The following is an 86,250-nucleotide window of genomic DNA, read 5'->3' on the forward strand; positions in this document are numbered from 1 at the left end:
TGGTACACCGGCTTACGTGTATTCCCGGGCGACTCTGGAACGCCATTACAAGGCCTACGATGATGCGTTGAAGGAGCGGGAGCATCTTGTGTGCTACGCGGTAAAAGCCAATAGTAATCTTGCAGTGCTTAACGTGTTGGCGCGTCTGGGAGCCGGGTTTGACATTGTGTCGGCCGGTGAGCTGGAGCGTGTGCTGCGCGCTGGCGGCGATGCAGGCAAGGTCGTGTTTTCCGGCGTGGGCAAGCAGGAATGGGAAATGCGCAGGGCTCTGGAAGCGGGCGTGCGCTGCTTCAACGTGGAATCCGATACCGAGTTGGACAGGCTTGATGCGGTGGCTGCAGAGCTGGGTGTTAAAGCCCCGGTTTCACTGCGAGTGAACCCCGATGTTGACGCCGGAACTCACCCATACATATCCACGGGCCTTAAAGAAAACAAGTTCGGAATTGATATCGCGGAAGCGCCGGCTGTTTACGCCCGGGCTGCAACACTGTCGAATCTTGATATCAAGGGTGTGGATTGCCACATCGGTTCACAGCTGACATCCGCTTCGCCCTTTCTGGATGCTCTCGACCGGGTACTGGAGCTGATCGACTCTCTGGCCGAGAGCGGTATTCACATCCGGCACCTGGATATGGGTGGTGGTCTGGGCGTTACTTACAAAGATGAGCAGCCGCCGCAGCCCTCTGAGTATGTCAAGGCTCTGGATGAGCGTATCGGAAACCGCAAGCTTGAGCTGATTCTCGAGCCCGGCCGCTCAATTGCAGCCAATGCAGGCATACTGCTTACGCGGGTCGAATTCCTGAAGTGCACGGAACACCGCAACTTCGCGATTATTGATGCCGCCATGAACGACCTGATCCGCCCTGCGCTTTACAGCGCCTGGCAGGCCATAGTGCCAGTGCAGCCCCATCAGGATGTTGAAGAAAAGACCTGGGATCTGGTTGGTCCGGTTTGTGAAACGGGGGACTTTCTTGGCAAAGACCGGCCGCTTCGGCTAAGAGCCGGCGACCTGCTGGCCGTTCGCTCTGCGGGCGCCTATGGCTTCGTTATGAGCTCTAATTACAACACCCGAAATCGCCCGGCAGAGCTTATGGTTGATGGAGATCAGGTGCATATTGTTCGCCGCCGCGAGACCATTGAGGATCAGCTTGCTCCAGAAAGCTGCCTGCCGGAATGAGTGCAGGGCAGGAAATGACACAGCATCGCCGAAATCAGGGACCCTTACTCCGGTTCAGCAAAATGCACGGGCTGGGCAACGATTTTATGGTGGTTGATGCCATCAGCCAGCCATTCCGGCCGCGGCCAGAAATGATACGGGAGCTGGCGGATCGGAATTTTGGCATCGGTTTTGATCAGTTGCTGGTTGTTGAGCCCCCTGGGCTGCCGGACGTGGATTTCCGTTACCGGATATTCAATGCCGACGGGTCGGAGGTTGAACAGTGTGGTAACGGCGCCCGTTGCTTCGCAAAATTCGTGCGTGATCAGCGGTTGACCAACAAAAAGGTTATCCGGGTGCAGACTGCCGCAGGTGTGATCGAACTGCGGATGGTCAAAGACAATACTGTTATGGTTAATATGGGCGTGCCCGAGCTGAATCCGCCGGCAATACCCTTTGCGGCTGAGCAACGCAAAAACGTATACACGGTGGAAGCCGGCGCTGGAATGGTTGAGCTCAGTGCTGTTTCCATGGGTAACCCTCACGCAGTTATCGTGGTTGATGATGTGGATACAGCGCCAGTTGCAGACCTTGGGCCGCTTCTTGAAAGCCATCCACGGTTTCCGTCCAGGGCCAATATCGGCTTTATGCAGATAGTAAACCGTAATCTGGTGCGCCTGCGGGTGTATGAGCGTGGTTCCGGTGAAACTCTGGCCTGTGGTAGCGGAGCTTGTGCGGCCGTGGTGGCCGGTTGCCTGCGGGGTTTGCTCGACAATCGCGTAGAGGTGGATTTGCGCGGGGGACGGTTGGTCATCGAATGGCAGGGTGAAGGGACGCCTGTTATGATGGAAGGGCCTGCAACAAGCGTATTTGAAGGGCAGTTGAGACTGCCTGGTGACTCAGCCGGCGGCAGGCGCAGAAAGCCCGGCCGCCCACACAAACAACGGATCTGAACGCCAGGAGATCACGATGACAGACCAAACGGCCCGCCAGAAGGCCGGTGAACTCACCCAGGAAGATGTGGCTGAGTACCTGAGAAGTAATCCCGATTTTTTTATTGAACAGGATGAGCTTCTGCGTAGTTTGACGCTGCCCCACGATAGCGGCAGGGCCATTTCTCTGGTTGAGCGCCAGGTCCACCTGTTCCGCGAACAACGTGACACTCTGAGGCATGAACTGGTAGAGCTGGTCTCCATTGCGCGGCACAATGATCGCCTTTTTGAAAAAAGCAAACGGCTGCTGATGCAGGTAATTGAAGCCCGCAACCTCATGGATATGGCATCCACCATTGATGACAGTATCCGCGGTGATTTCGGGCTCGATGCCGCATCTGTGATCCTGTTTACCGACGCCGAAGTGCCCGGCAGTTCTCAGGGAGCGCTCCATGTGGTGAGCCCGGCTGAGGCCCGGAGTCGTCTTGGTAACCTTCTGGATGGCAGCAGGGCGGTTTGCGGGCAGTTTCGGGAGAGTGAACGGGAGTTTCTGTTTCCTGACCGGGATGAGCCTATCGCGTCGGTCGCCCTCGTGCCTTTGCGCAACGACGACCTTGTGGGCGTTTTCGCAGTGGGCAGTTGCCAGCCAGGCTATTTTGACCAGAGCATGGGGTCGCTTTTCCTCAGCTACATCAGTGATACGCTCAGCCGGCTTCTGCCACCTATGGTTCAGCGCTACACAACAGCTGCTCCGGTGACGGATCTTGCGACGGAGTCCCGCTAGAGTGACCGCTGTATCCGCGCCGGCTCAATTACCTGATGGGCTGAGCGGGTACGTGGCGGATTTTGTTCAGCACCTCGCATCTGAAAAACGCCACTCTCCCCGCACCTGTGAAAGCTATCAGCACGACCTGTACCGACTCGCAGTCTGGCTCTTTGATCAAGGTAGCACCGAATGGCAGGTTGTCAGCGGTCATGATCTGCGCCGTTACGTGGCCCACCTCAGCCGGCAGGGACTCAGCGGTCGCAGCATTGCTCGCCACCTTTCGGCCATAAGGCGTTTCTATCAGTATTTGTTGCGTGAGCGACGGGCCACGGATAACCCGGCGCTGGATATTCGGGCTCCGAAAAGCCGTAGGCGATTGCCTCGTGTGGCCGATGTGGATCAACTCGGCTCTCTTCTTGACGCCCGGCCGGATGATCCGCTTGAAGTGCGCGACCGCTGCATGTTCGAACTTATGTACTCTTCTGGCTTGCGTCTGGCGGAGCTGGCCAGCCTCGATATCGATGCAGTCGATTGCAAGAGTGGCGAGGCCCGGGTTGTGGGTAAAGGCAGCAAAACCCGCTTGCTACCGGTAGGCAGAAAGGCGCTGGATGCCATAGCCCAGTGGTTGCCTGTCCGCACAGCGCTGGCTCCTGAATCCGAGGCTGCCCTGTTTGTTAGCCGCCGGGGCGATCGCCTGAGCCATCGCAGTATTCAGGCTCGCCTGAGCCGCTGGGGCGTTGTCAAAGGAGCAGATCAGAAGCTCCACCCGCATATGCTGCGGCATTCGTTTGCCAGTCATATGCTTGAATCCAGCGGAGATTTGCGCGCGGTACAAGAATTACTGGGGCATGCGGACATAGCCACTACACAGGTCTATACTCATCTTGACTTCCAGCATCTGGCCCGGGTTTATGACCAGAGCCACCCCAGAGCACGCCGGGGTAATTCGCGTGGCCACGACGACCAGAACTCCGGACAGGAAGGGAACGCGTAATGTCATCGGATCAATCCTGGAAAGAAAAGTATTTCCAGGAACTCGAAACAGCAGAACACAGGACGGAGCGCTGGAAAGCCGAGCGCAATACGCTTGAGCGTATGTTGGTGCGCACCTGTCTGGCCTCCGAAGGCCAGGCGCCAGAGCTCGACCGCCTGCTTGCACGTGTTCGATCAGACCTGCGCAAGAACAAGGTTGATGTAGATAGCTGGAAAGAGCTGCAGGAGCAGATCGATCGCCAGGTCGCTCTGCTGGACGATGTTCCGGCCCACAATAAAAACCGCCCCGGATTTTCTGCAGAGGTTGTTCCTGAACCGGAGCCTTCGGCCAGGGCTGAGGATGAGACTGATTCTCCGGATAGTGCGGCCGATGCTGAGGATGAGAGCCAGCGCCTCCGGATTGCCCGGCGTGTCGGCCATCTGCTTGGGCAGCTGCTTACCCAGGTCTCTCTGGAGCCTGACGCTGAGACGAAAGCCCGGAATCTGCAAAGAGCACTGCTCTCCAGTGACAACTGGGATGAGTTGCGGGATGGGCTGAATCAGGTAGCTGACTTGATTGTCGCCGCCGTTACCCGCAGCCAGAGAGAGTTTGAGGGCTTTCTCAAGCGCCTTGACGAGAGACTTGAGGTGCTGCAGGAGCATTTTTCCGTGCAATCATCTGCTCAGTCCGGTCGTCAGGCCGCCGCAGAAGCGCTTGATCGCAACATACGTGAAGAAATTGAGCTGGTTGGCCGACACATTGAAGCGAGTGATGATATTCAGGATCTGAAGCAGTCAGTCAGTCGCCATCTGGAGTTTATCGGTCAGGCGGTTGGCCGTTTCCGGGTTGAGGAAACGGAGCGCGAAAAAATGCTTTCTGAACAGTTGCTGGCCGTACAGGAAAAAGTGGCGGTTATGGAGGCGCATTCAGAGCAGATGCAGGGGCTGGTGCGCAAAGAACGCGAACGTGCTTTGACAGATCTGCTGACGCAGTTGCCCAATCGGGAAGCCTGGCAGGAACGCTTGTCTTTTGAATTCAATCGCTGGAAACGCTATCAGTACCCGTTGACCGTGGGTGTGATGGATATCGACCTTTTCAAGCGGGTGAATGATTCATATGGCCACAAAGCCGGTGACAGAGTGCTGCAACTGGTGGCCAGGGAAATCAAAAACCGGCTACGCAACACAGACTTTGCTGCGCGCTTTGGCGGTGAGGAGTTTGTGCTGCTGTTTCCGGAGACCCGGGCAGAAGATGCACTGATGGTGATGGACAAACTCCGTTCCCACATCAGTGCTCTGCCGTTTCATTTTGGAGGTAATCCTGTAACGATTACCTTCTCCGCAGGCCTGACGGATTTTATCCCTGGCGATACCGAAGAGACTGTCTTTGATCGTGCGGATCGCGCGCTCTATTCCGCCAAGGACGCAGGTCGGAATTGCGTCAGGGTAAGCCCGACAGAGAGTCAGTAAAGGCTTGTCGGTTACACCAACGGCGTCTCAATGTCGCATCATGGCATTCAGTTCATCGATCACTTCGGCCCAGTCACTGTCATCCTCCAGCCCTTCTTCCAGTAGCTGGGACTGACTTTCCGACCAGAAAGGGGCGTCCTGCAGAGCAATTTCACGGGGCAGGGGAGAGTGGCGGGCAGTAAACGCTTCAATGCTTTTCTCGTCAGAGGCCAGCCCAAGCTGATCAAAAAGCGTACTAAGGTTGTGTTTGCTTGTGTCCATGGAAAGGTTCTCCGGTTAACGATTACCTGAATGAAATTTTGACCATTTGCAGGTATTGTTCCCTGAAATGTAGCGTAACCCCTGAGGATATCCAGTGAAGGCCACTCTTCTGTATCAGTGTAGCTGGCTGTTGCTGGTTTTTTCATCTGTGGTGCTGGCAGACCCGCCGCAGGCATCACCGGCACCGGTTCTGGGCAGCAAGGAGCTGGTCTGGGTCGGTGAGCAGGAAAGTCTCCGGATTGGTGTGCGTGCGGATCAGGTACCTTTGGTGTTTGATACCGGTAACGGGAATCTTGCCGGCACTTATATCGACTATCTTGCACGTCTTTCCGACAAGCTGGGCCTGCCGATCGAGCCTGTCGTCGTCAGCAGTAATGCCAATGCCGAACCCGTCGCTCATCAGCCAGAAATCGATGCACTTCTGACCACCAGAGCGCAGGGTACGCTTGTGCCCGACGGAAAACGCTTTACCAGCCCCTTGATGTCGCTTACGTATGGCTTGTTTGTCAGTGCCGGCGATGCTGCCATCCGTTCACTGGCTGACCTGGAGGATGGCCGTATAGCCGTCGTTGAAGGTGACCCCAACCAGTACACCATGCTTGATTCTGTAAACAGTTTTACTCCGGTGCCTGTTCAGAGCCTGGGCGAGGCTGTCGGCCATGTGTTGTCTGGCCAGGCAGATGCCTTTCTGGGGCCGGTGCCCGTGGTGTCGGACTATCTTCAGTCTGCGATGATCAATGGTATTGGCCTGTCTGTGTTGCTTGATGAGAAATCGGTAGACGTGGTCTTCCAGGTGGATGACAGCAAAGGGCCCTTGTTCCGTGTTCTCGATCAGACGGTAGCAGCGATCAGCCACAATGAGCACCGGGTTATCCGGCAGTCATGGCTGCAGGTGGACCTGACCGCGCTGGAACAGAGCGGGGTGGAGCTCTCCGCTTCCGATATTGACTGGCTCAAACGCCACCCTGATCTCAAGGTTGCCTATCGATCTGACTGGCCACCGTTTGAATACGCTCAGGACGCTCGTGCCACCGGTCTTGTGCCGGACCTCGTCGCTCGCCTGGAAAACCAGCTGGGTGCAAGGTTTGAGAAAAGGATTCTGGACGACCGTGTCGTTGCTGAGCAGGCACTGGTCTCCGGAGAGGTAGATATTCTGCCCGGGTTGTCACGCACACCGCGAACGGAGGATTCGTTCCTTTTCACCCGGGCCTATGTGAACGTGCCGATTGCTCTGGCTATACGGGATGATGGGCGCTTTATCGGGGATCTGCGGGAACTGCGCAGTGAGCGAGTCGGGGTAGTTAACCGTCACGCGGCTCATGACTACCTGCTTATCAATCATCCGAACCTGGATCTTTATCCGATGACTACGGTAGAGGACGGGCTGCTGGCGCTCTCCAATGGCGATCTCGATGTGATGGTGACCCATATTCCGGCGGTCAGCTATACGGTTGCCAGGCTGGGCCTTTCCAATTTGCGGATCACCAGTATCACGCCATACCAGTATGACCTCCGGCTGGCTGTGCGCAAAGACAGCCCTGAGCTTCACCGCATTCTGAACAAGGCGTTGGGTAGCCTGAAACCTGCCGATACCGAAGCCATATACAATCGCTGGATCCACCTGGATATCGAACAGGAAACCGACTACACCGTGGTTCGCCGGGTTGTTCTCATCGCTATTGTGGTTGTGCTTATCTTTTTATACTGGAACCGCAAGCTGTCACGGGAGGTGGATGAGCGTATTCGCTCTGAAAACGCACTGCGCCGGAGTGAAGATGAGCTGCGGGCTGCCAAGCTGGAGGCGGAACGTCTGGCCCGGGAGGCGGAGGCCGCCAGCCGGAGCAAAAGTGAGTTTCTGGCCAATATGTCCCATGAGATCCGGACACCCATGAATGCGGTGATCGGGTACTCGGATCTGTTGAGTAACAGCGTAACCGATCCCCAGCAGCGCAATTATCTTGATGCCATCCGGGCGGGCAGTCGCAGCCTGCTGATGCTGATTAACGACATTCTTGATCTATCGCGTATTGAAGCCGGGAAGATGCGACTCGACTACTCACCGGTATCCGTGCGCCGGTTACTTGATGATGTTCGCCACATATTTGATTTGCGCGCACGTGAGCAGGGCATAACCCTGGAGGTAAGTGTCGGGTCAGATATGCCTGCCACCATGATGCTTGATGAAACCCGCTTCCGTCAGGTTTTGTTCAACCTTGTAGGTAACGCTATAAAGTTCACCCACGAGGGTGGCGTTGCCGTGCGGGCAACCGTGCGTGCAGCCAGAGATGAATCCGGGGAGGTGCCGGTGCACCAGACCTACCGGCTTTCGGTCAAGGTAACGGACTCTGGTATCGGAATCCCTTCCGATCAGCGCGACAGGATTTTTGATGCGTTCGAACAACAGGAAGGACAGAACACCCGCCGCTACGGAGGTACTGGTCTGGGGCTCGCTATCAGCCGGAAACTGGCCCGGATGATGGGTGGTGAGCTTGAGGTAGAAAGCGAACCGGGTAGCGGGTCTGTGTTTACGCTCACCCTGCCCCGGGTCGAGGTAACCGGCGAACAGGCTCAAGACGAAGGCGAGACCAAAGAATCCGAACGATTGCTGGCACAGACGCTGAGTATGCAGGAGCGGGGCTGGCTGCAGGAGCAGCTGACGGCTGATTTTGGAGATGAGTGGCAAGCAGTGCGGGAAAGCGGCGATCCTGAAGAAATGAGATATTTCGCCTCCCGGGTACTGGAATGGGGGCAACATTATCGTTCAAGGTCTGTTACCAGCTTTGGTGAAAAACTGATGGCGGATGTGGAAGCCTTCAACCTGGATGCGGTCAACAGCGCTCTGGAAGCGTTTCCAAAGCTGCTCGGGCGAGATGACTAGACCGGCAAGTCGATCCTTTACAGGGCGGTTTTACAGACAGTCGAACTGGGAGCGACGGTCAAAGGCGACAGAGACCATGTCGTAGCCCGAATCAGACAGGCTACGGACCAGTTCCCTGTCTTTCAGCAAAGCCATGCAGACTTTGTGAACGCTGGCCTGAAGATACTCTGATGCTGGCTGAGCAGCGGCGAGCCGGAAATCAACTATCAGATACTTGCGCTCGATCGCAGCAGAGACCGGGATATCTTCACGCTCAACGCTTTCATAGCCGATGTAGGTTGCGTGGTCCTGATGGAAGACCTGGCTCATCACGATATCGAGATTCTCGGCCTGAACGGCTGGCGCAGAGGCCAGTAATACTGCGGCTGCGGCACGGATCAGATTCTGGATGTTCATGATTTCAGCTCCCCGAAAGGCATTCCGGTCAGAGTGTAACAGAATGTAATGTTTGGTTACGGTTGATTATTGCAAAAACTGTCGTTTTTTGCGCGGTATCTCTTTAGTTTTTTTCAATTGTTTGCAGTCTGCATACATTTAAGCCCGGGGTTCCGGGTGCGCGGGGCTCCCCTGGCGTTGTTGTATCAACTATCATGAAACGAAAATCGACGGCAGGAGAGAGGCCCATGTTTCAACTCGTATTCAAGGGTGAGTGTGTTCCCGGGACCGATATAGCAACGGCGCGGAGTAATGCTCGGGCGCTGTTCAAGGCCAGTGTTGATCAGGTAGAGCGCATGTTCAGCGGTAGCCCGGTGGTTATCCGGAACAAGCTGGATGAGGAACAGGCAGAAAAGTATCGCGCGGTGCTGAGCAAACACGGCATGGTTGCCTACGTTCAGCCTATGCAAGGTGCCCAGGCTCAGGCAAAGCCAGTACCGGCAGCCCAGCCAGGCAACGCGACACCGGGGCCTGCGAAAACCGTTCCCCCCGCAGCCAGTCCGCAATCCCGCACCGGCGCCTCAAATACAGAACCGGGTGATCGTTTGCCTGTAGCCGGTGAAAGGGTAGATGACATTCTTGCGGGGTCAGCGCTTGGTCTCGACCCGGTCGGCGTCACGCTGGTGGAGCCTGAGGAGGCAGAGCCTCCCATGTTTCAGCACCTCGATGACTGGACACTGGCGCCGGCCGGCAGTGATATAGGTGTCAGGCGTGATCTGCCGCCGCCGATAGTGCCAGATGTCTCGCACCTTTCTTTGGTAGATGATAAGCCGGGCAACAAATGAAGATTGAGCCTGTGGGAGTTGCCACGTTTTGACACCGTCATCGGGATTGACTCTTGTCTGCCTGGCAATGACGCTCCTCGTGTCGCTTCCTGTCGCGGCGAGTAATACCGTAGCCGAACGACCCCGTGTAGGCCTTGTGCTCAGTGGCGGCGGGGCAAAAGGCATGGCTCACGTTGGTGTGCTGCGGGTTCTGGAAGAAATGAACATCCCGGTGGATATGGTGGTGGGAACCAGCGCAGGCTCTGCGGTAGGTGCACTCTATGCCTCTGGCATGTCGGTCGCAGAAATCGAGCAGCGCTTTATCAAGTTGGACTGGTTGTCGAGCTTTCGCGACGATCCCGGCAGGGCTTACAAGCCTGTCCGCCGGAAGCAGGGAGAATGGAGATTTCCTGTTACGCCGGGTCTTGGTGTCAGCCTGGATGGCCTGCACCTCGGGGCCGGTATTATCTCCGGCCAGAATCTTGGTTTTATTCTCAATGAACTGACCCGCAGCGCAGCTCTTGTCGAGAACTTCGATCGCTTGCCCATTCCTTTCCGTGCGGTTGCAACCGATCTGGAAACCGGCGATATGGTGGAGCTCGGTAGTGGTAACCTCGCTACCGCTGTGCGCGCAAGCATGAGTATCCCGGGGGTATATGCACCGGTCAGTCTTGATGGCCGTTTGTTGGTGGACGGAGGCATAGCTAACAATCTGCCGGTCAGTGTCGCCCGTGAAATGGGGGCCGACATCATTATTGCTGTTGATATCACCGACACTCTGATGGGCCCCGATGAACTGCGTGAAGCCTTCTCCGTATTCGGCCAGTTGACGACCATCATGACCCGGCGCAATGCTGATCAGCAGCTTGATATGCTGGGTGAGCAGGATGTGCTTATTCGGCCGGATCTGGAAGGTCAGGGCTCTGCGGACTTCTACAACGCCCCGCTGCTGTTCGAGTTGGGGGCCAGCGGTGCCCGTGAACACGCTGTGGATCTGAACGCACTTGTCGTATCAAACGAGGCCTGGCAGGCATATCGGTCGCGACTGGCCTCCGCCGACCACAGTGCCGGGCTTGTTGCCCGCATTGAGGTTGAGCATGATCGTCGTCTGGGGCGGGATTTCCTTCGGGAGCGAATACGTCAGAAAATCGGCGAGCCGCTGGACGTGGAAGCATTGGAAGCAGACCTCAAGCGTATTTATGGCCTGGGCTATTACGAGATAGTGTCCTATTCCCTGTCGCCATCACCGGATGGAACGGTGCTTGAAATCAAGGTTCAGGAGAAAAGCTGGGGGCCCAATTATCTGTCGTTTGGCCTCAATTATGAGGATAACTTTGACGGTGATACCCGCTTCAATCTTGCTGCTTCCCTGCGTATGACAGAACTGAATGAGCTCGGGGCCGAGTGGCAGACCGGTTTGCAGCTTGGCACGGAACCGCGTATTCGCACCCAGTGGTACCAGCCTCTTGATTACGGATATGAGCGTTTTCTGGTGACGGGTGTTGAGTATTCCCGCGACACGTTCAGCGTGTATGACGCCGGGGGCGAGCGTGTGGCCGAGCTGGATGTTGCGTTCCGCCAGGCTGATGTTGGCCTGGGAACGGAGCTCGGTGGAAACGCCGAGGCCCGGTTTACCTACGCTCGCGGATACGCCAACGTGGACAAGCAGATTGGTACCGCAGTGGCGCCCGAAGGTGCGGTTCACCAGGGCAATGTGAGCCTTCAACTGGTGCACGATTCCCTCGATGATGCGTTTTTCCCCCGCGACGGTGCCTTTGCGGGCATCCGGGGCCGACTGGAACGGGAAGACCTGGGTTCCGACCGACATTTTGACGCGGTAACCGGGATGGTGCTCGGTACGGATAGCTGGAGAGGCTTTACTTTGACGGGACTGCTCTATGCTCACGCGGTTACGCGTGGTGAGGCAGGTATCGAAAATGCAGTGCGTCTCGGTGGTTTCAGACGCTTGTCGGCCTATGCTCCGGGCCAGATTACGGGCGAAAGTGCGGTTATGGGATCGGTCTATGCAAGCCAGGCATTCGGCGGCCCGATAGTTCCCTGGTTTGCAGGGATGGGGCTGGAGACTGGGAATGCCTGGGAGTCATTCAGTGATGCCGATTGGAATAGCTCCGTGAGGTCCTGGAGTATATTTGCCGGTGTGGACACCTTCCTCGGCCCGGTTCAGATAGCAACGGCTTACAGCAACAAAGATAACTGGGCTGCTTACCTGAATATCGGGTTTTCGTTTACTCAACTTTTCTATTAGGAGCTCCGGCACGAGCTTATGTGGTTGAAGCAGCGTCGCATACTTGCTGGCACTGCTGAACGGCATAACGGTGGAGGACAGACGCCAGCCTGTGTTCATCCCTGTCCCTGATCGCGCTGATAGATTCCCTCATGTGCGCCAGGTTATCTTCCAGCACTCGCTTTCCACCGTACTTGAAGGCTACGAAGGCGCAGCGTCTGGCTGATGGCCACAGGTCATCAATTGCCGCGAGAATAAAATAGTTATCGGCATAAGCCAGCGAAGCCTGGGTGTATTCGACTCCCAGGTCGAGAAATGCCGTCAAATCGTTCTTTTTAAAGCAGTCTTCCATTTTCTGATACAGCCCCTCCAACCGCCTCAGATCTTCCGGTTGCCATTGTCTGGCAAGCTTTCGACCGGTGTGGGTCAGATACAACTCCAGTGTTTCATAAAGACTGCGCACAAAATAATTGTCCAGCGTTGTAACAAAAGCGCCTTTGCGCGGCACGTTATTTACCAGGTGGCGTTTTTCAAGGAGTAACAGGCCTTCGCGGATTGAACCGTTGCTGACTTCCATCTGCCTGGCCATGGAAGCCTCATAAATGCGCTCTCCGGAGTCAAGCTGGCCAAAAACAATCAGATTTTCTATGTGGCGTGCGACCTGCTCGGTCAGTGTAACGGTGGGTTTGAAAGCGTTCATGAAAGACGTTCACTGGGCTGAATTGGCGGAATGAGGGAGGAATAATCGCACACTCTCCCGTTTCGGAGCCAGCATCCCTGAGCTACCTACAGTAGCGGTGCCAGTAAGCGAACTGCCCGGCACGTCAACCGGAACAGAATAGAACGACCCTCGTAGTCCTGCTCGGTCATCTTGCGGCAATGAATGAGATCGTCTGTGAGCATTGCATCTACGTCGGAAACAAAGGATCCGGAGGTATTGATCGCCATGATCTCGAAGTTCAGGCGCATGGAACGGTTGTCGAGATTTGCGGTGCCCACGGCGGCGTAGTCCGTGTCAACCAGGACCACCTTCTGGTGCATAAAGCCGGGTTGATACTGATAGATGCCAATGCCCGCCTGGTTGGCCTGAACCAGGTAAGAGTATGCGGCAAGGCGAACAAGCTGGCTGTCCGATTTCTCCGGGATGATGATTCGTACATCCACTCCCCGAAGGGCAGCGAGCTGCAAGGCATTCACGATCTGGAAGTCCGGAACAAAATACGGCGAAGCGATCCAGATGCGAGACTGTGCGTTATTGATGCAGTTCAGGAAAAACAACGCACAGGTTTCCCATGTATCGGCAGGCCCGGTGGGAAGCACGAGAACCCGTTCATTGCCCGGCAGCTTGCCTTCTGGCGCCCAGTCGAGTTCGGGAAATTCGTTGCTCGCCCAGTTCCAGTCTTCCAGCCAGGCCAGCTGGAGACCCGTAACGGCGGGGCCTTCAACGCGGCAGTGAGTGTCTCGCCAGGGCTCCTGGTCTATGACGGAGCCGAGGTATTCATCGCCCAGGTTGATGCCTCCGATAAACCCGATTTTGCCGTCACAGATCAGAAGCTTACGGTGGTTTCGGAAATTTATCTGAAACCGGCGGCGCCGGATATCGCCATCTCCAAAAGAGGCAACCCGGGCGCCGGCTTTCGCCAGTTGTTTCAGGTAGGTGCGGGGCAGTCCGACGCTGCCAATGTCATCGTACAGGAACCAGACCTGCACACCTTCTGAGAGCTTATGCTCAAGAATGCTCTTGATGCGTTGGCCAATTTTGTCTGAACGCACGATGTAGAACTCGAGAAGAATGTAAGAGGTTGCCTTCTCCATAGCCGAGATCAGAGCCTCAAAAGTCGCCTCGCCATCGCGCAGCAATACGCACTGGTTACCTTCGGTAAAGGGTTGTCGTCCAAGCTTGCAGAGAACCTGCAGCTGTTTATCAAGCTGCTCCTGTTCCGGAGTAGAGAGAGAGGTTTTCTGCTGTTCAAACCGGTCAAGCAATTCAGCGAGAGACTGATCGCCCATACGACGGGCTTTGATATACCCGCCGAAGCGAGAGCGACCAAAAACAAGAAACAGAGGTACAGCGACATAGGGTAGCCCGAGAAGGCTTATGATCCACGCGATAGCGCCCTGAGTAGTGCGGTAGGTCAGCAAAATACGATAGATGCAGGCAGCGGAGCCCAGGTAAAGCAGGCTGACGGCGATGGCCAGTAATGAGGTGTCAGGCATCATTGCTCGGTTTTCCGGGTGTGGTGCTGGGCTCGGTACTGAGCCGGTGCGGTACCCGTCCAGCGTTTGAAGGCCCGGCTGAAAGCGCTCAGCTCGGAGAAGCCGAGAAGGAAAGCGATCTCCCCCAGAGCGTAGTGGTCGGAAGCGACGTAGCGCAGGGCTTTGTCTTTCCGCACTTGCTCGACGAGTTCATGGAAACTCAGCCCTTCCTTTTTTAGTCTCCGATAGAGTGTCTGGCGGCTCATGTGGCACTGCTGGGCGAGAGTATCTGCATCAATTTTATCAGTCGACATCTGTCGCGATATTAACCTGCGTATTTTGCGACCGAATGAGCGCCGGGTTTGTAGCCGTGCCAGGAGCCCGTTGACCTGGCGAAGAACCGCTGAATACACGTAAGGGTTGCGGTGTGGAATAGGATGGCTGAGGTGGCGGGTGTTGAATGCCAGCCGGGTCGCTGCTGCCCCGAACGTTACCGGGCCTTTTAGCAGTTTTTCGTATTTGTCTGCGTATTCCGGGCGTGGGTGACCAATTTCTGCCCATTCGGCCTGAATTCCGGGATATATGAAATGTCGGGTCCGGCACAACGCCGCAGCCAGAGTGCGGTCCATATCCTGACGGCAGTAATGTTCTGGTGAGTCCGCTTGCCAGGTCAGAATAGCCTGATCCTCAGTCTGCTCAAAGCTCAGAATCACCGATTCGTTAATCAGCCTGTGCAGGCGCACATACTGTGTGACCGCCTCGCCCAGAGTGTCGCAATTGAAAAATACGTGCCCGACCAGCCCCATGCGTTCAGGGTCAATAATCTGGCCGGCGTTCAGTCCCACTGCAGGGTCTCCGGTGACTTGTTCTGCGTGATCCCACAATCTGTAATGCGCCTGTGCAGGTATGCGTCGGTCGGGATCTTGAAGTGCTGGCATATCCATGCCGATGATCTGTTCTACACGAGGACTGTCCAGAACACCCTGGCGGCCAAGGTAATGCACCAGTGCCAGTGTGCTGGAGGCAGCAACGAAGGGTGTCGTTGTAGTGTCCGAAGGCGCAGTGGTCACATTAACCGTCTCATTAACGGGTTGTCATGGGTGCTGATACAAAATGTCAAACGAATGGGACAGTCTGTCAACGGGTTTTGCCTTCTTCAACGATAGCATCTATTCATCGGATCAAAGTAATCGAAGGTCGAGCCAGGAGGCTTTTATGGAACACAAAATTTTTGTACCCAGCACCGAGCGGGAACGTGAAAACGTTGCTGCACTTGCTGAATATCTGCGCGATATGTATTGCTGCTAAGTATTCAGATACATCGTCTATGACCTTCAGGCCGGGCTTTGCCCGGTCTTTTTTTACTGCAAGAAACTCCTCTCTTCCCTCGCTCTACTTGCTCGTGTTACTGGCAGTGGTACTGTATCGGCATTCAAACAATACAATTCCTGACGGAGATTGCCTGCCTATGAGCGTCAAACTGAACCACAGAATTACCGGAGAAGGTTCCCCCGTGATCCTTTTGCACGGTGTGTTCGGCTCACTTGAGAATCTTGGTGCTATTGCCCGGAAATTGCACGGCGAGTGGCAGGTCCATGCTCTGGATCAGCGTAACCATGGGAGTTCTCCCCATACCGACACCATGGATTATCCCTCCATGGCCGAGGATGTTGTTGCGTATATGGATGACCAGGGGATCGACAAGGCATGCTTGTTGGGGCATTCGATGGGCGGAAAAGTGGCTATGCAGGTTGCTTTGCAGGCTCCGGAGCGCGTTGAAAAGCTGATTGTAGCCGACATTTCACCTGTGTCTTACAAGGCGGGCCATGATGTAATCCTCGACGGCCTGAAGCAGATTGATCTCACGGAGGTGCGTTCTCGCCGGGATGCCGATGTACAGTTGGCCAAATTTGTGGAGTTGGCCGCGACACGACAGTTTTTGCTTATGAACCTTGAACGCATCCCGAAGCAGGACCAGGTTAACGGTGGTCCGGTGTATCGGTGGCGTTTGAATCTGAATGCGATTGAAGCCTGCTATCCCAATCTGGCCAAGGCACCGGAAGCTGATGCCCCTTATAACGGCCCTGTTCTGTTCCTGAAAGGTGCCGATTCGGCCTATATTCAGGAAAAACACCGGGACGAGATCTATCGGCTGTTTCCGCAGGCTCAGTTAAGCATCATTGAGGATACCGGGCACTGGCTTCATGTTGAGAAGACCGACGAGTTTATAGCGCTGTGCCGGCGTTTTCTGGAAGGGCGCAACCAAGACTGACCCTGATAATAAATCCGATAACAGACAGGTTAAGCGTATGAAGTGGTTGGTGGCCGGGCTGCTGGTTGTGTTTGTCTTATTGGGTGGTTTGCTGTTGGCTCCGTCACCGATTGACGCCGAGGCATGGCAGCCGCCAACCCCGGCACCTATGGCCGGTTTGTTGACGCCGAATGAAGATCTGCGTCAGGCAGAGCTGTTAGCTTTGGGGCAGGTCTATGGGCCTGAGGATACAACCGTTAACGCTGACGGAGTGGTCTTTGCGGGAACCCAGGACGGGTACATTGTGCGTGTGTTTCCGGACGGCCGGGTTGAAAACTGGGTTTCCACAGAAGGCCGTCCCCTCGGAATGGTGTTTGATCAGGACGGAAACCTGATTGTTGCTGATGCCTGGAAAGGGCTTCTCTCCATCACGCCAGATGGCGATATCACGGTGCTTTCCACAGAGGCTGAGGGCGTTCCCTTCCGGTTCACCGATGATGTTGATATTGCGGCCGATGGCCGGATCTATTTCACCGACGCCAGTTCCCGTTTCTATCAACCTGACTACCAGCTTGATCTCCTGGAAATGAGGCCTCATGGCCGACTCTTGCGGTATTCCCCTGAAACCGGTGAGACGGAGGTTATACTGGGCGACATGCACTTTGCCAACGGCGTCGCAGTGGCGCCAGACGGTGACTTTGTCCTGGTAAACGAAACCTGGAAATATCGCGTTCACCGCTACTGGCTAACAGGACCAAAAGCCGGGCAAACAGAGGTTTTTGCCGATAATTTGCCGGGATTCCCGGACAATCTCGCGGTGGATGAAAAGGGCCGCTTCTGGGTAGCTTTTCCTGCACTTCGTAATGCCAGTATCGATACGTTGCACCCGCACCCCTTGCTCAAGGAGTTGGTCGCCAAACTGCCGTCAAGCCTGCAGCCGGCTCCTCAGGAGTATGGCCTTGTTGTGGCATTCGATCGTGACGGTGAGGTGATCACCAGTCTTCACGACCCCCGGGGCACGCACTTGCAGGAAATTACCTCGGTGAATCCCCACGGCGGTCACCTGTACTTTGGTTCACTTCATAATGACCGTATAGGACGCTTACCCTTGCGTGACATACCGGGCCTTGGAGAGCCGTAATGACAGAACAGAAGCCAATACAATGGGACCTTCCTGATCCCTTTACCCTTGAGATTCTGGTGGTCGAAGACGATACCGACGAACTTGGGCATGCAAATAATGTGGTTTATGTGCGCTGGCTGGAAGACATCAGTTGGGCGCACGTCAAAAGTCTGGGTATGACCTGGGAGCTAAATGAGTCTACGGGTAAAGCCTGGGCGATCACCCGCACAGAAATTGACTATCTCGTGGCTGCCAACCCCGGTGACCGGCTGATTATGGGAACCTGGCTCACCGGCTTTGATGGCCGCTTTCGCTCTGCGAGACAGTTCCAGCTGGTACGCCCTGAAGATGGCAAAACCCTGGTGCGGGCAGTATCGACCCACGCCTGTGTGGATCTTAAAACCCAGCGGCCCTCCCGTGCACCGAAAGAGTTTGCAGATATTATGACGGCAGCCTGTGTCGCCGGAGGTAAAGGTCTTTAGGATGTCCGAGTCACTATTGCCGGCAACTTCTGGTAACCTGAAGGAATACAAAATACCTCGTCGCAATCCGTTACTATCAGCGCCCTTTTCCGGAGATACCCATGGATACACCTACTGATCAGCAGACTGAATCTGCCATGAAGCAAGTGGTTTACCACCAGTTTGGCGAGCGTGATGTTCTGCAGGTCGTACGCTCGGATATTCCTTCCCCGCAAGAGGGTCAGGTACTGATTCGTGTTCACGGCGCCGGGCTTAACCCTATCGACTGGAAAACCCGCAAAGGATTCGGGTTTGTGGCGCAGCAGATTGAAAGCTCGCTGCCCTGGGTTCCGGGCTACGATGTGGCCGGGGAGGTGGTAACCACTGGAGATGGCGTGACCACTCTGGCACCCGGTGACCGGGTAATGGGGATGATTGGCTTTCCGTTGAATGGTGGGGGGTATTCTGAGTATGCCCTTGCCTCTGCAGATGAATTGGCGATCGTGCCGGAAGAGCTTGACCTGGTAACAGCCGGCGCTCTGCCGCTTGCAGCGCTCACAGCGTGGCAGGCACTGTTTGAAGTGGCGAAGCTTGAGCCCGGGCAAAAAATTCTGGTGCACGCAGGTGCCGGTGGTGTGGGTCATCTTGCCGTGCAGTTCGCGCTGGCAAGGGGCGCACACGTTATTGCAACCGCTTCAGCGAGCAACCGGGACTTTCTTGCAGAGCTTGGTGTTCATGAAGTTATTGACTATCACACCACCGACATTGCGGATGAGTGTTTTGGGCTGGACCTGGTGCTGGATCTGGTGGGAGGCGACACCGGCAAACGGTCTCTGCGTACCCTTGGTGAGAATGGCATGCTGGTAACCATCCCTACGATCACCGCAGATGAAATCGTGAGCGCTGCCGAAGAGCTGGGATTAAGGGCGCATGGCATGACCGTGCGCCCGGATGTGTTTCATCTGGATGAAATTGCCGAGCTTATTGAAGACGGCGACGTGAAGGTGCACATCGAGAAAACGTTTGCGCTGGACCAGGTAGCACAGGCCCACGAACTTCTTGAAGGTGGGCATGTGCGTGGCAAGCTGGTATTGGATTGCCGCTAGATTTTCAGCTTCTTGGGTCGGGGTCCGCAGAGGGCTCTTTCCCGAGGGTTGAAGGCTCTGCTGCATTTCCCTTGTCTTTGCGTTCTTTGCGGTTCTGGGGTGGCACCAGGCTGATCAGTATCCAGTCGTCGTCAGGCTTCAGATCGTCCATGTTGCGCACTGGCTTGATACGGCTCTTGCTGTCGAATACAAACAACACCAGTGCCTGGCCCTGGTATTTCGCCAGAAAATCGTTGTATTCGAACTCTTCGCTGAGCTGGGTGGTTTTTATCGAATAGCCCTGGCTCGCCAGGCTGGCGAGCTTGGCATAGCTCACATCGTCGAACAGACCTCGGGTCATCTGGATTTTTCCCGCCGTCTGGTGTCTCGCCTTTTGATCCTGGTCGCCTTCTGAAAGACTGAACACATTGGTGTCACCGAACCAGTCCAGAAAGTGGTAAGTCGCCAGCGAATTCATATGCTTGTATGGGGAGATGACCAGCAGGTTACCGATCCCCGTGAGGTCAAGGTGGGTTGAAGCATGCTCGGAAACCGGGTTGCCAAAGTACACCTTCAGATTATCCATCCGCGCCTGGCGCACGTTTTCCCAGTTGGTATCTGCCAGAGCGACCGGCACTTCATGCTTTTTTAGCGCCTGTCCGATCATGCGGGCAACCGGGTTGGCGCCGAGAATCAGAAATCCGTATTCCGCAGGCTCAGTAACCTTCAGCAATCGGGCGATAGGCCGGGCTGTCAGGCTTTGCAGGGTAACGGTTGCAATAATCAGTACAAACACCATGGGTACGAGGGCTGCCGCACTTTCGTAGCCAAGCTTCTGCAGTTGGAACGCAAACAGGGCAGAAACTGCTGCAGCTACAATGCCCCGTGGAGCAATCCAGCTCAGAAACAGTTTTTCCCGCCAGTTCAGTCCGGTGCCGATAGCGGACAGAAATACGCTAAGCGGCCGGGCAACAAGCATCAGCACCGCCAGCACCACGGCCAGGCCCCAGCCCAGGTCCGCAATGGCCGCGAATTCTACCCGCGCAGCCAGAATGATAAACAGAGCCGAAATCAGCAGTACGCTCAGGGATTCCTTGAATTCAAGAATGCTGTCGACGGAGACCTGCTTCATGTTGGCCATCCAGATGCCCATCACCGTTACCGTGAGCAGGCCGGATTCGTGGGCCAGCTCATTGGAGAATGCATAGACGCCGAGCATGAAGGTGAGCGTGGCGGCGTTGTGCAGGTAGTGCGGCATAAGATGTTTGCGCAATACCAGGCCGTTCAGATAGCCAGCCAGGGCTCCGAGAACAAAACCGATCAGCAGGGTTTTGCCAAAAATATACAGGGAGTGACCGAACACGTTGCCCTGGCCCCAGGAAACTATGCCCTCGAAAACCAGAACAGCCAGCAGAGCGCCCACCGGGTCAATGATGATGCCTTCCCAGCGCAGAATGTTTGCCAGTTTTGCGCTCGGGCGCACGGAGCGGAGCAGAGGAGCAATAACTGTTGGGCCGGTAACAATGGAAATGGCGCCAAAGAGCATGGCGACGGCCCAGGAAATATCCAGAACCCAGCGCGCTGCCAGGGTGCCTATAATACCGGTAACAATGGAGCCAACCGGTATGAGGTTGCGAGCCATCTTGCTGTGCCCGCGAATTTCATCAAAGCGCAGGGTCAGGCTACCCTCAAACAGAATGATGGCAACGGCCAGCGAAACCATCGGAAACAGCAGATCCCCGAATACTTCATCCGGGTTGAGGAAACCCAGCACCGGTCCGACAAGAATCCCGCCGGCAAGCAGAAACAGAATGGCGGGCACCCGCACGCGCCAGGCGAGCCACTGAAAAGATAATGAGAGGATACCAATGCTTGCGAGAATCACGACTGTACTGGCTGGCATAAAGATCGGGTATCCGTGTGGTTATTGGTTGGTGCGTCGTGCAATGCGATTTAACAGCCTGGAGGCTGCGAACAGACCAAAGCTGGCAGTAACCGGGCAGGCGGCGCCAAAGCCAGACGCGCAGTCCAGCCGTGAGGGGCCAGCGGTCGCAGGCTTTTGCAGGCAGACTTCGCCATCCCCGGCAGGATACGTGAGCTGTTCGGTCGAGTATACGGCCTCTATGCCGAAGCGTCGCTTGGGATTGCGGGAGAAACCATATTCCCGCCGCAGAAGGTTACGAACTTTGGCCAGTAGAGGGTCCTGAGTAGTTTTGCTGAGATCCGCTACCAGGATTTTAGTGGGGTCTGTCTGGCCGCCAGCGCCGCCCGCACATATGATTGGAATTTTTCCACGCTGGCAATGGGCAATCAGCGCAGCCTTTGGCTTTACGCTGTCGATGGCATCAACCACTCCCGTCATGTCAGGGGTGATCAGCTCTGTCAGGTTTTTCAGAGTGAGAAAGCCAAAGTGAATCCGGATATCCGCATGGGGGTTGATGGCTTTCAGCCGATCCGCCATGGCATCAGTCTTGGTGCGTCCGTACTGACCTTCGAGAGCATGAAGCTGGCGGTTGGTATTGGATACACAGATATCATCCATATCAACCAGGGTGATAGTGCCAATGCCGCTGCGTGCCAGTGCCTCGGCCGCCCACGACCCGACGCCACCCAGGCCGATCACGGCAATATGGGAATCGCGAAAGGCCTCTAGAGCCCGGCGCCCGTATAGCCGTTCAATGCCGCCAAAGCGGAAAGCGTAATCGTCGGCGTTCATGCGATCTCCGTTTGTATCCGGCCGCAGGCCGGAGAAAATCAAAGGTCGCGATTATACCCCAGTGCCGGAGCAGACCGAAAACACCCAAAAAAAGCCACGCGGTGCGTGGCTTTCAGGGCTTTAGTCCGGGCGAGGTGCTTTGTTCGCAAAGCTCAGCGCCCGGGCACAGGGTCACCTATACAGATTCAGGCGGCCCAGTGGTCATCTCCCATATCCATCAGAGTGTCTTTGCCGCTTTCGATGTCACTCAGTAACCAGTGAATTTCCGGCAGCAGCTTTTCAAAGTAGAAGCGGGCAGACACGAGCTTGCTCTCCAGCAGTGGCTTGTTGCCTTCTCCGGCTGCAAGCTGCTGGCTGGCCACGTTGGCCATGCGCGACCACATATAGCCGATCACCGTCAGCGCCATCAGACGCAGGTAAGGTGTGGCAGCAGCGCCGGCCTGCTCCGGATCTTTCGGGGCGTTGGTTGCCAGCCACATGGTGGCCTTTTCCAGCGCACCCATTGCACCCTTCAGCTCTTTGCGATGGGGGGCTTCCGGATTTTCCTTAAGGTAGCCCGAGAGCACTCCGAACAGGGTACGTACAAGCTGCCCGCCTTTCAGGCTCAGCTTCCGACCGACCAGATCCATCGCCTGGATGCCGTTTGTGCCCTCATAGATGCGCGCAATACGGCCGTCACGAACCAGCTGTTCCAGTGGCCAATCAGTAGTGAAGCCAGAGCCGCCAAGCACCTGCAAACCCGTATTTGCATTGTTGGAACCTTCGTCGGTCAGAAAAGCTTTGACCACCGGGGTAAGCAGCTGCACCAGATCATCAGCCGATTCACGTGCCGTTTCGTCCGGGTGGGCGACCGAGAGATCCAGCTGGTGGCCGGTAAACAGCGCAAGGGCACGCATGCCTTCGTTCAGAACTTTCTGGCGCATCAGCATGCGACGCACATCCGGATGCACAATAATCGGATCAGCGGGGCCATCCGGATTTTTTGGCCCGCTCAGGGAACGGCTCTGCAGGCGCTCGCGCGCAAAATTCAGGCTTTCCTGATACGCCATCTCGGCAAGGCCAAGGCCTTGCATGCCAACCATCAGGCGGGCCTCGTTCATCATGGTGAACATGGAACGCATACCATCGTTGGCCTCACCTACCAGCCAGCCCTTGGCGCCTTCAAAATTCATCACGCAGGTCGCGGAGCCCTTGATGCCCATCTTGTGCTCGAGGCCACCGCAGAAGGCCGGGTTGCGCTCGCCGGACTCGGGCAGAAACTTGGGCACGATAAACAGGGAAATGCCTTTTGTGGTGTCTGGCGCGCCGGGCAACTTGGCCAAAACCAGGTGCACAATGTTGTCGGTCAGGTCGTGCTCACCACCGGTAATCCAGATTTTCGTGCCCTCAATGGCATAGCTGCCATCCTGATTTGGCGTTGCCTTTGTGCGAATAAGGCCCAGATCCGTGCCGCACTGGGGTTCGGTAAGGCACATGGTGCCTGTCCAGTCACCCGAAACCAGTTTTTCCAGATAGGTTTGCTTCAGTTCATCGGAACCGTGGGCGTAAAGTGCACTGATGGCACCGTGGGTCAGCCCAGGGTACATGCCCAGAGACAAGTTGGTGGAGCAGACCATCTCATCAACCACAAACTTCAGTGTATGGGGCAAGCCCTGTCCGCCAAATTCCACAGGTGCATCCAGTGCTGTCCAGCCGCCTTCTACAAACTTTTTGTAGGCGTCTTTGAAGCCCTCCGGCGTTTTCACATCGTGAGTCTTCGGATCGTAGTGGCAGCCTTCGCGGTCACCGGTCTGATTGGTTGGCTGAATCACTTCCGCGGCCAGCTTACCCGCCTCGTCAATAACGGCGGAAATCAGATCCGGCGTGGCGTCAGCGTACTTTTCCAGCTCATGAAGCCGGTCTACACCCAGTACATCAAACAGCAAAAAACGAAGATCATTTGCCGGGGCCTGGTATTGCATGAGCACTCTCCTTACTGAGGTTATCAAGCCTTCAAGAGGTAACAGAGCTATTTCATACGACTGTTTAAATTTTGTGGTTCACCCGTTCATGCGGTCTGCTGTTCAAGTTTTTCGTATATGGTTGAGACTTGTATGGAGGGATGACATGAAGCGGATTTTAGTAGCCGGCGTATCTGGCGCGATAGGTGGAGCTCTGGCAGAAGCGCTATTGGAGCGCGACGAAGAATCGCGAGTGGTTGGTTTGGCTCGTGATCCAGCAAGGGTACCTGAGCCGTTGCGCAGCCATAGCCGACTGACGGTGTTGGCCTGGGATGCAGAGGATGATCAATCGCCCGGTGCCGTTGCTCGGGCCCTCGAAAAAACGATTCCTGCTTCGGCGGGCATCGACACACTTATATACGCCGCAGGCTTGCTGCACGACGGCGCTGTGTTTCCCGAAAAACGGTTGGAGGAGCTGAAAGCGAACAGTTTGGCCCGGGCCTTTGCGGTAAACGCAACAGGCTTCGCCTTGCTGGTTCAGGCTCTACTACCGTGGTTGCGTCATCGTGAATTGAAGCGGATCGCAGCGATTTCCGCCAAGGTGGGCTCGATTGAAGATAACCGTCTCGGGGGATGGTATGCGTACAGAAGTTCGAAAGCCGCGTTAAACATGCTGGTGCGAACGCTTTCAGTAGAGTTGCCACGTCGCTGCAAGCCTGTCGCCTGTGTGTCACTACATCCGGGAACAACTGACTCGGCCCTGAGTGACCCTTTCAGGCAGTCTCTGGCTCAGCTACAGGTACATAGCGCCGCCGAAACCGCGGGGAATCTGGTAGCTGTTATTGAGGGGATAACTTCTGAGGATAACGGCCGCTTTCTGAGTTGGGACGGGTCAGAACTTCCCTGGTAAAAGCGGCCAACTATACAACAAGAATCAGCTTATAAACGGGTTCAGCATGCGGGTAAAGGTTCCGGTCAGTTTGACCGGAGCGCTCAGCACCGAGAGAGTGATGCAGTCTTCACATCCAACTGCGACCGGCTTGTGTTCGTCCTGATCCGTGAGAACAACAAAGTCCCACTGGTTAAAAACGCCTTTCTGATCGGCAAAAGCGCCCTGGAGCACAATGGTTGTCTCAATACCACGGTGCGTATGGGCCGGAGCCTTCCCACCTGAAACCAGCTTCTGGAGAACAACCTGTTCTTTTTGGCCGGGAAATTTTTCAGTGATATCCAGCACACTGACATCGCCCAACTGGCGCTTCCAGGGTAAGTTATTTATGTCGTCTCCCAGCAATTTCTGAAGAATGCTTATTCTGGGCAACTTCTTTTCTAATGGCTCGGGCAACGGTGAACTGTCTATCCTGGCCAGAATGCTGTCAAACATCGACTCGGATACGCTGACTTTAGGCTGTTGTTCCATCATCACCGCACCGAGGCTGTCGAGAGTATCTACCCGGCTCCGGCAAAGAGCACACTCATTGAGATGCAGGCGGATGCACAGAGCATGAGGCTCGCTCAGATTACCTGCGCTGTACTCCATCAAATGGAGGCTTTCGGGGTGATGCCGTGTCATACGTTCTGATCCTGCAAAATCACTTTCAATTTGTTCAAAGCCAGGCGCACCCGGCTTTTGACCGTTCCAAGGGGAATATTGAGTTCGTCAGCTACCATTTGATGGGACTTCTGCTCCATGTACACCTTGGCTATTACGGTAATCTGTTCTTCTGGCAGGTGCTTGAGAGAATCTCTTACCCGACGCTCAGACATCAGTCGATGCAGCGAGGTTACTGGCTCATCATCATCTTCGCCCGGTATTTGCCAGAGATCTTCTGTCTCCACCGGCATCTCTGCGCTGGTGCGACGCATCTTGCGCAGCATATCAATGCGCTGATTACGAGCAATGGTGAAAATCCAGGTCGAGGCAGCCGCCTTGTGCCAGTCGTAAAGACACGCTCGTCTCCAGATGGATACAAAGACTTCCTGTACCAGTTCTTCCGCGTGGCTGGCCATGCCATTTGCCATCGCGTAATACTTGAGCTGCGGTGCAAAATGCTCAAACAGTGAATGATAAGCCTGGCGGTCCTGGCTTTTCCCCACTTTCACCAGCAGTTGGCTCCAGGGATCCTTTCGGCCCTCACCGTTTGCTGGTTTTTTATCCAGTGTGGTCACCGGACGCTCCTCGACAGTCGCATGGTTCAAATTCGTTCTGCTTATCATTCTATGCACTCGCCCCGGATTTGTCAGTCTTGGTGTTTACGCGCCCGTTCCGAGTGTGGATCAGCCTTTTGCGAAAGTAATTTTGTAACCGGGTTTTTTGGCTGGATTTCAGCGAGCTCTCAGTCTTCCAGGTAGGTGTAGCCTTCAAGCCCGGCGGCGAGTTCCTGCATCAAGGCAACCTGAACATCTTCAGACAGTTCGCTTGCGGCAAACTTGTCGCGGTACGCTGTCAGGAGATTTTTGGGCTCAAAATTTACATACCTGAGCACGTTGGCAACCGTATCGCCAAGAATGGGAGAGCTGGTGTCGAATCCGCCCGCGTCGTTCAGGCGCACATCCACAGAGTGAGTGTCGCCAAAAAGGTTGTGCATGTCGCCCAGGATTTCCTGATAGGCGCCGGTCATGAAAAACCCCATCAATAAGGGTTCTCCTGGTTTGTCTTCAGGTAAGGGCAGGGTCGTTTCCGTGCCCTGGCCATCTACGTAGCGGTCAATCCGGCCATCAGAATCACAGGTAATGTCCTGAATCACGGCGCGCCGGCTTAGCGGCCGGTTCAGGCCGTTTACCGGCATAACCGGGAATATCTGATCTATGCCCCAGACATCGGGCAAAGACTGGAACAGTGAGAAATTAACGAACAGCTTTGCGGCCAGCTTTTCGTTCAATTCATCAATGATCTCACGGTGGGCCCTGCTGTTCTTGTCCAACTGCTCCTGAAGCAAGCGGCAACAGCGAATATAGAGTATTTCTGAATCTGCCCGCTCCTGCAGTGAGAGCATGCCGTGGGCGAACTGGCCATGCACATCCGACATGGCGTGCAGCACGTCGTGGTAAATTTCGGCCAGTGAGCGCGGGGATTCAGGGTCTTCCAGGCTTTCCAGGTCGCGCCAGAGATCCTGCAGGGGTGCCGGCGCATTTTGCTCGGGCTGTGTGGCAGGAAGGTCTTCCGGCACTTCATGATCAATCACGTTGGTAATCAGAACCGAGTGGTGCGCTGTCAGAGCCCGCCCGGATTCGCTGATCAGGTCCGGATGGGGAAGCCCGTGGCGATCACATTCAGCCTGCAGCACGTGTACCACGTTATAGGCGTACTCGTGCATGCTGTAATTCATGGAACAGGCGCTGCGTGAGCGAGTGCCCTCGTAATCGACACCCAGGCCTCCGCCGATGTCAACGGTATTCACCGGTGCGCCCATCTGTCGGAGCTCGCTGTAAAAACGCGCGCATTCCCGCAGCCCTGTCTGTATATCGCGGATATTGGCAATCTGCGAACCCAGGTGGAAGTGCAGAAGCTGAAGCGTCTCCAGGGCACTGGCTTCGCGCAGCGTATTCACAACATCGAGAACCTGGCTGGCGGATAATCCGAACTTGGATTTTTCACCGCCGGTGTTCTGCCAGTTACCCTTGCCGATGGTTGCCAGGCGAACGCGCACACCAATCAGCGGAGATACTTCGAGCTTTTTGGCTTCTTCCAGAATAAGCGGCAGTTCCGACTGCTTTTCAACCACAATAAACACCCGGTGCCCGAGCTTCTGACCGATCAGCGCCAGGCGGATGTATTCTCTGTCTTTGTAGCCATTGCACACGATAACCGAGCCTGGCTGTTTTGCCAGAGCCAGCACGGCCATCAGTTCCGGCTTGCTGCCTGCCTCCAGGCCAATTTGTCCATTGCCCGCAGCGGGTTCTGCGGCTATCAGTTCTTCAACCACACGGCGCTGCTGGTTTACCTTGATGGGATAGACAGCGGTGTAACCCCCTTCATAGCTATGTTCTGTAGCAACTTTGTTGAATGCATTGCACAGTTTATTCACCCGGTCGTGAAGAATGTCTGTAAAGCGGATAAGCACGGGTAGCTGAAGCCCTGAAGCTATAAGCGAGCGGCTCAGTTCCGGCAGATTGATTTCCGCGTCGCTCTTGCCACGGTTTGGTCTGATGACAACCTCGCCCTCCGGATTGACGCCTATATAACCGTCGCTCCAGTGGGCGATGTTATAAACCTTGTGAGCCGGGGAGGCGCTGGTATTACTCATGACTGCTATCCTTCTGGGAAAACCGGAGCCGGGCGGGCCGGCTGAATGGCTGGTATTGTAGGGCCTGGGCTCTGTGCCTGAAAGTCTCCGCTGTTGTTGATCGCGCCTGCGGATGTGCGGAATCACAACAATGGCCAACAAATATTTTGGCTAGCCGGTTCGCGCCTCTACAATACGCCCTTTGACGAAATTCCAGGTTTTGCAGGAGAGCACCATGACGACGCTGAACAACAACTGGTTTACCGAGGTATTCCAGGATCAGGGGACTGCATTTTCCCTGCAGGCAAAAAAGAAGCTGCACGAAGAACAGACGCCTTTCCAGAAACTTGAAATTTATGAAACCGAAACCTTCGGCAATCTGATGGTGCTGGATGGATGCGTAATGCTGACCACCCGGGACAATTTTCTTTACCACGAAATGATGACCCACCCGGCGCTGTTTACCCACAAAAAGCCAAAAAAAGTTGTGATTGTGGGTGGTGGAGACTGCGGTACCCTGAAAGAAGTCCTGAAACACCCGGACGTAGAGGAAGCCTGGCAGGTCGAGATCGACGAACGAGTTACCCGCATGTCAGAGGAATACTTTCCCGAACTATGCGAATCCAACGACGACCCACGGGCCAATTTCTTCTTCGGCGACGGCATACAATGGATGCGGCAAGTAGACCCCGGCAGCATCGACATTCTCATTATTGACAGTACCGACCCTGTTGGCCCCGCAGAGGGCTTGTTTGCTCTCGACTTCTACCGCGACGCAATGCTGGCGCTGGGTGAGGGCGGCATTATTGTGCAGCAGAGCGAATCCCCGCTGCTGCACACGAACACCATCATAAAAGACATTCACAACGACATGCGCAAAGCCGGCTTCGACCACGTGCAAACACTGCCATTCCCCCAGCCCGTTTACCCCACCGGCTGGTGGAGCTGCACCATGGCCAGCAAAGACAATCCGGTGAGATATTTCCGCGAGGACGATGTCAACAACCGCCCGTTTGTAACCCGCTACTACAATGCCGGCATTCACCACGGCGCCCTCGCAATGCCTCAGTTCATGATCGACGCCCTGGAAGACGAAGTGCGGCCGCAGGAGGGCTGATGTAAGCACCAGTTCAATCACCCGGATCGTCTGCGGAGTCAGTTGATCCGGGTCGGAAAGGCGCTATTTCCCGGCAGGCTCAGCCCTGAGAAACTTTACTGCTCGTCAGACATCGCTTCGCTTTATCGCTCAAGAATCATCCGCCCGGGCCGTTAAAGAATTCAGGCCGAGCCATATTCTAGGATGAACTCCATGAGTGTCAGCAGATTTTACCGAAACCTGTCCATTGGGCTGAAACTGACAGCGGGCTTTTCGACGCTGATCGTGCTTGCAGTCATCATTAGCCTGGTCGGACTCAAGGCACTTGATACCTATGACGAGCGCTCAAACACAGTAACGATCGCAAGTGCTCTGGAGTCCAACCTTCTGAGTGCAAAGATCAACGAGACTCGCTATCTGCTCGACGGTAATGAAGCTGATATTGACCAGGCCAAATCACGGATCGATACGGCTTTCGGATATATCGACACACTGAAACAGCGGCTGGTTGTGGATGCTGACCGGGCGACTCTTGAAGCAATCGAAGAAGGCGTCCATCAGTATCGCCAATTGCTCGATGAGATGGTCCTGAACATCAAGGCCCGGAACGACGCTACCGAGGCCCTGAGTGAGACGGCGTTTGCGCTGGAGGGCCGGATCGGCATCGAAGACGATCTATACGCGGCCAATGCCCTCTTACGACAGATAAGACAGTATGAGCGTAACTTTCTGGTCAACCACGACCAGGATGTCATAAAGACATTTGACGTAACCTCAGAGCGAGCATTGGCGACCATCAACAGGTCCCGTCTGGACGATGTCCTGAAGCAGCCGATTGTGGAGATGTTCAACAGTTACCTGAGTGCCTTTCACGACACCGTTGAGCTGCTGACAAAAAGTCTGGAGACCCGCGAGCTGGTAGAACAAACCACAGCGGCCAGCATCGCTGCCGCCAGTGATTTACAGGACATACAGCTACAACAAATGAAGCAAGACAGGGTATCAGCGATGGTGTTGATACTGTCGGCCGCCGGAATTGTTATCGCTCTCGGAGCTCTTTTATCCTGGATGCTGACCCGCAGCATTACCCGCCCTGTGCGGGAGGCGGTGGCTTTTGCCAGCACCGTAGCATCCGGGGACCTGCGAGCCCGCATCAGCAGCGATCGTGGGGATGAATTCGGTCAACTGTTAACGGCCCTCGGGATGATGGTGACATCCCTGCGCGACCTTGTTCAGGAAATCAACACCAGTGCGAACGAGATTGCTTCGTCGGCGGAAGAGTTGTCGACGGTGACAGACCAGACCAGTGCGGGAATCGGGCGCCAAAGAGACCAGACTGACCAGGTTGCCACAGCACTGAATGAAATGGTCGCAACGGTCAATGAAGTTGCGCGCAGTGCTGAAGAGGCATTCAGTGCAGCTGGAAGTGCCAGCGACAAGGCCGGAGTTGGGGAAAAGGCAGTTGGAGACACCTTGTCTCTGGTGGCTTCTCTCCACGATGAAGTAAGTAAAGCGGTGACCCGAATTCAGGGTCTGCAGGCGGATACCCAGAATATTGGCTCGGTACTTGATGTTATCAAATCGGTGGCGGATCAGACCAATCTGCTGGCTTTGAATGCCGCTATTGAGGCGGCCCGGGCTGGCGATCAGGGCCGTGGTTTTGCGGTCGTCGCCGATGAAGTTCGTGCTCTGGCCCAGCGCACGCAAAATTCCGCGTCAGAGATTGATACCCTTATCACTCAACTGGTTAACAGCGCGGCCGAATCGGTCAAAACCATGGAAGCCGGTGCAGAACTGGCCAACCGCACCCTGGATAATGCCCGCGATACCGGCCAGAGTATTACGGCCATTGCCAGTGCGGTTAACGATATTCGCCAGCACAACAGCCAGATCGCCACAGCGGCGGAACAGCAGACCTCGGTCGCCGAAGAGATCAATCAAAATGTCACGGCCATTCGCGATATCAGTGATCAGTCGGCTACCTCTGCCAATCAGGTAGCCGGCTCCAGTAACGAACTGGCCAGACTGGCCGAAAACCTGCGCGATAAGGTATCCCGATTCAGCGTCTAGCCGGGCCCGGTGTTGATTTCCTGGCTCGCTAATTTCCAGGCAAGTGGTATTTTGGTTACTGTTCCGAACGTTCTGTTCACTGGAATACCAGCGCTTCAAAGTGCATAGGTCAATGAAATGATCGAGCAAAAAGACCCCAGGCTGACGCCTCAGCAGGCGCTTGCGCAAACCCTGGACGATTGTCAGCCTGATACACTGCTGGTATGCGGCACGCTACCAGCTCGTCTGGGCCGGGCTTGGCATGAGCAGTATCCGGACAGGCACTACACTGAGCTGTTGCTGTCAGCGCTCAATAGCGGTCTTCCGCCGGCGCGTACGCACGATCTGGCCCTGATTGAGGGCGCTCTGGAGCAGTTGAGCCATGAAGAAGGCACGCAGATGCTCGGCCAGCTACGCAATTTTGGCACGCATAGGATAGCTGTGATTATGACCAACGAGTCGGACTGGCAGATGAGTGATTTTCTCAGCCTCGGTTTTCAACGCCAAGAGCTCCTGCAAGGTACTCCCGCCCGCACGCTGTATACTTACAACATCGATAGTTACAACAGGCCACGGGACTGGAACAACCCCCAATACTGGGCTAACCCGGAAATGTGGGGCAAAGGACGCTGGTGAGCGTCCTACTCCACGACCCAGATTCGCTCCAGCGTCAGCTGTTCAGGATCAAACTGATACACGCTGATCCCGCCTGTAGACTTATGCCCCATGGCCAGAATGCCAGCTTCGGGTGATGTGGCGATGGCGGTGTTGCGGTCGTACTGGCTGCCGTAGGTAACCAGCTTGGGCGATTCGCCCAGATCGAAGTACTTCACGGGCCAGGGGCTACCGGTTTCGAACAAAGCGGCGAAGTGGCTGTTGTTGCCGAAGCGGAGGTAGTATTCGCTGTTGTGGATGAAGGCTAGCGCGATGGTGAAGTCATTGACGCCGCGTGGAGCTTCGATCAGCCCGCTCTTGTCAAAATAGTTAGAGTCTGGGAGGTCGTCAGGAAGGCCGTCGATATAAATCCCTGAGTGGTAACGCGCTGTTCGCATTCGGTGTTCGGGATTGGATGTTTGCCAGGTTATGCTATTGCCGGCTTCATCTCCGCTAACCACCCACTGCCCATCCGGGCTGATTGTGGCGTGGGTTTTGGAGGAGTTGCCGTCCAGTTTAGCAACTGGTTGCCCGGTCTCGGGACTCCATAAAGCGACACCGTTCATGCGCTGGTATTTCTCTCCTTGATCAAGAACTTCTTGTATCGACCGGTAATATGGTGGTTCAAATGCTTTGGATTCCCCGCTTCCTGCAGAAATCAGCCATCGCTCTGACTCGTCCATCGAGAGATTGAAGAGCTTGTGGTAGCCAAGAAAGGCTCTGCCATCGGTTGCTTTGATAGTCTCTGTAGATCCGTCTTTCGATCGTCGAAATATTCCCCAGCCAATGTCAGAGTAGTAATAGGTGCTGAGATCCTGAGTCATGAAGTGACCATAGGTCGGTTTGTCTAACTCAAAAGCTGTCTGGGTCACTCCATTTGTTGTTTGGGCGGTGACGACATTATCAAGATCCTGCCAGAGAAATATGGGCTGATTTTTGATGAAGTAAGCGCTATAGATGTTAGCGTCGCGGCTAATAATTTTCCGGCTATGTGCTTTCAAATCCCACAGAATCAACTTCTGATCCCTGTGGGCGGTGATGGCAAATGCCCCGTTTGAGGAAACTGAGGCACTCATGACCGGCCCGGGTGAGTTATAAACTTCCCACAAGCTGAACCCTACAGCTAAAGTAACTCCCACTAGCAGAAGTACCCGTAGATTGAAGTTGCTCATCAGTAACGTCCAAACTTTGAATTTGCCAGTAATTGGCTCTGCATGATTTCTCGCTGATAGACTTCTTCAAACAGTTCTTGGGTAGGAATCCTCATCCCCGAGTGGCTAAACAGCCATTTTGACTGATCAACAGGTAAGAGCTTTCCATCAGTTAAAGATCGATCGATAAAATCATCGAGTTCTGTCGCATGCTCGCCAGCCAAGTCCCTAAACCCTACATGCCCCAGCGCAGGTCTCGGCGGCTGCTCCGGAACCCACTTGTTGACCGCAAGTTTTTTCATACGCGAAATATAATCCTTGGCCACCTGCAGGCTTACGCTCGCCCGGTGGTTCAGTGGCGCCAAAAGAGTGTACTCGGGCGGTCGCTCACCATTGCGCAGGCAGTCTACACAGGGCTGCCATAGGGCATCTGCTTCAGCAAGGATGTCCTTCTCCAGCCTGCTCCAGTTTTCCAGGATTGTTCGCTTTAATGCCTCAGGTGTAGCTAGAGATCGCTGAGGGTGAGCGGTCATTCGAGCATCGTAAGTCAGCGGTAAGTAGTCTTCGTAAAGCTTTTCGATTGCCGGCCCGAAGCCGTTGTCTAAAAAGCTGGGGAAGGTCCACCATTTTTTATCATAGGCACCCCGGAAGTAACCGAGCACATCGTCCGCAGGATCGTCTGCGGTTGCTAGATGCCATGTTGTCGCGCCAACGATTGCTCCGGGAGACGAGCGAAACAGAGCTTTTTGCCACCAGGTGCTATCTTCATTGTCACCCGGGCCCAGGATGCCATCGCCACGGGAGTGCAGCACGACGATTTTTCGGGCTGTTATATGGGCGGCAGGAAACACACCCAGCCCCAAAGGGTGTGCATCGCGGTTGCTGTCGTTGGTAAGTGCATTGTCGGCAACGGCGGGTTGCCAGAGGAACAGGTGGTCGACCAGGTTTCGGTGCCCGATGGTTCCCAGAATGTTCAGGGCCGTCAGGCCCACCCGCGCGCCCAAAGAATGGGTGATCAGGTTGACACCAATGTTGGCGTTCGCGAGTTGCTGAAGTAGGGGCAACAGGCGTCGCCCGGCTGCCATGGCATTCAACTCTGCCTGCATAAAATCGGTGGAACCCGTGTCACCCGGCCAGGAGATATTGATGATGCGGCTGTAAGGCATCCAATCCTCACCGTCAAAACCCGCTGCACGATTCAGTTGGTACTCCATATGAACAGCCCAGTTATGAGCGCCGGTGCCATTCAGTTTATCTTCTTTCGGTGCGCCGGCCCTTTTGTCCGACAGTGCTTCCCCATTCTGCCAGACCGTAGCTTTATCGGGATGCCAGCTATAGGCCTTCACGAACGACGGTGCGTTGCCGTGGTAGGGCTCCCGTCTGTCGTCGTACTTAAAAAAACGCCCCCAATCCCCGTGGGGCACATTGTAGCCGTGTATGTAGATGAGCGCGTTGTTGCCATTTTCACGGAAATAATTGAGTTGTTCTTCTGTCAGTAAGTCGTCTGCTGCGGGCGCGGTTTCGCGTAAGTTAATGATGACTGGTGGTGGCAAGTGTATTGCTGTTGCTCTGCGTTCGCCCTGAATGACGGTGAACCCTATACCTTCGCCAAGGTGCTGGCCGGGGGCGAAGCGGCGTTGTTCACTCACGGTATCAAACCCGATCAGATGCTCTCCCTCGGGCTTTTCAGACCAGTGCCATTGCGCGTTGCCTGTAACGAGCTTGTTGAAACGGGCTTCTGCATTGTCCGGCGTATGTTCTGTGCCATTCAGCAGTTCGGCGGTGATGACCTTGCCGCTTTCATCCTGAATGGTACCGGCATTGATAAAAGCTTTCGGTCGTCTGAGGTTGTCCGAGCGGCGTAACAGAACCTTCGCGGTTTCGTTTGCGCAAATGGGCGCTCCGTGTGCGCCCAGGGGCGAAGAGCTGGGTGAAAAGGGCAGGTTGCCAGCGGGTGTCATTCAGGTTCCCTCCTGTGAATGCACTAATGTTGCGAGCATTTCGAGTGTGTCTGACCAGCAGGCTCCGTGCCTGGTGTTGCATATCGTTGTGAGCTCATCGTCGCTCAATTCCCTGCTAAAGCCTCGCGTTACCAGGAGCAAGGATCCTTCAACCAAAGCTTGCTCATCTGGCGCGCCCAGTGTGATCAATTGCTGGAACCAGCAAGAAACTACCTCCTCATCCAGCTCATTGTTCGCTGCAAGAGCGTTTGCCAAAAGCTGATGGCGATAGCGTTCTACAGCGGCGAGATTCTCTTTGGTTAGCAAGAGTGGACGTGAGCAGAACTTATTTGACTCACTGGAGGCTTCCTCGGCTTCATTTTTCGCAAGTGACCAGTTGGCGCCTGCATAGCATCCATGGAGAGACGCAAGTGGACCGAGGACACGCAAACACTGTTGGTTTGACAAGGATATGCCAAGGCTGCCGAGTGTTGCCGGATCTGCATAACGAAAGAGGCTGTCACCGTGGGGAGCGCGAACGGTATTCAGGCTTACAAGATGATCGCGAATTTCTTCCAGCGCCAGTTGCGGGCCGTTTAGTGCCAGGGCCTTGCCTTCCGTCAGCCAGTTGTGCAGCCATTCGGCGCTCCGGCTTGTGGTGGGCTTAATAACCAAAGGGCCGTCACTGGCTTGTTCACGGTATTCCGAATGAACATAAGGCAAGTCGTAAACGGGTGCAGGGTCATGCTCAAACAGCAGGCGCAATACTTCAGGGTGTTTTGCCTGGTCAACCAGATAACAGCAGGAATCTGCGTGCAGTGATGCTTTGTGATGGTAAAACGACGTGGTCGAGTGAGCCTTGTGGCTCAGGGCTGTGGAGTCCTTCATGGCTGCCTTCATCTATCCTTAGATGACCAAAATGCAGAATGATAGTAGCGGAACCCGAAAACACTGTCACCTGCGGGGCATGTCAAAACCACTGTAAAGAAGCAGGTCTCCTTAAAATGAGAAGGGGTGCCCATTCAGGCACCCCTTTTCGTTCGTCAGAGAATGTTACTTGCTGTTGACAAACTCCGGGTAGGCTTCCATCCCGCACTCGGAGAGGTCCACGCCCTCGTACTCTTCTTCTTCGCTTACCCTTACACCCATCACCGCTTTGATGATGCCCCAGACCAGCAGGCTGGCCAGGAATACCCAGACGAAGATGGTTGCAGCGCCAATCAATTGTCCGCTGAAGGTAGCGCCACTGTTAGTGACAGGAACCAGCATCAGCCCGATAAAACCACACACACCATGAGCCGATATGGCACCCACAGGATCATCGATGCGCAATTTGTCCAGAAAGATGATGCTGAATACAACGGCTACTCCGCCCAGGCCACCCCAGAGGGTTGCGACCAAAGCACTGGGTGTAGAAGGCTCCGCGGTGATAACTACAAGGCCTGCAATAGCGCCGTTGAGGAGCATGGTCAGATCGGCTTTGCCGAAGAGCATACGTCCGGTTATCAGCGCGGCTATGGCGCCGCCGGCGGCTGCCGCGTTGGTATTGAGGAACACCATGGCAACCGAGTTGGCGCTGGCGATATCGCCCAGTTTCAGAACCGAGCCGCCGTTAAAGCCAAACCATCCCATCCAGAGGATAAAGGTACCCAGCGCAGCCAGAGGCAGGTTGGCACCTGGGATGGCGCGGATTTCGCCGTTGGGGCCATATTTGCCTTTACGTGCCCCAAGCAACAGTACGCCGGCAAGTGCAGCGGCCGCACCGGCCATGTGGACAATGCCTGAGCCGGCAAAGTCGCTGAAGCCAAGATCGCCCAGGTTATACAGCCCGAAAACGTCCTTGCCGCCCCAGGTCCAGGAGCCTTCCATCGGGTAGATAACGCCGGTCATTACGACTGCAAAGGCAAGGAATGCCCAGAGCTTCATGCGTTCAGCTACGGCGCCGGATACGATCGACATGGCGGTGGCTACGAACACTACCTGGAAAAAGAAATCCGACGCGCTGGAATAAATCGCACCGCCTTCGAAGCCATCTTCCCGGGTTGCAAAGTCTCCTAATACGGTTGCTGCATCCGTCTGCTCAATACCGTTCAGCAACAAAGCACCGTCATACATGATGGCGTAGCCGCACAGCATGTACATGGTGCACGCGATCGCATAGAGCGCGACGTTTTTTGTGAGAATTTCCGTGGTGTTTTTGGCACGTACCAGCCCGGATTCGAGCATGGCAAAGCCTGCGGCCATCCACATTACTAATGCACCGCACATCAGGAAATAAAAGGTATCTATTGCGTACTGCAGGTGAAAAACATTGTTTTCCATGAGAGGCCCTCCGCACGAGGCACTTCAGATTGATTTTTTTGCGTTAGCTGCTAATTGATCAGAGCTGGATCAGACGGCTTCTTCGCCCGTTTCACCTGTCCGGATCCGGATTGCCTGCTGCAATTCGGTGACGAAAATTTTGCCATCCCCGATCTTGCCGGTATTGGCTGCTTTGGTGATGGACTCGATAACCTGGTCCAGCAGGTTGTCGCCAATAGCGACTTCCACTTTTACTTTGGGCAGAAAATCCACCACATATTCCGCGCCACGATAAAGCTCTGTGTGGCCTTTCTGCCGCCCGAAGCCTTTGACCTCAGTGACGGTTACGCCTTGTACGCCAATCTCGGATAGTGCCTCGCGGACATCATCCAACTTGAAAGGCTTAATGATCGCTGTCACAAGTTTCATTGCTTTCTCCTTGGTAAAACCGTCCCAACATGAGAGCCCATTGGCCTGTTGTTGAGTTCGGGGTGCCGCTGCTTCGCACGTCAATTGTGCGGATTGCGTACCAAAGCTTTAGCACCGGGTATGCCAACGCAAAAAAATACTTTAAAATCAATATATTGCTAGGCTCAGGTGGCCGTAAGGCATAAGTCTGAGAACCTGTTGTCGCACCATTATGGTGCGTTCTGCCACGCCTTGAGCCGAATCGGAGCAAGCCATGGGAATGGGCAGAACTATTATAGTGCTCACCGCGCACATTATGGCAGGGCTGGCGGTGTGATACACTCCTGCAAAACGGCTTTGGCGCTGCTCTTTGTGTCGAAACCGGACATTATTTGAATCAGCGAGGTGATGTGTGAAAGGTCCACAGGATATTTTCGGCCAGTTACAGGGGCAGCTCGGTCAGTTTGTCCCGGACATGGCTCGCGCCGCCCGGGAAGATTTCGAAACCCAGGCTCGTGCAACCGTCATGGCGGTTCTGTCTCGCCTGGAGCTCGTAACCCGGGAAGAGTTTGATGGCCAGCAAGCGGTGCTTATGAAAACCCGCGAAAAGGTCGAGGCTCTGGAGAAAAGGGTTGCTGAACTGGAGAAATCTTCGAAAGCACAGTAAACCCGGTTGATTCCCGGCAGGAAGCCGGGGAGGCCGATTAAGTAAGGCCCAAAACTGACATTCAGAAACCATGGAAGGTTTTTATGCTTGCTGTCGTTCATTCCCGCGCCTCCATTGGCGTTTCTGCACCGGAGGTGACCGTTGAGGTGCATCTCTCCGGTGGCTTGCCAGCACTCACCATTGTTGGCTTGCCGGAAACCGGCGTACGTGAAAGCCGGGAGCGTGTAAGAAGTGCCCTGCTGAATGCAGGTTTTGAATTTCCCGCCCGCCGGATAACGATCAACCTCGCGCCTGCTGATCTGCCCAAAGAAGGTGGTCGCTTCGATCTGCCAATTGCATTGGGGATTCTCGCCGCTTCCGGACAGATTCCGGCGGAAAGTTTGTCTTCCTGTGAATTCCTCGGAGAACTCTCGCTCGATGGCGCGCTTCGCCCGATCAAGGGCGTGCTGCCTGCGGTGCTGGCCGCGCGTAAGGAAGGCCGCAATCTGCTGGTGCCAAATGCTAACGCCGAAGAGGCCGCCCTTGCCAGCCAGGATGATGTGCTGGCGGCGGGCCATATACTGGCAGTCTGTGAGCACCTGTGTGGCCGTGCACGTCTGGTTCCGGTGCCCGGAACGATGCCTGCATCGACGGCTGCGGCAGGTATGCCGGACCTTGCAGATGTGCGAGGGCAAATAGTCCCGCGCAGGGCTCTGGAGGTGGCTGCGGCGGGTGCCCACAATCTGCTTTTTTTCGGCCCGCCAGGCACTGGCAAGAGTATGCTGGCCAGTCGCCTGCCCGGAATTCTTCCGGATCTGGACAATGAGCATGCCATGGAGGTTGCCAGTGTGCACTCGGTTGCCGGGCAGCCTTTAAGAACAGGGGGCTGGCGCCAGCCCCCGTTCAGGTCGCCTCATCACACCGCCTCAGCAGTGGCGCTGGTCGGTGGTGGTAGCAGTCCGAGGCCCGGAGAAATATCCCTGGCGCATCGCGGAGTATTGTTTCTGGACGAGCTGCCAGAGTTTGATCGCAGGGTTCTGGAAGTCCTGCGTGAGCCTATGGAAACCGGAGAGATTTCCATCAGCCGTGCCGCGCGTCAGGTGATATTTCCTGCACGGTTTCAGGTCATTGGCGCGATGAACCCATGCCCTTGTGGCTATAGAGGACATCCGACCCTTGAATGCCAGTGTACGCCGCAGCAGGTGATGCGTTACCGGTCAAAAATTTCAGGCCCCTTGCTGGACCGGTTTGATCTGCATGTTGAGGTGCCGGTACAAGGCGGCGATATACTCATGCACTCAGGTGGCGATGGCGAAGCCAGTGCAGTGGTGCGTGAGCGAGTAATGCTTGCCAGGGAACGTCAAACGCGGCGCGGGTGTGTGAATGCCACATTATCGGGTCGTGACTTGCGAGATGCCTGTAGTCTTGAATGTTCAAGTGAAACCTTGCTTGCCGGCGCTATGGAAAAGCTTGGGCTATCGGCCCGGGCATTGCACAGGATACTCCGGGTGGCGCGCACCCTGGCGGATCTTGAGGGCTGCGAAGCTGTTTTGCAGTCGCATCTGGTGGAAGCCCTGGGTTACCGACAGTTTGATCGCCAGGCAGGTAAGAGCACTGTGGTATCCGCCTGACTGGCCCTACTCTGTTAAACTGTATGCAAATACCGTTAATCAGAACCGTAGCTGCGGTTAAGGATTGCAGATGACTGATCACAAAGAGCCGCAAGATGATAATGCTCCGAAACAGACGGCCAGCGACTCACCAATCACTACACGCAAAGGTGTCCGCAGTTTCGTGCTGCGCCAGGGGCGTATGACAGAAGGTCAGAAAAAGGCCTATGAACGCAGCTGGCCAAGATTTGGCTTGAGCCGTGAAAATGGCGTGATTGATCCGCGCCAGGTGTTTGGCCGGGATGCCATGCTCAACCTTGAAATCGGCTTTGGGATGGGGCGTTCTCTGGCCGAAATGGCCGAAGCCGCGCCGGAGCAGGATTTCATCGGCGTGGAAGTTCACCTGCCCGGCGTCGGAGCTCTGCTCAAGGAAATTGAGGACCGAGGGCTCGAAAACGTCCGTATTTACAACATAGACGCCAACGATGTGATTGATCTGTGCCTGCCGGATGCCTGTCTGGATCAGGTTATGGTGTTTTTTCCGGACCCCTGGCACAAAAAAAAGCATCACAAGCGCCGGCTTGTTCAGCCTGAGTTTGTTCAGCGCATCCGTCACAAATTGAGAGTGGGCGGCATCCTGCATCTGGCAACAGACTGGGAAAGCTACGCTGAGCACATGATGGAAGTAATGGGTGAATCTGAAGGGTTTGCCAATACTGAGGAGCAGGGCGAGTTTTCACCGCGCCCTGACTATCGCCCGGTTACCAAGTTCGAGAAGCGCGGTGAGAACCTGGGCCATGGCGTGTGGGATCTGTTGTTCCATCGCACCAATTAAAATTCTGGCTGAAGCTCTCTGAGCCTCTGTTCTCCTTGCCTGAATCAGCCCGGTGCCAATGGATGGCGTCGGGCTGCACGGATAATCACCAACCCTGCGATGCCCAACGTCAGAGCGGTAAACTTTGCTAGCGCACTGATGGCGGCGGCCAGACTGATGGCATCCGTTGGGGCCTCCAGATTATTCAGCAGCAACACGTTCTCTGTAACATCGGCCAGACCGGCGGCGATAAAAAGTGTTCGAATCCAGCGCGCAGTGTTGCGCTCGCGAACACCAGGCCTGTCCCGGGTGCAGTGCCGGGTCAGCAATATAAGAGTGAGGCAGTAAACGGGGATAAACAGAAAGTCCACCCACAGAGAAAGTCTTGCCCATTGCAGGCCTTCATCGCCCCAGCTCTGTGCAATAGCCAGCGCCTGCTCGGCACTTCCCGCTAACTGGTAGCTGACAATTCCCTGATGTGCCGATCCTGTTTTCAGGAATTGATTGATCACCAGTAGGGCAATCAAAAGAGCCAGAGTCGCAACCAGGCAGGCTTTCAGGCTTTTTGGCAAAGCCGGTAATCCCTTTTCTGTGTCCATTACAGAAAACGCTCCAAAAGACTGTTCAGATATCTTTGTCCCAGGGCTGTTGCCTGAAGTCGGTCGCTGAACAGCAGTTTATCTTCACGCAGTTTCTGAAGTTGTACCCCAACGGATGTCACGGGTAAACCCGTCCGTTCGAAAAAAAGGCTCTCATCCACACCTTTTCGCAGGCGCAGTGCGTTCATCAGGAACTCCAAAGGGAGTTCCTCTACGTCGATTTTTTCGCTCCCGGCGGTACGGCTGCCAATACGGTTCAGGTAGGCGTCCGGCTGCCGTGTTTTCCAGTAGCGCCTGATCGTGCCATCCGGCAGGCTGATTTTGCCGTGGCCACCCGCGCCCAGCGCCATATAGTCCCCGAACGACCAGTAGTTAAGGTTATGCCGCGAGGCCTTGCCGTCCCGGCACCAGGCCGACACTTCGTAGTCAGTAAAGCCTTGCTGGCGCAGATACTCACCGCCGCGCTCTGCGATTTCCCAGAGCAGGTCGTCGTCTGGCAGATCCGGTGGACGGCTATAAAACTCGGTATTGGGCTCCAATGTCAGCTGGTACCAGGACAGGTGCGGTGGTTCATGACTCATGGCGGATCTGAGATCTTCTAGAGCTTCTTCAGGAGTCTGATCAGGCAGGCCGTGCATCAGGTCCAGGTTGAAATTATCGAACCCGGCCTTTCTTGCTGTGTCGATCGCCCTGTGCGCCGCTGCGCTGTCATGAATACGCCCCAGGGCCTTCAGGTGAACCGGATTGAAACTTTGTACGCCAATGGAGAGACGGTTAATGCCGGCTTCACGGAAGGCTTCGAACCGACCTTCCTCCAGAGTCCCGGGGTTGGCCTCCAGCGTGATTTCCGCGTCCTCTGCGAAAGTGAGGCGCTCAGAGAGGCCCTTGAATAGTTTCCTGTAAAAATCGCCGCTCATCAGAGAGGGCGTTCCTCCACCAATAAAAACGGTTTCGATAGCTCTACCAGATGAAAATGCAAGGTCCTGGTCCAGGTCCTCAAGCAGGGCAGTCAGATAGGCGGACTCGGGAAGATCGCTTTGGATGGCATGAGAATTAAAATCACAGTATGGGCATTTACGCACGCACCAGGGCACATGAATATACAGGCTCAGAGGGGGAGTGACCGATGCCGGGACGATTGAGGTCACCGGTTCAGGACTCCGCCCTGAGTTGTTCCATCAGCAATGCCAGGGCGCGGCCCCTGTGGCTTATCCGGTTTTTTTCTTCCCGGGACAGCTCCGATGCGCTGCAGTTATGTTCCGGGCAAAGGAAGACAGGATCGTAGCCGAAACCGCCATTGCCCGTCGGCGCCCTGAGAATTGAGCCCGGCCAGCGGCCGTGGCAGATAATCGGGGTCGGATCGTCGGCGTGTCGAAGGTAAACCAGAACGCAGTGGAATTGTGCGCTGCGCTGTCCGTCGGGCACATCAACCATGGCTTCCAGAAGCGCATTCAGGTTATCGAGATCGGAAGCGCCAGCTCCGGCGTAACGTGCGGAACGAACTCCGGGTGCACCACCCAGTATGTCGACGGCCAGGCCGCTGTCGTCGGCGAGTGCGGGTAAACCGGTTTCTCGGGCGGCATGGCGTGCTTTAAGAATTGCATTCTCTACAAAGGTGACCGCCGGCTCTTCGGCCTCGCCAACGCCCAATTCGCCTTGCGGCACAGGGATAAAACCCAGCGGCGCAAGGAGATGGGTGAATTCGTTGATTTTGCCTTTGTTGTTGCTGGCGATAACAAGTTGTTCAGACATATTCCGCTCAGTCGTTGAAAAGGGTGTGGGCGAACCGTACCTGCAAGTCCCGAGTATGCCCGGTAGGTCGAGCGGTAACGTTGAACGTCATCAGTTCGCCGGCTGAGTACTGGTATTGGGCAATAAAGTAGACGGAGTCGCCTTCCTGTATTCTGCGGAATGCCAGAAATTTCACTTGTTGGATGTCGTTTGAAACTTTGCCTTCTACTTGCCCGGCTACGGTTTTCAAAATGCCATTTTCATCTTCTTGCATGATTGAAATATTGACCAGACCAATGCCTTTGCTGCGCTGCAGATTGTTGGCTTTTGCTGTCTCCGGGGTCAGAAAAGTACTGTTCAGCACGCTCCAGTTTACCTGGTAGTCTCCAAAGTCTTCCGAGCCGGCATGGGCAGGCAGGCTGATGAGGGCAGCGAGTAAGGCCGCTGTCGCCAAGGAAAGAATGCTGTGCAAGGTTCTATTTTTCATTGGGTTTTCTCCCGGGTAATACGGTAAATGGCGATTTCTCCCAACAGGTTCGGCCAAAAGCGCGCCAGCCAGTTGTTCTGGTGCTGACCGTCCACTACACGCCTGCTTTTGATGCGAATGCCTTTTTGCCGGCACAGTGCCTCAAAATCCTTGAAGGTGCATAGCCGTATGTTGGGCGTGTTATACCACTTATACGGAAGAGAATCGGATTCGGGCATGCGGCCGCTGAGAGCCAGTCCCCAGCGCAGGCGCCAATGGGCGAAGTTAGGGAAGGTAACAATGCCTTCGTTGCCAAGCCGCAGCATTTCGTCCAACACTTTGTCTGGGCGGCGTACTGCCTGCAATGCCTGCGTCATCAGCACAATATCAAAGCTGTTGTCTTCAAAGTTATCCAGCCCCTGGGTGTCCAGGTTCTGTTCAATCACCGAAACACCGCGGTTCATGCAGGTTGTGATGTGGTCCGGATTGATTTCCAGACCAAAGCCGCTGGCATTGCGCTCCCGCTTCAGGAAGTCGAGCAGGGTGCCGTCGCCGCAACCAAGATCCAGCACGTGATGGCCAGGCTTTACCCATTGCTGGATGATTTCAAGATCCGCCCTCATGCGCCCACCTCTCTGGCAACACGATCCATGTAGGCGGTGAAGATATCTGTGTAGCGCGGGGTTGGAATCAGGAACGCGTCGTGGCCCCAGGGCGCATCGATTTCTGCATAGCTGACTTTACGACGGGCTGAGATCATAGCGTTCACCATTTCTTCAGAGCGGGCCGGCGTAAAGCGCCAGTCGGTGCTGAAAGACAACACCAGAAACTCACAACTGGCTTTGGCGAGCGCTTTGGAAAGGTCTCCGCCGAACTCATAAGAGGGATCAAAATAGTCCAGCGCCCGGGTCATCAGCAGGTAAGTGTTGGCGTCAAAGACCTCCGAAAAGCGTTCACCCTGGTAGCGGAGATAGCTTTCCACCTGAAACTCGGCATCGTAGCCAAACTTGTAAGCCTGATCTCTCAGTTCGCGGCCAAATTTTTCACCCATGGAGGCGTCCGAGAGGTAGGTGATGTGGCCCACCATTCTGGCCAGCATCAGGCCGCGACGGGGCAGGGTGTCGAAATCGTAGTACCGGCCGTCATGAAATTCCTGGTCTGATGTAATGGCTTGTCGCGCGACCTCATTGAAGGCGATGTTTTGTGCTGTCAGGCGAGGGCTGGAGGCGATGGCCACAGAATGCTTCAGGCGATCCGGGTAGTCCAGGCTCCATTGCAGGGCCTGCATGCCGCCGAGAGAACCGCCCACGACAGCTGCCCAGCACTCAATACCGAGGCGATCCGCCAGCAGAGCCTGGCTCTTTACCCAGTCACCAACGGTGACGACCGGGAAGTCCGGGCCGTAGGGCTTGCCCGTAGACGGATTGGTTGAGTTAGGGCCGGTACTGCCGTGACAGCCGCCCAGGTTATTGAGGCTGACCACAAAAAAACGATTTGTATCCACGGGCTTGCCAGGCCCGATGCAGGTATCCCACCAGCCTGGCTTGCGATCATCTACGGAGTGGTAGCCGGCGGCATGATGGTTTCCGCTCAGTGCGTGGCATATGAGTACGGCATTGCTGCGATCAGCATTGAGTTCGCCATAGGTCTCGACCACCAGGTCATAATGTTCAAGTGCTTGTCCGCACGCCAGCTCAATGGGCGTTTCAAAATGATACGTCTGTGGGGTGACTACCCCGACAGAATCCACGGGCATGGGATCGGGCATCGGTGCGAGAAGTTCCTGGTTCGGTCCGTTAGTGACTGCTTTGCTGGTCGGGGCGAAAACCTCCACCAGCGAAGCAGTTTAAAGGCGGGCCGTCACGGCTGCAACCGACAGGCTATGTGGCGACTAGATAGCACCAGAAATATTAACGACTTTCTGCTGAATCATCGTGGGGGCAGGTTTACGGATCTGTCGCTGCATGGCGTCGGCCAATTCCAGTTGTCGGCGCAAGTCGCTGATGGTGTTGCCCAGGCGCTCACGCTCGCAGCGACCGTCACGGTCGCTTCTTACCATGTCCCGAAGGCGCCGTATCTGGTGCTCCAGCAATTGTTTCTGTTCCATGGAGTATTGCATGATCGGCAGCAATGCTTCTGAGGGCCAGCGCTCCACATCCTGGCGTACACGGGCATGCAGGGTTCTGGCTTCACTTACCATCACATTGAAAAAGCGCTGAACCAGCACGGACTGCTCGGTAAGAAGATTCCTGGGGCTGGCACGGAATCGCCGGGCCTTTTTGCGCAGTTCCCTGATAGCAATAACATGCCGGCCGGCACGCAGCGGAATGGGTTCCAGATGTCGGGCGCGGGTATCCTCGTTATACCGGCGATATATGGCGCCGACCATTTTCTCTGCCAGGCGCCCTTCACTGAGCAGGTTGCTGAAATCGCTTTCCAACATTTCAAAAAACTGGTCCATTGCGCTGTTCATGCCCGCTGTGGTCCAGCTTTTCGACATGTTTTTGCGGATCGTCTCGGCATGGGTTTCAAAGCGATCTTCGGCAACAAGGCTTTTGAGCATATCACCCTGGGAGCCCATCAAGCGTCGGCTTGAGCGCAGTGTGATCAGCTTTTTATAATAGAATTCGTAATCTTTCTGGGCACGATCGGCCAGCCGGGCGAGGGCTGCTTTGTCAATGGTGGCGCCGGAGCAGGCCTGCGACTCTTCTTCGAGAGAGTCAAGACGGGTCTGCATCGCGGCCTGACTATTCTGCAGCATACCCAGCAGATCATTGATCAGACTTTGCGTGATCAACTGCTCTTTGTGCATCAGAATGCGCTGGATGATCAACTGTTCCAGATTGCCGATGTTGGAGCGGGCAAACAGGTTGTTGTCTTTTTTAACTCTGGCGACCAGCCCCTGCTTGGCGGAAAGGGGTATTACATCCTGCTGCCGGATGCCCAGATGATCCGCGGTATACCCGCGCACCCGCTCGATGGCTTCGTTGGTGTGCTTGTCGCCCTGAAGATCGTCCCAGAGCACGTCTATCTTGTTCAGCACCGCAAAGCGACCTGCACGGTGGTCGGCGTGCTCGGTATCTATGTATTCTTTCCAGATGGTCATATCGCTGGCGGTAACACCGGTATCAGCGCTTAGTACAAAGATAATGGCATGAGCTCTTGGCAACATGCTGATGGTGAGCTCGGGTTCTGAGCCGAGCGCGTTAAGACCAGGTGTGTCAAGAATGCGCAGGCCGCGCTCGAACAGAGGGTGGCGAATACTGATCTGGGCATTGCGCCAGGCGGGGACCAGAACGTTGCCGGGGTTGTTGCGATCATGCTCGAGCATGCCTTCGTCAAAGCCGAGCGCTCGCGCCTGATCGGGATCAACACTTTTAACCCGGGCGACTTCTCCCAGGATCTCTCGCATTATTTCAGGATCCCGCTCATCCAGACCGTGCTTTACCCAGCGCTCGGGCTGTTTGCGTAATTGCTGTAGAGACAGCTTACCGGTGCGGGTCTCTATGGGGAGTAGCATCAGGTAGTTTTCGTTGGCGCTGCGGTCAAAAAACAGCTCGGTCGGGCACATGGTTGTGCGTCCGGCCTGGGAGGGCAGCATGCGTTGACCAAACTCGGAGAAAAACAGCGCGTTTATCAGCTCTGTTTTGCCACGGGAGTATTCACCCACAAATGCAATGGTGAGCTCGTCCTCAATCAACAGCTCAAGGCCATGACGGATCCGCGTGCTGATGTCGTCAGAGAACAGGTTGTTATCCTGGAGCCACAGCCGGTAACGGCCGATCTGGCGGATCAGCTCTTTTTTCCAGTTGTGGTACGCCTCTACCTGTTGAGTCAGGTGTCCCTGATGATTCATCGGATTTTCCTTCTACACGACTTCTGGCGTTCCCCGGGCAGGTTCGCGGAGACCCACGTGGCGACGAATGGTGACGCATGAGTTGATTAATTACGGTTAATACTAGCTTGTTCCCGGGAATTTTGCGGCCGGGTGTTTGCAGGTGTGTGGTTATTGTAGACATGATTTGAACGAAAAAAGCCGCAAAATCAACGAAGTGAAGATGCGGCTAGGGGATCAGTTTTTTTGTGGAGAACTGTTACAAATTGTTTGTTTGTGACGTGGTTTACAGTCCCAGGCCAATGGCCCCGAGGCCGACCGCAACTTTCATATGATCAATAACAACAGACAGCACGTTAAGGATCAGGAAAACAATGATGGGTGACAGGTCCAGTCCGCCCATGGATGGCATCAGTTTTCTCACGGGTCGCATGACAGGTTCAGTGATCTGGGCGACCAGCTGTATTGCCGGGTGACTGCTGCCTGGAGCAATCCAGCTGACGACGACAACAGCGATAACAGACCAGAAGTATATTTTGACGATCAGGTCCAGAACGGAAACCGCGCCCCAAACCAGGAGTATGAGTGGGTTGAATGATGGAATGCCGCCGCTCAGAGCGATAAGAATCAGGAAGAAAGTGATCGCCTGAATCAGAACAGCAAGAACCAGAGCCGCACCGTCAATTCCGCCCCAGCCAGGAATGAATCGGCGCAAAGGTCTGAGCAAAGGGTTGGTGGCCTTTACCGCAAACTGGGAAATCGGGTTGTAAAAGTCGGCCCGAGCCAGTTGCAGCAAAAAGCGCAGCAGTATGATCGTCATGTAAAAGGTAGACGCGATCAGCAGGATCGTAATCAGGATGTCTGCCAGCATGTAGCTGTTTCTCCGTTGTCAGTGACTGTTTTACTCTTTGCCTGCCAGTTCTTTGGCCATTTCTTCCGAGCGCTTGTAAGCGGAGCTATACGCCTTGTTCACAAGATCGCGCATTCCGCCTTCCTCAAATGTCTTGACTGCTTGCTCGGTTGTACCACCCGGTGACATGACGTTTTTCTTCAGTTGAGCCGGGTCATGTTCACTTCTGGCCGCCATCTCAGCGGCACCTGCCATGGTTTGAATGGCCAGTTGCCGAGCTGTTTCCGGGTTTACACCGGCTTTGGTTGCGGCTGCCTCCAGGGCTTCCAGCATCAGAAAAAAGTAGGCCGGGCCACTGCCTGAAAGCGCAGTTACGCCATGCAGCAGAGCTTCATCCTCAACCCAAACGGCAATGCCTATGCCTTCAAAAACTGACTGAACCATTTTCTTCTGGGCGTTGCTGACACTGGTGTTGGCAAACAAGCCTGCTGCCCCCTTGCCAACCAGCGAGGGTGTGTTCGGCATTACTCGTACAATAGGCAGACCGCCACCGAGCCACTCATCAAGTGTATCCGCACCCAGGCCTGCTGCGATCGATACCATTAAAGGGCGTGTATTCTGGGCAATGGGAGCTATGTCGCGGCAGACGTCGGCCATTGCCTGGGGCTTCACTGCGAGAACAACCATGTCTGCCTGCTGAGCGCAGTAGCGGTTGTCTGTTGTTACGCTAATCCCAAAACGTTTGCGAATGGATTGCAGGTGACCATCATCTGGTGCGCTTGCCCATATATTGCTGGCTTTGAATCCGCTATCCAGCATGCCGCCAATAATAGCGCTGGCCATATTACCGGCACCGATAAACGAAATGGTTGGTGATTTGCTCAAGGTCTGCTCCAACGGTTATTCGGTTAGACATTCGGATCCGATAATAGCAGGAACCGGTCAATTCAGCTCTTGCCTGGTCGTGCGCCGAAGACGGCCGTACCAATACGAACCCAGGTGGCGCCTTCTGCAATCGCCATTTCGAGATCGCCGGACATCCCCATGGATAAAGTGTCCAGTGGCCCGGCGTCCGGGTATTCCTGTCGCAGCTTTTTCAACGTGTTTGCAAGTTTGCGAAAACTCGCCCGAAGCGCTGACTCGGCCTGCTCCGGATCAGGGATTGCCATAAGTCCACGTAGAGCGAGCCCCGGCAGCTGACCTATTTCCGGTACGAGCTCGGGCAAGTCCTCCGGCTGGCATCCGGATTTGCTGTCTTCATTATTGATGTTGACCTGAAGACAAATATTCAAGGGCGGCAATCCTGTTTCCCGTTGCTCGCTGAGGCGGCGAGCAATTTTCAGGCGGTCCACACTGTGCACCCAGGAAAAAGCCGACGCGATCTGCCGGGTTTTATTGGACTGTATAGGGCCGATAAAATGCCAGTCTATATCCACCAGATCGGCAAGTGCTGCAATTTTATCCAGGGCTTCCTGAAGGTAGTTCTCCCCGAATGCCAGTTGGCCGGCAGCCACAGCTTCTCGCAGTTCTTCTGGCGAGCGCGTCTTGCTGACCGCCAACAAGCTCACAGAATCGGGCTCCCGGCCCGCCTGCAATGTTGCTTTTTGTATGCGTCGGGTTACGCTCCCGATGTTGTCTGCTATGCTGCTCATATTACCAAATAGTCGTGTTGGGTCTGCCTGTTCGATGGCGATACGTTACTCGCAGGTCACTGAAATGCCAAGTGATCGCAGACAGGTTGTGCCAGACAGACGCTACCTGTGTGAAAGAAAAGCCTTCCGAGGACTTCTATGGACATTACTGAACTGCTTGCCTTCTCGGCGAAACAGGGTGCGTCTGACCTGCACCTTTCCGCCGGCCTGCCTCCTATGATTCGTGTTGACGGTGATGTTCGCCGCATCAACCTTCCGCCCCTGGAGCACAAAGAAGTTCACGGGCTTATATACGACATCATGAACGACAAGCAGCGTAAGGACTACGAGGAATTTCTGGAAACAGACTTTTCCTTCGAAGTGCCGGGTGTCGCCCGCTTCCGTGTTAACGCTTTTAACCAGAATCGCGGGGCCGGTGCCGTATTCCGTACCATCCCCTCGAAAGTTCTGACTATGGAAGACCTGGGCATGGGCCAGGTGTTCAAGGATGTGTCTTCTGTACCGCGAGGGCTTGTGCTGGTAACCGGGCCGACGGGTTCCGGTAAGTCCACCACGCTGGCCGCAATGATTGATTACATTAACGATACCCGCTATGAGCACGTTCTCACCATAGAAGACCCGATTGAATTCGTGCACGACTCGAAGAAGTGCCTGGTTAACCAGCGGGAAGTGCATCGGGATACGCTGGGCTTTAACGAAGCACTGCGTTCCGCGTTGCGGGAAGACCCCGATATCATTCTGGTAGGTGAGCTGCGAGATCTTGAGACCATCCGTCTGGCGCTTACTGCGGCGGAAACCGGTCACCTGGTGTTCGGCACCCTGCACACCACTTCAGCGGCAAAGACCATTGACCGGGTGGTGGACGTATTCCCGGCGGAAGAAAAGTCTATGGTGCGTTCCATGCTTTCGGAGTCACTTCAGGCCGTTATTTCTCAGACGCTGATGAAGAAAATGGGCGGTGGCCGCATAGCGGCTCATGAAATCATGATTGGTACAGCCGCGATCCGTAACCTGATTCGCGAAGACAAAATTGCCCAGATGTATTCATCGATCCAGACTGGCGCTTCGCTCGGTATGCAGACGCTGGACCAATGCCTTGAGCGTTTGCTGCAGAAAGGTTTGATTTCGAGAGAGTCTGCGCGGGCCAAGGCGAAAATGCCTGATAATTTTTGACCCTCTGCTTGTGGCGAGTCGTTGTATAAAAAGAACATAGGTAATTAAAGATGGAATTCGAAAAGCTTCTTCGACTGATGGTTGAAAAAGGAGGATCAGACCTCTTTATCACAGCCGGCGTTCCGCCCAGCATGAAAGTGAACGGTAAAGTGTTGCCGGTCACCAAAAACGCATTAACGCCAGAGCAGACAAGGGAGTTTGTATACGGCTCGATGAATGAAAAGCAGCGAGTCGAGTTTGAGGAAACTCATGAGTGTAACTTTGCTATCAGCGCTCGCGGTATTGGTCGCTTCCGGGTGAGTGCGTTTTTCCAGCGCAACCTGTGCGGCATGGTGTTGCGACGGATTGAAGTAAAAATTCCTCAGATTGATGAGCTGTCGCTGCCAGAAATAATCAAAGAACTGGCCATGACCAAGCGTGGCCTGATCATGTTTGTGGGAGCGACGGGTACAGGTAAATCGACGTCGCTGGCGGCTATGCTCGGGCATCGCAACCGGAATAGCCGGGGGCATATCATTTCCATCGAAGACCCTATCGAGTTCGTGCATCAGCACCAGGGCTGTATCGTTACGCAGCGGGAAGTCGGTATTGATACTGAAAGCTTTGAAGTGGCGCTGAAAAACACGCTGCGCCAGGCACCCGACGTTATTCTTATTGGTGAGGTGCGTACCCGTCAGACCATGGAATATTCCGTTCAGTTTGCTGAAACGGGTCACCTCTGCCTTGCAACACTGCACGCCAACAACGCCAACCAGGCACTTGACCGGATTATCCAGTTTTTCCCGTCGGAGCAGCATAACCAGATCTGGATGGACCTGTCCCTGAACCTCAAGGCTATCGTGGCGCAGCAACTGATCCCGACGCCGGATGGTAAAGGTCGTAAGGCTGTAATTGAAGTTTTGATCAACACACCTTTGGTGGCAGACCTGATTCGTAAGGGTGAGGTGCATAAACTGAAGGGCTTGATGTCCAAGTCTAACGAATCCGGCATGCGGACCTTCGATCAGGCTCTGTATGAACTTTATGCGGAAGGCTCTATAACCTACGAAGATGCGCTGGCACACGCCGACTCTGCGAATGACCTGCGCCTGATGATAAAACTGGGCACCGATGCCCAGGGGGCAGACCAGTTGTCATCCTCTGTTGATAAGCTGACCATTCAGGACAACTGACAAAACAGATTCCGCCGAAAGGCCTAAACGGTTAGTTTTTCAAATCAGTAGCTTTAGCATTTGAGGCCGCTGGCCACAGCTGCGTATACTCCGCCCCACAATACAAAGGAGATGCCGCTGTTATGAATTCCAAACTTCTTACCCGCGCTATTCGGCTGGCCACGCTGGCCGCAGTAGCGGCCCCCGTCAGCGTCTTTGCTGGCGGTTTTTCCCTGAACGAGCAAAGTGCCAGCGCCATGGGTGTTGCGAACGCCGGAGCTGTTGCGAATCCTGAGAATGCTACCACTGTATTTTTTAATCCGGCGGGCATGAGCCAGTTAAAGGGTACGAACCTTTCTTTTGGTGCTGCAGTTCTGGATATCGACGCAGAGGCTAAAAGCGCTCGTGGAACCAACCAGCTTGGTCAGCCTATTTCTGGCGGGCGTGGTGGCGACATCGCGGATATGGCCGTCTTGCCAAACCTTTATCTGACCCATGAAATCAATGAGTCGATAGACGTTGGTTTCGGTATTCACGCACCTTATGGTTTGGCTGCTGATTATGACGACGACTTTGTCGGGCGTTTCTTTGCAGATGAAACCGAGCTCACAGCCCTCTCGTTTACGCCAGCCATCTCTGTAAACAATGGCCAGGGGTTGTCGATGGGTCTCGGCCTCAACGTATTGTACGTTGAAGGCAAGCTCACCAAGTTTCTGGATAATTCGGGCAGGAATTTCGGAGCTCCCAACGGATCCTTCGCGCCAGGGGAAGGTTATGTTGATATCGAGGGCGACGATATCGGCGTTACTTTTCAGGTCGGCTTTTTATATGAACTGAATGATCGAACCCAATTCGGGCTGAAAGCGCAGACAGGCACAGAAGTGGACTTGAAAGGCGATGCCAAATTTTCCAATTTGGCCGTCGTCACTCCTGCGGGTACCCCTATGCCTCCAGGGCCTGGAGTTTCTGTACCGCTCAACTCTACGGAGCCAGCAAAGGTTCCACTTGCAATACCGGAAAGCATCACAGCCGGTGTCCGACACAGGCTGACCGATGACGTTACAGTTCTGGCGGGTGCAACTTACTCCCGCTGGAGCCGATTCGAGTCTCTGGATATTTATGGAACCGATTCCAGCCAGCCTGTTACGAGCCAGAGCCCGGGTGGCATGCCTGACCAGCTCACCCACACGCCCGAAGAGTGGCGTAATACCTGGCAGCTCAACGTGGGTGGCATCTGGCAGGCAACACCTGCCTGGGCTTTGAAGGCCGGGTATGCGTGGGATGAGTCGCCGGTTGACCAATATGTTACCGCACGTATCCCTTCCAGTGATCGTCATTGGCTGACGTTGGGCGCGCAATGGAACTCGGGTCAAAGCGGTTGGACGGTAGATGCTGCAGTAGGCACTCTGTTGTTTACCGATGACCCGCAAGTGTCAGATAAATCTTATGAATTAACCTCGGCAGGCACCATTCCGAAGGCAACAGACCCGAACTCTTCCTATGAAGGTGAGTACGAGCTTGAGGCCTGGAGTGCTGCGGTCCAGATCAGTAAAGCCTTCTGATCCGTTTGTTTTACCTGGAGGCTGGTTCCATTTCCGGATTCAGCCTACCACTTGCCCCCGGTATATTCTCTTTGTGTGCCGGGGCTCTTCCCCGAAGCCGCCCTCTTTTTGCTCACGCTGATCTTCCATGATCGGTTGCCCCCGGTACGTTTTTTGTGCCAAGTCTTGTTCTTCATCCTGTGTTTGCAACTCGGGCACTCGCTGTTTTAGTGTTTCCCAAGTATGAATCAGATGACGGGAGCGTGTTTTGCTCGCATAGTCGGCCAGGTGTTGCTCCAGATTCGCTTCGTCGAAATGAAGTTTTACTCCGAATTCCGATTGGATCAGGCGCCGGCACTGGTGTACCAGCTTTAGCAGGGAAGGATCGAACAGCCAGCTGCGTTCAGTCGCTATTGGGTTCATGGAAAGGCCTCACATCGGTGTCACTGCATCGGGTTTTATCCCGGACCTGCGGATTAATGCAGGTTTTGTGCCGTCTAGAAGATATAGCAAAATCACCGGTCTGTGAGAGGCAGCTGGGGAGATGCGCTCCGTTTCTGTGCAGGCCATGCTAAATGCGAACAGAAACGGGGCGTTACGTGTCGGTATCGGAGGTTAGTGAGCCTCATCCCAGTTGTCACCTGTGCCGGCTTCAACCAGGAGTGGAACCTTCAGGCTGGCGGCAGCGGACATACGTTGAACCAGGCCTTCTTTGACCTCTTCCAGAGATTCTTCCCGCACTTCGATGATGAGTTCATCGTGTACTTGCATGGTCATGCTGGCATCGTTTGCGTGTTCTTTGCGCAGCCAGCTGTCTACTTCAATCATCGCCCGCTTGATGATATCCGCTGCGGTACCCTGCATAGGCGCGTTAATGGCAGTACGTTCGGCTGCCTGTTGAAGCTGTTTGTTACGCGCATTGATTTCCGGCAGGTACAGGCGTCGACCGAACAAAGTTTCAACATAACCATCGTCGTGGGCCTGTTTGCGGATGTTGTCCATATATTGCAAAACACCCGGGTAGCGCTCGAAATACCGATCAATATACTGCTGGGCAACCTTGCGCTCCACATCCAGCTGGCGGGCCAGCCCGAACGCGGACATACCGTAAATCAGGCCGAAGTTGATGGCTTTGGCACTGCGCCTTTGGTCACTGTTTACGTCCTCCAGGGCAACACTGAAGACTTCTGCGGCGGTTGCTTTATGAATATCTTCGCCATGTTCAAAAGCTGTCAGAAGACCTTTGTCCCCGGACAGGTGGGCCATGATCCTGAGCTCTATCTGTGAGTAGTCAGCCGCGATAAGTTTGCAGCCTTTTTCTGCAATAAATGCCTGGCGAATACGCCGGCCCTGCTCAGTGCGCACAGGAATGTTCTGCAGGTTGGGCTCGGAGGATGAGAGCCGCCCGGTAGCCGTAACTGCTTGATGGTAAGAGGTGTGTACCCGCCCGGTGCGGTGATGGATCAGCTCTGGCAAGGTATCCGTGTAGGTTGACTTGAGTTTGCTCAGGCTGCGATGTTCGAGAATCAGTCTCGGAAGTTCGTGCTCGTGTGCCAGCTCTTGCAGGACGGGCTCTGCTGTAGAGGGTGCCCCTTTGGGTGTTTTTTTGATGACCGGCAGCCCCATCTTCTCGTAGAAAATGACTTGTAATTGCTTGGGCGAGCCCAGGTTGAAGTTCTCGCCGGCGACTTCGTGGGCGTTCTTCTCCAGCTCGGCCATCCGCTCTGCCAGTTCCTGGCTGTGTTGGCGCAGAGTGTTGGCTTTTATCAGTATGCCGCGCTGTTCCATGCGGGATAAAACAGGTACCAGGGGAAGGTCAATATCCTCATAAACTGACTGCAGCTTTCCAGTCGCGGCCAACTGTGGGCGCAGAACCTGATGAAGGCGCAGGGTTATGTCGGCGTCTTCGGCGGCATAGGGGCCCGCCTTTTCCAGCTCCAGCTGGTTAAAGGTAAGCTGTTTGGCGCCTTTGCCGGCAATGGATTCAAAGGTAATGGTTTCTTCGTCCAGGTAGTTCCTGGCTAGAGTGTCCATGTCATGGCGGGATGACACGGAATTGAGCACATAGGACTCCACCATGGTGTCTTCAGCGATACCTTCCAGGCAGATGTCGTGGTTAGCCAGTACGTTCTTGTCGTACTTCAGGTTCTGGCCAACTTTCTTCTGTTTGGGGTCTTCCAGCAGAGGTTTGAGCTGAGCCAGCACCTTTTCGCGATCAAGCTGCTCTGGCGCTCCCATGTAATCGTGGCCGAAGGGTACATAAGCCGCTTCGCCCGCTTCTACCGCGAAGGATACACCCACCACTTCAGCACTCATATAGCGCAGGCTGGTGGTTTCAGTGTCAAACGCGAAGAGCTCGGATTTCCTGAGCCGTTCGACCCACTCGTCGAGCTCTTCCTGATTGACGATTACGCTGTAGCGTTTTTCCTGGGGTGTTGGCGCGCTGTTGTCAGCGGGTTCTGCTGTTTTGCTGTCGCCGGCTTCGCCAGTTTCCGGTGTCTTGGCCTCCAGCTCGGCAATCCAGCTGCGCAGCTCGTACTCGCGAAACAGTGTCAGCAACTCCTCATCATTTTGCTGCCGTTCTTTCAGGTCTTCCAGGCCAAAGTCCAGGGCAACGTCCATCTTGATTGTGGCCAACTCACGGCTCAGAGGCAGGGTATCTATGGCTTCTCGTAAGTATTCACCAATCTTGCCTTTGATTTCGCCCGCATGCTCAATCACGCTGTCCAGGTTATCGTAAGCTTCGAGCCACTTGACTGCCGTTTTCGGACCGCATTTATTGACGCCGGGAATGTTATCGACTTTGTCGCCAACCAGAGCCAGATAATCAATGATCTGGTCGGGGCGAACGCCAAACTTCTCTACCACACCGTTCCGGTCCATCCGGGTTTCAGTCATGGTGTTGATCAGCGTTACGTGATCGCTGACCAGTTGGGCCATATCCTTGTCGCCGGTTGAGACCACGACATCGATGCCTTTACTGGTAGCTTCCTCGGCCAGAGTGCCAATCACGTCGTCGGCTTCTACGCCTTCTACAATCAGCAGTGGCAGCCCCATGGCTCTTACCATCTGGTGGATAGGCGCAATCTGCATTGCCAGATCGTCCGGCATGGGAGGGCGGTTGGCTTTATACTCATCGTACAGGTCATGGCGAAAGGTTTTGCCTTTGGCGTCGAAGACGACAACAAGCTTCGAGCCGGGGAAGTCCTGTTCCAGGCGCCGGATCATCGAGATAACGCCTTTGATGGCGCCAGTAGGATGGTTTTTGCTGGTGGTCAGTGGCGGAAGTGCATGATAAGCACGGAATAAATAGGACGAACCGTCCACAAGCACCACAGGTGGGGTCTTTTGTTCAGTCATGTCAAAACGGATCCGGATTCTGATTGAAGCGTGGGTTGGCTTGTGCAACTCTGTACTTAATTCGATGAACAAAAGGGTATCACGAAAATGAAACGAATCGCCTGTTCCGCATTGCTGCTTGTCTGCGGCCTCGGATCTGCGTTGGCACAGGAAAGCGGTGCTCTGGATAAGACCGTCGTTGAAACGCCCAAAGAGCCGGTCGTGATTTCTGATTATCAGTCATCCAGTGAGGGGCCACAGATTGTTATCCGGCCCGGCGATGATGAGGTGTTCTATGAGTACCGGGTGAACGGGCAGCTCATGGAAATAAAGGTGGTGCCCGAAGTCGGACGTGAGTATTACCTCGTCCCCGCGGACGGCGGTGGCTGGATCCGGGAAACTGATTCCGACATGCTGGTGCCGAGCTGGATTTTGTTCCGCTGGTGAGCTTCTGTTCAGATCAGATCGACCATTACGGCTGAGGATCGCCTGCTTTCCAATCCCTGTGCGTCAATCGTTGTGATCGCAAATTCGTATGCGCCGGGCGGCAGCTGTGTGAGCGGCTGGCTTGTTCGCTCGGGGCTGTTAACCGGAATCACGTTGAAGCGAGTCTCATGCCGTAAACGATAGTAGATCCGGAATCCGGCAATCTGATCAGGCTTTAACGCGGAACCGTCTTCCCGTGTAGTGGGTGCGCTCCAGCTGAGCGCTTTGGGTGGCTTCGCTTTTTCTTCGGGGCCTTCCCCGGTTGTTCCTTTTCCTAATGTTTCAAATAATCCATCAGTGGCCGTGCCCAGCCGTTCATTTGCGAGTTCCGATGCGCGGAGAGCTGTTGTGCGGGTGCCCCGGTCATCCTCCTGGCAGCCGGACAGCATTATCATTGCAGAGATAAAAATAATAAGTGGCAGGTGGGTAAGCACTGGCTCCTTTCCTTAACGAGGGGGAAGCCTTTGAGAAGGTATAGCGCCCCGGATGGCTTTCTTGATAGTGATGGTATTGCAGTTTCTGTTTCCGTTGGGCTCGCAGAACCGGGGTAAAAAGGGAAGGCAGGCTGCAAAAACAGTTTTGCATTATGCGGGTCAGGGAGCGTGTGGCAAGTAAATAATCCGTAAAATAACCTATATGCTTCATGCTAAAGGTGCTGGCTTTTAGTATGAACATTCTAATTTTACCCCGTAACCTTGGTTACAAGATCAAAGAAAAGCTTTCATCTTAAAGTCCATCGAGTAACCACTCCCGATGATAAACGATAAGGGGAAGGCTCAAGAGAACTTCAGTAAACCAAGGAGAATTATCATGGGTAAACTTAAAACATATCAGGAACAGCTTCAGGAAATCGTAGACAAAGGCATCAACGCTGCTGAAGAGCAGCAGAAGAAGCTGGCGGCCAAGCCATTTGACTACGCAGAGAAGCTGGAATCAGAAGCGCGTGAGTACAGTGTCAAGACACTGCGCACCCGTTACAACGGCTACAGCGACAGCCTTTTTGGCCAGCTGCGCACCCTGAACAGCCGCTTTGGCAGCTTTGCAGCCGATCTGGTGGCCAAGCTTGAGAAAGAAGCAGTTGAAGGCGCAGACGCAGTATCTGAAGTTGCAGACGATGTTTCCAAAGCAGCGCAGGATGCCAAGAAGTCTGTAGAGGCCAAGAAGCCTGCAGCCAGCAAGCCGGCTGCAAAGAAAAAAGCTACAGAGAAGAAAGAAGCTGCTTCAGCCTGATTTAAGGTGAGGCAGTAGAACCGGCACGAAGTGAGTGCTGGTGTACGAAAAGGGGCGCCAAGCTGAGTTTTGGCGCCCCTTTGTTGTCTGGTTGATAGTGTTCAGGAATGTATTGCCTTGAAGGCGGATTAGTCAGCGGTAGTGTCTGGGTCCAGTGACAGCGTGCGGGTCTCGCCAGTAACTTTCTCAAGCCGTTTTATATCGTCTTCGAACGACTGTATCAGAGCGTCTGTTTCCTGGGTTTGCCAGGAGATTTCTCTCTCGATATCGCGAATCTGCGATTCCAGCCGACGGATCTTGTCGAGAGTTGCATCCGGTATTTTCTGTCCGCTACGCTCCATATTGGCAGCCCGGCTCTGCTCGCTGTCGAGTTGGCTTGAGATAACGGAGATGTTGCCTCGCTTGAGCTGAATCAGGCCTCGCAGTTCACTAAGTTTGCGGTGCATGGCCCTGATTGCCTGGTCCGGATGGCTGAAGCGCTTGAGTAGTTGAGCGTCTTTCTCGCGCTGAATGGCGAGTTCTGCCTGGCGCTGTTTTTCGGCTTCGCGAGCTAAGATTTCATCTTCTGTTGGCGCCGGCGGTATGACCTCCACGACGCGGCCATTGGAGTTCAGGATGTCGTAGCCGCGCTTTGTGGCTTGTTGAGGAATAGTGTTGCTGATTACGACCTGGCCGGTTTCGTCTGTGTAACGATACATGCCCGCTTCCGCATGGGTTGCTATACCTAATGTCAGCAAGAGTGCAGAGGCCGTGGCTGAAAATGCGATCAGGCGCTTGTGCATCAGTCAGACTCCGTAAAGTTCCCGGTAGCTGGCAACTTTTGCGGCGTGGCCAGAAAACTCCGGGTTGTTCTCAAGATAGTCCAGAACCTGTTCCAGACGTATGATACTGACCACCGGAATGCCGAATTCGCTTTCCACTTCCTGTATGGCGGAGAGCTCGCTGTTACCCCGCTCCTGTCGATCCAGGGCGATCAGTACACCCGCGGGCTCTGCGCCCGAGGCATGAATAAGGTCGATGGACTCGCGTATGGCTGTACCGGCGGTAATTACATCATCGACGATTAGTACTTTACCCTGCAACGGTGCGCCAACAATATTACCGCCTTCGCCGTGATCTTTCTTTTCTTTACGGTTAAAGGCGAACGGCTTGCTGTCGCCCTCGCGGGCCAGCGCCATGGCAGTGACGGTTGCCAGCGGAATGCCCTTATAGGCAGGCCCGAAAATGATGTCATAATCCAGACCGCTGCGGGCGATGGCTGAGGCATAGGCCTTACTGAGCTGCAGCAGGTCGTCCCCGGTGTTAAAAAGCCCTGCATTAAAGAAGTATGGGCTGGTGCGACCGGACTTGAGTGTAAAATCACCAAAGCGAAGTACGTTACGGCGGATGGCGAATTCAATAAAATTTTGCTGATAGTCGTGCATGGCAAGGCTTCTGGCGGGTGTGGATCTTTTAATAACGCGTAAAAACGGTATCATACACACAAACCGAATCAGGGAATACGTATGCGGGTAGTATCAATCAGCGTCAATGGTCTTGCCCGGGCCGTTGAAAAGGGTTTTTTTGACTGGCTGGCCGAGCAGGATGCAGATGTTGTCTGTGTTCAGGATCACCGTATGCGGGCTTATGAGATTGAGGATCAGAACCTTATCCCTGAAGGGTATGAGGCTTACTTCATAGATGGCGAAAATAATGAGGATGGTGGCGTGGGAATATACACGCGGCATTTCCCCAAAGCCATCATGTACGGTTTCGCCAATGAGCAGGCGGATCGTGAAGGGCGTTTTATTCAGGCGGATTTTGATAAGGTTTCGGTTGCCTGTGTGTTGGCTCCCTGCGCCCTTGGTCGCGAAGAAGAGCTGATCAGTGAGGACGATCTGACGGTTCTCGACCATAAAGATGATTTTATGGACGCGTTTGGCCTGCACATGCAGAAAACGCTTCGTAAACGTCGCCAGTTTATTTTCGGAGCTAATCTTCAGACGGCACATCATGTGACGGATGCCAGCCCTCTCTATCATAAGTTGGACTTTTCCGGCTTTCTGCCACATGAGCGGGCCTGGCTGGATCGCTTGTTTGATGAGATGGGTTGCGTGGATGCGTTCCGTGATATCAACAAGCAGAGCAATCAGTTCACCTGGTGGCCGGAGCAAACCGAGGGTTCGCGCAAGAATGCGGGTATTCGGGTGGATTACCAGCTTATGACACCGGGTATTCGCAAGACCATTCAGGATGGCTGGATTGATAGCACGACCCGCTTTTCAGATCACGCTCCGGTGATTATGGATTACGATATCGAAATCGGCATGTGATCGTAGGCCGCGTGTCCGGCGGGGGAAGCCTTTCCGGAACACGCTACAAGCACATCCTTGTGCGCTCGACTCCGGCCGTCCATGGCCGGAGACGGTTCCGGAAAGGCTTCCCCCGCCGAACCCGCTACATTGCAATAAGCCTCTATCATTCCTGGAGAACTTAGCCGCCCAGACTTGAGAGTTGCCTTCCTTAGCCTTCCAGCGCTTCTTTCTGCAGTACAAACAACTTCTCAATGCCTTGCTTGGCCAGTTCCAGCATGCTGTTAAGCTCTTCCTGAACAAACGGCGCAGCTTCTGCAGTTCCCTGTATTTCGATGAACCCGCCCTGGTCGGTCATGATCACGTTCATGTCTGTTTCCGCTGCGGAGTCTTCCGGGTAGTCCAGATCGACCACCGGTGTGCCTTTGTAAATGCCAACAGACACGGCCGCTACCATTTGCTTCAGGGGTGATTTTTTCAGGCGCTTGGTTGCAACCAGGTGGTTCAGAGCATCGACCAGGGCTACGCAGCCGCCAGTGATGGCTGCCGTGCGGGTTCCGCCGTCGGCCTGGATTACGTCGCAGTCGATGGTGATGGTGTGCTCGCCAAGAGCCTCCATGTCGACGGCGGCACGCAGTGAGCGGCCGATCAGGCGCTGGATTTCAACGGTGCGGCCGCCTTGTTTGCCGCGGGCGGCTTCACGGCCCATGCGGCTGCCGGTGGAGCGGGGCAGCATGCCGTATTCGGCGGTGATCCAGCCTTTGCCTTCGCCACGCAGAAAGGGCGGGACTTTGTTTTCGACAGAGGCAGTGCAGATGACCTTGGTGTCTCCAAACTCCACCAGTACGGAACCCTCCGCGTGGCGGGTGTAGTTCCGGGTCAGGCGTATCTCTCTGGGTTGTTCGGGTGTTCTGCCGCTTGGACGCATAGTGTTTCCTGATATCTGAGGTAAGTGTCCGGGAGGCTGTCCCGGCCGGATTCGGATTTAAAAGCCGCGAAGTATAACACGTTAGGCCCGGACATCGGGTTGCCGGGCCGGACCCTTGCAGTTGTTTGAATGGAGTTCGCCGCAGGTGATCCCGGCCTGTTAGACTCAGCTTATAGAACAATCGACTGCGATCAACCACAAAGCCGGAGCTGCCATGATCAGAAGTATGACTGCATTTGCCCGGAGGGATATTCAGGACAGTCAGGGAACGCTGACCTGCGAGATTCGAACCGTCAATCATCGTTACCTGGAGCCGTCTTTCCGGTTGCCGGAGGCGCTCCGCGAGCTTGAAAACCCGTTTCGGGAGGAGCTGCGAAAGCAGTTGAAGCGGGGCAAGGTGGATGTGTCGATTCGCTTGCAGTCCACCGAAGCGGGTAGGCCCGGCTTTGAAATTAACGAGGATATAGCCAAAGCGGTCAACGAAGCCGCAAATCACGTTAATCGAATGCTGGATAACCCTGCGCACATCAACGCCCTGGATATTCTGCGCTGGCCCGGAGTGTTGTCGGTGCCTGAGCAGGATTTCAGCTCTGTTCGCGAAGCTGCCATAGAGCTATTCAGAAAAACCGTTGAGGAGCTGGCCGTTGTCCGCGAACGCGAAGGTGAGCGTTTGCGGCCTTTGTTTGAAGATCGCCTGACGCAAATGAAAGCGCTGGTTGAAGTCGTTCGTGAAGGCATGCCCGGGCTGCTGAAGGCGCAGGAAGCGCATTTACGTGAGCGTTTTCAGAAGGCCAAAGTCGACCTTGATCCCGAACGTATTGCTCAGGAAATGGTCATGCTGGCGCAGAAGAGCGATGTGGCGGAAGAGCTGGATCGGCTGGATGCCCACATCAGTGAAGTTGTAGACACTCTCAAACGCGATGAAGCGATTGGTCGCCGGCTGGATTTTCTGATGCAGGAGCTGAACAGGGAGGCAAATACCTTGAGCAGTAAGAGTATTGATGCCGGTGTAACCCGCGCCGCAGTGGATTTAAAAGTACTGATTGAGCAAGTCCGGGAGCAGGTGCAGAACGTGGAGTGATCCGGTTTTAGTTGTCCAGGCTGCTCAACGGCTCTGGCAGCGCCAGTTTTACGCGCTGTCGGCTCAGGGGGCAGTCGAACTCAAGACAGGCAGCCAGCAGTTGTAAGGGCGTCTTCGCTGGTTTGCCGTACAGGCGATCGCCGACAATGGGGTGCCCTATGCTTTCCAGGTGCTTGCGGATCTGATGCTTCCGGCCGGTTTCAATGATGACCTGTAGAAGGCTCGTCGGTCCGGTTTCATCTGTACTTAGCGTGGTGACCCGGCTAATGGCGGCTTTACCATCAATCGGCGTATCGATGAGTTGATCCCGGGTATGAATAATGCCTGTTACCCTGGCCATGTATTGTTTGGTGATGGTGCGTCCCGAAAAGCACTGGGAGAGCGCGCCAGCCGCTTTTGAATCGTGGGCGATCAGCATCAGCCCGGCCGCATCGGCGTCCAGCCGGTGAATCAGGTAGCACGGCCGTTTGAGCTCGAGCTCTGCCGATCGCAACAGGCTGCAGTGATCTCCCCATTGGGAGCCTTGCGCGAGCATGCCATGGGGTTTGAACCACACGCTGTAGCGGCTCTTGTCCGCTATCAGGATTGCTGCTTCCGGTTTCCGGTCGAGCACGTTCTCGTCGTAATAAAGCTGCAATCGCGTGCCAGCCTTGACCTCCTTGGTGGCGCGCCGAAGTCGTACCAGTTTGCCTTTAAGCGTCCACCAGCATGCGCCCTTGTTCATGGCATCCTTGATGCGCTGGCGCGGAAGCCCTGATTTCCTGCTCAGAGCTTCAATCGCGGTTTCGGGCTGGGTGGTTGTAACGTCGAATTTTCTGCGCATTACTGGCCGGCATCTCCAGGTTTGATGGCGAGCAGATCGGTTCTCAGATGAGTGAGCACTTTTTCTGCAGTATTGCCGATGACTCTTGCCCTCAGTCCAGTCTTGCCGCTGGTTCCGATTACCACCATATCGGCCTTGAGTTTGCTGGCAATGCTGGGAATTACCTTGTGGGCCGGGCCAACGGCCATGTGAATCTGATCCCTGTTCAGGTGCCAGGTGTTGCAAAGGTGGGTAATAGCCGGTTCCAGTGCTTCTCTGCGCTTCTGTTCATGCTCGGTCACGTTGATGATCTCAAGATCTGCCAGCACCTCGGATATATGCAGCGCATGCACCAGATGGAGTTCCGTTTCGAGCGCTTTGGCCAGAGCGCCGGCCTGTTCGATTATCTTTGTATTGAGAGCCTTTTTGACGGGTTTTGTGGAGCTCAAGTCGACCGCAGCAAGGATCGGGTGGGCGTGATTCCACTTCTGTTCCGCTACAAGCATTACCGGAACCGGGCACTCCCTTATCAGGTGCCAGTCGGTCGGCGTATACAGCAAGGTTTCGGAACGGCTCCCGGTTTTGATCACTGCTTTAAATCGGTTGGGATGGCAGTGTTCGATGATCCACAGGTGTATGTTCTTTTCCCACACAGTGTGCGTGGTAACTTGCAGGTCGCTGCAATCTGAAAGTGCCAGCATCTGATCCAGCCAACGCTGGCGCAGGCCGATCAAAGCGTCTCGGGCACGTTGCTGTACAGCCGGGTCTGATGGCAGGGCGCCAAGATGTTCGTGTGTGAAGGCCACGATTTCCAGTTGAGCGCCGGTGGCGCGCGCCAGATCTATTCCCCGAGCCAGAGCCTTCTGGTGCTTGTGGGCCGGGTCCATGACAATCAGAAGTTTATCCATGCTGCCTTTCCGTCATTTGGTTGTGCCTGGGTTTGATACCGCGGTTTTTCCTGTCGCTCTTCTAATGTTATCAGTTGTCGAGGCATCCGGGATGCGGTGTTTGGTCAAAGGCCGTATAATTATCTGTTTTACAGGCCCTCATTAATGACGGCCAGATCCAGTTCAGGAGTTGTCGAGTCATGAGCCAGGCCGGTGAAACGGGTACGCTGTTTGTCATTTCTGCGCCATCGGGTGCTGGCAAAACCAGTCTCGTAGCAGAAATGTTACACGCCGACCAGAAGCTTGGGGTGTCTGTCTCTCATACCACCCGCCCCATGCGTGAAGGAGAGAAAGACGGCGTTAACTATCACTTCGTCGGCCGTGACGAGTTCGAGGCGATGATTGGCCGCGGTGATTTTCTCGAGCATGCCGATGTTTTTGGAAACTACTATGGCACGTCTCAGGTCTGGGTACGGGAGATGCTGGCCCATGGGCGTGATGTTATTCTGGAAATCGACTGGCAGGGTGCCGGTCAGGTGCGGCGGCTTGTGCCGGAGTGCGTCAGTATATTCATTGTGCCACCTTCGTCTGAAGTTTTGCGGGACCGCCTTGTGGGCAGGGGTACAGATGCGCCAGAGGTAGTGGAGCGGCGCCTCTTCGAGGCGCAGGAAGAGTGTCGCCACGCTGCGGAGTTTGATTACCTTGTGGTGAATGATGACTTCCACGATGCGCTGGGCGATTTGCTGGCGATTGTTCGCAGCCAGCGGCTGAAGATTGTTGCCCAGCAGGAACGGCACAGGCACCTGCTCTCGACGCTTTCAGGACTAACCGACAGTAAAGCCTGATAGAGGCTTTTGCTGTATACAAATTGTGCCGCTGGCAGTAAACTACGCGGTCTGCTAAATCAGTCATTTTTATTTTGTCGGGGAAGTTATGGCACGAGTTACCGTTGAAGATTGTCTGGAACACGTTGATAACCGCTTCCAGCTGGTCATGCTGGCTACCAAGCGTTCCCGTCAGCTTGCCACCAAAGGTGCCGAGCCGATGGTTGCAGAAGAAAACGATAAGCCTACGGTAATCGCATTGCGCGAAATTGCTGGCGGCCTGGTTAGCCGCGATCTGCTGACCGAAATCGAAGAAGATTGAATTTGCGCGGGCATATTTGGCCCGGCGGCAAAGTAAAGCATTGAAATCTGTCTCCGCAGTTTTATAGTGTAGCTATAGATGGTTGCTGGAAGGACAGAAGGAAAACCCGGATGCATGCATTCGGGTTTTTTTGTTTCTGAGCCGGTAACGTTTGGGATCGGAAGGATACGGAGGCGTGGTGTCGCTAAATGCTACGGTAGAGGGGCTGGCAACTGAGCTAAGTACCTATCTTGATACCAATCGCATTAATCAGGTGCGAAGGGCTTACTATTATGCCGAGCAGGCCCACGAAGGCCAGATGCGCAAAAGCGGTGATCGTTATATCACTCACCCCCTTGCTGTCGCTCATATACTTGCCGGCCTGAAGCTCGACCATCAGAGCCTGATGGCAGCGATGCTCCACGATGTTATCGAAGATACCGGTATTCCCAAAGATGCCCTGGCAGAGCAATTTGGAGACGATGTAGCAGAACTGGTGGATGGCGTCAGCAAGCTGACCCAGATAGAGTTCCGCAGCAGAGCAGAAGCGCAGGCCGAGAATTTTCAGAAAATGACCCTGGCCATGGCCCGGGATATCCGGGTTATTCTGGTCAAGCTTGCCGACCGCCTGCACAACATGCGCACTCTGGGGCCCATGCCCTACGAAAAGCGCCAGCGTATTGCCACAGAAACCCTCGATATCTACGCCCCTATTGCCAATCGCCTTGGTATGCATGCGATCTCCACCGAGCTGGAGGATCTGGGGTTTTCATCTCTGCATCCCATGCGCTCCCGCTACATATCCAAGGCAGTAGACAAACTCCGTGGCAGTCACCGCGAAATCATTGAGGAGATTCGGGGCCGGCTGCAGGAAAAGCTTGAAGAACGAGGCCTTCCGGGGAGGATTCTCGGGCGTGAAAAGCACCTGAACAGCATCTACAACAAGATGAAGCTCAAGCAGAAATCGTTCTATGAAATCATGGACGTATACGCTTTTCGCATCATTACGGATAACGAAGACGACTGCTATCGGATTCTGGGGGCGGTTCACAGCCTTTACAAACCAATGCCCGGCAGGTTCAAAGACTACATCGCGATGCCCAAGGCCAATGGCTACCAGTCACTGCACACCACCCTGTTTGGCATGCATGTGAATATCGAAGTCCAGATACGTACTGAGGAAATGGAGCATATAGCCAACGACGGGATCGCGGCGCACTGGATGTATAAAAACGAGCCGACCAGCGTAACAAGCGTGAATCAGACAAGGGTAGACCGCTGGGTTAAAGGCTTGATGGAAATGCGTGAGCGCGCAGATGACTCTCTCGAGTTTATCGAGCACGTCAAGGTGGATCTGTTCCCGGACGAAATCTATGTATTTACCCCCAAGGGCAAAATCATGGAACTGCCCAGAGGCGCAACGCCAGTAGATTTCGCGTACGCGATCCATACCGACATAGGCAATGCCACAGTGGCCTGCCGGATAAACCGGAATCTGGGTTCTCTCAGCAGGCCGCTGCAGAGTGGTCAGACCATAGAAGTGATTACGGCGCCCGGTGCCCGCCCGAATCCTGCATGGCTCAGTTTTGTGGTAACCGGCAAAGCGCGCAGCAGTATCCGTCACACTCTCAATAGTCAAAAGCAGGCTGAATCGCTCGATCTGGGGCGTACTTTGCTGAAAAAGTCTCTCAATGGGTTTGGTGTTCGTCTGTCCGATATTGACGATGTCCAGAAACAAGCCGTTGTGAACCATAACCAGGTTAACAGTTTTGATGATCTGATCAGTGAGATAGGTTTGGGCAATCGCATGGCCTACCTTGTGGCACGCCAGCTTGTCAGTGGTGCTGAAAATGCAGGGCCCGAGGAGCTGGTAACGGATATCGAGAGTGGTGAAGATACGCCTGTAACCATACAGGGAACCGAAGGGATGCTGGTTCACTTTGCTACATGCTGCAAACCGATCCCCGGGGATCCGGTTGTCGGGGTGATGGACTCCGGAAGTGGCATGGTAATTCATTCGGATACCTGTTCTCGCTTGCCAGAAGATAATGAAGGTCGATCTCGCCTGACCAACCTTACCTGGGCCAAGGACATTACCGATGAGTTCTCCGTAGAGCTTCGGGTTGAGCTTGAACGCCAGCGAGGGGTGATTGCGGAAGTCGCCAACGCGGTAGCGATGGCCGATGGCAATATTGAGCGTATTAATGTGGACGAGCAGAATGCTCGCTTTGGTGTGGTCAGTCTGGTTGTCAAGGTCCATGGTCGAAAGCACCTGGCCCGCGTAATGCGCAGGGTTCGCAATATCAAAGCCGTCACGTCGATCAATCGCGTGAAATACTGATCCCGGTGCAGGTGAGTGGTTGACAGCTCCTGTGCCTAAGGGCGACGATTAGTGTTTTAGACGAGAGGAAATTAAACGGCATGACCAACAAATCCGTAATCCAGACTGAAAATGCCCCTCAGGCAATTGGTCCTTATTCGCAAGCTGTAAAGGCGGGTGACACGGTTTATATCTCTGGTCAGATTCCGCTGGATCCCGAAACCATGGATGTAGTTGCCGGAGATTTTTCGGCCAAAACCCGTCAGGTTTTCGAAAACCTGAAAGCAGTGTGTGAAGCGGCTGGCGGCGAGCTGAAGGATATTGTCAAAGTGAATATCTATGTTACGGATCTGGCAAACTTTGCCACAGTAAATGAAATTATGGCGACCTACTTTCCGGAGCCTTACCCGGCCCGTGCGGCCGTTGAGGTTTCAGCGTTGCCCAAAGGCGTTCCCGTAGAAGTGGAAGCAGTGATGGTGCTCAGCTGATATCGCACGGAATGCTCAGGCAGTAACAAAGACGGCTATGGCCGTCTTTGTTCGTTTCAGGGCCTAGCCTTGATCGATCATTGCGCGATATCCGGCCCGATAATCCGGGTAGCGAAAGGTGAATCCAGCCTGTAGAAGTCGGTGATTATTGCAGCGCTTGCTGCCGGCCCGACCACCTTTTCTGGCATCGGCGACAGGCTCGGCGCAAGGAACCTGTTGCCGGACCCACTCAACCACATCATCAAGGCGAACTGGTTCGCAATCACTGGCTACATAGCATGTATCCAGTGGTTTCCCGGAAAGCGCCAGACCGTTGAGATAGGCAACAGCTGCAGCTGCATCCTCCTCGTGAATGCGGTTGCTGAACGGCGCAGGCTTCACCGGATTCATGCGGCCTTCGATAACCTCCTCAAGGAAGCGTCTTCTTGACGGCCCGTAAATTCCGCTGAAACGGATAATGGTGGCGGGATGACCGCTCTCGAGTGCCGTCTGTTCACCCGCCAGTATTTGTTGGCCCGTAACGCGGGCGGGAGAGGCCGGGCTGCTTTCATCAACCCAACTGTCATCATCCTGGGCATAAACGCTGGTGCTGCTGATAAAAAAGAGCCGCTTGAGCTTGTGGTGGCCTATTGCTGCAAGCAGGTTAGAGAGGCCGTTAACGTAAGCATCTCTATAACCCTGCGCGTCGTAACTGGAAGGGGTCAGGCAGTAGATCACGCTATCCAGGTTCTCTGGCAGCTTGCCATCCAGGGATTCCGGTCGGGTCAAATCTGCGCCAATAGCCTTTACGTCTTCTGGAACCTTATCCGGGCTGCGGCGGAGTCCATAGACCTGTGCTGAGTCTTTCAGCATGGTGGCGATGGCGCCTCCGAGCTTGCCACAACCAGCGACGAGAATTTCGGGCATACTATTGCGTTCAGTGATTGCCATAGACAATATCAATCCTTATCCTTTAGACGATAAATCAGTGAAACTTTGACCCGTATCCATTTGACCGGAGATCACCATGACTCTTACGGAGTTACGATACGTCGTTACGCTTGCCCGGGAAAGGCATTTTGGCCGGGCCGCCGAGCGCTGTCATGTCAGCCAGCCAACACTCAGCGTTGCGGTCAAAAAGCTGGAAGACGAGTTGGGTATCCCGCTATTCGAGCGCAGCAAAAGCAGCATTCGCGTAACGGAAACCGGTCAGCGGATTGTGGAACAGGCTCAGCGTGTTCTGGATCAGGTGGGCGTGATCCGCGATATGGCTCAGGACGGCAAAAGCCAGTTGAATTCGCCGCTCAAGGTCGGGGCAATTTACACTATCGGCCCTTATCTTTTCCCGCACCTGTTGCCGGAACTGCGCCGTGCGGCGCCAGAAATGCCGCTGTATATTGAAGAAAATTATACGGCCAACCTGCGGCAGAAACTGCGCCAGTCGGAGCTGGACGCTATTATTATCGCCCTGCCATTTGAAGAAGCAGAAGTTCTTACATTGCCGCTCTACGATGAACCTTTTGTTGTGCTTCTGCCGGCGGATCATCCACTGGCACAAAAGGAACAGATCACGGGCGATGAGCTCGCCCACGAACAGCTGCTCCTGCTCGGCCCGGGGCACTGCTTCCGGGATCAGGTGCTTGAATCCTGCCCGCCTCTGGTTGAAGCGGTTACGCGGCGAGCTGATATCGGCTCACCATCACTGGTGACTGAAGGCAGTTCTCTGGAAACCATTCGCCACATGGTTGCCTCAGGTTTGGGGATTACCGTACTGCCGCTTTCGGCAGCCACCGGCATGCGTTACCAGGAAGACGTACTTGTAACCCGGCCTTTTGCCCCTCCGGTGCCTTCCCGCACGGTGGCCCTGGCCTGGCGGGTAACCTTCCCGCGGCCCAAAGCTATCGATGTTCTTTCGCTTGCAGCCGGACAGTGTCGGGTGGTTGAGAAAGCGAAAGAGGATACTCCGGTTGCAGCCGCAACGGACTGATCTTAACCATGGCGGCATTGGATGATATACCGGTTACAGAGCTTAAGGGCGTAGGAAGCGCCCTGGCAGAGAAGCTTGAGCGGCTGGGCATCGCCTCGTTGCAGGATTTGCTGTTCCATCTCCCCCATCGTTACGAAGACCGTACTCGAATTATACCCATGGGTAGCTTGCGAGTCGGCGATGTAGCCGTTGTAGAAGGCGAGGTGATGAAGGCAGACCTGGTAATGGGGCGCCGCCGCAGCCTCCAGGTTACGCTGAAAGACAATAGCGGCTTTCTGGTCATGCGGTTCTTCCATTTTAACGCAGCCCAGAAAAATCAGCTGGCGGAAGGTACCCGTGTTCGCTGCTTCGGAGAGGTGAGGCCGGGACGGGCCGGATACGAGTTCTATCACCCCGAATACCAGACCAATCCACCACCCATGCCCGCAGAAAGCCAGGCAACCCTCACGCCGGTTTACCCGCTGACCGAAGGCATTCAGCAACCCCGAGTGAGGGGCTTGTGTCAGCAGGCTCTGGGATATCTTCAGCGCCATCCTATTCGTGATTGGTTGCCTGCTGAACTGCTGGCTGGCTATCAACTGCCTGGAATCAGTGAAGCCGTGCAGTTGGTGCATTCACCGCCAGCCAATGCTCCGGTTCATCTGCTGATGGAGGGGCGTCATCCGGCACAGCAGCGGCTGGTTATGGAAGAGTTGCTTGCCCATCAGTTGAGCATGTTGCAGGTTCGCGCTCAGATTCAGGCGCGCCAGGCTCTGCCCCTGCTGCCTGTCGGAAATCTGTCTGAGCGCTTTCTCGATGAACTGCCGTTTTCTCTGACGGGCGCCCAGCGTCACGTTATGAGCGATATTCGGCAGGATCTCAGCCATCCACTGCCCATGCTTCGACTGGTTCAGGGGGATGTGGGTTCCGGGAAAACCGTGATTGCTGCGTTGGCCGCTATTCAGGCCATAGGGGCGGGCGCTCAGGTGGCTCTTATGGCGCCAACAGAAATACTCGCCGAGCAGCATTATCAGAATTTCTGCGGCTGGCTTGAGCCACTGGGCATTCAGCTGGCCTGGCTTTCTGGCAAGGTCAAAGGTAAAGCCCGGAAGGACGCGTTGGAAGCTGTACATTCTGGTGCTGCCAGCGTGGTGATCGGCACTCATGCACTGTTCCAGGATGACGTATTGTTCCATCGTTTAGCGCTCGTTATCGTGGATGAGCAACACCGGTTTGGTGTGCATCAACGCCTGGCTCTGAGGGAGAAGGGTGTAGGCGGAACCCTGGCGCCGCATCAGCTGATCATGACTGCCACGCCTATACCGCGCACTCTGGCCATGAGCGCCTATGCCGATCTTGATACTTCGGTGATAGACGAACTACCACCAGGCCGCAAACCGATCGAGACCATCGTAATCCCGGACAGCCGTCGGGAGGATGTTATTGAACGCGTGCGCAGCGCTTGCACAGAAGGTCGCCAGGCTTACTGGGTCTGTACACTGATTGAGGAGTCCGAAGCCTTGCAGTGCCAGGCCGCAGAAGTGACGGCTCAGGAGTTGGAGAAGCGGTTGCCGGGCCTGAAGACCGGGCTCGTGCACGGACGCCTGAAATCGTCAGAAAAAGCAACCGTGATGGAGCGATTCAAGCAAGGCGAACTGGACCTTCTGGTTGCTACAACCGTGATAGAAGTGGGCGTGGATGTACCCAATGCGTCACTGATCATTATTGAAAACCCCGAGCGCCTGGGCCTGGCCCAGCTTCATCAGTTACGGGGGCGGGTTGGCCGGGGTGAGCAGGCCAGCTTCTGTGTACTCATGTACCATCCTCCTTTGTCTGCCAATGGCAAAGCCCGGTTGCAGGCACTGCGTGACAGCCAGGATGGATTTGTTATTGCCGAAAAAGATCTGGAAATACGGGGGCCTGGTGAAGTCCTGGGCACCCGGCAAACTGGCATGATGCAGTTCCGGCTGGCAGACTTTGAACGAGACAAGGGCTGGATTGAACCGGTGCGCGAGATGGCACCGGAACTCATGCAGTATCCACAGCTGGTGCAAGCTCTGATCAGGCGTTGGCTGGGTGAAAAAACACGTTATGGAGATGTATAAACCGGGTTGGCATGTATGGAAGGCCTTCAGTGCATCTGCACTAACTGGCTCTATGTCAACGTTTAGGCTAAAACCATGCCTTATACTGAAAACCCCACGGCAGAATTGAAGGCCGGATGGCAAGCAGCGATACTCGGGAGAAGATGATGGAATTACCTGTCACGGTTCAGCAAGCTCTGGGCGATGCAGCCAAGGGTGTGTCGCTGAGAGACGCACGCCAGGCTAACAGGCATGAGCTGTTGCGAATGGTGTTGCTCAACGACGGGCAAGAGAATCTTCAGGCTATTTGTTGCAAAGAAGATCTGATTGACCTGGAGCGTTTGAACAAACAGCTGGAGCGGGAATTTCGTCTTATGAAGCCGCGCGAGCAGGTTCGCGTGAAAGAGCGCGCCGGGCTCAGGGAGCTTCCAGCACTGCCTTCGCTAACCGGCTGGCCGACCATAGTCGATCGCCGGGTCGATGATATACCCTCGGTCGCGCTGGAGTTGGGTGAGCAAAATCTGGCAATGGTGATGCCTGCCGAAGATTTTCGTGCGCTGACGTCAAATGCAGATCGCCGGTCGTTCACCGTGGCATCGGAAAATATTGCGGTAAATCTGGATGATCCGGCCAGTGATCGCAGCCAGCTGACTTTCGCTATCAAGAAATTTACCAGCCTGCGTATTCAGCAGCGTCTGGAAGATACTCTTGAACTTCCGCCGCTTCCGGAAACTGCCCAACGAATCATTCACTTGCGGGTAAACCCGAATGCTGTAATGGGAGATCTGGTGGATATTGTTGAGAGTGACCCCAGCCTTGCTGCTCAGGTTGTCAGCTGGGCATCCTCTTCCTTCTATGCGGCAGCCGGGCAAGTTCGCTCTGTGCATGATGCGATATCACGGGTGCTCGGATTCGATATGGTCATGAACCTGGCTATGGGATTGTCTCTCGGGCGCGCACTCAAACAGCCCCAGGATCACCCGGATGGCTATGTGGATTATTGGCAACAAGCCATCTGGCAGGCACAGTCGGCCGGTGTTCTGGCAAGTATGATGCCCCGCGGCGAGCGGCCTGTGTTCGGGTTGGCTTACCTTGCAGGCCTGCTGCATAACTTTGGCTATTTGCTGCTGGCTCAGGTTTTCCCTCCCCATTTCAATCTGGTATGCCGTTCCCTGGAAGTGAACTCAGCCATCGATTCCTCCGTAACAGAGCACTATCTCCTTGGCATCACCCGAGAGCAGATTGCCGCCCAGCTTATGGAAAACTGGGGTATGCCTGAAGAGATCACTCTGGCTCTCAGGTATCAGAAGCATCGTGGCTATAAAGGCGCTAATAGTGTTTACGCCCGGCTGCTATGGTTGGGGCGGCAACTGTTGGCGGCCAGAGGAGTAGCCCTTGGCGCCTGCGAGACTGTGGATCAAGAGGTTTTTGACGAGTTGGGGCTGGATCGCGAGAAGGTAGAAGAGCAGTTTGATGAACTGGTTGCCAGCGAGGACAACATTATGGCTATGGCCGGCATGATGGGTCAGTAACAAAAAAGCCGGCCTTGAGAAAAAAGGCCGGCAAGATTTTCGCTCATAGCAGAGTCGTCCGAACGTTTCAGGAGAAACAACGCAGGGCGGTAAATCGATGCAGTAAAAAATCACCGTCCTGATTTCAATTTAGACAAGGTCTGCAAAAAGAAAAGGTGTTTGAAGCGCTAAGATGAACTTGAGCGTTTTGTCACTTTTTTGATTTTGAGCAAGCTGCTGATATTGAATTGATAAAACTGGTCTCTTTGCTTCTTTCGGTTACAAAAAAACACAATTCTCGGCGTTAATCAGAACGTATGGTTCCGGATGGCTGTCGCTGCACGGCGTATTTCATCCGCGTGGCGCTTTTCGACCTCGAATCGTTCCTTATCCATTTTCTCTACAAACCGTGTTTCCGTATCCTGACGTGCCTGGTGGGTGGGCATATGCCGAAGTTGGTCAAACACCTCCATAAAGACCCGGAAAGGCGGTTTTTCCATGAGCTGGGGCGCGACATGGTCGAGGAGGCCTTTGATGCGCAGACAGGCTTCCGAGTATTCGATTTGATCTTCCTCTATGGCCATCGCGATAACGCGAATACTGTCGATCATATCCTTGCGCCGCTTTGTCTGGAAAGCCTCCGACTTTTGCTGGCGTCTACGGTTCTCGGACAATACGACCGTTTGCCGCCGGATAAAACCCAGCAGCACAATAATGACAATAGCACCGGCAATGATCAGGCCCCACTGTAGCCACTCAGGCATTTTGTTCTCCCTGTTTTATTCAGGCCGATTTACGTTGCTGTTTCGGACGCCAGACTTTGACAGTTACCGACTGACCATTCAATACGGACGTGCCCGCAACCGGATCGGTATGATCGTCACTCAATACATCGTTAATGCTTGCTCCGGGATGGCTGGCCGCGGTGGATTGTTTTGTACCATCGCGGTCATGACCCCAGCCATGGGGAATAGAGACCACACCCGGCATCATGTCTTCTGTGACGTCTACAGGCAATACGATCTGGCGCCCGGCGGCGCTGATTTCTGCGTGACCGCCTTCCTGAAGGCCCAGCCTGCTTGCATCTTGCGGGTGCATCAACAAGGTACAGCGTTCCTTTCCCTTCACCAGCCTTTGGCTGTTGTGCATCCATGAGTTGTTGCTGCGCACATGGCGGCGGCCGATCAGCAGCAATTCATCCGGTGTCTGTGTCGCTGACAGCTGCTGATGGAGGCGCTCAACGTCTTCCAGGTAGCGGCGTGGAGCCAGATTAATTTTACCGTCCCGTGTGAACAGGCGGTTGGGAAGGGCGGGCCGAAGAGCGCCCAGGTCAACTCCGCTGGGATTTTCCTTGAGGCGCTTGAGAGAAAGACCTTTTGGCAGTTCCTGCCACTGTGGATTGAGTGAGCTCAGCTGAGCGAGGCTGCGTAACGGGGAGTGTTTCGGGAGCAGGCTCATTGCCAGACTTGTAGCTGGCTCCAGCACCCCGCGGGCGCGACCTGTATCTGTGCCATAGGGCCCGGTTCGCAGAAGCAGGTCAATGAACGGGTCAGGACCTACCTGCTTGAATGCTCTCCAGCCCAACTCGGCGCGGATTGGTAGTTTTCCACCTTTGCGCAGCTTTTCGAGCTTGTGCGCCAGCTCCAGAAGAATCTGCCAGTCGTGCCGGCTGTCGGGGCCGGCATCAAACAGTGCCTCACTGTATTTGGCTACGTTACGCACGGCGAGCATGTTGAAAACGATATCGTAATGGCTGCGCTCAAGAGCTGCAGTCGGGGGCAGAATGATGTCCGCGTGGCGGGTGGTTTCGTTGATGTAATAATCCACCGACACCATAAAGTCCAGTCGGCTCAGAGCCTCGTCCAGCCGGCGTCCGTTCGGACTGGAGAGCACAGGGTTCCCCGCAACGGTCACGAAGGCACGGATTTGTCCCTCGCCCGGAGTGAGTATTTCGTCTGCCATGGTGCTGGCGGGGTATTCACCGGCAAATTCCGGAAGCCCTTTAACGCGGCTATGGCGCTTGCCGAAATGACCGCGCTGCCCGGACATGGCTCCCAGGGTGATCAGATCAATTGCAGGCTGTGTGAACATGACACCACCAACGGCGTCCAGCTTCCCGGTCAGGATGTTCAGGCAGTAAGCCAGCCAGGTTGCGGTGCTGCCAAACGTCTGTGTGCTGGTACCCATGCGGGTGTAGAGCGCAGCTTTGGGAGTTGTTGCCAACTGATGTGCGAGATTACGTATGGTTTCGGCATCAATGCCGGTGCGCTCCGCAACGGTTTCGGGCGTGAAGGGCAGGGACGCCAGCCGCAAAAGGTCCAGATCTTTTATAAGGTGCTCTGACCGCCCCGGATGGATCAGCTCATCGGCAAACAGAGTGTTCACCATGGCCATCAGCAGAAATGCATCGGTGCCGGGTCGAATAAAATGAAATTCTCCGGCTTGCCGGGCAGTTTCAGTGCGTCGTGGGTCCACAACAATCATTTTTCCACCGCGCTGTTTCAGGGCTTTCAGCCGGCCACGGAAATCCGGAACGGTCATCAGGCTGCCATTGGACGCCATCGGATTCCCGCCAATACAGATAAACAGGTCGGTGTTATCGATGTCAGGTATAGGAAACAGAACCTGATGGCCGAACATTTCCAGACTCGCAAGCATGTGTGGAAGCTGGTCATTGGACGTTGCTGAAAAGCGGTTTTGGGTACCAATGGCATGCAGAAACGGCATGGTGGCGATTAGCGAGCCGTGGTTGTGTACATTCGGGTTGCCAAGATACACACCGATACTGTTCCGGCCGTGAGCGGCGCGGGTGCTATGGAGTTTTTCGGCAACCCTGCTGAAAGCCTCATCCCATTCCATTTCCTGCCACCCGGTGGGGGTTTTACGAACCGGCTTGCGCAAACGTTCTGGATCTTCGTGGAGGTCCTGCAGAGCGACTGCCTTGGGGCAAATGTGCCCGCGGCTCAACGGGTCGTTGTCATCCCCGCGAATGGATGCAATGCGGCCTCCTTTCATTTCAACGGCAACGCCGCACATGGCTTCGCACAGATGGCAGGTGCGGTAATGGGTGCCGTTATCCATGAAGATCTCTCCTGATATTTTTGTTGTGACAGGTTGGGTTTCATTGTGCAACCAGATTAGCAGGAAAACGGTGGTGGAGGGAAACGGCCAGTCGTTGTTTCCGGCATAAAAGAGGCCAGTCCGGAGACTGGCCTGAAAAGCGTTGCAGCGGGTTTACTGCTCTGCGGGGAGATCCTTTACGGGATTGGTTATGAAATTAAGATAGGTTCCTCCAACCGGGATTTGCAGGGGCAGATTTATAGTTATCAGGCCTGCATTGGGTATCCCCAGGGTATTTGCTCTCACGTTGATATCGACCAGGTTGGTATTGCGTTGCTCTATCTGCATTCGGCCATCATCGAAGAATGTGATGTCTCCCTCCAGATCAAAGACAAACTCACGAGCGTAAAGATCATGAGTGCCACCCAGGGGGATTTCCATATCTGGCGCATCCAGCATTAGCTCAACTTGTGTCTTGAACACCGGCTGCCCGTTATCGCCCTCGATAATGGCACCGGGAATAAGCTGATCTCGTGGGCAACCAGAGCCACCGGCACAGCTGGGGTCCTGGGAGTAGCGCATACGAATGATCTGAGTATTGGTGATGGATTCTTCCATAAGTGGAATAAAGCCAAGAACCTTGAGTTCTACGAATACACTGATTGATGTTGTTGCGAGCATGGTGGGATACAGATCCACCAGAATGCCTTTCTCACCTGTTGGCTCGTAGATTCCCGGACCTTTTACTTCTGTGTTCAGAGCATATGTCTGATAGATAAACTTGTTTTTCGGGCAACGTTCCCCCGTTTCACAACCTACGCGGGCGTCTGCCTTTCCGGAAACCAGGCCAGGTGTGGCAGAGGCCTGATTGTTTTTGACGGCCAGCTTTGTTGTGTTGGCAGAAGGCGCCCAGCCATCTGCGTCGCTGCCCTGGTGGGCGAAAGGTTCGATGCAGTTGGCATTGTCGTTCGAACTGCAATCAATCCGGAAGTTGGCATTGGTGTCGCGAATCGGCAGGTTTCGTAGCGGGGTAAACACCGAGTCTTGCGCTGCCACGCCTTTGAAGTAGATGACCATTGAGTTGTCGCCACTACCCCCACCATTAAGACCCTCAAGCAGATCTGTTTTCAGGGGAAGCGTGTTTGCACCACAGATTGATGTCGGGTTTTCCTGTGCGCAACCGGGAGCGGCTCTGTTAACTTTCATGGTGTAACGGTAGAAAGCGTTGCGTTCCCATGGCTGGTCGGGAAAGAAGCGAATACGCTGGTTATTTTTCTCCAGGCGACCGGATACAGTCTCAATCGCGGTTTTATCTGCGGTCACCTTCTCTACGATAAAGGTTTCTTCAGATCGGATTGAGGCCAGCTTCATCGGTTGGGAGAAAACAACAACAATAGGGCGGTCTTCCGGCATTTCCGATACAGGAAGTACATCGCCTGCCTGTCCGCCGGAGGTGGCGTCCCAGCACTGGCCGTGAATCCCGGCGGCAAGGTCAATGTCGTTATAGGTCGTTTCGCAGGGAAATCCCGGGTAGGTTGTCAGCGCGAGAGGCGGGGCCTGGGTTACCGAGGGCGCAGCAGTATCTGTCGGATCAAGTTGGAAGCTCAAATCCTCTACCATTGCTGTATTCCCGGCGGGGTCTGTCACGCCGCGAGCCGATACCAGATAGGCAACACCCTGTTTCAAGCCTCCCTTCGGGTTGAGTATGAGGGCTGTGCCATCAAGCCTGGTATGAAGATCTTCCTCTGCCTGCCCGTTTGCATACAGGGCGACGCCATTTTCGATGGATGCGGGATCCAGCGGCTCATCAAAGAACAGGATCACCGGGTCGCCTGGGCGGTGCATGGATTGCCTGGTGGCGGGAATTGCATCAGCGGCACCGGGCGTCCAGCTCACCAGCTCAGGTGGTGTGCTGTCCAGCTCGCGATCCAGCTCTGCATCAAGAGCAGACTCTACATCTGTGGCGGCCTGCAGGTGAAAGGCAATGGTTGAGTCCGTGTACTCCTGCCCGAGCAGGTTCGGTTCCACCATGCCAATAGCATCGATAGTGAGCACGCCATTTTTTACGATGGCGATGCCTCTCAGCTCAACCCCCATCAGATCCTGGGACAGGGAAGCATTTGGCTGTGCCTCCCCGGTGTTCATGGATACGTCCATGAACAAGGTGATCTGTCGAGGAGCGTTGATATCATCGGTATAGGGGTTCGGGCTCAGGTAACCGGATGCATCAGAGATCATCGTTACCTTGATATCGCCTGTTGTCTGCAATGCGCCAACAGGTTCGCCAGGATTGACTGCTTCCGTGACGGGCACAACACCACCAACCAGAACATCCAGGCTGGTGCTGCGAAGAATGCTGCCTTTGGCTATGCGCAGAGGAAGTGCCTCTTTTGCGTCAAATGACGGTGCGAATGCCAGCTCAGCAAACAAGTCACCTGTTTGCCGGGAGGGGCCGGCGACACCCTGAAGTACGGAGTTCAATGTGACGCCATTGATGATCTCGTTGTTCAGAATGGAGCGTGTTACATCACCTTCAGCTGAGCCGGCATTAAGGCCCGAGTCCACTGCACTTTGTTTTAACACAACCGTTGGGCCCGTGTTCCGGGGTGTAAAGCTGAAGCTCCGGGTTAGCCGATTGCCTTCGCCAGAGTCTGTCAGGCTCGCCAAATTGGTTAATTTGAGTGTGTAGGTTTCATCGCTGTTAAGGACGTCCTGTTTGCCGCCACACTGTTGCGGGTCGGAAGTCAGGCAAGGATCAACTGTAATACGGTTGCCCTTGATCAGAACGGTCGCAGGCACAGGCTGTTCGTTTTGATCCAGCATCTCAATCGAGCCGCCAAGCGCTTTCCAGTCCGGATGGACGGGCTGAGTCATGGCGAGGCGGAACGTGGAAAAGTTCAGCGCCTGAAAGCTTTTATCGGTTTGGTCATCGCTGGCCGGTACCTTCCAGGCAACGCCAAAGCTATCAGAGGTGTTCACGAGACCGGCAGACCCGGAGAGGCCGCCCCGGGTCTGGAACTGAATGCCCGGATCGCCGCCACCATTCGGCGTATCGATCAAGCGTCCGCCCTTGGCACGAAGTGGCTCGTTAAAGACCAGAGAATAGTCTGAGGCACTGCTCAGCGAGTTGGATGTTGTTAATTTCAGACTTCTGCCATCATCAATTTTTTCAACATTGAACAACACAGCCGTGCCGTCTGAATCCAGGCTGATTTTGCTGGAAAGGTCAGTGACCTCTTCAGTTATAGCGTGTGAAAACCTGAGAACAATATCCGCTGCAGGGCTGACATCTGATTGGCCATCTGCCGGGTATGAGTAAATAACTGAGCCCGGTGTGGCTTTCTGGTTTATTGTCTGTTCATCCCCGCCACAGGCTGCGAGCAGCAGGGCAGGAATCAGTGCCAGGGTTTTGTTGTACTTCATGGCAAACCTCTCCTCAGAACTTCAGGGTAACTGAGCCACTGATAACGTGGACATCGCCGTCTGCTGTTACGTCGGTTTCAGTGCCATCGAAATCTACCAGTGTGAAGTCGCGCTCTTGCAACTGTTGGTATTGATAGCCCAGATCAAAGCGCACAGGAAAGGCCAGGAAGCGAGTGCGGTCGTAAGTGGCGCTGACGCCAAGGCCAACCACGATCTTGTCAGTATCCAGATAATTGATTTCCGGATTGCGAGTCGTTTTCAGTGGAGACTCTTCGTAGGCCACACCGCCCCGAATGGAAAAGTTTTTGTTGAGGTCGTACTCAGCACCAAGCCGTGGAATTATCGTGTCGTTGAACTGAATACGGCTGGAAGCGGGGATGGTTGCCTGATCTTTGATTGTGTCGCCTGTGAATTCATCCGACAGCTCAGACCAGTTCTGCTGCTCAACGCTGCCACCGATGCGCCAGTTTCCACCTTTATATTGCGCGCCGAATCCGAAGGTTTCCGGTTGGAAAGAGTCGATTGTGGATACGACAAGGCTAAGGCCCGGGTCGGGAATGGTTTGCGTAACGATAATGTTTGAGTCCACAGCGGTTGAAGCTGATGACTTGGTGCGATAGGTGAAAGCAGTTTCCCAGCCTTGCAGGAAGCAAATGCCTTCTGGGCAGAAAGTGCTGCCGAGATCGATGGTGGTGCCAACAATCGTTTTAACTTGTGGTTCAGCATTGACTGCCAGACGCTCTCGGCTGGTTTCTCCACCCAGTGTAGATACTGCATCGAGATTAGCTGTTGCATCCAGGGTTATGCGGGCGGATACGCCCACCGAAATGCCGCGCCATACAGGGGTGGCACCCCCGATGTTCAGGAACAGGGGTTCTTTCCCATACTGGAGAAACTGGCCATTGGCTGAGGTCTGGGAATCAAATGCCAGCATTTCCTTGCCGTACTTTTCCACACCGGCAATGAAACCGAGGTAAAGAGGATGGTCGAAGCGTGTAAGTGAGCCCAGGTTGGTTTTCATGCCGATCAGTACGTGTTGGCTGGGGGAGTTGGAAACTACATCTCCGTTGGCGTTCGGATTAGCCGATCGAAGTTCCTGCTCAGCGTGCAGGATACCTGACGTCAGTTCGCCTCGCTCATCCCGGGTGAGTGCCGCGGGGTTGTAATAAGTGGCGGACACCTGATCATTAAACATGGAGAGAGACTGGGCGGTAGCAACGTCGATGGGCATGACGCCATAAGTTGTACCGATATTGCCCATGCTGGCTGAGGCCGGCATGGAGAGAGTTGTGGATACTGCTGCAACCGCCAGGCTCAGCGCCCGTAATGAAAACCGGGAGGTGGGGACCATTAATACACTCCATTATCTCGTTGTTTTTATACTCTTACCGCAATTCAGTGCCCTGGAATTGGGGACCAGATACGGCGGGTACACTTGTTCACCCGGGAGTGTATGGGGCTTGTCCCTTCAGGACGTTGGCATTTTTGACACGATATTGTGTCGGAATGACCATGTATGGGGAGATTTAACGAAAAGTCACAATAATACAATGCCTTACGGGGCGATTAAATTTACGCTGTGGTTGATAACATGAAGGTGGGAGTCGTGAGCCGGGTTTGACTCGAGGGGTAAAGGGGGATCAACGAATAGCAGGAAGGTGAAATCGAACCCCACAGGCAACGGCGGGGTTCGTTGAACTTTATCGGGCTCAGCTTGCCATTGAAGCTTCATAATCGCGGATCATACCGTAAAGCTCATCTTTCAGGCTTAGCCGCTTTTTCTTCTGCTCTTCCAGATACTCATCAGAGGTGGTCTCCACACCCTGTTCAATACGATGCACCTCATGATCAATGTCGTGATAAGTTTCAAACAGCTTCGCGAAATGCTGATCCGTCATTTTCAGTTTATGAATGGCGTCTTTAGACTCTGGCAGTTCGCGTAGAAGATCGTGTTTTTCGAGTGGCATTCGTCAGTGCTCCTGAGGTGTGTAGGCTTACCAATCAATTTTAGTTTAGGCCGTTTCACATTGACATGCTTGATCCTCGTCAATGTCTCCGGAATTCTGCGGGGTTGGCTCAAATAGAGCGGCGAAAAGGGGGCATTCGCCCCCCCCCCTTCATTGCTTCTCTGATGCCCGGCGACACTTAGTTTTGCCGGCTCTCAATCTGTCCGTCATTATCCGAGATGACAATCTCTACACGGCGGTTCTGTTGCCGACCAGCGGAGGTGTCATTGCTGGCCACTGGATATTGCTCTCCGTAGCCTCTGGTTTCTATACGACGGCGCTCAATGCCCTGAGAGATGAGTTCATCCCGGACCGCCTCGGCCCGGCGCTCAGACAATTTCTGGTTGTATGACTCATCGCCTGTGCTATCGGTATAACCTTCGACGCTGACTCTACGTTCTTCATACTCCCGCATGAATTGGGCGAGGCGACCGATGGTTTGTTCCCCTGATGATTTCAGGTCGGCTTTATTAAGGTCGAACAGGACATCACCCAAAGTCAGAACCATGCCGCGATCGGTGCGTTCTGCTTGCAACTCTTCCATTCTTTTTCGCAGCATTTCGGCTTCCCTGCGGGCCTGCTCTGCTTCACTGGAACGTTGATCAAGCATTAATTCACGCCGGCGCTCTTCAGCCGAGTTTATTTCTTCCTGCAAGCGTGCGCGCTCTCCCTGCTCGCTGGCGATCTGTGCATGGCGATTGGCGAGATAAGCCGCATGTTCTATAAGGACCGTGTCCTTACCTTCTTCCAGCAAAGACTCCGCGCGGTTCAGTTCATCTCTCGCACTTCTTAGCTGGCGATCGCCACTGCGCGCGACATCCGGGTCGTCTTTGATTTTGGTGTAAGAAGCGCGCGCTTCATCGACCATCGCGTTTTCCACTGGGGTTGAAGAGCAGCCGGCGACCAGCACTGACAAGCCCACAGCCACGCCCAGTGTTATGTTGCGTTTGTTCATAACAGTCTCCTTTCCAGATATGGCGATTACTGGTCTTGATTGATTTGGTTGCGCATTGACTCAATGTTCTGGTTGATCTCCTCAACAGCCTGGCGTGCTTTTGCGGTATCAGCGCGCGCGCCCGCCAGCTGAGCATCGACGGAAGCCTGTTCCAGAAGACGTTCGGCCTCGGTGTATTGCTCTTGTTCAATCAGGTTCTTCGCGTCGGCGACCTTATTCTGCGCGTTGTTGAGCAGTACCGGTTCAAACTTCCGGGCATCTGCAGCAACGGCCTGCTGAAGAGAGCTCTCCGCAGACTGAAGGTCTGAATCCGGCCGTTCGCCAGAGCTGGCGCAACCACCGATGGTAAGAGCAACGCCAGTAATACCAGCGGTGTATAAAATCGACTTGAATTTGCTCATGCACGATCTCCTTTCAGCAATATGTAAGCTATGCAGGAACGTGTTTTACGCACGAAATCATCCTGCCGTCGGGGGTTGACGGACTTTTGTCGACGGCGAGATGTGCCGTAAAACGACGGAGTTCCATGCTCACCACACCTTAACTCTAGCAGGCAGCAGGTAATAGACCATGACTGATTCGCAACAAATCCGGAGAGGAAAGCCGCTGATTGCAAGGCATGATTGAGTGTATTACGGATAACTTACTGAAATGAATGGATTAACCTGAACGACAGGGCAGTGAACAAGCTGTCATGGAGAGTCGGGTTTAAATAAAGCAGGAATGTGTGAGTTGCCGGGAGTAGGTGACGAGATATTTTCGAGTAATGGTGGGCCCACCTGGACTCGAACCAGGGACCAAAGGATTATGAGTCCTCTGCTCTAACCAACTGAGCTATAGGCCCTTTCAGCGAACGCTGTCAGGAAAGTGTTTCCTCTCAGGGAAACAAAGCGGGCGCCATTATACCGGGGAGGTGCGGCGCCCGCTACTGTTGTGAAGCTTATCCGTTGCCTTGATCGTCAATAAATCCGCGCAAATGGTCGGAGCGGGACGGGTGGCGCAGTTTGCGCAGTGCCTTGGCTTCGATCTGACGGATGCGCTCACGGGTTACGTCGAACTGCTTTCCGACTTCTTCCAGTGTGTGATCGGTATTCATTTCGATGCCAAAACGCATGCGCAATACTTTGGACTCACGGGCAGTGAGGCCTGCAAGTACAGAGCGAGTGGCTTCACGCAGGCCTTCAGCGGTTGCGGAGTCCACCGGCGAGAGCGCCTGTATGTCTTCAATGAAGTCACCCAGGTGGCTGTCTTCATCATCACCGATCGGCGTCTCCATGGAGATTGGCTCTTTGGCAATCTTCAGTACCTTGCGAATCTTGTCTTCCGGCATTTCCATGCGCTCTCCCAGCTCCTCCGGAGTGGGCTCGCGGCCCATTTCCTGGAGCATCTGGCGGGAAATACGATTGAGCTTGTTAATGGTCTCAATCATATGCACCGGGATACGGATGGTGCGCGCCTGATCCGCAATGGAGCGGGTGATGGCCTGACGAATCCACCAGGTGGCATAAGTAGAGAACTTGTAGCCACGGCGGTACTCAAACTTGTCGACAGCCTTCATAAGGCCGATGTTGCCTTCCTGAATCAGGTCGAGGAACTGAAGGCCGCGGTTGGTATATTTTTTCGCGATAGAGATAACCAGTCGCAGGTTGGCCTCAACCATTTCTTTCTTGGCGCGACGGGCTCTTGCTTCCCCGATGGATACCCGACGGTTGATTTCCTTGATGTCGACAACATCAAGATCGACTTCGGTCTGCACATTCTGTATGCGCTTCTGAAGCCGGATAATTTCATCAATGCGCTCGCCCATAGCCGCAGCGTAAGGCTTCTTGCTCTTGATGATCTTGTCAGCCCAGTCCTGATTTGCTTCGTTGCCGGGGAAGGATTTGATGAAATCCTTGCGTGGCATTTTGCAGTCACGAACACAGATCTGCAGTATCGCACGCTCATTCTGACGCACCAGGTCGTTGGTGGAGCGAACTACGTTTACCAGCTCATCAAATGCCTTGTTACCCAGCTTGAATGGAGCGAAGACCTGGCCCAGTTCATTAAGGGCTGCCTGGGTTTTTTTGTCAGCTCGACCGTGTTTGGCAAGTAGCGCTTCAGCCTCGATCAACTTCTCCCTGAGAAGCTCAAAACGGAGGCGAGTCTCTTCGGGATCTGGTCCGCTCTCGGTTTCTTCTTCTTCGCCATCGTCGGAATCATCGTCTTCAGATTCGGAGTCAGAGACTTCGTCTTTTGCGGGTTCTTCCGGCATGAATGGCTCAGCGCCATCCGGATCAAGAAAGCCAGTCACGATATCGCTGATACGGCCTTCATTCTCTATGATGCGATCATAGGCCTGGATGACAGTTCCTACGGTGCCGGGGAAGTGAGATACCGCTGCCATGACATCGCGGATGCCTTCTTCAATGCGTTTGGCGATGACAATTTCGCCTTCGCGGGTCAGCAGTTCCACCGTGCCCATTTCACGCATGTACATGCGCACGGGATCGGTGGTACGACCGGCGTCCGATTCCACGGCGGCGAGAGCAGCAGCGGCTTCAGCGGCAGCGGCTTCGTCGGCAGTGGAGTCACCGTCTGTCATCAGCAGAGTATCGGCGTCCGGTGCCACTTCAGACACCTGAATGCCCATGTCGTTGATCATGCGAATGATGTCTTCGACCTGATCCGGATCGGCAATGTCTTCCGGGAGGTGGTCGTTCACCTCGGCGTAAGTCAGGTAGCCTTGTTCCTTGCCTCGTGCGA

At 54.8% G+C, this 86,250-nt stretch carries 76 protein-coding genes and 1 tRNA gene (1 of these 77 only partly in view); 33 read left to right on the forward strand and 44 right to left on the reverse strand.

The features are described 5' to 3' along the window. The 5 genes in view from lysA to ACN0RL_RS09225 are tightly spaced (at most 16 nt apart) and all read left to right on the forward strand, a layout consistent with a single transcriptional unit that may run on beyond the window. Positions 1 to 1,177, forward strand: the 3' portion of a protein-coding gene (gene lysA, locus ACN0RL_RS09205) for a diaminopimelate decarboxylase (RefSeq protein ID WP_417515955.1). The gene continues 74 nt to the left of window position 1, outside the view; 1,177 of the gene's 1,251 nt are visible here — the last part of the coding sequence; its start codon lies beyond the left edge, outside the window; it ends in the stop codon at positions 1,175 to 1,177. Positions 1,178 to 1,191: 14 nt separating this feature from the next. Further along, the gene (gene dapF / locus ACN0RL_RS09210; RefSeq protein WP_417515957.1) at positions 1,192 to 2,109 is read left to right on the forward strand and encodes a diaminopimelate epimerase; all 918 of its coding nucleotides are present in this window, start codon (positions 1,192 to 1,194) and stop codon (positions 2,107 to 2,109) included. 16 nt (positions 2,110 to 2,125) lie between these two features. Continuing rightward, the gene (locus ACN0RL_RS09215; RefSeq protein WP_417515959.1) at positions 2,126 to 2,872 is read left to right on the forward strand and encodes a DUF484 family protein; all 747 of its coding nucleotides are present in this window, start codon (positions 2,126 to 2,128) and stop codon (positions 2,870 to 2,872) included. Between the two features lies 1 nt (position 2,873). After that, complete coding sequence (gene xerC, locus ACN0RL_RS09220) at positions 2,874 to 3,848, forward strand: tyrosine recombinase XerC (protein ID WP_417515961.1); 975 nt, start codon at positions 2,874 to 2,876, stop codon at positions 3,846 to 3,848. Continuing rightward, positions 3,848 to 5,296 (forward strand): diguanylate cyclase, encoded by a 1,449-nt coding sequence (locus ACN0RL_RS09225; RefSeq protein WP_417515963.1) that lies wholly within the window; start codon positions 3,848 to 3,850, stop codon positions 5,294 to 5,296. Before xerC ends, ACN0RL_RS09225 begins: the two co-directional genes overlap by 1 nt. A gap of 27 nt (positions 5,297 to 5,323) precedes the next feature. Here the strand turns inward: ACN0RL_RS09225 and ACN0RL_RS09230 are convergent, their stop codons facing one another. Next, entirely contained in the window at positions 5,324 to 5,557 is a 234-nt protein-coding gene (locus ACN0RL_RS09230) for a DUF2789 domain-containing protein (RefSeq protein WP_417515965.1), read from the reverse strand. Between the two features lie 94 nt (positions 5,558 to 5,651). Here ACN0RL_RS09230 and ACN0RL_RS09235 point away from each other — a divergent pair, with 94 nt between their 5' ends. After that, positions 5,652 to 8,435, forward strand: a complete 2,784-nt coding sequence (locus ACN0RL_RS09235) for an ATP-binding protein (protein ID WP_417515967.1) — start codon at positions 5,652 to 5,654, stop codon at positions 8,433 to 8,435. A 30-nt stretch (positions 8,436 to 8,465) separates the two neighbouring features. Here ACN0RL_RS09235 and ACN0RL_RS09240 read toward each other — a convergent pair whose 3' ends face one another. Next, a complete protein-coding gene (locus tag ACN0RL_RS09240; RefSeq protein ID WP_417515969.1) occupies positions 8,466 to 8,831 on the reverse strand; it encodes a hypothetical protein in 366 nt (121 codons plus the stop codon). 227 nt (positions 8,832 to 9,058) lie between these two features. Between ACN0RL_RS09240 and ACN0RL_RS09245 the strand changes: the two genes are divergently transcribed. After that, positions 9,059 to 9,655, forward strand: a complete 597-nt coding sequence (locus ACN0RL_RS09245) for a hypothetical protein (RefSeq protein ID WP_417515970.1) — start codon at positions 9,059 to 9,061, stop codon at positions 9,653 to 9,655. Between the two features lie 67 nt (positions 9,656 to 9,722). Then, positions 9,723 to 11,900: a patatin-like phospholipase family protein gene (locus tag ACN0RL_RS09250; protein ID WP_417516100.1), complete on the forward strand. Its 2,178-nt coding sequence runs from the start codon at positions 9,723 to 9,725 to the stop codon at positions 11,898 to 11,900. Positions 11,901 to 11,916: 16 nt separating this feature from the next. On the opposite strand, the gene ACN0RL_RS09255 is transcribed toward ACN0RL_RS09250, so the two are convergent. The 3 genes from ACN0RL_RS09255 to ACN0RL_RS09265 form a co-directional block, all read right to left on the reverse strand. Further along, entirely contained in the window at positions 11,917 to 12,579 is a 663-nt protein-coding gene (locus tag ACN0RL_RS09255; protein ID WP_417515972.1) for a GntR family transcriptional regulator, read from the reverse strand. Between the two features lie 86 nt (positions 12,580 to 12,665). Then, complete coding sequence (gene cls / locus ACN0RL_RS09260) at positions 12,666 to 14,096, reverse strand: cardiolipin synthase (protein ID WP_417516102.1); 1,431 nt, start codon at positions 14,094 to 14,096, stop codon at positions 12,666 to 12,668. Beyond that, complete coding sequence (locus tag ACN0RL_RS09265; protein ID WP_417515974.1) at positions 14,096 to 15,145, reverse strand: AraC family transcriptional regulator; 1,050 nt, start codon at positions 15,143 to 15,145, stop codon at positions 14,096 to 14,098. The genes cls and ACN0RL_RS09265 overlap by 1 nt, the downstream gene beginning before the upstream one ends. A gap of 398 nt (positions 15,146 to 15,543) precedes the next feature. Between ACN0RL_RS09265 and ACN0RL_RS09270 the strand changes: the two genes are divergently transcribed. The 4 genes from ACN0RL_RS09270 to ACN0RL_RS09285 all read left to right on the forward strand — a co-directional run bounded on the left by ACN0RL_RS09270 (position 15,544) and on the right by ACN0RL_RS09285 (position 19,016). After that, the gene (locus ACN0RL_RS09270) at positions 15,544 to 16,347 is read left to right on the forward strand and encodes an alpha/beta fold hydrolase (protein ID WP_417515976.1); all 804 of its coding nucleotides are present in this window, start codon (positions 15,544 to 15,546) and stop codon (positions 16,345 to 16,347) included. Between the two features lie 37 nt (positions 16,348 to 16,384). Next, positions 16,385 to 17,467, forward strand: coding sequence for an SMP-30/gluconolactonase/LRE family protein (locus ACN0RL_RS09275; protein WP_417515978.1), 1,083 nt, complete (start codon positions 16,385 to 16,387; stop codon positions 17,465 to 17,467). Continuing rightward, entirely contained in the window at positions 17,467 to 17,931 is a 465-nt protein-coding gene (locus ACN0RL_RS09280; RefSeq protein WP_417515980.1) for an acyl-CoA thioesterase, read from the forward strand. The genes ACN0RL_RS09275 and ACN0RL_RS09280 overlap by 1 nt, the downstream gene beginning before the upstream one ends. A 101-nt stretch (positions 17,932 to 18,032) precedes the next feature. Beyond that, positions 18,033 to 19,016: an NADP-dependent oxidoreductase gene (locus ACN0RL_RS09285; protein ID WP_417515982.1), complete on the forward strand. Its 984-nt coding sequence runs from the start codon at positions 18,033 to 18,035 to the stop codon at positions 19,014 to 19,016. A gap of 4 nt (positions 19,017 to 19,020) precedes the next feature. Here ACN0RL_RS09285 and ACN0RL_RS09290 read toward each other — a convergent pair whose 3' ends face one another. The 3 genes from ACN0RL_RS09290 to ACN0RL_RS09300 all read right to left on the reverse strand — a co-directional run bounded on the left by ACN0RL_RS09290 (position 19,021) and on the right by ACN0RL_RS09300 (position 23,672). Then, entirely contained in the window at positions 19,021 to 20,898 is a 1,878-nt protein-coding gene (locus tag ACN0RL_RS09290; RefSeq protein ID WP_417515984.1) for a cation:proton antiporter, read from the reverse strand. Positions 20,899 to 20,919: 21 nt separating this feature from the next. Continuing rightward, positions 20,920 to 21,711 carry a tRNA cyclic N6-threonylcarbamoyladenosine(37) synthase TcdA gene (tcdA, locus tag ACN0RL_RS09295; RefSeq protein ID WP_417515986.1) on the reverse strand — a complete coding sequence of 264 codons (792 nt, stop codon included), beginning with the start codon at positions 21,709 to 21,711 and terminating at the stop codon, positions 20,920 to 20,922. Positions 21,712 to 21,896: 185 nt separating this feature from the next. Then, positions 21,897 to 23,672, reverse strand: coding sequence for an acyl-CoA dehydrogenase C-terminal domain-containing protein (locus ACN0RL_RS09300; RefSeq protein WP_417515988.1), 1,776 nt, complete (start codon positions 23,670 to 23,672; stop codon positions 21,897 to 21,899). 145 nt (positions 23,673 to 23,817) lie between these two features. Between ACN0RL_RS09300 and ACN0RL_RS09305 the strand changes: the two genes are divergently transcribed. Further along, the gene (locus tag ACN0RL_RS09305; protein WP_417515990.1) at positions 23,818 to 24,561 is read left to right on the forward strand and encodes an SDR family NAD(P)-dependent oxidoreductase; all 744 of its coding nucleotides are present in this window, start codon (positions 23,818 to 23,820) and stop codon (positions 24,559 to 24,561) included. A gap of 24 nt (positions 24,562 to 24,585) precedes the next feature. Here the strand turns inward: ACN0RL_RS09305 and ACN0RL_RS09310 are convergent, their stop codons facing one another. The 3 genes from ACN0RL_RS09310 to speA all read right to left on the reverse strand — a co-directional run bounded on the left by ACN0RL_RS09310 (position 24,586) and on the right by speA (position 27,898). Next, positions 24,586 to 25,224 carry a ChrR family anti-sigma-E factor gene (locus tag ACN0RL_RS09310; protein WP_417515992.1) on the reverse strand — a complete coding sequence of 213 codons (639 nt, stop codon included), beginning with the start codon at positions 25,222 to 25,224 and terminating at the stop codon, positions 24,586 to 24,588. After that, on the reverse strand, positions 25,221 to 25,820 hold the full coding sequence (locus tag ACN0RL_RS09315) for a sigma-70 family RNA polymerase sigma factor (RefSeq protein ID WP_417515994.1): 600 nt from the start codon (positions 25,818 to 25,820) through the stop codon (positions 25,221 to 25,223). Before ACN0RL_RS09315 ends, ACN0RL_RS09310 begins: the two co-directional genes overlap by 4 nt. 167 nt (positions 25,821 to 25,987) lie before the next feature. After that, complete coding sequence (speA, locus tag ACN0RL_RS09320; RefSeq protein ID WP_417515996.1) at positions 25,988 to 27,898, reverse strand: biosynthetic arginine decarboxylase; 1,911 nt, start codon at positions 27,896 to 27,898, stop codon at positions 25,988 to 25,990. 214 nt (positions 27,899 to 28,112) lie between these two features. Here speA and speE point away from each other — a divergent pair, with 214 nt between their 5' ends. From speE to ACN0RL_RS09335, 3 genes are all read left to right on the forward strand, one after another. Further along, positions 28,113 to 28,994 (forward strand): polyamine aminopropyltransferase, encoded by an 882-nt coding sequence (gene speE / locus ACN0RL_RS09325; RefSeq protein WP_417515998.1) that lies wholly within the window; start codon positions 28,113 to 28,115, stop codon positions 28,992 to 28,994. A 192-nt stretch (positions 28,995 to 29,186) separates the two neighbouring features. Continuing rightward, positions 29,187 to 31,043 (forward strand): HAMP domain-containing methyl-accepting chemotaxis protein, encoded by a 1,857-nt coding sequence (locus tag ACN0RL_RS09330; protein ID WP_417516000.1) that lies wholly within the window; start codon positions 29,187 to 29,189, stop codon positions 31,041 to 31,043. A 117-nt stretch (positions 31,044 to 31,160) separates the two neighbouring features. Further along, on the forward strand, positions 31,161 to 31,658 hold the full coding sequence (locus tag ACN0RL_RS09335) for a DUF6231 family protein (protein WP_417516002.1): 498 nt from the start codon (positions 31,161 to 31,163) through the stop codon (positions 31,656 to 31,658). A 5-nt stretch (positions 31,659 to 31,663) separates the two neighbouring features. Here ACN0RL_RS09335 and ACN0RL_RS09340 read toward each other — a convergent pair whose 3' ends face one another. The 5 genes from ACN0RL_RS09340 to glnK form a co-directional block, all read right to left on the reverse strand. After that, entirely contained in the window at positions 31,664 to 32,848 is a 1,185-nt protein-coding gene (locus tag ACN0RL_RS09340; RefSeq protein WP_417516004.1) for a WD40 repeat domain-containing protein, read from the reverse strand. Beyond that, positions 32,848 to 34,788, reverse strand: coding sequence for a hypothetical protein (locus ACN0RL_RS09345; RefSeq protein ID WP_417516006.1), 1,941 nt, complete (start codon positions 34,786 to 34,788; stop codon positions 32,848 to 32,850). The genes ACN0RL_RS09340 and ACN0RL_RS09345 overlap by 1 nt, the downstream gene beginning before the upstream one ends. After that, positions 34,789 to 35,655 carry a DUF4123 domain-containing protein gene (locus ACN0RL_RS09350; protein WP_417516008.1) on the reverse strand — a complete coding sequence of 289 codons (867 nt, stop codon included), beginning with the start codon at positions 35,653 to 35,655 and terminating at the stop codon, positions 34,789 to 34,791. It abuts the gene before it with no gap. Positions 35,656 to 35,820: 165 nt separating this feature from the next. Beyond that, positions 35,821 to 37,089, reverse strand: coding sequence for an ammonium transporter (locus ACN0RL_RS09355; RefSeq protein WP_417516010.1), 1,269 nt, complete (start codon positions 37,087 to 37,089; stop codon positions 35,821 to 35,823). 69 nt (positions 37,090 to 37,158) lie between these two features. Next, on the reverse strand, positions 37,159 to 37,497 hold the full coding sequence (gene glnK / locus ACN0RL_RS09360) for a P-II family nitrogen regulator (RefSeq protein WP_071264623.1): 339 nt from the start codon (positions 37,495 to 37,497) through the stop codon (positions 37,159 to 37,161). Positions 37,498 to 37,888: 391 nt separating this feature from the next. On the opposite strand from glnK, the gene ACN0RL_RS09365 reads away from it, so the two are divergent. The 3 genes from ACN0RL_RS09365 (at position 37,889) to trmB (ending at position 40,567) form a co-directional block, all read left to right on the forward strand. Further along, positions 37,889 to 38,143, forward strand: coding sequence for an accessory factor UbiK family protein (locus ACN0RL_RS09365; RefSeq protein WP_417516012.1), 255 nt, complete (start codon positions 37,889 to 37,891; stop codon positions 38,141 to 38,143). A gap of 83 nt (positions 38,144 to 38,226) precedes the next feature. After that, entirely contained in the window at positions 38,227 to 39,753 is a 1,527-nt protein-coding gene (locus ACN0RL_RS09370) for a YifB family Mg chelatase-like AAA ATPase (RefSeq protein WP_417516014.1), read from the forward strand. A gap of 70 nt (positions 39,754 to 39,823) precedes the next feature. Then, the gene (gene trmB / locus ACN0RL_RS09375; protein ID WP_417516016.1) at positions 39,824 to 40,567 is read left to right on the forward strand and encodes a tRNA (guanosine(46)-N7)-methyltransferase TrmB; all 744 of its coding nucleotides are present in this window, start codon (positions 39,824 to 39,826) and stop codon (positions 40,565 to 40,567) included. Between the two features lie 44 nt (positions 40,568 to 40,611). Here the strand turns inward: trmB and ACN0RL_RS09380 are convergent, their stop codons facing one another. From ACN0RL_RS09380 to ACN0RL_RS09425, 10 genes are all read right to left on the reverse strand, one after another. Beyond that, positions 40,612 to 41,145 carry a hypothetical protein gene (locus tag ACN0RL_RS09380; RefSeq protein WP_417516018.1) on the reverse strand — a complete coding sequence of 178 codons (534 nt, stop codon included), beginning with the start codon at positions 41,143 to 41,145 and terminating at the stop codon, positions 40,612 to 40,614. After that, on the reverse strand, positions 41,145 to 42,293 hold the full coding sequence (gene hemW / locus ACN0RL_RS09385) for a radical SAM family heme chaperone HemW (protein ID WP_417516020.1): 1,149 nt from the start codon (positions 42,291 to 42,293) through the stop codon (positions 41,145 to 41,147). Before hemW ends, ACN0RL_RS09380 begins: the two co-directional genes overlap by 1 nt. 4 nt (positions 42,294 to 42,297) lie before the next feature. Beyond that, positions 42,298 to 42,897, reverse strand: coding sequence for an RdgB/HAM1 family non-canonical purine NTP pyrophosphatase (gene rdgB / locus ACN0RL_RS09390; RefSeq protein ID WP_417516022.1), 600 nt, complete (start codon positions 42,895 to 42,897; stop codon positions 42,298 to 42,300). 7 nt (positions 42,898 to 42,904) lie between these two features. Continuing rightward, complete coding sequence (locus ACN0RL_RS09395) at positions 42,905 to 43,363, reverse strand: DUF4426 domain-containing protein (RefSeq protein WP_417516024.1); 459 nt, start codon at positions 43,361 to 43,363, stop codon at positions 42,905 to 42,907. Further along, complete coding sequence (metW, locus tag ACN0RL_RS09400) at positions 43,360 to 43,965, reverse strand: methionine biosynthesis protein MetW (protein WP_417516026.1); 606 nt, start codon at positions 43,963 to 43,965, stop codon at positions 43,360 to 43,362. Before metW ends, ACN0RL_RS09395 begins: the two co-directional genes overlap by 4 nt. Beyond that, positions 43,962 to 45,110, reverse strand: coding sequence for a homoserine O-succinyltransferase MetX (metX, locus tag ACN0RL_RS09405; RefSeq protein WP_417516028.1), 1,149 nt, complete (start codon positions 45,108 to 45,110; stop codon positions 43,962 to 43,964). The genes metW and metX overlap by 4 nt, the downstream gene beginning before the upstream one ends. 123 nt (positions 45,111 to 45,233) lie before the next feature. Then, the gene (locus ACN0RL_RS09410) at positions 45,234 to 47,198 is read right to left on the reverse strand and encodes a dynamin family protein (RefSeq protein WP_417516030.1); all 1,965 of its coding nucleotides are present in this window, start codon (positions 47,196 to 47,198) and stop codon (positions 45,234 to 45,236) included. 265 nt (positions 47,199 to 47,463) lie between these two features. Beyond that, positions 47,464 to 48,048: a YggT family protein gene (locus ACN0RL_RS09415; RefSeq protein ID WP_417516032.1), complete on the reverse strand. Its 585-nt coding sequence runs from the start codon at positions 48,046 to 48,048 to the stop codon at positions 47,464 to 47,466. A 30-nt stretch (positions 48,049 to 48,078) separates the two neighbouring features. Next, a complete protein-coding gene (gene proC, locus ACN0RL_RS09420) occupies positions 48,079 to 48,912 on the reverse strand; it encodes a pyrroline-5-carboxylate reductase (RefSeq protein WP_417516034.1) in 834 nt (277 codons plus the stop codon). 62 nt (positions 48,913 to 48,974) lie between these two features. Further along, complete coding sequence (locus ACN0RL_RS09425) at positions 48,975 to 49,679, reverse strand: YggS family pyridoxal phosphate-dependent enzyme (RefSeq protein ID WP_417516036.1); 705 nt, start codon at positions 49,677 to 49,679, stop codon at positions 48,975 to 48,977. Between the two features lie 138 nt (positions 49,680 to 49,817). Here ACN0RL_RS09425 and ACN0RL_RS09430 point away from each other — a divergent pair, with 138 nt between their 5' ends. The 3 genes from ACN0RL_RS09430 (at position 49,818) to ACN0RL_RS09440 (ending at position 53,565) form a co-directional block, all read left to right on the forward strand. Next, complete coding sequence (locus tag ACN0RL_RS09430) at positions 49,818 to 50,852, forward strand: type IV pilus twitching motility protein PilT (protein ID WP_417516038.1); 1,035 nt, start codon at positions 49,818 to 49,820, stop codon at positions 50,850 to 50,852. Between the two features lie 50 nt (positions 50,853 to 50,902). Next, positions 50,903 to 52,024, forward strand: coding sequence for a PilT/PilU family type 4a pilus ATPase (locus ACN0RL_RS09435; protein WP_417516040.1), 1,122 nt, complete (start codon positions 50,903 to 50,905; stop codon positions 52,022 to 52,024). A gap of 122 nt (positions 52,025 to 52,146) precedes the next feature. Next, the gene (locus tag ACN0RL_RS09440) at positions 52,147 to 53,565 is read left to right on the forward strand and encodes an OmpP1/FadL family transporter (RefSeq protein WP_417516042.1); all 1,419 of its coding nucleotides are present in this window, start codon (positions 52,147 to 52,149) and stop codon (positions 53,563 to 53,565) included. A 39-nt stretch (positions 53,566 to 53,604) separates the two neighbouring features. On the opposite strand, the gene ACN0RL_RS09445 is transcribed toward ACN0RL_RS09440, so the two are convergent. Both ACN0RL_RS09445 and polA read right to left on the reverse strand, forming a co-directional pair. Continuing rightward, the gene (locus tag ACN0RL_RS09445; RefSeq protein WP_417516044.1) at positions 53,605 to 53,967 is read right to left on the reverse strand and encodes a hypothetical protein; all 363 of its coding nucleotides are present in this window, start codon (positions 53,965 to 53,967) and stop codon (positions 53,605 to 53,607) included. Between the two features lie 192 nt (positions 53,968 to 54,159). Beyond that, on the reverse strand, positions 54,160 to 56,904 hold the full coding sequence (gene polA, locus ACN0RL_RS09450; protein WP_417516046.1) for a DNA polymerase I: 2,745 nt from the start codon (positions 56,902 to 56,904) through the stop codon (positions 54,160 to 54,162). A gap of 87 nt (positions 56,905 to 56,991) precedes the next feature. Here polA and ACN0RL_RS09455 point away from each other — a divergent pair, with 87 nt between their 5' ends. Beyond that, a complete protein-coding gene (locus ACN0RL_RS09455; RefSeq protein WP_417516048.1) occupies positions 56,992 to 57,330 on the forward strand; it encodes a DUF2782 domain-containing protein in 339 nt (112 codons plus the stop codon). 8 nt (positions 57,331 to 57,338) lie between these two features. On the opposite strand, the gene ACN0RL_RS09460 is transcribed toward ACN0RL_RS09455, so the two are convergent. Next, positions 57,339 to 57,803, reverse strand: a complete 465-nt coding sequence (locus ACN0RL_RS09460) for a fibronectin type III domain-containing protein (RefSeq protein WP_417516050.1) — start codon at positions 57,801 to 57,803, stop codon at positions 57,339 to 57,341. Positions 57,804 to 58,179: 376 nt separating this feature from the next. Here ACN0RL_RS09460 and ACN0RL_RS09465 point away from each other — a divergent pair, with 376 nt between their 5' ends. After that, positions 58,180 to 58,599, forward strand: coding sequence for a hypothetical protein (locus ACN0RL_RS09465; protein WP_417516052.1), 420 nt, complete (start codon positions 58,180 to 58,182; stop codon positions 58,597 to 58,599). Between the two features lie 128 nt (positions 58,600 to 58,727). Here the strand turns inward: ACN0RL_RS09465 and ACN0RL_RS09470 are convergent, their stop codons facing one another. Together ACN0RL_RS09470 and pyrE are read right to left on the reverse strand one after the other, a co-directional pair. After that, on the reverse strand, positions 58,728 to 59,381 hold the full coding sequence (locus ACN0RL_RS09470; protein ID WP_417516054.1) for a DUF4124 domain-containing protein: 654 nt from the start codon (positions 59,379 to 59,381) through the stop codon (positions 58,728 to 58,730). Between the two features lie 3 nt (positions 59,382 to 59,384). Beyond that, entirely contained in the window at positions 59,385 to 60,023 is a 639-nt protein-coding gene (gene pyrE, locus ACN0RL_RS09475) for an orotate phosphoribosyltransferase (RefSeq protein ID WP_417516056.1), read from the reverse strand. Positions 60,024 to 60,104: 81 nt separating this feature from the next. Here pyrE and ACN0RL_RS09480 point away from each other — a divergent pair, with 81 nt between their 5' ends. After that, positions 60,105 to 60,911: an exodeoxyribonuclease III gene (locus ACN0RL_RS09480; protein ID WP_417516058.1), complete on the forward strand. Its 807-nt coding sequence runs from the start codon at positions 60,105 to 60,107 to the stop codon at positions 60,909 to 60,911. A gap of 190 nt (positions 60,912 to 61,101) precedes the next feature. Here the strand turns inward: ACN0RL_RS09480 and rph are convergent, their stop codons facing one another. Beyond that, on the reverse strand, positions 61,102 to 61,818 hold the full coding sequence (gene rph, locus ACN0RL_RS09485) for a ribonuclease PH (RefSeq protein WP_417516060.1): 717 nt from the start codon (positions 61,816 to 61,818) through the stop codon (positions 61,102 to 61,104). A gap of 214 nt (positions 61,819 to 62,032) precedes the next feature. Between rph and ACN0RL_RS09490 the strand changes: the two genes are divergently transcribed. Beyond that, positions 62,033 to 62,899, forward strand: a complete 867-nt coding sequence (locus ACN0RL_RS09490; RefSeq protein ID WP_417516062.1) for a YicC/YloC family endoribonuclease — start codon at positions 62,033 to 62,035, stop codon at positions 62,897 to 62,899. A 7-nt stretch (positions 62,900 to 62,906) separates the two neighbouring features. On the opposite strand, the gene ACN0RL_RS09495 is transcribed toward ACN0RL_RS09490, so the two are convergent. Beyond that, positions 62,907 to 63,722, reverse strand: coding sequence for an RluA family pseudouridine synthase (locus ACN0RL_RS09495; protein ID WP_417516064.1), 816 nt, complete (start codon positions 63,720 to 63,722; stop codon positions 62,907 to 62,909). Continuing rightward, positions 63,722 to 64,609: a universal stress protein gene (locus ACN0RL_RS09500; protein WP_417516066.1), complete on the reverse strand. Its 888-nt coding sequence runs from the start codon at positions 64,607 to 64,609 to the stop codon at positions 63,722 to 63,724. The genes ACN0RL_RS09495 and ACN0RL_RS09500 overlap by 1 nt, the downstream gene beginning before the upstream one ends. A 179-nt stretch (positions 64,610 to 64,788) precedes the next feature. On the opposite strand from ACN0RL_RS09500, the gene gmk reads away from it, so the two are divergent. The 4 genes from gmk to ACN0RL_RS09520 all read left to right on the forward strand — a co-directional run bounded on the left by gmk (position 64,789) and on the right by ACN0RL_RS09520 (position 68,521). Further along, positions 64,789 to 65,433, forward strand: coding sequence for a guanylate kinase (gmk, locus tag ACN0RL_RS09505; protein WP_417516068.1), 645 nt, complete (start codon positions 64,789 to 64,791; stop codon positions 65,431 to 65,433). Between the two features lie 88 nt (positions 65,434 to 65,521). Then, positions 65,522 to 65,734, forward strand: coding sequence for a DNA-directed RNA polymerase subunit omega (gene rpoZ / locus ACN0RL_RS09510; protein ID WP_303597646.1), 213 nt, complete (start codon positions 65,522 to 65,524; stop codon positions 65,732 to 65,734). 178 nt (positions 65,735 to 65,912) lie between these two features. Continuing rightward, on the forward strand, positions 65,913 to 68,054 hold the full coding sequence (locus tag ACN0RL_RS09515) for a RelA/SpoT family protein (RefSeq protein ID WP_417516070.1): 2,142 nt from the start codon (positions 65,913 to 65,915) through the stop codon (positions 68,052 to 68,054). A gap of 80 nt (positions 68,055 to 68,134) precedes the next feature. Then, positions 68,135 to 68,521 carry a RidA family protein gene (locus tag ACN0RL_RS09520; RefSeq protein WP_417516072.1) on the forward strand — a complete coding sequence of 129 codons (387 nt, stop codon included), beginning with the start codon at positions 68,135 to 68,137 and terminating at the stop codon, positions 68,519 to 68,521. A gap of 63 nt (positions 68,522 to 68,584) precedes the next feature. On the opposite strand, the gene ACN0RL_RS09525 is transcribed toward ACN0RL_RS09520, so the two are convergent. Beyond that, positions 68,585 to 69,451: an NAD-dependent epimerase/dehydratase family protein gene (locus tag ACN0RL_RS09525; RefSeq protein ID WP_417516074.1), complete on the reverse strand. Its 867-nt coding sequence runs from the start codon at positions 69,449 to 69,451 to the stop codon at positions 68,585 to 68,587. A gap of 76 nt (positions 69,452 to 69,527) precedes the next feature. Between ACN0RL_RS09525 and ACN0RL_RS09530 the strand changes: the two genes are divergently transcribed. From ACN0RL_RS09530 to ACN0RL_RS09540, 3 genes are all read left to right on the forward strand, one after another. Further along, positions 69,528 to 70,487 carry a LysR substrate-binding domain-containing protein gene (locus tag ACN0RL_RS09530; protein WP_417516076.1) on the forward strand — a complete coding sequence of 320 codons (960 nt, stop codon included), beginning with the start codon at positions 69,528 to 69,530 and terminating at the stop codon, positions 70,485 to 70,487. A gap of 8 nt (positions 70,488 to 70,495) precedes the next feature. Next, positions 70,496 to 72,571: an ATP-dependent DNA helicase RecG gene (gene recG, locus ACN0RL_RS09535; RefSeq protein WP_417516078.1), complete on the forward strand. Its 2,076-nt coding sequence runs from the start codon at positions 70,496 to 70,498 to the stop codon at positions 72,569 to 72,571. A 146-nt stretch (positions 72,572 to 72,717) separates the two neighbouring features. Next, entirely contained in the window at positions 72,718 to 74,082 is a 1,365-nt protein-coding gene (locus tag ACN0RL_RS09540; RefSeq protein ID WP_417516104.1) for an HDOD domain-containing protein, read from the forward strand. A gap of 287 nt (positions 74,083 to 74,369) precedes the next feature. On the opposite strand, the gene ACN0RL_RS09545 is transcribed toward ACN0RL_RS09540, so the two are convergent. The 9 genes from ACN0RL_RS09545 to rpoD all read right to left on the reverse strand — a co-directional run. Next, positions 74,370 to 74,825: a DUF2489 domain-containing protein gene (locus tag ACN0RL_RS09545; RefSeq protein WP_417516080.1), complete on the reverse strand. Its 456-nt coding sequence runs from the start codon at positions 74,823 to 74,825 to the stop codon at positions 74,370 to 74,372. A gap of 19 nt (positions 74,826 to 74,844) precedes the next feature. Continuing rightward, entirely contained in the window at positions 74,845 to 77,142 is a 2,298-nt protein-coding gene (locus ACN0RL_RS09550) for a molybdopterin-dependent oxidoreductase (protein ID WP_417516082.1), read from the reverse strand. Between the two features lie 153 nt (positions 77,143 to 77,295). After that, on the reverse strand, positions 77,296 to 80,544 hold the full coding sequence (locus ACN0RL_RS09555; RefSeq protein WP_417516084.1) for an Ig-like domain-containing protein: 3,249 nt from the start codon (positions 80,542 to 80,544) through the stop codon (positions 77,296 to 77,298). Between the two features lie 13 nt (positions 80,545 to 80,557). Next, entirely contained in the window at positions 80,558 to 81,895 is a 1,338-nt protein-coding gene (gene aupA, locus ACN0RL_RS09560; protein ID WP_417516086.1) for an alkane uptake protein AupA, read from the reverse strand. Positions 81,896 to 82,253: 358 nt separating this feature from the next. Continuing rightward, positions 82,254 to 82,511 (reverse strand): YdcH family protein, encoded by a 258-nt coding sequence (locus ACN0RL_RS09565; RefSeq protein WP_417516088.1) that lies wholly within the window; start codon positions 82,509 to 82,511, stop codon positions 82,254 to 82,256. Positions 82,512 to 82,689: 178 nt separating this feature from the next. Further along, the gene (locus tag ACN0RL_RS09570; RefSeq protein WP_417516090.1) at positions 82,690 to 83,505 is read right to left on the reverse strand and encodes an OmpA family protein; all 816 of its coding nucleotides are present in this window, start codon (positions 83,503 to 83,505) and stop codon (positions 82,690 to 82,692) included. A 26-nt stretch (positions 83,506 to 83,531) separates the two neighbouring features. Beyond that, the gene (locus ACN0RL_RS09575; RefSeq protein ID WP_417516092.1) at positions 83,532 to 83,906 is read right to left on the reverse strand and encodes a DUF4398 domain-containing protein; all 375 of its coding nucleotides are present in this window, start codon (positions 83,904 to 83,906) and stop codon (positions 83,532 to 83,534) included. Positions 83,907 to 84,272: 366 nt separating this feature from the next. Then, positions 84,273 to 84,349: transfer RNA gene (locus ACN0RL_RS09580), tRNA-Ile, on the reverse strand. A 96-nt stretch (positions 84,350 to 84,445) separates the two neighbouring features. Then, positions 84,446 to 86,250 (reverse strand): RNA polymerase sigma factor RpoD (gene rpoD / locus ACN0RL_RS09585; RefSeq protein WP_417516094.1); only part of this gene is annotated, 1,805 nt, incomplete at its 5' end.

The sequence above is a fragment of the Marinobacter sp. genome (genome assembly GCF_048259445.1).
Taxonomy (GTDB): domain Bacteria; phylum Pseudomonadota; class Gammaproteobacteria; order Pseudomonadales; family Oleiphilaceae; genus Marinobacter.

What these genes read in the sequence shown, in the direction of transcription:
- dapF (WP_417515957.1), top strand. Translation starts at nt 1,192, where the DNA reads ATGACACAGCATCGCCGAAATCAGGGACCCTTACTCCGGTTCAGCAAA.
- ACN0RL_RS09215 (WP_417515959.1), top strand. Translation starts at nt 2,126, where the DNA reads ATGACAGACCAAACGGCCCGCCAGAAGGCCGGTGAACTCACCCAGGAA.
- ACN0RL_RS09225 (WP_417515963.1), top strand. Translation starts at nt 3,848, where the DNA reads ATGTCATCGGATCAATCCTGGAAAGAAAAGTATTTCCAGGAACTCGAA.
- ACN0RL_RS09230 (WP_417515965.1), bottom strand. Translation starts at nt 5,557, where the DNA reads ATGGACACAAGCAAACACAACCTTAGTACGCTTTTTGATCAGCTTGGG.
- ACN0RL_RS09240 (WP_417515969.1), bottom strand. Translation starts at nt 8,831, where the DNA reads ATGAACATCCAGAATCTGATCCGTGCCGCAGCCGCAGTATTACTGGCC.
- ACN0RL_RS09245 (WP_417515970.1), top strand. Translation starts at nt 9,059, where the DNA reads ATGTTTCAACTCGTATTCAAGGGTGAGTGTGTTCCCGGGACCGATATA.
- ACN0RL_RS09250 (WP_417516100.1), top strand. Translation starts at nt 9,723, where the DNA reads ATGACGCTCCTCGTGTCGCTTCCTGTCGCGGCGAGTAATACCGTAGCC.
- ACN0RL_RS09255 (WP_417515972.1), bottom strand. Translation starts at nt 12,579, where the DNA reads ATGAACGCTTTCAAACCCACCGTTACACTGACCGAGCAGGTCGCACGC.
- cls (WP_417516102.1), bottom strand. Translation starts at nt 14,096, where the DNA reads ATGCCTGACACCTCATTACTGGCCATCGCCGTCAGCCTGCTTTACCTG.
- ACN0RL_RS09270 (WP_417515976.1), top strand. Translation starts at nt 15,544, where the DNA reads ATGAGCGTCAAACTGAACCACAGAATTACCGGAGAAGGTTCCCCCGTG.
- ACN0RL_RS09275 (WP_417515978.1), top strand. Translation starts at nt 16,385, where the DNA reads ATGAAGTGGTTGGTGGCCGGGCTGCTGGTTGTGTTTGTCTTATTGGGT.
- ACN0RL_RS09280 (WP_417515980.1), top strand. Translation starts at nt 17,467, where the DNA reads ATGACAGAACAGAAGCCAATACAATGGGACCTTCCTGATCCCTTTACC.
- ACN0RL_RS09285 (WP_417515982.1), top strand. Translation starts at nt 18,033, where the DNA reads ATGGATACACCTACTGATCAGCAGACTGAATCTGCCATGAAGCAAGTG.
- ACN0RL_RS09290 (WP_417515984.1), bottom strand. Translation starts at nt 20,898, where the DNA reads ATGCCAGCCAGTACAGTCGTGATTCTCGCAAGCATTGGTATCCTCTCA.
- tcdA (WP_417515986.1), bottom strand. Translation starts at nt 21,711, where the DNA reads ATGAACGCCGACGATTACGCTTTCCGCTTTGGCGGCATTGAACGGCTA.
- ACN0RL_RS09300 (WP_417515988.1), bottom strand. Translation starts at nt 23,672, where the DNA reads ATGCAATACCAGGCCCCGGCAAATGATCTTCGTTTTTTGCTGTTTGAT.
- ACN0RL_RS09305 (WP_417515990.1), top strand. Translation starts at nt 23,818, where the DNA reads ATGAAGCGGATTTTAGTAGCCGGCGTATCTGGCGCGATAGGTGGAGCT.
- ACN0RL_RS09310 (WP_417515992.1), bottom strand. Translation starts at nt 25,224, where the DNA reads ATGACACGGCATCACCCCGAAAGCCTCCATTTGATGGAGTACAGCGCA.
- speA (WP_417515996.1), bottom strand. Translation starts at nt 27,898, where the DNA reads ATGAGTAATACCAGCGCCTCCCCGGCTCACAAGGTTTATAACATCGCC.
- speE (WP_417515998.1), top strand. Translation starts at nt 28,113, where the DNA reads ATGACGACGCTGAACAACAACTGGTTTACCGAGGTATTCCAGGATCAG.
- ACN0RL_RS09330 (WP_417516000.1), top strand. Translation starts at nt 29,187, where the DNA reads ATGAGTGTCAGCAGATTTTACCGAAACCTGTCCATTGGGCTGAAACTG.
- ACN0RL_RS09335 (WP_417516002.1), top strand. Translation starts at nt 31,161, where the DNA reads ATGATCGAGCAAAAAGACCCCAGGCTGACGCCTCAGCAGGCGCTTGCG.
- ACN0RL_RS09340 (WP_417516004.1), bottom strand. Translation starts at nt 32,848, where the DNA reads ATGAGCAACTTCAATCTACGGGTACTTCTGCTAGTGGGAGTTACTTTA.
- ACN0RL_RS09345 (WP_417516006.1), bottom strand. Translation starts at nt 34,788, where the DNA reads ATGACACCCGCTGGCAACCTGCCCTTTTCACCCAGCTCTTCGCCCCTG.
- ACN0RL_RS09350 (WP_417516008.1), bottom strand. Translation starts at nt 35,655, where the DNA reads ATGAAGGACTCCACAGCCCTGAGCCACAAGGCTCACTCGACCACGTCG.
- ACN0RL_RS09355 (WP_417516010.1), bottom strand. Translation starts at nt 37,089, where the DNA reads ATGGAAAACAATGTTTTTCACCTGCAGTACGCAATAGATACCTTTTAT.
- glnK (WP_071264623.1), bottom strand. Translation starts at nt 37,497, where the DNA reads ATGAAACTTGTGACAGCGATCATTAAGCCTTTCAAGTTGGATGATGTC.
- ACN0RL_RS09370 (WP_417516014.1), top strand. Translation starts at nt 38,227, where the DNA reads ATGCTTGCTGTCGTTCATTCCCGCGCCTCCATTGGCGTTTCTGCACCG.
- trmB (WP_417516016.1), top strand. Translation starts at nt 39,824, where the DNA reads ATGACTGATCACAAAGAGCCGCAAGATGATAATGCTCCGAAACAGACG.
- ACN0RL_RS09380 (WP_417516018.1), bottom strand. Translation starts at nt 41,145, where the DNA reads ATGGACACAGAAAAGGGATTACCGGCTTTGCCAAAAAGCCTGAAAGCC.
- rdgB (WP_417516022.1), bottom strand. Translation starts at nt 42,897, where the DNA reads ATGTCTGAACAACTTGTTATCGCCAGCAACAACAAAGGCAAAATCAAC.
- ACN0RL_RS09395 (WP_417516024.1), bottom strand. Translation starts at nt 43,363, where the DNA reads ATGAAAAATAGAACCTTGCACAGCATTCTTTCCTTGGCGACAGCGGCC.
- metW (WP_417516026.1), bottom strand. Translation starts at nt 43,965, where the DNA reads ATGAGGGCGGATCTTGAAATCATCCAGCAATGGGTAAAGCCTGGCCAT.
- metX (WP_417516028.1), bottom strand. Translation starts at nt 45,110, where the DNA reads ATGCCCGATCCCATGCCCGTGGATTCTGTCGGGGTAGTCACCCCACAG.
- ACN0RL_RS09410 (WP_417516030.1), bottom strand. Translation starts at nt 47,198, where the DNA reads ATGAATCATCAGGGACACCTGACTCAACAGGTAGAGGCGTACCACAAC.
- ACN0RL_RS09415 (WP_417516032.1), bottom strand. Translation starts at nt 48,048, where the DNA reads ATGCTGGCAGACATCCTGATTACGATCCTGCTGATCGCGTCTACCTTT.
- ACN0RL_RS09425 (WP_417516036.1), bottom strand. Translation starts at nt 49,679, where the DNA reads ATGAGCAGCATAGCAGACAACATCGGGAGCGTAACCCGACGCATACAA.
- ACN0RL_RS09430 (WP_417516038.1), top strand. Translation starts at nt 49,818, where the DNA reads ATGGACATTACTGAACTGCTTGCCTTCTCGGCGAAACAGGGTGCGTCT.
- ACN0RL_RS09435 (WP_417516040.1), top strand. Translation starts at nt 50,903, where the DNA reads ATGGAATTCGAAAAGCTTCTTCGACTGATGGTTGAAAAAGGAGGATCA.
- ACN0RL_RS09440 (WP_417516042.1), top strand. Translation starts at nt 52,147, where the DNA reads ATGAATTCCAAACTTCTTACCCGCGCTATTCGGCTGGCCACGCTGGCC.
- ACN0RL_RS09445 (WP_417516044.1), bottom strand. Translation starts at nt 53,967, where the DNA reads ATGAACCCAATAGCGACTGAACGCAGCTGGCTGTTCGATCCTTCCCTG.
- polA (WP_417516046.1), bottom strand. Translation starts at nt 56,904, where the DNA reads ATGACTGAACAAAAGACCCCACCTGTGGTGCTTGTGGACGGTTCGTCC.
- ACN0RL_RS09455 (WP_417516048.1), top strand. Translation starts at nt 56,992, where the DNA reads ATGAAACGAATCGCCTGTTCCGCATTGCTGCTTGTCTGCGGCCTCGGA.
- ACN0RL_RS09465 (WP_417516052.1), top strand. Translation starts at nt 58,180, where the DNA reads ATGGGTAAACTTAAAACATATCAGGAACAGCTTCAGGAAATCGTAGAC.
- ACN0RL_RS09470 (WP_417516054.1), bottom strand. Translation starts at nt 59,381, where the DNA reads ATGCACAAGCGCCTGATCGCATTTTCAGCCACGGCCTCTGCACTCTTG.
- pyrE (WP_417516056.1), bottom strand. Translation starts at nt 60,023, where the DNA reads ATGCACGACTATCAGCAAAATTTTATTGAATTCGCCATCCGCCGTAAC.
- ACN0RL_RS09480 (WP_417516058.1), top strand. Translation starts at nt 60,105, where the DNA reads ATGCGGGTAGTATCAATCAGCGTCAATGGTCTTGCCCGGGCCGTTGAA.
- rph (WP_417516060.1), bottom strand. Translation starts at nt 61,818, where the DNA reads ATGCGTCCAAGCGGCAGAACACCCGAACAACCCAGAGAGATACGCCTG.
- ACN0RL_RS09490 (WP_417516062.1), top strand. Translation starts at nt 62,033, where the DNA reads ATGATCAGAAGTATGACTGCATTTGCCCGGAGGGATATTCAGGACAGT.
- ACN0RL_RS09495 (WP_417516064.1), bottom strand. Translation starts at nt 63,722, where the DNA reads ATGCGCAGAAAATTCGACGTTACAACCACCCAGCCCGAAACCGCGATT.
- ACN0RL_RS09500 (WP_417516066.1), bottom strand. Translation starts at nt 64,609, where the DNA reads ATGGATAAACTTCTGATTGTCATGGACCCGGCCCACAAGCACCAGAAG.
- gmk (WP_417516068.1), top strand. Translation starts at nt 64,789, where the DNA reads ATGAGCCAGGCCGGTGAAACGGGTACGCTGTTTGTCATTTCTGCGCCA.
- rpoZ (WP_303597646.1), top strand. Translation starts at nt 65,522, where the DNA reads ATGGCACGAGTTACCGTTGAAGATTGTCTGGAACACGTTGATAACCGC.
- ACN0RL_RS09520 (WP_417516072.1), top strand. Translation starts at nt 68,135, where the DNA reads ATGACCAACAAATCCGTAATCCAGACTGAAAATGCCCCTCAGGCAATT.
- ACN0RL_RS09525 (WP_417516074.1), bottom strand. Translation starts at nt 69,451, where the DNA reads ATGGCAATCACTGAACGCAATAGTATGCCCGAAATTCTCGTCGCTGGT.
- ACN0RL_RS09530 (WP_417516076.1), top strand. Translation starts at nt 69,528, where the DNA reads ATGACTCTTACGGAGTTACGATACGTCGTTACGCTTGCCCGGGAAAGG.
- recG (WP_417516078.1), top strand. Translation starts at nt 70,496, where the DNA reads ATGGCGGCATTGGATGATATACCGGTTACAGAGCTTAAGGGCGTAGGA.
- ACN0RL_RS09540 (WP_417516104.1), top strand. Translation starts at nt 72,718, where the DNA reads ATGGAATTACCTGTCACGGTTCAGCAAGCTCTGGGCGATGCAGCCAAG.
- ACN0RL_RS09545 (WP_417516080.1), bottom strand. Translation starts at nt 74,825, where the DNA reads ATGCCTGAGTGGCTACAGTGGGGCCTGATCATTGCCGGTGCTATTGTC.
- ACN0RL_RS09550 (WP_417516082.1), bottom strand. Translation starts at nt 77,142, where the DNA reads ATGGATAACGGCACCCATTACCGCACCTGCCATCTGTGCGAAGCCATG.
- ACN0RL_RS09555 (WP_417516084.1), bottom strand. Translation starts at nt 80,544, where the DNA reads ATGAAGTACAACAAAACCCTGGCACTGATTCCTGCCCTGCTGCTCGCA.
- aupA (WP_417516086.1), bottom strand. Translation starts at nt 81,895, where the DNA reads ATGGTCCCCACCTCCCGGTTTTCATTACGGGCGCTGAGCCTGGCGGTT.
- ACN0RL_RS09565 (WP_417516088.1), bottom strand. Translation starts at nt 82,511, where the DNA reads ATGCCACTCGAAAAACACGATCTTCTACGCGAACTGCCAGAGTCTAAA.
- ACN0RL_RS09570 (WP_417516090.1), bottom strand. Translation starts at nt 83,505, where the DNA reads ATGAACAAACGCAACATAACACTGGGCGTGGCTGTGGGCTTGTCAGTG.
- ACN0RL_RS09575 (WP_417516092.1), bottom strand. Translation starts at nt 83,906, where the DNA reads ATGAGCAAATTCAAGTCGATTTTATACACCGCTGGTATTACTGGCGTT.